We start from the raw sequence: 112,539 nt of genomic DNA on the forward strand, positions 1-112,539 counted from the left end.
TCGGGCCGAGAGAAGCGGTTTCCCGCGCGAGATGTATCGTCGCCGAAGCCGAGATCGCCCTGGTTTCGCGCGATCTCGGCTGGCCGGCGAAGGCGCTCGAGGCGGCCCAGACGGTGCTGGAGCAACATGGCGACCGGCTGAATGCCGCCCATGCCCGGCATCTTTCGGTTCGCCGTCTCCTCCTGATCGGCCAGCTCGACCAAGCAGAGCAAGCGCTGGCCGGGATCGATCCGAGCCCGTTCCCGGCTGCCCTGCAGGCTGCGCATGCACTCGTCATTGCCGGAATCGCGATCAGGCGGCTGCGGACGCAGATCGCCCGCGACGCATTGGCGCAGGCCGAACGCGCAGGCCGCCAGTCCGGTATCGACGCCCTTATTGCCGAGGTCGAGAGCGCGGCGGCCGTGCTGCGCGCGCCGGCGGCACGGTTGATCGCACGGGGCGAAGCCAGGCTTCTCCGGCTCGAAGAGGTCGAAGCCCTGCGGGCGTCGGGCGCACTGATCATCGACGCCTGCCGGAACAGCGTGCGGAGCAGGAATGCGGCGGTCTCGCTCGCGACGCGGCCGGTGCTGTTCTCGCTGGCGCGTGCTCTCGCCGAAGCCTGGCCCGGCCACGTGCCGCGCAGCGTCCTCGTCGCACGGGCCTTCCGGGCAAGGCAGGTCGATGAATCGCATCGCGCCCGGCTGCGGGTCGAGATCGGGCGGCTGCGCGCCGAGCTCAGGGATTTCGCCGCGATCGACGCGACGGCCGACGGTTTCGCCATGGTTCCTCGCCACGACGCCGAGATCGCCGTTCTCGCCCCACCCGTCGAGGAACGGCATGCGGCGCTGCTCGCCCTGCTTTCAGATGGCGAGGCGTGGTCGAGTTCGGGCCTCGCGCTGGCACTCGCGACCAGCCCGCGCAGCGTGCAGCGCGCGCTCGAGACGCTCGCCTCGGCGGGCCGGGTCCAGTCCTTCGGGCGCGGGCCGGCGCTGCGCTGGGTGAAGCCACCCGTGCCGGGGTTCCCGACAGTGTTGTTACTCCCGGCCTCTTCGCCCGGCAGCTAGAACGGCAGGCGACAGCAAGGTCGCAAGCACCCGTTCTGGAGACGCGCCATGAAACGATCAGCAGCCGAGATCATCCGCGAATACGGCCCCTTCCCCGACATCGACGGCGTTCACGGCGTCTCCTATGACGGCCGGCATGTCTGGTTCGCGACCGACGGCAGGCTGAACGCGCTCGATCCGGAAAGCGGAGTGACCGAACGCTCGCTCGATGTCGCCGCCGATGCCGGCACGGCCTTCGATGGCCGCCACCTCTTCCAGATCGCGGAGGACCGCATCCAGAAGCTCGACCCGCGGACAGGCGCCGTATTGGCGACGATCCCGGCGCCGGGCGGCGGCAGTTCCGGGCTCGCCTGGGCGGAAGGGACGCTCTGGGTCGGCCAGTATCGCAACCGCAAGATCCATCAGATCGACCCGGAAACCGGCGCCGTCCTGCGCAGCATCGAGTCGAACCGCTTCGTCACCGGCGTGACCTGGAGCCATGGCGAGCTCTGGCACGGCACCTGGGAGAACGACGAGAGCGAGCTCAGGCGCGTCGATCCGCGGACCGGCGCGGTGCTCGAGCGCCTCGACATGCCGGCGGGCACCGGCGTCTCAGGCCTCGAGGCCGATGGCGGCGACCGCTTCTATTGCGGCGGCGGCAAGAGCGGCGTGCTCAGAGCGGTACGGCGACCGCGCTAGATGGCGACCAGGCGCGGGCATGGTCGCCCCAGCCATTATTTCCCTGCGCCCTGCCCTGTGAGGATTTCGGCACGCGCACGCTGCGGCAGACGGCCGTTCAGGATGAGGTGCGCGGCGAGGCCGATCAGCAGGCCCCAGAATGCTCCGCCGATGCCGAGCAGCTGGATGTTCGCGGCCGAGGCCAGGAAGGTGATCAGAGCCGCCTCGCGGGACACGGGGTCGGCCATTGCGCCGGCCAGGCTGCCGCCGATCGTGCCGAGCAAGGCAAGGCCGGCAAGCGTCGTGATGAAGGTCGCAGGAAACGCCATGAACACCGCCGCCAGCGTCACCCCGAACACCCCGACGAGGATATAGGCCACGCCGGCCGCGATCCCCGCGGTCCAGCGCTTCGACGGGTCCTCATGCGCCTCCTTGCCGGTGGCGATCGCCGCCGTGATCGCCGCAACATTGAAGGCATGGGAGCCGAAAGGCGCCATCAGCAGCGAGCCGAGCCCGGTCACGGTGACGAGCGGATCGGCGCTGGTCTTGAAGCCGTCATTCCGCAGCACCAGCATTCCCGGCATGTACTGGCCGGTCAGGGTGATCAGGAACAGCGGCAGCGCGACGCTGAGCAGCGCGTTGAGCGAAAATTCCGGCATGGTGAAGACCGGCGTCGCGAACTGAAGCCGCAAGCCGGACAGGTCCACCCTGCCCTGCAGCAGCAGGAAGACGAGGCCGAGCACGAGTATGCCGACCACGGCATAGCGCGGCGAGCAGCGCTTCAAGGCGAGATAGGCGAGGACCAGAAGGCCGACCAGCAACGGATCAAGGCTCGCACCGCCGAAGGCGCCGATGCCGAATTGCAGCAGGATTCCAGCGAGCAGCCCCGACGCGATTCCGGGCGGGATCAGGCGGATGACCCTTTCGAACCAGCCCGACAGGCCGAGCGCGACGAAGGCTGCCGCGGAGACGATGTAGGCGCCGACCGCCTCGGCATAGGGCGTGGTCGCGAGCGCGGTGACGAGGAAGGCGGCAGCGGGCGTCGACCATGCCGTGATGATCGGCTCGCGATAGCGCCAGCTGAGGACAAGCCCGGTCACGCCGACGCCGATCGAGACCGACCAGACCCAGGAAGCGGTCAGTTCCGGGCTGAGGCCGGCGACCTTGGCTGCCTGGAAGACCAGGATGAAGGTGCCGCCATAGTTGACGATCACCGAGATCAACCCCGCGACGACGGGATGCATGAGGTCGTTGAGGCGGCTGGAAGGCGCGGAACCGGACGGCATGATCGTGACAGGTCTTCCAAGAGATGGGGCGCAGGCGCTGCGTGGCGCGTTGACAACTAGCCGATTAATGGTCTGACAATCCCAGCCACTTCCGAAGAGAGGCCCAGACCATTTGTTCAAGCATTCGCAACTGGAATCGGTGAAAGCCTGGCTGGCCCATCCCGCCCATGCGGGGCTGCCGCTGCATGCCAGGATCCAGCGTGCGATCCGCCAGCTCATCCTCGACGGCACCCTCGGGCGCGGAAAGCCGCTGCCGGCCTCGCGTGCTTTGGCGCGATCGCTCGACCTGTCACGCGACACGGTCGAATCCGCCTATGCACAGCTGCATGCCGAAGGCTTCATCGACCGCCGGGTCGGCAGCGGCAGCTTCGTGGCGGAGACGTCGGAGCTCGCGCCCGGCCGCCGGCAGTGGCGGCGCGCGGCGCCCCGGCCCAGCCAGGCGCCGAACCTCAGCCGGCGCGGCGAGGCGATATTCCGCAGCGGCGGCGTGCGCGAGCTCTTGTCGCCGCGGCCCTTCGCGCCGGGCATACCGGAAACCCGCAGCTTTCCCCTCCGGCTCTGGGAACGCCTGGAACGGCAGGTGCTGAAGGAGGCCGGCACGGCGGCGCTGCTGCATGCCGACCCGCAAGGCGTCGAGCCGCTGCGGCGGGCGATCGCCGACTATGTGAATCTCGAACGCGGCGCCCATGCCACGCCCGACCGGGTTCTGGTCCTGACCAGCTCGCAGCAGGCGCTGGCACTGTGCGCGAGCGTGCTGCTCGACGCGGGCGAGCGCATCTTCATCGAGGACCCCGCCTATTACGGCGCGCGCAAGGCCTTCGATGCCGCCGGGCTGGATTGCGTCCCGATCCGACTCGACCATCAGGGCCTGCTGGTCGACGAGATCGTTTCCGAGCCACGCCGGGCCCGGGCCGTATTCCTCACCCCCTCGCACCAGTTCCCGAGCGGCGCGACATTGGCGCTCGATCGCCGCCTGGCGCTGATCGAATGGGCGGACCGCCATCAGGCCTGGATCATCGAGGACGATTACGACAGCGAGTTCCACTATGCCGGCAAGCCGACGGCCTGCGTGCAGGGGCTCGATCCCCATGAGCGGACCATCTACATCGGCACCTTCACCAAATCGCTCTTTCCGGGCCTGCGGATCGGCTATGTCGTGCTGCCGCGCGAACTCGTCGAGCCGATAACCGTGGCGCGCACGCTGCTCGACGGCCATTCCGCCCCGCTCGCCCAAATGACGCTCGCCCGCTTCATGGAAGGCGGGCATTTCGGCGCCCATGTCCGCGCCATGCGCGGCATCTATGCCGAGCGCCTCGGCCTGCTGGCCGGCCTCGTCGGCAAGCATCTTACGGGAGTCGCCGAGGCGCAGGTGCCGGCCGGCGGGCTGCAGATGCCCTGCCTGCTGAAGTCCGGCCTGCCCGAGCGTGCCGCCATCGACGCTGCGCGCCATGCCGGCATCGCGCTGCTGGGATTGTCGTCTCTCTACGCCGCCGGCGACGGCAAGCCCGGCTTCCTGATGGGCTTTGCCGCCTATACGCCGAGCGAGATCGAAGGGGCGGTCGGGAAGCTGGCGACGGCGCTACAGACGGCGAAGCGCTGATGACCGGGCGGCCAAGGACACCCGGTGCGGCTCACCGGACGGTTCGACGCGCCGTCCTCACTCCCACTCGATCGTGCCGGGCGGCTTCGAGGTCACGTCGTAGACCACCCGGTTGATGCCCTTGACCTCGTTGATGATGCGGGTCGCGGTGCGGCCGAGGAAGGCCATGTCGTAGGGATAGAAGTCGGCCGTCATGCCGTCGACCGAGGTCACGGCGCGCAGGGCGCAGACATGGTCGTAGGTCCGGTAGTCGCCCATCACGCCGACGGTGCGCACCGGCAGCAGCACGGCGAAAGCCTGCCAGATCACGTCGTAGAGCCCGGCCTTGCGGATTTCATCAAGATAGATCGCATCGGCCTTGCGCAGGATGTCGAGCTTCTCCTTGGTGATCTCGCCGGGGCAGCGGATGGCGAGGCCCGGCCCCGGGAAGGGGTGGCGGCCGACGAAGGCCTCGGGCAGGCCGAGCTCGCGGCCGAGCACGCGGACCTCGTCCTTGAAGAGCTCGCGCAGCGGCTCGACGAGCTTCATCTTCATGCGCTCGGGCAGGCCGCCGACATTGTGGTGGCTCTTGATCGTCACCGAGGGGCCGCCGGAGAAAGAGACGCTCTCGATCACATCGGGATAGAGCGTGCCCTGGGCGAGGAAATCGGCGCCGCCCAGCTTGGCCGCCTCGGCGTCGAAGACGTCGATGAAGAGCCGGCCGATGGTCTTGCGCTTGGCCTCCGGATCGGCGCCGCACTTGGCGAGTTCGCTGAGGAAAAGCTCTTCAGCTTCAACATGGACGAGCGGGATATTGTAGTGATCCCTGAAGAGGCGAACGACCTCCTCGGCCTCGTTCATCCGCATCAGGCCGTGATCGACGAAGACGCAGGTCAGCTGGTCGCCGATCGCCTCGTGGATCAGCACCGCGGCAACGGCCGAGTCGACGCCGCCGGAGAGCCCACAGATCACCCGGCCCTTGCCGACCTGATCGCGGATCTTCTTCTGCATCTCGGCGCGATAGGCCGACATGCTCCAGTCCGGCTTGCAGCCGCAGATGTCGACGACGAAGTTGCGCAGCAGCTTGCCACCATCCGGGGTGTGCACTACTTCGGGGTGGAACATGGTCGAATAGAAGCGCCGATCCTCGTCGCTCGCCACCGCATAGGGGGCGTTCTCGGATGTCGCCTTGACGGTGAAGCCGGTTGGGAGCTGCGTCACCCGGTCACCATGGCTCATCCAGACCGGATAGCGCCCCCCCTGCTCCCAGATTCCGGCGAACAGCGCCGAAGGCTGGACGATCTCGACATCGGCGCGGCCGAACTCAGCGGCGTGGCCGCTCTCGACCTTGCCGCCGAGCTGATGGGCCATGGTCTGCTGGCCATAGCAGATGCCGAGAACCGGCAGGCCGGCGGAGAAGACCTCCTGCGGCGCGCGCGGCGAATTCGCGTCCGGCACCGAAGCGGGGCCGCCGGAGAAGATCACGCCCTTCGGCTTCATCCGGGCGAAGGCCTCGGACGCCGACTGGAAGGGGGCGATCTCGCAATAGACGCCGATCTCGCGCACCCGGCGCGCGATCAGCTGCGTCACCTGGCTGCCGAAATCGATGATGAGGATGGAGTCGTGGGTGGGGTTCTGGGGCTGAGCGCTCATCGCGCTCGGTTACGCCATCGCGAGCGCGCGCGCAACGCCCAGCTGAGGCTCAGCCCGGCGCCGCGAGGCAGCTCAGATAGAAGCCGTCCGTCCCGGTCCGTGCCGGCGACAATTGCAGCCCGCTCTGCGTCGCGAAACGGGCGAGCAGGCCATAGTCGACCTCGCCCGCGCTCAAAAGATCGCGCATCGGGACCAGGGCGAAGCCGGGATGGCGCGCGAGGAAGGCCTCGACCGCGACATCGTTCTCCTCGGGCAGGACCGAGCAGGTGATATAGGCGATGCGCCCGCCCGAGCGGACGAGGCCGGCGGCGCGGTCGAGCACCTCGGCCTGCTCCTTGATCCGCTCGGCAAGCGCGCCCGGACGCACGCGCCATTTGGCGTCGGGATTGCGCCGCCAGGTGCCTGAGCCGGTGCAGGGCGCGTCGACGACGACGAGATCGGCGGTGCCGGAAAGATCGGAGAGCGCGTCATGGCCGCGGCTGCGCGGCACGCGCACCTCGACATTGCTCGCCCCGGAGCGCGTCAGCCGGTCATGCAGCGGCGAGAGCCGGCGGCTGTCGAGATCGGTCGCGAAGATGCGGCCCTCATTGCCCATCAGCGCCGCCAGCGCCAGCGTCTTGCCGCCGGCACCCGCACAGAGATCGATCACGGTCTCGCCCGCTCGCGCTCCAGCCAGCGCAGCGACCAGCTGCGAGCCCTCGTCCTGGATCTCGAACTCGCCGGCGAAGAAGGCGGCCTCGCTCTGCAGCGTCGGCCCGCGGCCGTCGGGACCGGGCTGGAAGCGCAGCGCATCCGGCGACCATGCTCCCATTTCGGGCTGGAGATGAGCCAGCGCGGAACGCAGCGCGTCCCGCCCGGTCTTGAGACGGTTCGCCCGGATGTCGACCGGCGCCCGCTCCGCGAGCGCCTCGCCCTCGGCGACGGCATGCTCGGCGAAGGCCTCGACGAAGGAAGGCCAGAGCCATTCCGGGACATCGGCGCGGACCCAGCCCGGGGCGGCCGAGAGATCGAAGGTGACGAGCCCCGCCACCTCGAATTCCGTCAGCGGTGCCGGAGCATGGTTCTGGCCGGTGAACAGGGCGGCGATCTCGTCCGCCCGCATCCCGCGCTGGCTGACCAGCATGCCGAGCACGAGGGCCCGCGGCGTCTCCTCGCCGAGCGCATGGGCGGAGGACGCCCGGCGCCGCAGGGCGTCATAGACCAGCGAGGCGACGGCGGCGCGGTCCTTCGAGCCGGCGAAGCGGCGGGCCAGCCCCCAATCCTTCAAGGCGTCCGCGGCGGGCCGGCGGCGCTGGATCAGATCGGTCAGGACCTCGATGGCGGCGCTGATGCGGGCGGCGGGCGTCATGTCCGGCTTCCTGGGATTGTGCTTGTCGGACCGCGCGCGGTCTCGACCGATTCTGAACAAGGTTTGGGGCTCTTGACGCCGTCGTTCCACAAGCAGAAAGACGATACAATAGCTTACGTAACGCCAACCCAGCCTCGGGGCCGTCACCGATGACCAAGTTCGCCCGCCTTGCCTTCGCCGGCCTGTTCTGCCTGTCGCTCGCTGCCTGCGCCACCCCGCAGCAGGATCTGACCCCGCCTCCGGCCAAACCGGTCGACGCCAAGACCAAGCTGGAAAGCGGCCGGCGCTGAGACGACGCCGAGATGGGCGCCGGACACCGGCGCCCCAACAAGAAGAGCATCGCCTTCAAAGCGCTGTCATATCGACCGAGCACGCTTGCCGCCTGATTTCGCGTCCAAGGATCGGATCGTCATGAAGCCCTTGCTGCAATCGGCCTCGCTGCTGGCCACATTCGCTCTTTCTCTGGCGGCGCCCGCCGCCCTCGCCCAGGCGCCGACTCTCGACGGCAAGCCGGCGCTGATCGTCGCCCATCGCGGCGCCAGCGGCACGCTGCCCGAGCACACGCTGGAAGCCTACAAGCTTGCGATCGAACAGGGCGCCGACTTAATCGAGCCGGACCTGGTCGCGACCAAGGACGGGGTTCTGGTGGCGCGGCACGAGCCTATGCTGTCGGGCACCACCGACGTCTCGACCCGGCCGGAATTCGCCGCGCGCAAGACCGTGAAGAAGGTCGACGGTGTCGACACCAATGACTGGTTCGCCGGCGATTTCACCCTGGCCGAGCTCAAGACTCTGCGCGCCAAGCAGGCCTTCGCCGATCGTGACCAGTCGCATAACGGCAAGTTCGAGATTCCGACCCTGCAGCAGGTGATCGACCTCGCCAAGGCGGAGAGCACCCGAACCGGCCGCACCATCGGGATCTATCCGGAGACCAAGCACCCGATCTTCCACGCCGCGATCGGCCTGCCGCTCGAGGACCGGCTGCTCGACCAGCTCAAGGCCGCCGGCTGGACCGAGAAGAGCTCGCCGGTGATCATCCAGAGCTTCGAGACCGCCAATCTCAAATATCTGCGCGGCAAGACCCAGCTGCGCCTCGTCCAGCTCGTCGATGCCGACGATGTCGACAAGGATGGCGGCATCGTGCTCGCCGCCCCCTTCGACAAGCCCTATGATTTCGCCGTTACCGGCGACAAGCGGACGTTCAAGGATCTCGTCACCGCCGAGGGGCTCAAGGAGATCAGGACCTATGCCGACGGCGTCGGCCCCTGGAAGCCCTACATCCTGGCCGGCAAGCAGGTCATCGGCGAGGACGGCAAGCCGAAAGACCTGAATGGCGACGGCAAGATCGACGAGCAGGATCGCGTGCTGATCGCACCGACCAATGTCGTCAAGGACGCGCACGCTGCCGGGCTCTTCGTCCACACCTGGACCTTCCGCAGCGAACCCAAGCGCCTCGCCTCGGACTTCAAGGGCGACCCGGCGGCCGAGTACAAGGCCTTCCTCGCGCTCGGCATCGACGGGCTGTTCTCCGACTTCCCGGGCACCGCCGTTAAGGCGCGCGACGCGAAGTAATCCAGCGCCCGAGCCGCCAGCAGGTCGAGGCCCGCCCCGCTACCGCGGGACGGCCCCTTTGGTTTCCGACCTGCCTCGATCCTGCCTGCCCCGATCCTGAGCGATTAGTCGCAGACGCGGGTGGTGCGCCTGACCTCGCCGCGCGAGGTCTCGCGGGTTTCCGTGATGGTGCGGCAATCGCGGCCACGCTCGGCCCGCCAGTCGCGGCGGCGCTCATAGCGCTCACGCTCGCGCCAGCGCTCCTCGCGACGAATCTCGCGGTCTATGGCGCGCTCACGCTGCGTACGCGGATCGACGGAGATGCCGCCGGGGCCGATGCTCACGGACTGGGCGCTGACGCCGGCGCTGCCGAGCAGCAGCCCGATGGCGATCGTGGACAAAGCGAATTTCATCGCGTTTTCCCTCTGCTTCTGTGGCGAACAACCGGAAAATCACCAGAAAGTTCCGGATTGGCCTTGAGCAGGACGCGGAACAGAAAAAGCCGGCGCGATCCGCGCCGGCCCGATAACGTCCGGAAGAGCCTGCTCAATCGCAGATGCGGGTCGTGCGCCGAACTGGCCCGCGGCGGGTCTCCTCGACAGTGGTGATGGTGCGGCAGCGCTCGCCGCGGCGGCCGTCGCGCCAGTCGCGGCGGCGTTCCCATTCACGACGACGCTCATAGGCGTCGCGCTCGCGAGCGCGCTCTTCGCGACGGATCTCGCGCTCCCTCTCCTCGCGGCGAATTTCGCGATCGATCGCCCGTTCGCGCGGCGTGCGCGGGTCGACCGTGATGCCGCCCGGCCCGATGTTCAGGCTCTGGGCAGAGGCGCCGGCCCCGGCGAGCAGGACCGCGACGAGGGCGGGGATGATACGCTTCATGGTCGTTCTCCAATACGGCGGCAGCGGGGACACTGCCGCGAACTTGGCGCGACCATGGGCAAGTTTTTTTGAACCAATCGTGAACGCGGGTCGAGGCCGTATCCGAGATCCCGCCATAGCCAAAACGGCGCCTGCCTGAGCGGACGCCGTTCCGGAAAACCTGTCTGAAGGGCAGATACCTGCGGTCAGTGCAGGATCTGGCTGAGGAAGAGCTTGGTGCGCTCGTGCTGCGGGTTCTTGAAGAACTCGTTGGGCTCGTTCATCTCGACGATCTGGCCGGCGTCCATGAAGATGACCCGGTCGGCGACCTGGCGGGCGAAGCCCATTTCGTGGGTGACGCAGAGCATGGTCATACCCTCGTCCGCCAGCGAGACCATGGTGTCGAGCACTTCCTTGACCATTTCCGGGTCGAGCGCCGAGGTCGGCTCGTCGAACAGCATGATCTTCGGGCTCATGCAGAGCGAGCGGGCGATGGCGACGCGCTGCTGCTGGCCGCCGGAAAGCTGACCGGGGTATTTGGCCGCCTGCTCGGGGATCTTGACGCGAGTGAGATAGTGCATCGCGATCTCCTCGGCGTCCTTCTTCGGCATTTTGCGCACCCAGATCGGCGCCAGCGTCAGATTCTCCAGGATCGTCAGATGCGGGAAAAGATTGAAGTGCTGGAAAACCATGCCGACATCGCGGCGGATCTCGTCGATCTTCTTGAGATCGTTGGTGAGTTCCGTGCCGTCGACGATGATCTGCCCCTTCTGGTGCTCTTCCAGCCGGTTGATGCAGCGGATCATTGTCGACTTACCCGAGCCGGACGGGCCGCAGATCACCAGCTTCTCGCCGCGACCGACCTTGAGGTTGATGTCGCGCAGGACATGAAACTCGCCATACCACTTGTTGACGCCGATCATCTCGACCGCCGTCGCCGTGTTCAGCGAGGTCTGCTTCAGGGCGGCGGGGCGCGCGGCGCTCGTCTTGGTCTCTGCCATGGCCATGTTCCCAGTTCTCCTCAACGCTTCTGGCCGGCGGCGAGCCGCTTCTCGACCGAGATCGAATAGCGAGACATGCCCCAACAACACAGGAAATAAAAGACCGCGGCGAAGGCATAGCCGGTCGCGCGGGTGGTCGGCGTCGCCCAGGTCGGATCGACCAGGGTCGCCTCGATGGTCCGCAGGAAGTCGAAAATGCCGACGATGGTGACCAGCGTCGTATCCTTGAACAACCCGATGAAGGTGTTGACGATGCCGGGGATCACGATGCGCAGCGCCTGCGGCAGGATGATCAGCCGCATCATGCTCCAATAGCCGAGCCCGAGCGACATCGCCCCTTCATACTGGCCCTTGGGCATCGCCTGCAGGCCACCGCGGATCACCTCCGCCATATAGGCGGCGGCGAACATGGCAACGCCGATCAGCGGCCGCAGCAGGCGGTCCGGCGAATATTCCTGCGGCACGAACAGCGGCAGCATGGTGTTGGCCATGAACAGCACCGTGATCAGCGGCACGCCGCGCACGAACTCGATGAAGATCACCGAGATAAGCTGGATGATCGGCAGCTTCGAGCGCCGCCCAAGGGCGAGCAAGATGCCGAAGGGCAAAGAGAAGACGATGCCGACCGCCGCGATTAGGAAGGTCACGGTCATGCCGCCCCAGAGCCCAGTGTCGACGCGCGGCAGGCCGATCGAACTCGCCAGCACGCCGAGCAGGCCGAAGACGACGAGCGCGAACAGGATGAGCTGCTTGGGGCCGGAGAAGCGCTTCAGCGGCGAAGCCTCCTGGACCACGGCGAGATTGGCCGAGCCGAGATAGAAGCCGACCAGTTGCGGCACGAAGGAGAGCACGACATAGATCGCTGCCAGCGCGAGCGACAGGACCATGCCGTTGCGCACCAGGCGCTCCGCCCCGGCCCCGCCGAGCAGCAGCACATAGGCCGAGATCGGCATCAGCACGAAGAAGTAGAAGAAACCGAGCTTCTTCTTCGGCGCATTCGTCCAGAGCATCCAGACGACACCGAGCGCGAACATCGCGAAGACGATGTTCACCCGCCAGCGCTCGCTGATCGGATAGGAACCATAGATGAAGTATTGCAGGCGGTCGGCGACATAGGCCCAGCAGGCGCCAACCGGCCGGCCGACCTTGTCGGCGAGGCAGGCATCGCGATTCGCACCAGTCCAGACGGCATCGATGAAATAGAAGCGGATGAGCTCGGGCAGGCTCGTCGCGACGATGTAGACGCAGAGCAGCGTCAGCAACGTGTTGAGAGGCCCCGAGAACAGGTTGTTGCGGACCCACGCCAGCGGGCCGGCGACGGAAAGCGGCGCCGCCTGCTGCTCGAGGGTTTCCTTGCGGACGAAGGCGTAGGGCGCCATTTCGGTGGTTGCATCGGTCATCGCAGCGCCCTCACCGTTCGACCAGCGCCATGCGCCGGTTGTAGATGTTCATGAACAGCGACGTCACCAGCGAGATCGTCAGGTAGACCGCCATGGTGATGGCGACGACCTCGACCGCCTGGCCGGTCTGGTTGAGCACCGTGCCGGTGAAGACCTGGACGAGATCGGGATAGCCGATCGCCACGGCCAGCGAAGAGTTCTTGGTCAGGTTGAGATAGTTCGAGGTCAGCGGCGGGATGATCACCCGCATGGCCTGCGGGATCACCACCAGCTTGAGCGTCGGCCCGGCCCTCAGCCCGAGCGCATTGGCGGCTTCGGTCTGGCCCTTGGACACGGCGAGGATGCCGGCACGCACCACCTCGGCGATGAAGCCCGCGGTATAGGTGGTGAGGCCCAGCAGCAGCGCGACGAATTCGGGGAAAATCTGGATGCCGCCGCGCAGGTTGAAGCCGGCGAGCTCCGGATAGACGAAGGAAACCGGGCGTCCCGTGGCGAAATAGACCGCCAGCGGCAGGAGCACGACCAGGCCGAGCGCGACGAGCCCGATCGGATACTGCTTGCCGGTCGCGGCCTGCTGCTTGCGGGCCCAGTGACGGAAGACCAGCGTCGCGGCGATGCCGAGCAGGAAGGCCCAGATGATCAGGCTGCCGCCGGGACCGAGATGCGGGTCGGGAATGTAGAGCCCGCGATTGTTGAGCAGCGCCCCCGCCGGCAGCTGGATCGACTGGCGCGGATTGGGCAGCGGCTTCAGAACCGCATTGTACCAGAAGAACAATTGCAGCAGCAGCGGCAGATTGCGGATGATCTCGACATAGACCATCGCAATCTTCGCCACGACCCAGTTGCTCGAAAGCCGGGCGACACCGACGAAGAAGCCGAGGAAGGTCGAGAGCACGATGCCGATCGCGGCGACGAGCAGCGTGTTGAGCAGGCCGACATAGAAGGCCCTGCCATAGGTGCCGGTCGAGGCGTCATAGGGGATCAGCTTCTGGTTGACGTCGAAGCCGGAGGCGTTGTGCCAGAAGCCGAAACCCGAGGCGATCTTCTGCGCGCGCAGGTTCTCGATGGCGTTGGACGCGGCCGAATAGATCAGGAAACCAACGATGGCGAGCAAGGCCAGCTGATAGACATAGCCTCTGATCCTGGGATCGTAGAGGAGCGATGCTCTGCCCGGTCGAACCGGTTCCGTTGAAGTCGTGGACACGTCTGACGCCCTTTTTTTGGTCTGGCGGCCGAGGTCCGGAAGCGATCCCTGAAGGAACCGATCGCGGCCATTTTTATCCGGCTCACCCGAATGGAGACAAGGTGGACGGCGCGCGACCCGAGGGCGGCGCGCCGCTGAATGTCAGCTCACCGGATCGGCGGCGCGTATTGCAGGCCTCCCTTGGTCCAGAGCGCGTTCTGGCCGCGCGCGATCTTCAGGAGCGAGCCCATGCCGACATTGCGCTCGAAGCTCTCGCCGTAATTGCCGATATGCTTGACGATCCGGTAGGCCCAGTCATTGGTCAGGCCGATCGCCTCGCCGAACTTGCCCTCGGTGCCGACCAGGCGCTTGATCTCGGGATTCTCCGATTTAAGCATCTCGTCGACATTGGCCTTGGTGATGCCGAGCTCCTCGGCATTCAGCATGGCATTGTGCGTCCATTTGACGACATCGAGCCAGAGATCATCGCCATGGCGCACCACGGGGCCGAGCGGCTCCTTGGAGATGATCTCCGGCAGCACGATGTGATCGGTCGGGGTGCTGAGCTTCAGCCGCTCGGCATAGAGGCCGGAGGCATCGGTGGTGAAGGCGTCGCAGCGGCCGGACTCGTAGGCCTTGACGGTCTCGTCATTGCTGGCGAAGGCGACGACCTCGTACTTCATCTTGTTGGTGCGGAAGAAGTCGGCGAGGTTGAGCTCGGTCGTGGTGCCCTGCTGGGTGCAGACCGAGGCGCCCTCGAGCTTCATCGCCGAGTCGACGCCCAGCTTCTTGCGCACCATGAAGCCCTGGCCGTCATAATAGTTGACGCCCGCGAAGTTCAGGCCGAGCGAGGTGTCGCGCGACATCGTCCAGGTGGTGTTGCGCGAGAGCAGGTCGACCTCGCCCGATTGCAGCGCCGTGAAGCGATCCTTCGACGAGAGCGGGATGAATTTGACCTTGGCGGGATCGTTGAAGATCGCCGCCGCGATGGCACGGCAGAGATCGACATCGAGGCCGCTCCAATTGCCCTGTGCGTCGGGCATTCCGAAGCCGGCAAGCCCGGGGCCGACACCGCAGGTCAGCACGCCCTTGCTCTTGACCTGCGCGAGCAGGCCGCCGCCCTGCGCCTGTGCAGCAGAGACTCCGATTACGCCGGCGGCGGCGATCAACGCCGCGCCCATAAATTTTTTCATCTTGTTTTCCCCTGTTTGGCGGAACGGGTTCCTGCCCGTTCTCGGTTAGCTAGCAAGTCCCGGACCAGCCTCCGGTCCGCCTGTCTCCTTTCGTCATAGCAACAAGAATTTCGTCGTAGCCGTAAGAATAGACGTCGGGACGAGCGGCTCGACCTGCCCGCAACGGCCCTGGTTCACCGGATCGGCGGCGCGTATTGCAGACCGCCATTGGTCCAGAGCGCGTTCTGGCCGCGCATCATCTTCAGGACCGAGCGGTTGCCGACCGTGCGTTCGAAGCTCTCGCCGTAATTGCCGACCTGCTTGATGATCCGGTAGGCCCAATCCTTGGTCAAGCCGAGCCCCTCCCCGAACGCCCCGTCGATCCCCAGGAGACGCCGGATCTCCGGGTTCTCCGATTTCAGCATCTGGTCGACATTGGCTTTGGTCACGCCGAGCTCCTCGGCGTTCAGCATGGCGAAGTGGACCCAGCGCACCAGCTTGAACCATTGCGAGTCATTGTCGCGCGTCAAAGGACCGAGAGGCTCCTTCGAGATGATCTCGAGCAGCACCATGTGATCATCCGGCGCCGACAGCTTCAGGCGCTCGGCATAGAGCGACGACGCGTCCGTGGTGAAGGCATCGCAGCGGCCGGCATCATAGGCCTTGATCGTCTCGGCGCCGGTATCGAAGGAAACGAGCTTGTACTTCAGCTTGTTGACGCGAAAGTAGTCGGCGAGATTGAGTTCGGTCGTGGTGCCGCGCTGCGCGCAGATCGACGCGCCTGACAGCTGCATCACCGAGGTCGCACCGAGCTTGCGGCGCACCATGATCGCCTGGCCGTCATAGTAATTGACGCCGACGAAGAGCAGACCGGGGGGCGTGTCGTTCGAGATCGTCCAGGTCGAATTGCGGATCAGCACATCGACCTCGCCGGCCAGCAGTGCCTTGAAGCGGTCATTGGCCGAGAGCGGAATGAACTTGACCTTGGAGGCGTCGCCGAAGATGGCCGCGGCGATGGCGCGGCAGTATTCGACATCGAGCCCAGCCCAGTTGCCCTGCGCGTCGGGCGCACCGAAGCCGATCAGGCCGGGATTTGCACCGCAGTTCAGGGCGCCGCGACTCTTGACCTGATCGAGGGTCCGGGGCGCCTGCGCATTCGCGGAGCCGAATACGCTCGCGGCGACCAGCAACGCCGCGCTGATGAGTTTCAACATGCTTTTCCCCTGTCAGGCGGAACGGGTTCGGCCCGTTCTCTGCCGGCTGGCGAATCCGAGGCCCACCCGCCCCGTGCAAACCAGCCTCTTCAAGTCTTCCCGGAAACACGAAAGGGGCGGCCGCGCGAAGCGGCCGCCCCCGTCAACTCAGCGCACCGGCGGGGCGTATTGCAGGCCGCCCTTGGTCCAGAGCGCGTTCTGACCGCGGGCGATCTTCAGCAGCGAACCCTGACCGACGTTCTTCTCGAAGCTCTCGCCGTAATTGCCGACATGCTTGATGATCCGGTAGGCCCAGTCGGGCGTCAGGCCGATGGCCTCGCCGAATTTGCCTTCGGTCCCGAGCAGGCGCTTGATCTCCGGATTCGGCGACTTCAGCATCTCGTCGACATTGGCCTTCGTCACACCGAGTTCCTCGGCATTGACCATGGCGAAGTGCACCCACTTCACCAGGTTGAACCACTGCGCGTCGTTGTTGCGCGTCGCCGGTCCGAGGGGCTCCTTGGAGATGATCTCGGGCAGGACCATGTGATCGTCCGGCGCGGTCAGCTTCAGGCGCTCGGCATAGAGGCCGGAGGCGTCGGTGGTGAAGGCGTCGCAGCGCCCGGAATCATAGGCCTTGACCGTCTCGTCGGAGGTGGCGAACGCGACGACCTCGTACTTCAGATTGTTGGCGCGGAAGAAGTCGGCGAGGTTGAGCTCGGTCGTGGTGCCCTGCTGGGTGCAGACCGAGGCGCCGGAGAGCTGCAGCGCCGAAGTCACGCCGAGCTTCTTGCGCACCATGAAGCCCTGGCCGTCATAATAGTTGACGCCGGTGAAGAGCAGGCCGAGCGCGGTGTCGCGCGACATCGTCCAGGTCGAGTTGCGGACGAGAACATCGACCTCGCCCGACTGGAGCGCAGTGAAGCGATCCTTGGCCGAGAGCGGGATGAACTTGATCTTGGTCGGATCGTTGAAGATCGTGGCCGAGATCGCCCGGCAGAGATCGACGTCGAGACCGACCCAATTGCCCTGCGCATCCGGCAGACCGAAACCGGCAAGGCCGGTATTGGAGCCGCAGTTCAGGACGTTGCGGTTCTTCACCTGCGCGAGCGTCTGGGGCGCCTGCGCCTGTGCCGTCGTCGCGGCCAGCGCCAGTCCCAGCCCGGCGACCGCGGCTGCCATGAACTTCTTCATCGTCATCTCTCCCATTGATTTCCCCGTCGGCTGCTGCCGCTGGGAGCATGCCGGTTCCCTGGCATCGTCGCGACTTGGATGTCCCGTTTGATGCACCGTTCTAGGGAGCGTCCGGCCTCGGTCGATTGCCAGAGCAACCCATGAGCGTCAAGCAAAGGCTCCCCCGCACACCCGCCTCTTTTCACCTCAAACATCACATGCGAGTTTCATAAGGTGGTCAAGTGCGACCGCCCCCGATTCCTGCTTCGCGGCCCGGCCTAGATCCCATGAAAAAGCTGTCGACACCCGAATTCTCGCGTCTTCGCGAGAAGACACGCCTCGTTCTCGCCGGTCGCGATCCGGCGGATTCCTACGGCTTCGTCAACCCGCCGATCGTGCGCGGCTCCACGGTCGTCTACCCGAACATGGAGGACTTTCTCCTCCGCAAGGCGCGCTACACCTATGGCACGCAGGGCAACCCGACGATCGATGCGCTGGTAGCGGCGCTCAACACAATGGAAGGCGGCGCCGGCTCGGTGGTCTGCCCATCCGGCCTGATGGCCTGCACCCTGCCCCTGCTCGCCGTGCTCTCCTCCGGCGACCACCTGCTGGTGACGGACAGCGTCTACCGGCCGACGCGAATGTTCTGCGACAAGATGCTGTCGCGGATGGGCGTCGAGGTGACCTATTACGATCCGGCCATCGGTGCCGGGATCGCCGATCTGTTCAAGCCGAACACCAAGGCGGTCTGGACCGAGGCCCCTGGTTCGCAGACCTTCGAGATGCAGGACATCCCGGCGATCGTCGAGGCGGCGCACGCCCGCGACGTGCTGGTGCTGATGGACAACACCTGGGCGACGCCGCTCTTCTTCGACTCGCATAATTTCGGCGTCGACCTCTCGGTCCAGGCCGGCACCAAATACTATGCCGGCCATTCGGACGTGCTGATCGGGACCGTCTCGGCCCGCACGCCCGCGCTCTACAAGCGCCTGCGCGAAGCCTGGGAGACGCTCGGCGTGATCATCGCGCCCGAGGACGCCTTCCTGACGCTGCGCGGCATCCGCACCATGCACATTCGCCTGAAGGAGCAGATGCCGGCCGGAATCGAGATGGCGAACTGGCTCGCCGCCCGCCCGGAGGTCGCGCGCGTGCTGCACCCGGCCCTGCCGAGCGACCCCGGCCACGCAATCTGGAAGCGCGATTTCACCGGCGCCTCCTCGCTGTTCGCGATCGAGCTCAAGCCGGTTGCGAGCAAGGCGGTCGGCGCGATGCTGGACGGGCTCTCCCTGTTCGGCATGGGCGCGTCCTGGGGCGGCTATGAAAGTCTCGTCCTGCCCTTCGACTGCACGGCCTATCGCACGGCGACCAAGCCAGGCTTCGCCGGCCCGACGATCCGTCTGCATATCGGGCTGGAAGACCTCGAGGACCTCAAGGAAGACCTCGACACCGGCTTTGCCCGACTGAGAGCGGCGAGCTGAAGTCCGCTGGCCTCCAGGTGAAGCTGCGTCGTCATTCCGGGGCGGGCCGACAGGCCTGAACCCCGGAATGACGCCTCAGCGCCGTCTGGACGCAGCAGCCCAGCCGCTCAGCCCGGGCCGGAATTGGTATCCTCGCCGCGCGCCTTGGCGCGCAGGACGAATTGCAGATTGCGCAGATAGACGAACAGGCCGAAGCCCTGGCCGAGAATGAAGACCGGGTCGCGCCGATAGAGCGCATAGACCAGCAGCAGCGCGCCGCCGCCGATCGAGAACCACCAGAAGGTCATCGGCACGACCGAGCGCTGCGCCTTCTCGCTGGCAAGCCACTGCACCACGAAGCGCATGGTGAAGAGACCCTGCGCGACCACGCCGAGCAGCACCCACCAGTCGACATTGTTGACGAAGACGTCGTGGAAATAGTCACCGATCATGTTCTGCAGGTCGACGAGCATCAGCGCGCCTCCCCTCGGAGCTGCGGCACCCGCCTGCGGCGCCTGATCAGCCACCATACGCCCATCAGGTCGAGCATGCCGACCCAGAGCCGATCGAAGAAGCCGTAATTCGAGACGCCGCTGATGCGCTGACGGTCGCGCACATCGTGATGGGCGACCGCATAGCCCTCGCGCACGATCAGGGCCGGCATGAAGCGGTGCAGCGCGTCGAAATAGGGCAAGGCCAGATAGGCCTCGCGGCGGAAGCATTTCAGGCCGCAGCCGGTATCCCGCGTCGCGTCCTTCAGCACGGCGCCGCGCACCTTGTTGGCGACGCGCGACTGGAAACGCTTGAAGCCGGTATCCTTGCGCCCGACCCTCTGCCCCTGGATCAGGCCGACCCCCGGACCGGCCGCCTCGAGTTGGGCCAGCATCGCCGGCAGGAAGGAAGGATCGTTCTGGCCGTCGCCGTCGAGCGTCGCCACGATCGCGGCCCGCGCGGCCCTGACGCCGCTGCGCACCGCTGCCGACTGCCCGCAGCTCTGCGCGTGGCCAACGACACGCAGCCAGGGCCGCGTCGCCGCCAGGCCGGCGAGCACGCCGGCCGTGCCGTCGCTCGAGCCGTCATCGACATAGATCACCTCGAACAGGCCGGTCTGCGCGCAAGCGGCCTCGATGTCGCGCAGGAGCGGGGCGATATTGCCCTCCTCATTGCGGACGGGGACGACGATGCTGAGGCGCGGCAAGCCGTCAGGAGGCACGGATTCGGTCACGTAAACAGGTCTTTCTGCAGTTGCGGGCGCAAACTGCGTCAACTGGCGCAGCGGGGCAAGCGTCGATCACTCACGCACATAGACGCTGATGGAAAGGCGCTTGCCGCCATTGAGGTTGAAGCCCCGGACGGTGGTGGCAAGGCGCGGCGGCGGGTCGATGTCGGCGATGGCGGCGACGAAATCAGCTGCCGCGCGCTGCTCGACGAGCGCGACGCGACAGCCCGGCTGGCGCAGGAAAGCGGCGGCCGCGGCGCCGTCATAGCCCATGGCGAGATCGGTCCCGACCAGGAACACCAGGCTCGGCTCGCGATAGCCGACGGTGATGACCTTCGGATCGGGACAGCCCACGGCCCGGACGGCCTCGGCGAGCCGCGGCGACATCTGCAGGGAACGCAGGCTCGGCGCGGCAAGGCCGAGCACGCCAGCGCTGAGCAGAAGGCTCGCGACGACGCCGCGCCAGAGCGCACCCTCGATCTCGCCCCGCTGGAAGGCCCGGAAGACGAGCCAGGTGACGAACAGGGCGAGCGCAAGAACGGGCAATGCCAGGAACGGCAGAGTGCGGTCGAGCGTCCAGTTGCCGTAGAGTACGACGCCGACGAGCGCGGCCGGCACCAGCACCACCAGCGCCGCGGTGAGCGTCGCGCCGCGCCGGAAACGGTCGATGCCGCCATTGATCATCGCCAGCAGCAGCAGGGCCGTGATCGCCGGATAGAGCGGCAGCACGTAATGCGGCAGCTTGGTCGGCACCGCCTCGAAGACGAGCCAGGACGGCAGTATCCAGGCGATCAGGAACAGGATCTGCGGCTCGCGGCGTCTTGCCCAGGCGAAGGGAACCGCCATGGCGGCGAACGCCGCCGCCGGCCAGTAGGTGCCGAAGAACAGCAGGAGATAGAGCCCAGGCGGGCCCCAATGCTTCTCCTGCCCCTCGCCGACCTTGCCGAGCATGTCCTTGCCGACGCTCTCGGCGAAGAACTCGCCGCCACTCTTCAGCGCGATGGCGATGAACCAGGGCAGGACGGCGACCAGGCAGAGCAGCAAACCCCGGCCGGGTCGCAGCGGGGCGAACCAGCGCAGCGAGCGCTCGCGAATGCTGAGCACCAGCGCGGCCAGGCCCCAGACCATCGGCACGATCGGCCCCTTGATCAGCAAAGCAAGCGCCGTCGCGCCCCAGAAGACCAGCCAGTTGTGGCGGCTCGGCACGAAGGCGAGCGAGCGGGTCCAGTCGAGCCAGGCCCTGGCGAGCGCGCCCATGGTCGCGACGGCGCAGGCGGCGAGAACCGCATCGGTCTTGGCGATCCGCGCCTCGACTCCGAGCAGCACGGCCGCGGCCATCAGCGCCCCGCCGAGCAGAGCGAGGCGCGCGCCGACGAAGGCGAGCAGCGCCCAATAGCTCAAGAGCACGGTCGCGATCGCCCCGATCAGCGACGGAAGGCGATAGAGCCAGATCTGCGTGCGGGCCTCGGAAACGCCGAGCGCCTCGCCGGCCGCGACACTGGCCGATTGCAGCCAGTAGATGCCGACCGGCTTCTTGTGCCGGGCCTCGTCCTGAAAGCGGATATCGACGAAATCGCGCGTCTCCAGCATCTGCTTGCTGGCCTGGGCGAAGCGCGGCTCGTCGCGATCGAAGGGCGGCAGCGAGGCGAAGCCCGGCAGGAAGGCTCCGAGCGAAATCAGGAGCAGCAGCAGGCAGGCCCGCCAATGGCTCGCCGAGGCGAAGCCAGCGAGCCGGTCGAGGCCAGAGCCGAACGGGATCATCGACACTCCTTGCAGCTGCGGCCTGGCCGCCGCGCCTTGCGGGATCGCAAACCTGTAGCCGCCCGAACGCCGACGGGAGATCGCGGGCCGGTCCCACAGACGAGGCGCAGCGCCATGGCCCGCCTTTCGGGCATGATCATGGCGGCGCGGCTGCCGCGCGTTTACGGCCTCGCGGCGCCAGCGGCAAGATGCTGCCGGCGAATGCACCGGCACGCCACCCCAGGCGACGCCGGGACGGCGAGCCGCTATCATGCCTTGCGCGTCGTTCAGCCGCGCCGGGTTCGGGGACAATTCCGATGCTGTGGCGCGCGTTCAAGACAGGGCTCCTCGGTCTTCTGCTCGGCCCGTTGCTCGCCACGCTGCTGGCCCTCGTCTTCCTGCTGTTCGATCCCAAATGCGGTGCTGGCGATTCGGGCGGCTGCGCCATGGGGCTCGCCGCCGTGCCGTTCGCCACCGCGCTGCCCGGCTTCGCGCTCTGCTTCGGCGGCAGGCTCGCAGTCGATCTCTGGCGCGCCCGCCCGACAATCCGTCAGCTGCGCGACTGGGGCCGGGAGGAGTAACCTCCTACCGCATTTGCGGTACGGCGGAATCGCGCCCGCGCGCATCTGCGCCCTGCCGTCCACCACCTGAACCGTTGAGCCCGCTGCGGGGGCACGCGCAACATCGCTCTCGCGGCAGCAGCGAGGAGCCTTGTCATGAAGACCGCGATCGCCGTCCACACCGACGAGGACTACGAACGCGCCCAGCGCCGGGTGGCAGAGCTGAGTGGCGCACCCGACAGTCCGGAAAAGGCTCGCGAACTGGAAGCCCTCGCCGAGGCCATGCTCGCATTCGAGCTGCGGCGCGACGAAGCCGTCCATTGATCGGCACGAGACCAGGGCCACCGCCAAGGCGCTCAGGCCGCGATGGCTCGCGGGATCAGCGCTCCGCCCCCTTGGACGGCGCCCCTTCGCGATCCTGCGTTGCGCTGGAGGCCCCCGCCTCCTGATCACGATCGCCGCCGGCCCAGCGCTCGATGGAGTGATCGACCGCAAGCAGGAGCAGCGCGACGAAAACCGCCGTCGCGACGATGGGCCAGTCACCCAGCCCGGCCGCGCAGCCCAGCGCCGCCGTGACCCAGATCGCCGCAGCGGTGGTCAGGCCACGCGGATGCAGCTCGCGATCCCGCAGGACGATGGTGCCGGCCCCGAGGAAACCGATTCCGGTGACGATGCCTTGCACGACACGGCTCGCCGCATCGGTCTGGCCGGGCTCGCTGAAGATCGAGGCGGCCGCCGCGGTCCCCAGCCCGACGAGGCCAAAGGTGCGGATTCCCGCGCTCTTCTGCTTGCGCGTCCGCTCGAAGCCGACGGCCACGCCTGCGGCCGTGCCGATGAGCAGCCTGCCGATCAATTCCATCTCGCCGATCATCGCATCTCCACGCAGTCGATGGTGGCAGCCCATCGGCGGCAGAACCGTACGGCAGCCTCCGGCGACCGCGCGAACCGCCCTGCCCGCCGCTCCCAAAGCGGCGCGGCGAAACGAGTTGCCTTTCCAGACACTGCAACCGGAGCGCGCCCGGGAGGTTCCGCCGCCCCGACGAAACCTCCGCTTCGGGCCGATACGAGGATCGATTTTGATTGGGGTCGCGGCTGGTGGCGGGAGGCGAAGGCCCGGAGACCAGCTCCCGCTCACCCATGATCTAGAGATTCCAGCGGACCGTCGCCCACCAGGAAAAGCCGGCAACGGAAATCATCCCGCCACCGACCAGAACGGCATCCAACACGTTAGCTACGCCTCTTAGGCAGGGATCGGCAGCCACTCGGGCAGTGGCATCTGGCCCCTTGGTAGAGAACGCCGGGACGGAGGTGCTTAATCTAGATCAAACGCGCCGGCGTTTCGCGCCGCCTGGTCCGCCGTCAGGCCGGACTGCCACGCTCTGCCAATGCCTCGTCGAGCACCCTGACGACATGAAGCGCCTCGCGGCCGGCGCCATCGTGAATCTGATGCCGGCAGCTCGTGCCGTCGGCGACGACGAGGTCGTCGGCTTTGGCCTTGCGCACCGCCGGCAACAGCGAAAGCTCGCCCATGGCGAAGGAGACGTCGATCGTCGCCGCGCCATAGCCAAAGGCCCCCGACATGCCGCAGCAGCTCGACTCGATCGGCCTGACCTCGAGCCCCGGCACCGCCCGCAGCGTCTTTTCGACCGCTCCCATCGCGTCGAAGGCCTTCTGGTGGCAATGGCCGTGCAGATGCGCGACGCGCCCGCCCTGGTCGCGCAGCGGCAGGCTGGTCTTGCCGGCAGCCATGTCGGCGGCGAGCAGTTCCTCGACCAGCAGCGCCGCCCTGGCCAACGGCTCGACCTCGGCCTTCGGCAGCAGCGCCGCGAACTCGTCGCGGAAGCTCATCAGGCAGGAGGGTTCGAGCCCGACGACCCGCGCCCCCTTGGCGACGAAGGGGCCGAGCGCATCGAGCGTGCGCCGCGCCTCGGCCCGGGCCTCATCGACCAGCCCGGCGGAAAGGAAGGTGCGCCCGCAGCAGAGCGGCCTCCCGCCATCCTTCGCCGCGACGCGGTGCAGGCGGTAGCCGCCGGCAGCGAGCACGCGCTCGGCCGCCTCAAGGTTCTCGCGCTCGAAATAGCGGTTGAAGGTGTCGCCGAAGAGCACAATGTCGCGGCCGTCGCCTTTGACCTCTGCCAACGTCGCTTCCTTGCCGCCCTGAGCCCAGGGCTTGCGCCAGACCGGCAAGGAGCGCCGCGCCGAAAAGCCGAGCCAACGTTCGCTGAGCTTCGCCAGGAGCGGGATGCGGTCGCGCAGGTTCATCAGCGGCGCGAGCTTCGCGGCGAGCGGCGCGTAGCGCGGCAGGAAAGCGATCAGCCGCTCCTTCAGCGGCAGCCCGTGCTTCGCATGATAGTGATGCAGGAACTCGACCTTCATCCGGGCCATGTCAACGCCGGTCGGGCAGTCGCGTTTGCAGCCCTTGCAGGAGACGCAGAGATCGAGCGTCTCCTTCATCTCCGGCGAGGTGAAGGCGCCCTCGCCGAGTTGGCCGGAAATGGCGAGCCTGAGCGTATTGGCCCGGCCACGGGTGAGATGCTGCTCCTCGCGCGTCGCGCGCCAGGACGGGCACATCGTGCCGCCGGCCATCTTCCGGCAGGTGCCGTTGTTGTTGCACATCTCGACGGCACCGCCGAGCCCGCCCCAGTCGGACCAGTCGAGCGCGGTCTCGATCGGCACCGGCGTGGCATAGCCCGGCGGAAAGCGCATCAGGCTGCGATCGTCCATATGGTAGGGGCGGACGATCTTGCCGGGGTTGAGCCGGTTCTCCGGGTCGAAGCCGTCCTTGACCGCCTCGAAGGCGCGGGTCAGCGGACCGCCGAACATCGGCTCGACGAAATCCGAGCGCGAGATCCCGTCGCCATGCTCGCCCGAGAACGAGCCCTTGAAACGGCGCACGAGATCGCAGGCCTCCTCGGCGATGCCGCGCATCGCCTTCACCCCGGCTTCCGTCTTCATGTTGAGGATCGGGCGGACATGCAGGCAGCCGACCGAAGCATGCGCGTACCAGGTGCCGCGCGTGCCATGCCGCTCGAACAGCGCGGTGACCGCATCGGTATAGTCAGCGAGGTGCTCGAGCGGGACGGCGCAGTCCTCGATGAAGGAGACCGGCTTCCCGTCGCCCTTCATCGACATCATGATGTTGAGGCAGGCCTCGCGCACCTCCCAGACCGGCTTTTGGCGGGCCGGCTCGACGACCTCGACCACCGCATCCGGGAAACCGTGATCGGCCATGCACTGGTCGAGGCGCTTCAGATCGCGCTTCAGCACTGCGAGGTCGTCGCCGGCGAACTCGACCAGCAGCAGGCAGTTCGGCTTGCCCTTGGTGATGTCGGCGAGCGTGCGCACGAAGAGCGGGATGTCGGCGCCGAGCACCAGCACATTATTGTCGACGAGCTCGACCGCGACCGGCCCGAGCGCGACGATGTGCTGCGTCGTCTCCATGGCGGAACGGAAATTCGGGAAATGGCAGACGCCCATGACGCGATGCCCCGGCAGCGTCGAGAGCTTCAGCGTCGCCTGCGTGGTGATGGCGAGCGTGCCTTCCGAGCCGACCAGAAGATGCGACAGATTCGGCCGCGGCACGATCAGCTCGTCGAGATTATAGCCGCCGACACGGCGCTGCACCTTGGGGAAGATCGCCTCGATCTCGGCGCGATGGCTGTCGGCCAGCGCCAGCATCCGCGTCATCAGCTCGCGCGTCCTGACCGAGGCATTGTCGCCCACCGGCGCTTCGCCGAGCGCGAAGGCTTCGCCGTCATGGAACTGCGCCCGCAGGCCGATGACGTTGTCGACCATCTTGCCATAGCGCAGCGAGCGCGCACCGGAGGAGTTGTTGCCCGCCATGCCGCCGATCGTGCAGCGGCTCGCCGTCGAGGGCTCGACCGGGAAGAAAAGCCCATCCTTCTTCACATGCGTGTTGAGCGCCTCAAGCACGATGCCGGGCGCGACCGAGACGGTGCGGCTCGCCGGATCATAGTCCCGGATCGCATTGAAGTGCCGGCTCATATCGAGGATCAGCGCATCGCCGATCGGCTGGCCGTTCTGCGAGGTGCCGCCGCCACGCGCGATCACCGGGACGCCGTGCTCGGCCGCGATCTGGAGCGCCGCGGCGATGTCGGCCTCGCTCTTCGGGAAGGCGACGCCCTGCGGGATGATCTGGTAGATCGAGGCGTCGGTGGCATAGCGCCCGCGGGTGAAGGCGTCGAAGCGCACCGCCCCTTCCAGCGCCTGCGCGAGGCGCCGCTCCAGCCCGAGATTGCGAGAGCCCTGCTTGGGCAGGGGGGCTGCGTGTGTCATCGTTCTGCTAGCCAATTCTAATGTGAGCCGTCATCCCGGCCGTAGCGAAGCTGAGCGCCGGTATCCATCGGAAATCTGGGCGCTCTGCGATGGATCCCGGAGCGGTGCGGCTTTGCGGCCTGTCCGGGATGACGGTGTTTCTTTCCAAAGGCGGCATGACTACTCGGCGGCTTCCGCCGCTTTTCCGGCGTGGCGGCCGCGCGCCGTGGCGATCAGGTCCGAAACCGGCCCCCAGAGCAGCAGGATCATGGCGAGGATGACGAGGGTCGTTACCAAGCCATTGGCGATGAAGACATGCAGGCTGCCACCGGAGCCGAGCAGCGCCTGACGGAAGGCATCCTCCGCCCGGTCGCCGAGCACCAGCGCCAGCACCAGAGGCGCCAGTGGATAGTCGAGCTTCTTGAAGACGTAGCCGACGATGCCGAAGATCAGCATCAACCAGATGTCGAAGATCGAGTTCGAGATCGTATAGGCCCCGATGGCGCAGACGATCAGGATCACCGGCGCGACGAAGGAGAAGGGCACGCGCATGATCGCCGCAAAGAGCGGCACGGTCGCGAGCACGATGATCAGACCGGCGAGATTGCCGAGATACATCGAGGCGATCAGCCCCCAGACGAAGTCCTTCTGCTCGACGAACAGCATCGGTCCGGGCTGCAGACCCCAGACCAGGAGGCCGCCGAGCAGCACGGCGGCCGTCGCCGAGCCGGGAATGCCGAGGGCCAGCATCGGCAGCAGCGCGCTGGTGCCGGCAGCGTGCGCCGCCGTCTCCGGCGCCAGCACGCCCTCGATCTCGCCCTTGCCGAAATTCTTGCCGCGCTTCGAGAAGCGCTTGGCGAGCCCGTAGCCCATAAAGGATGCGGCGATGGCGCCGCCCGGCGTCACGCCCATCCACATGCCGACCAACGAAGAGCGGATCAGCGTCGCCCAGTAGCGCGGCAGCCCGGCCCAGGTGCGCAGCACGACCATGAGGTCGATCCGCGCCTGCTTGCCCTTGAAGACCAGCCCTTCCTCGACGGTCAGCAGGATCTCGGAGACGCCGAACAAGCCGATGACGACGATCAGAAAGTCGAAACCGCGCATCAGCTCGGTCGAGCCGAAAGTCATGCGCAAATCGCCGGAGATCGAATCGAGACCGACGGCCGCGAGCAGGAAGCCGATGCAGAGCGAGGCCAGGATCTTCGCCCGGTTCTCGCGGCCCATGCCGATGAAGGAGCAGAAGGTCAAAAGGAAGACGGCGAAGAACTCGGCCGGCCCGAAGCGCAGCGCGAACTGGGCGACGAGCGGCGCGACGAAGGTGATCAGGATGACACCCGAGAGCGCCCCGATGAAGGAGGCGGTGAAGGCGGCGGTCAGCGCCTCCGCCGCCTTGCCTTGCACTGCCATCGGATAGCCGTCGAAGGTGGTCGCCACCGACCAGGCCTCGCCCGGAATGTTGAACAGGATCGAGGTGATCGCCCCGCCGAACAGTGCCCCCCAGTAGATCGAGGAGAGCAGGATGATCGCCGAGGTCGGGTCCATGCCGAAGGTCAGCGGCAGTAGGATCGCGACGCCGTTCGGGCCACCCAGCCCCGGCAGCACGCCAACGACGATGCCGAGGATGACCCCGATCGCCATGAAGCCGATATTCTGCCAGGACAGCGCGATCTGAAAGCCGGTGATCAGCGAGGAGAGGTCATCCATCGGCGAAACCTCAGTAGCCGAGCATGGCTTCGAGCGGGCCCTTGGGCAGGGGCACGCGGAACTGCAGCTCGAAGATCCAGAAACAGGCGAGCGGCACGAGCAGCGCTGTGAGCGCGATGCTCCACCAGCGCGACGTCGCGATCACACCCATGAAAATCAGGATGAAGACGGCCGAGGCCACGTAGAGCCCGAGCGGCTGGATCAGCGCGACGAAGACGATGAGCGGCCCCAGCACCCGCGCCACCTGTCCCAGCTGCGCGTAGGTGACGAAGATCTTGTTTTCCGAGCGGAACGACTGGAACAGGATGAACAGCGAAGCCGCAAGGAAGAGCCAGCCGACGCGAGCCGGGAAGAAGCCGTTCTGCGGACCGTTGTCCCAGCCGGCACCGCGGCCATAGGAATCCCAGAGCACGATCAGGCCGAGGCCGATCAGGATCGCGGCCGTGGCGATCTCGACCGGGCGCCGCGAGATGCCGCGCTCCGGAGCTTCGGTTTCAGCTGAACCCGACATCGATCATCTCCCGCGCGCTCATCCCGGACCAGCCGCGTAGCGGCGCCGATCCGGGATCCATCGCAGGGCGCTGCCCTACGACGGATTCCGAGCCTTCCACTTCGCTCCGCCCGAAATGACGGCCGGGCAGAGCTGACGAAGCGCTTCGGTGCCGAGTTGGCCTCACTTGGCCATGAAGCCGGCGTCGCCCATCAGCTTGGCGTGCTTCGCCTCGTCGGCCTTGAGGAACTGCACGAAGGCCTCGCCGTCGCGGTAGTCGGGAACCAGCGCGCTGCGCGCAAGGTACTCTTTCCATTCCGGCGTCTCGGAGACCTTCTTGAAGAGGCTCACATAATAGGCCTGCTGGTCCTTGGTGACCTTGCCCGGCATGAACATGCCACGCAGCATCTGGTAGGTGACGTTCAGGCCCTGGGAGGCGCAGGTCGGAATGTCCGCCCAGGATTTGCCTTCGGCGACGGGGGTCGAATAGGTCATCTTCTGGTCGGAGAAAACGCAGAGCGGGCGGGTCGCGCCGCCGCGCCAGTTCGCGACGTCCTCGGCCGGGTTGTTGGTGCTGGCGTCGATATGATTGCCGGAGAGCTGCGTCGAGGTCTGGCCGCCGCTGGTGTGGGGAATGAAGGCGAATTTGACACCGCCGGCCTTCTCCATGGCGAAGACGATCAGGTTGTCCTCACGCTTCGACGAGGTGCCCCCGACCTTGAGTGGCGGCGAGGCCGCCTTGGCCGCGGCCATGAAGTCGCCGGCATTCTGGTACGGCGCCTTGGCATTGACCCAGAGCACGAAGGAGTCCTGCGCCATCATCGCGACCGGCGTGTAGTCCTGCCAGTTCAGCGGCAGCTTGGTCGCCATCGGCGTCATGAAGATGCCACTCGAGGTGGTGATCAGCTTGTGGGCGTCACCGACCGATTTCTGGATGTCGAGCATGCCTTCGGCGCCGCCGGCGGCCGGCTTGTTGACGACGATGACCGGCTGCGAGGTCAGGTTGTGCTTCTGGATGATGCCCTGCATCGTCCGCGCCATCTGGTCGGACGCTCCGCCCGCCGAGAATGGCACCACGATCTCGATCGCCTTGGTCGGCTCCCAGGCGGCCGCGGGGCCGATGCCTGCTACCAAGATTGCGGTCGCGGCAAGCCAGTGCTGCTTCATGATCGCTCCCTCCCGATGACTGCGCTCTGACGGCGCTGTGGAGAAAACTTAGATCAAAAATTTTTGCATTCAATCCAAAATTTGCCGATCACAAAATTGGCGACGATTTCCTGCGACAATCGCGATTCCCGCAGACAGCAGCGCATGCATGGGGTGAAAACGCCGCTGCCGCGCCGACGATCCCGATCAGGACGAAGCCTGCGCCGCCTTCTGTTTGTTGCGCAGATGCAGGAACAGGATCTCGGACAACTCCGCGCCGGCGCGTCGGCGCAGCGCATCGAGAATGACCTCGTGCTCGCGCATCGCCTCGCCCCAGCGGTCGCGATCCTTGGCGAGATTGGCGGAATAGCGCACCCGCCGGATCCGCCCGGCCAGGCCGGCATAGGTCGCGGCCAGCATGGCATTGCCGGCGGCCGCGACGATCATCTGGTGGATCGCCTGATTGCAGTGGAAATAGCCATGCATCTCGCGACGCAGATAGAACCGATACATTTCATGATGCATGCGCTCGATTTCGGCGATTTCGGCCTCCGAAATCCGCTCACAGGCCAGGCGCCCGGCCAGTGCCTCGAGCCCACCCATGACATCGAAGAGCTCGCGGACATCCTCGGGGCTAAGCTGGCGAATGCGCGCACCGCGATTGGGCAAGAGCTCGATCAGCCCCTCGGCCGCCAGCACCTTCAGCGCCTCGCGCAGCGGCGTGCGCGAAATGTTGAAACGCTCGCACAGCGCCCGCTCCGGCACGCGCGCACCATCGGCCAGGCTGCCCTCCACGATGAAGTCCCGCAGCGCGACCAGAAGCCCTTCATGCAGGGAGGCAGCAGGTTTCGTCGCCTCGTCCACCGGGGCGGTTTCGTCGCAAGGATCAAGCAATGGCACGCTCATGCGTCACCGCTAAGTCGGCCCGCACCCGCTGTCGAGCCCCATCACGCAATTATCGCATGCCATATCGAGATTGATCTTCAAAAAAATGAATGCAAAATGACCCGGAATGGCGTGACAGCGCCTGACCCTCTGGGAGGACAAGAAGATCATGCAAGGGCGTCATTTCCTGCACATTCCCGGCCCGAGCCCGATTCCGGACCGGATCCTGCGCGCCATCGCCATGCCGATCATCGACCATCGCAGCGCCGAATTCGCCGCGCTCGGCAAGCATGTGCTCGAAGGCAGCAAGGCGGTGTTCAAGACCAGCCAGCCGGTGGTGATCTACCCCTCCTCCGGCACCGGCGCTTGGGAAGCGGCGATCGTCAACACGCTCTCGCCCGGCGACACCGTGCTGATGGCGGAGACCGGCCATTTCGCGACCTTGTGGAAGAACATCGCGACGCGCTTCGGCATCCAGGTCGAGTTCATCCCCGGCGATTGGCGCCGCGGTGCAGACCCTGCCGCGATCGAGGCGCGGCTGGCCGAGGACAAGGCCCGCAAGATCAAGGCCGTGATGGTCGTCCATAACGAGACCTCGACCGGCGCGACCAGCCGCGTCGCCGAGATTCGCAAGGCGATCGACGCCGCCGGCCACCCCGCCCTGTTCATGGTCGACACGATCTCCTCGCTCGCCTCGGTCGACTACCGGCATGACGAATGGCAGGTCGACGTCACCGTTTCCGGCTCGCAGAAGGGGCTGATGCTGCCGCCCGGCCTCGGCTTCAATGCCGTCTCGGAGAAGGCACTCGCGGCGTCGAAGACCAACACGATGCCGCGCTCCTTCTGGGATTGGCAGGAGATGATCAAGATCAACGCCGGCGGCTTCTTCCCCTATACGCCAGCCACGAACCTCCTCTACGGGCTGAAGGAGGCGCTCGCCATGCTGCAGGAGGAAGGGCTGGACAATGTCTTCGCCCGGCACGAGCGCCTGGCCGGCGCCTGCCGCGCCGCGGTCGAGGCCTGGGGCCTCGAAGTGCTCTGCGAGAATCCGGCCGAGCACTCGCCCGTGCTCACGGCCGTGCTGATGCCGCCGAGCCATGATGCCGACCGCTTCCGCAAGATCGCGCTGGAAAAATACAACATCTCGCTGGGCTCCGGCCTCGGCAAGGTCGCCGGCAAGGTCTTCCGCATCGGCCATCTCGGCGAGTGCAACGAGCTTGCCCTGCTCGGCGCGCTCTCCGGCGTCGAGATGGGCTTTTCGGCAGCAGGGGTGCCCTACCGCGCCGGCGGCGTCGCGGCGGCGATCGCCAACCTCGAAGGCCACGAGCCGGGCAAGAACGCATCGGTTGCGGCGGTAGCCTGAGCCCACTGGCGGCGGCGGCCTCGCATAGCTTGGCCGCCCCCAGAAGCCAGCTCCAAGCAGGATACACGGCAGCGCACGACAGCGGCTCCCCAGAGTTCGCTTTCGCATCGCGAATGGGCACAAGCCCGATCAGCGACACTGTCGCCACGATCGCTCACCAGTCGCTTGCCGCGACGGCCACCAGCTGCGCCTTGATCGCCTCGGCGCCGATTCCACAGGCGGCGGCCGCACCGGAAGACAGAGCCGGCGTGCGTCGAGCCGCTCCGCCTTCGAGCTTGCCGATCTTGCAGCCGAGCGCCAGCAGTGCCTGCCAGGTTGTGGCCTCACAAGCTCTAAGCCAGAGTCTGGTTGAGGCGAGCAGGACGGTGGCGAGGAAGTATCGGGCGAGTTTGTCGAAGCGGATTGCGACTCGGTTGAGGTGCTTGAGCTTGCAGAAGAAGCGCTCGATCTCGTTGCGCTGGCGGTAGATGGCCGGATCAACCGATCGTTGGACCTTGCGATCTCCCTGAGTTGGGATGCGCGCCTGCCCACCGCGCGACCGGATCAGGTCGATGACGGCCCGGGCGTCATAGGCGCGATCGGCGACGAGGAGGGTGGCTGGTGGCAAGCCGCCTGTCAGAGCACCGACCACCGCCCTGTTCGAGGGTAGACCGTGGTCGGTGGCGCGTAGCGGCTCGGCAGGTCACGCCAGGGCGAGCCGGGTCCGAAGCGCATAGAAAATGCCGGTGATCACCCGCCAATCGTCGGCACGCGCAACTCCGCGCGGCTTGTTCGGCAACAGCGGCCCGACCAGCCGCCACTCAGCCTCGCTCAGATCATAGCGCCCCATCCAAGGCCTCTATGAAGCTGGCCGCCAGCGCCGCAACCTTTATGGGCTCAGAACCCGAGCCACAGCGCGGTTCATCGGATACTCCCGACAAAGAAAAGCTGCGCAAAGAAAGCTGAGGAAGTTGCGATCTGTCAGCGAATGATATTCGGTAGCCCGACTCTCGAACCAGGAACCACTGCAATGACTGAACCGGCCTGCCCGGTCTGCCACTCCACCAAGTTTGGCGATTACCGCGGGCGTAGACTTGTTCGGTGCGCGGGCTGTGGCTCGAAAGAGAGAACACGCTTCATGTATTGTGTCTTGAGAGACTTGGCGCCGCCTCCGAACGGCCTCCCGGTCGTTCATTGCGCGCCTGAACACGCCATTACGGCTCTGCTGACGCAAAAATATGGCGACGACTACCAGCCAGCGGACTACGATCCGTCATTCTACCCGTGGGTCGAGAGACCAGTTAGACAAATCGACCTGACGCGCCCGCTTGATTATTTTGAGAAGGAATCAGTTCAGGGTTTCGTTCATTCACATGTTCTCGAACATATACCGTCCGATCTGCACAGAACGATCAAGGACATGAATGCAGCGATCGCTCCCGGCGGATTCCATACCTTCTGCGTCCCGTTTTTTTCCAATTACTATCGCGAGGACATGGATCTTTCGATGCCCCATCTCGAGCGGGAGCGTCTTTTTGGTCAGCACGATCACGTCAGATCCTTCGGCACCCTCGATGCCGAGCGGCGGCTACTCTCATTATTTGACGGGTTCGACCACGTGGATATGGCCGAAACCTATACTCCGGACAAGCTAGCGGCGCACGCAATTCCGCCGAACGCCGCAACATCGATGACAGCGGACACCATCTTTCACTTCGTGAAAAGACATTAGCACCGCCTTGGCAGCCCCTTAGGGCTAGGTCCGGCCACTCGAGCACGGCGATGTCGCTGCCGGAACCGCCCGCCTCCTCGACGGCACTCACGATCAAGGAGGCGGAGACTGCGGCCGCCCCTTCCGGCAACACAGGCTGGTTGCCGCTCAACGATCGCCTTCTGGCTGCACCGCAGTTTGCCAATCGTCGGCACATTTCCGGTCGCCCATGATCAGCGGAAGTTGCACCCGCGCCGGCAGTTCGCTCAAACCGACAAGTGGCCGTCATCGGACATCCACCCAGCCTTCGAGCGGATCACGAACAACCGAGACATGTGGAAGGGCCAGTGCGAGCGCCAGGCCGACACAGCTCCGGGAACAGCGCATGCAGCTGTTAGCCGACGACGGCCAGATGCAGAAGCTTCAAGCCAAGCTCGCTCAGACGGCAGGCCTACTCAGCCGGGCTAAGGACGGATCGTGCGAACGGCCGGCGACACGCACTCGCCGGCCGTGAAGCTGGTCGAGGAGATCGCCGCCTTGATCGAACAACCCACGCTCAATTCGCGCCCGCCCGTGCGCGAGGCCGCCCGCTCTGCCGTAGCCAGGGGAGAGAAGCTGCTGCAATGCAGACAGCGGCAAAAAAAGTTGACAGCGAGGCGACCGCATCGAGCGGATGCTCGACGCGCTGCGCCGGCGGGCCAGCGACCAGCAGATCATCTTCTTCTCCTGCCGCCAGCGCGCCTTCTCGCAGCGCGGCGGCAGATGCTGCGGATGACACCCTCGAGCCAGACGGCTGACGCCTCACGCATCTGCAAACTTGGAACTCATATAAACTACTGATTTATTTTACTTTTTGCCTCACGCCCGGTATCATGACGCGATCTCCCGAGGTCGCGATGCCATCTGGTCCTGTTCCCGCACATTCGTCAGGCGAAATGCTGAAGCTGTTCTCGGGCAGCCTCTCGCTCTCTGCCGGAACGTTCTTCATCGCCGAAGGGGAAAGCGTCACCGGTCCGATGCGGCCCGGACTCAAGGTCGGCGTGATGCTGGACGGGCGCCAGACGCTGGAGCTCGACGACCGGCCGCCGGTGATGATCGAAGGCCCGGCACTGCTCGTGGCCGCCAATGGCGGCGAGCATATCCAGCAACGCACCGGCTTAGCGGGCGGAGCGGTGCGCTGCGCGCTGATGCAATTCGAGCTCGACTTCGTGGCACAGGAATTCGGCGCCGAACTCTCCCGGCTGCTGCTGGTCTCGGGACCCGACGATGCCGGGCTCTGGGTCCGCCCGGCGAACGCCGAACTGCGTTCTCTGGCCCTCCAGATGGCCGAATGTCGCGTCGCCGATTCGCTGCGCAGCTTCTATCTCGCCGGCAAGGCGCTCGAGCTTGGAGCACTCGCCCTCAACGAGATCATCGGCGAGCGGCCTGTGCGGCCGGCGAAGCTCGATGCGCGCACCCGCGACCAGATCCAGGCCGTGCGCGAGATCCTGGAGGAGTCGGTGCAGGATCCACCGAGCCTTTCGGAGCTGGCGCGCCGCACCGGCCTCAATCCGAGCAAGCTGACCTCGGCCTTCCGCGCCCAGTTCGGCACCAGCGTCTTCGGCTATCTCCAAGAATATCGGCTGCAACAGGCCCACGCCATGATCGCCAGCGGCGAGGCCAGCGTCGCCGTCGCCGCCTTCCGCGTCGGCTACAGTCCGGCGCATTTCTCGAGCGCCTTCCGCAAGCGTTTCGGCATTCCGCCGAGTGCGTTGCGTTGATCGCCGCTGGTCCAGCGCAGGCTATTCTCTCGTTGAAGCGGTTCGAAACTGCAGCGAAAGAATTACTGCCGCGATCGAAAGCCGACTTCGTTGCCCCCGAGGCGCCGTTCCTGAAACAACCCGCCTGGGTAATCCACCGCGAGGTGGTGGGGCAAAGGTCGGGTTCATGAACTTCATCATCGGCAATCGCGCTGTGGCCAAGGCCTCGGTCGCGCTCGCGGCAATTATCGTCGGCTGGTCGGGCTCGAGCCACGCTCAGAGCGAGCCCGCGATCGGCCTCGAGACGATCGAGGTGCAGGGCGAGCGGGCGAACGGGCCGGTCGACGGCTATGTCGCGCGGCGCAGCGCGACCGCGACCAAGACCGACACGCCGCTGATCGAGACGCCGCAATCGGTCAGCGTCGTACCGCGCGCGCAGATGGACGACCAGGGCGTGCAAAGCGTCAGCCAGGCGCTGCGCTACAGCGCAAGCGTTCTGGGTGAAACCCGACTCTCCTCAGGACGTTACGACAGCGTCTTCATCCGCGGATTCGGCGGCAGCGGCGGCAGTGCCGGCTTCATCAACAATCTCGACGGGCTGCGCCTGCAGCGCGGCGTCAACTTCCTCGTGCCGATCGCCGAGCCCTGGGGGCTGGAGCGCGTCGAGGTGCTGCGCGGGCCGTCCTCGATCACCTTCGGCCAGGTCAAGCCGGGCGGCCTGATCAACATGGTCAGCAAGCGCCCGCAGGAGCAGGCGCATGGCGAGGTCCAGCTGGTGCTCGGCAGCTATGATCGCCGCCAGCTCGCCTTCGACATCGGCGGGCCGGTGACGCCGGACAAGACGATCCTCTATCGCCTCGTCGGGCTCGGACGCGCCGCCGACACGCAGGTCGACTTCACAAAGGAGGAGCGGCTCTACATCGCGCCATCGCTGACCTTCCAGCCGAATGCGGCGACGAGCCTGACGCTGCTGACCTCGTTCCAGCGCGACCCCGAGACCGGCTTCTACGGCTTCATTCCGTCCGTCGGCACCGCGTTGCCGAACCGGAACGGCCGCATCCGCAGCAATCTCTTCCCGGGCGAGCCGAATTATGAGGGCTACAGCCGCAACGCGCTCAACCTCGGCTACGCCTTCGAGCATCGCTTCAACGACGTCTTCACCTTCCGCCAGAACCTGCGCTACAGCGACCTCGAATCGCGCAACCGGACGGTCGCGGTCGCTTCGCTCGCAGCCAACCAGCGCACGCTCAACCGGCGCGTCACCGCGTCGAACGAAAAGACCCAGACCTTCGGGGTCGACAACCAGCTCCAGGCCGATTTCCGCACCGGGCCGCTGACGCACAAGCTCCTGTTCGGCGTCGACGGCTACTGGGCCGACGGCACGGCCTTCACTGGCGCCGGCGGCACGGTGCAGCCGCTTGATGCCTTCTTCCCGGTCTATGGCCGCCGGCCCTTTGCGGTCCCCGCCACCCCCGGCACGACGCAGCTCTCCGAGCAGTACGGCGTCTATCTGCAGGACCAGATCAACCTCGACCGGCTCTCGCTGCTGGTCGGCGGCCGCTTCGACCGCGCCATGGCCCGGACGCGTGCCATGACCAACGGCGCCCTGACCAAGCAGGACGACACCGCCAATACCGGGCGCGTCGCGCTGATGTACAATTTCGACAACGGCTTTGCGCCTTATGCGAGCTATTCGACCTCGTTCGAGCCCGTGGCTGGAACGAGCTTCGGCGGCAGCCCGTTCAAGCCGACAGAAGGCGAGCAGTTCGAAGTCGGCCTGAAATACGAGCCGCCCGGCTACAACGCCTTCTTCCAGGCGGCGCTCTACGACCTGACGCAGACCAATGTGCCGACCGCCGATCTGAACAATGTCGGCTTCCAGATCCAGACCGGCGAAATCCGGGCCCGCGGCTTCGAGTTCGAGGCGCGCGCCACGGTTCTGGAGAATCTCGATCTCGTCGCCGCCTATGCATATACCGACGCCGAGGTGACCAAGAGCAACGGTGCCGATCTCGGCAAGCGGCCGCCCGTCGTGCCGCGCCACATGGCCTCGCTCTGGGCGCACTACACTTTCAAGACCGGCCTGTTCTCCGGTCTCGGGCTCGGCGCCGGCGTGCGCTATGTCGGCAAGGGTGCGGGCGACCCCGGCAACACCTTCTTCACCGACGACTACGCCTTAGTCGATGCGGCGATCAGCTATGATCTCAGCGCCGCCAATGCCGCGATGAAGGGCTGGAAGGTTCAGGTCAACGCCCAGAACCTGTTCGACAAGGAGTATGTCGCCGGCTGCTACGGCGCCGTGCAGTGCTCCTTCGGACTGCGCCGGACGGTGCTGGCGACGCTGTCCTATCGCTGGTGAGGACGGACGGCGTGCGCACGACATCCGCCAGCAACAGGCCGGGCGAGTTCTCGCCCGGCGTCGCGGTCGCGCTGCCGCATGCACGCCAGTTCGATATCCGCTCGGCGCAGGGCCAGCCCTATCGCCTGCTGGTCGCGGTGCCTCCCGAGGTGCCTCCCGCCGCAGGCTTTCCGGTCCTGGTGCTGGTCGATGGCGACGCGCTGTTCGCGACGGCGCTGACCGCCGCCCGCCTGCAGGGGGGCCGGCCCGAGGTGAGCGGCGTTTGCCCGGCGGTGATCGTCGGGATCGGCTATCCCGGCGCAGCCCCGTTCGATGCCGAGCGGCGGCGGCAGGACCTGCTGCCGGACGGTGGCGGTGCCGACCGGTTCCTCGACCTGATCGAGACGCAGTTGCTCCCGATGGTGGCAGATCTCGCGCCGATCGACCGGGCACGACTCGCGCTCGCCGGCCATTCCTTCGGCGGGCTTTTCACCCTGCACGCCCTGTTCAACAGACCGGGGCTGTTCCGCAGCCTCGTCGCGGGCAGCCCTTCGATCTGGTGGAACGAGCGCGGCATCCTCGCCACGCGGGCGCAGTTCCTGCGCAGCCCGGCGCCGATCATGCAGCCAAGGCTGCTGATCACCGTCGGTGGCGAAGAACAGAAGACCGATCCGCTTCGCTTCCCCGAACGCGCCACCCGCCTCGAGAAGGCCCGCATGGTCGACAATGCCGCCGAGATGGCAAGCAGCCTCGCCGCCTCCGGTCACCTCGACTGCGAGCATGTCGTCTTCGCCGGCGAGAACCATGTTTCCGTCATTCCCGCCATGCTCTCGCGCGCCGTGGCTTTCACGCTCGCCGAGGCACCCGTTCAGGGGGGTAGCGCCCGATGATCGTCCGGCTGAAGCGGATCGCGACGAAGCTGATCCCAATTCTTCTTGCCCTTGGAATGCTCGCCGCCCCGGCGGCGGCCGAGCCGGTCACCGTCACCGACCTCGCCGGACGTATGGTGACGCTGCCAGGGCCGGCGAAGCGAATCGTGCTGGCCCAGGGGCGCCAGCTCAACGGGCTCGGCCTCCTGCATCCCGACCCGATCAGCCTGCTCGCCGGCTGGGGCAGCGACCATAAGCGCCAGAACCCCGACGCCTATGCCCGCTACGCCGCGAAATTCCCGGCGATCGAGACCGTGCCGACGGTCGGCGATGGCGGTACGCAGGACGGCTTCTCATTCGAGAAAGCCGTCTCGCTGGCGCCGGACCTCGTGATCCTCAGCCAATCGCTCGCCGGAACGCGGCGCGGCCCGGGCGATCTCGTCGCGCGTTTCGAGGCGGCCGGCATCACGGTCGCCGTGGTCGACTTCTACCTGCAGCCGCTGCGCGACACGGTGCCGAGCCTGCGCGTGCTCGGCAAGCTGATCGGCCGCGAGGAGCAGGCCGAGGCCTATATCCGCTTCTACGAGGCGCGGCGCGCCGTGCTCGCCAGCCGCGTACGCGACGCCGAACGGCCGAGCGTCTTCATGCATGCGCATGCCGGCGGCTTCGACTGCTGCCAGTCGCCCGGCAAAGGCACTTTCGACGAGTTCATCACGCTGGCCGGCGGCCGCAACATCGCAGCTTCCATCCTGCCCGGCGCGACCGGCCAGATCAGCCTCGAGCAATTGCTGGCCGCCGACCCTGCGATCTATGTCGCGACGGGCGGCGTGCATCTCGCCCGGCGCGGCGGCCTCGTGCTCGGACTCGGCATTTCGCCGGAGGAAGGCGCGCGCAGCTTCGCCACCCTGCTCGCCAGCCCGGGCATCAGCGCGCTCAGTGCCGTGCGCAACGGCCGGGCCTATGGGCTTTGGCAGCTCTTCAACGACACCCCGCTGCACATCGTGGCGATCGAGGCGCTGGCGAAGTGGATCCATCCCGAGCGCTTCGCCGATCTCGACCCGCAGGCGACGCTGAACGAGATCTCGACGCGGTTCTCGGCGATCCCGCTCGAAGGCACGCTCTGGATCGACGGGACAGCCAAAGGCCAGCGCTGAAAAGCCAGCGGCGCACGAGCAGAAAGGCTTTCCGATCATGACGATCCTTTGCGCCGAGGCGCGTTTCAGCCTCGCCGACCCGGCCGCGCTGCTGCGCGCGCTCTGCGAGCATCTCGTCGAGCACCATGCGACGGTGAGCGAGCGGGAGGGCGCGACACTGATCGTTCTCGACGGCAGTAAGGCTGTGCTGCGCCTGGCGAAGCAGGAACTCCTGGCGCGCGTCGAGGCACCGAACCTCGCCGGACTGCAGGCAATGAAGCTCGCGATCGCGAGCCATGTCGTCGAGCTCGCGCCTGCCGGCAGCGCGCCCGCCATCGGTTGGCAAGGTGATGGCAGCGGTCCCTCGCTCCTGCCCGATTTCAGGGTGTTGACCGTCACCGACACCGAAACGCTGACCCCGCATATGCGCCGCATCCGCTTCCACGGCGAGGATCTGGCGCGCTTCGACACGCTGGAAGCGCTGCATGTGCGCCTGTTCATCCCGCCGGCGGGCCTTGCCGAGCCGGTCTGGCCGATGCTGAGCGAGGACGGGTTGATCAACCAGCCGCCGCCCGAACAGCGCCCGGCCGTCCGCAAATACACGATCCGCGAGATCGACGTCGCCGCGGGTACGCTCGCCATAGACTTCGTTCTGCACGGCGATACGGGTCCCGGCTCGGCCTTTGCCGAGCGCGCCCGGGCCGGCGACCGGATCGGCATGGCCGGCCCCGGCGGGCGCGGACTGCGCGATGCCGAGCGCTACCTCTTCCTCGCCGACGAGACCGGCCTGCCGGCCGTTGCTCGCATGCTGGCGAACCTGCCCGGCGCTGCGCGAGGGCTCGCTATGATCGAAGTCGCGGACGCGCAGGAGGAGCAGGTGCTGCAGGCCCCGGCCGGCGTCACGGTGCGCTGGCTGCATCGCGACCAGGCTGAGAGCGATGCCGCTCCACAGTTGCTGGCGGCATTCGAGGCGCTCGACTGGGACCAGGACGGTCCCAGCCTCTATGTCTGGGCCGCGATGGAACACGAGGCGTTCCGGCAGCTGCGTAGCGCGACGCGCCAGCGTTTGCGCCCGGGCCTCGACCAGCACCTGATCGTCAGCTACTGGCGCAACGGCCTCTCCGAGGAGCAGCACGCCCTCGAGAAAAAAGCCGCCGCCCGCGCCGGCTGAAGGGCCGCGCCGGCGGAAGACTTGCGACACCAGTCACTCGTGCCTTCGATAGCGGCGAGAGCAGGACCACGGTCGGACAAGCGAGGCATTGCACCGAATTCGGCTCCCGATCAGGTGATAGCGGGCCGTGGGCAGATCGCACGGGCTGTGCGGCAGCTATCGGCGCAGCATCCCGGACTCGTCCCGTGAGCGCGACTGCGCGTCCGGCTCAACGCTTATCGAATGGGGTCTTGCCGGATCGAGCCGGTATTGCGGGGCGAGCGCCAAGGCGACTGCCGCGCCGACAGGGTCCGCGAAACGCAGGGATAGGCCTCTCGTCAGGACTCAGATACTGCTGCCCTCCGTAACGTCACATGGGGCGCCGCGCGAAATATGGAAGCGTTGATCAGGGCAATACTGGGCAACCTCGTCCCGATTCTATTCGTCCTTTCGTTCGTCGTTGCCGCCTTCGCAGGCAAGCCGGCGCGATATGAGGCCCGGCTGCTCGACTGGCTGCTGCTTCTGTTTCTGGGGATTGGCAGCACGTGGTCCGGCATCTTCCACGTTTTCTTTCCCGGCATCGCTTCTGCTTCGATCGGCTGGGCACCAAGCCCCTTCGAGACCGAAATCGGCATTGCCGACATCGCAATGGGTGTCATGGCCTTCGTGGCGTCCTGGCGAACCTTGGATTTCAAGGCCGCCGTCATCGTCTACGTGGTGATATTCCACCTGGGCGTGACGATCGTGCACGTCCACGACGCCGTGGTGGGCGGCAATGTCGCAGCCAACAACTTTGGCCTCCTGCTGATCAGCACGATCGTGAGTGCTTTCCTCCTGCCCTGGCTCTATTTCAGGGTGCGGCGAAGCGCGTAAAGTCCTTGCAGGCCCTGACAGGGGTTGAGACCAGGTTCAGCGAATTGGAGTTCGAATGCATCGGCGCCTGTTTATGACGGTCCTCCTCGGGGGCGGCCTTGCGGTGGCAACAAACCGATCGGCAGCCGGCGAGTTGCCGGCGGATATTGCAAAGACGCTCGACGAGATGCGGGCCGAGTTCATGCAGGGCCCGCCGCAGCCGAGGCAACCCGGATCTCCGCCGGCCCTCGGATCGCAAGGCCCGACGCGGCGCGTCCACAGCTGGCGAGCACGCAGACGCCGCCCTTTGCCTCCTCCGCCCCGGCATCGGCGTAGTTCCACAACGCCGAACTGACTTTTACCAGGCCACCGCCTGTCTTCTGTTCTGCCGTCATCAGGCGCCGGTTCGGACAGCGCGCCTGATGCGCTCATCGCTTTGTTTTTCAGGGGTAGGCGGCGTAAAATTCTTTCCGCCACTGATGACAACGCACCCACTGGAGATCGCGGCGATCAGAGACTGCTTTCGATCTGAGCGCAGTCTCACAGAGAAAGGCCCTGCCCCGTGCGAGCGAGACCGAGAGGGTCGAAGCGCTGCTCAAATTGCTTCGCATGCGATCACCGCCGGAAAAACTCAACCGGCTCGGCCAAGGTGGCGCAGAGTTCTTGCTCCGGCGCGAAGTTAAATATAACCGCACCCTATGGACGCAAAAATTTTTACAACATTGGATTTGCCGAAATCCCAGCAACTTGATGCCTGGCGCGGCTGGTTTGATTTATTCGATGTTCAATCTGATGCGTCCATCGGGGGCTTTGAGGCAACCAGCGAGACTTGGAATTTTGGCAAATTCAGCCTGAGCCGGGTCAAGGCTCCGAGATTGCTGGCCTCCCGCACAGCTAAGCATATTCGTCGCGACTCGATAGATCACTGGAACATTGCCATCGGCCGGAAACGAACGCTCGCCGATGCGGGAGGGAATCGTTCGATTGACGTGCCGGCAGGCGTGCCGTTCGCCGCATCGTTGGGCCGTGAAATCATCAGTTTCCGCGATGAAGACGAGCGCCTGCAGCTTTACCTGCCGCGCGATGCCTTTCCTGATTTGACTCCTGCTTTCGAGGCCGCCGAAGGCCGGCCTCTGACCGATCAGATGGGGGTACTTCTGGCGGAGTTCGTCGAGCTTCTGGCTCGCTCCGCACCGGAGTTTCCCGAAACACATGCACCCGCTCTGCAAACCGCGATTCACGCAATGCTGCTGGCGTGTATCGCGCCATCACACGACAATGGCATTCTCGGAGCAGCCCCCATCGCCATGACGAAAAAGGCGATTATCCGCCGCATTATAGATCAGAACCTGCACCGTAGTGACCTGACTCCGGAGCTCCTCTGTCGCAAGGCCGCCATGTCTCGCTCGCAGCTTTACCGATTGTTCGAGAATGAAGGAGGCGTGAAGGCCTATATCCAGCGCGAGCGTTTGAGGCGGTGTTTTGACGAACTCACCATCAACGCCAATTCGCGATCGATACTATCGATCGGGGAAGAGTTCGGCTTCGCGGACGCGTCAAGTTTCAGCCGTGCCTTCAAACGAGAATTCGGCTTGACGCCGTCGGAGGCCCGGCACGCCAATCTGTCGGATGCCCCCTTTCGGCCGACCCATATTGGGCGGGCCAACACAGAGACAAGCTGCCTGACGGATATCCTTCGGCAAACGGCCTGGCCTTGAGGCTTCCGTTCTGTTGTCTCGACAGAAAAAGCCCGCCCCCGCATGAGCGAGACCGGCCTCGCAATCTTTCGAACGGAAAGATCAGACATAGTTCCAAACAACGCACAAAGGCCCAGCACCGCGCGCGAGCCGTGCCTTTGGGGCTGTTCGACACAATGATGCCGGGCGGACGGCCAAGGAAACAAGCCTCCTCAGAAAGAGCAGCAGCGTACGCAGTCGATCCAGGGCGCGCACGGATCGCGTGCGCTTCACGCCATCGCTACGCGTCCATTCCGAGTCGGATACCAGCCCCCATCGATCGCCTCACCTTCCACGAGGAAAGTGAGCCCAGCGGCTTCGAGCGCTGAGCGGATCGCAGCGAGGTTGTGGGGCATAGGCGCCGACCGGCCGCCCTCGAAATTCTTGAGGGTGCTGGGCCCGATATGTGCCGATTGCGCAAGCTCAGCCTGCGACCAGTCGAGCAGAGCACGGGCGGCGCGGCATTGAGCGGGCGCCATCGGCGTCTCCATTCAGGACAGGCGCACATACCGAAAAAGGCTAGCTGTTTAAGTCCGGTATTCGGCAGGCTGTCACCGCGATCGGGGCCGCAGTCGCGAGCGAGACAGCACGGGCGTCTGAACTGCCTCTCGTTACAATCGCCAGCTCGACGAAACGCCTGCAGAATTCACCCAGTATTATCGCGGACGGCATTGCCGCAGGCCGCGCCGGCGTCGCCAAGTCTGCACCGTAAGGCGCGATCGGTTTGGACGCGGTCGGCGGGTCTGCCGCTGGGTCTACCGACAGATCCGCTCGGCAGAACCCGCCGGCGAGCAAAAGCAAGACCGGCCATTTGGACTCATCAGGCGAACGGGCGCGCCATCGTCAATATGCAATACAGGACAGGGCGAGGATCGAGATCAGTCTGGCCCAGACTCGGACGCCTTGAACATCCGCCGACCAGCGACCACCTTATCTGCAGACAGAGTCGAAACTGTACCTGACGCAATGCTGCCCACTGGAATCCGGGACTTTGTCTACGATGACATTGTCATCAGCTCCCCCCCGGAGGAGGTGGCGAGCGATGGAAAACATATACGAGGTCGCCGCATTTCTCGCGAACAGCCTTGTAATTGTGAGCGCAGCTCTCGGAGCACTGCGCAGATACATCAAGGTCAGGCGGCGCCGTTAGGCGCCGCTTTTTTTCGTCTCAGAGGCTTCCGGGCAGATCCAGTTGGGCAAGACCGCCGGCCTGCCTTCTCCCAGACGATGGGATGGATGGCGCCAGGTGGGAGAATTCTGAGTCTTGCCTGCCTGTGGAGGCCCTGCCAGCAGCTGACGCAACCGGCCAGTCCACAACGCCCGGAACCTACAAGCCCGTGGGCAAATATCCCATTTGCATCTCAAGAAAAATGGCGAGCCCGGCAGGATTCGAACCTGCGACCAGCAGCTTAGAAGGCTGCTGCTCTATCCAGCTGAGCTACGGGCCCGTAGCGATGCGAAGGGCTGGCAGCCCCGCCGGAAGCGCGGGGCGTCAGTGCGTCCACTGCCCGACGCGGTTGAACTTGAAATTGTCCGAATAGGCCATGGGCCGCCGCTTCGGCTGATGCGGCTGCTCGAGCCGGTAGGGGATGCCGTTGCGCTGCGCATAGGCGACCGCCTCATCGGCGCTGTCGAACCAGAGCTTCAGCTGGCTCTTCATGTCGCTCGACGAGGTCCAGCCCATCAGCGGCTCGATCTCACGCGGGCGCTCCGGCTCGTATTCGAGGAGCCAGCGGCCAGTCTTGGCCGTGCCCGACTGCATCGCCGTCCGGGCGGGGCAATAGATGCGCGCCGTCATGCTCTTCCTCGTCTTCGCCGCCTGCCGGCCGAGCCTTTTCGAGAATGGTCGGGGCACCAGGATTCGAACCTGGGACCCTCTGCTCCCAAAGCAGATGCGCTACCGGGCTGCGCTATACCCCGCCGTCTCGTAAGTGCATCTTATCACTCACAAATCGGGCGCGCCAGCCATTCCCAGAACCGGCGCGACGCGGAACGAGATAGCACCAAGGGAGACAGATGGGAACCGAAACTTCCCGCCGGGCTCCCGCAGCGGCTCCACCACGATCCCCCACCCTTGTTGGAGCTCGGCGGCGGCACCTTCTCCTGCGCGCGAAAAGCTGGAAGCGTCGCCCGCTCCCGCCCCCTGACCAGACATGGTGAGATCATCGATCCCCCATTTGGGGGCTGAACGCCCGGCTTCGATCAGCCATCATCGGTACTGGCAGTCGAGGGGACCCAGATGAAGCAAAACAGGAAATCTCTATCGCGTATTCAGCAGATGCTGAGGACCAAGCGCCTCCTGGCACAACGCAAGACCCGAAAGGCAGATGCCCGCGCCAGGCTCATACTGGTCGTCGATAATGCACGCGGCGGGCCTTCACTGTTGCCCCGCGGCTGAGGTCGCGACCTCCCGAAGACGGCCGCTCGCCTGCGGCCAGACCGCCCCCTCAGCAGCTTACGCGCCTTCCTGACGATCCGAATGCGCTCATGCGACGGTGATGAGGTCACGCGAGCGGCGCGACAACGGCTCGCAGCCCTGCGACGTCACCAGAACATTGTCGATGATGCGGGCTCCCAATCCTTCATCGCCGAGGAAGACCGGCGGCTCGACGCTGAGCACCATGCCGGCGCGCAAGACATGGCGGGCGCCACCGATCATGTGGACCGGCTCGCCCCAGCTCGGCGGGAAACCCGGTGCCAGCCCGTAGCCGGAGGTGTGCACGCGGCCATGTTCGAGCCCGGCGGCGGCGATCAGCTGTTTCGCCGCCTCATGGGGCGCGGTCGCCGGCGCACCGTCCCGGATCTCGGCGATACAGGCGTCGCAGGCCCGCCGCACGGTCTCGTAGAGCTCACGCATGCGCGCCGTCGGCTGGCCGACGCAGAACTGGCGGCCAATGGTCGCGGTATAGCGGCGCCATGTCGCGCCATATTCGACGCTGCCGAAATCACCGGACTGCAGCACCCGCTCGGTCGGGGCGCCGTGGCTATAGGCCGAGCGCGCGCCCGAGACGAGATTGATCGGGCTGGCCGAAAGGCCGCTGCCGCGGGCCAGCAATGCGCAATAGACATCGCCGGCCACAGCCAGCTCACTGCGCCCCGGCCGCAGCCCGGCCGCGAACACCGCCATTGCCTCATCGGCGATCGCGCTCGCCCGGCGGATATAGGCGATCTCGGCCGGCGACTTCACCAGACTGAGATCATGGACGAGATCGGTCGTCTCGGCCGCCAGGCTGGAGCCGAGCAGTTCGCGCAGGCGGACATAGTGATGCGGGTGCAGATAATAGGCCGGCACTTCCATGCCGCAGCGCGCACGCAGCAGGCCAAGCTCATCGGCAAGCCGCTCGAAGCGCGGAATCGCGTCCTCGTTCTCGCCGCCGCCGAAGCTCTCGATCCGGTCGACCAGCGCCTCGTCCTGCAATTCGTTGCGTTCGCCCTCCCGCGCCATGATCGTCAGAGGGCCGGAACCCGGCACCAGCAGGCACTGGAATTCCTGGTAGCTCTTGGCGTCCGAGCCGGTCAGCCAGCGGATCGAGACCGGGTGGAACAGGATCAGCCAGTCCAGCCCCCGCTCCGCCATCGCCCGGCCGACAGCCGCCCGGCGCGTCGCGAACTCCTCGCGCGAGAAATCATGCTTCGACATGCGCTTCCTTCCCGCTGCGCCGCCCTGCCCGCCCGGCTCAGAGTGCCGGCAAGGGCTGCATCGGGCCGCCGAGCCACTTCTGGTGCAGCGCGTCGAGATCGCCGTTCAGCGTGCTCTGGAAGATCAGCGTGTCGAGCCAGCGCAGCAAAGTGTGCTCGCCCAGCCGAACGGTGACATGGGCAGGCGCGCGGCGCAGCGCGAACTTGAAATCGAACTCCTTCGCCGGATTCTTCTTCGCCAACTCGACGACTACGACGCTGTTGGCCGCCAGCAATTGGGCGTGGCCGGAGAGATAGGCCTGGACAGCCGTCGCATTGTCCTCGGTACGCATGATATCGGCGCCGGGCACGAGCGCGGTCAGGACGAGATCCTCGGTCGTGCCCTTGGCGACGGCGACGCGGTTGCGCCCGATATCCGCCGCCGATTTCAGGGCGAGCCCCTTGGCGCCATAGACCGCCAGCGAAGTGTCGGCATAGGGGGCGCTGTACATGACCTGGCGAGCCCGCTCGGCGGTGATCGACATCGCCGCGATGTTCATGTCGGATTTGTCGGTGAGCAGGAAGGGAATGCGGCTGGCGGCCGGCACCGGCAGCAGTTCGAGCTTAACGCCGAGCGCCTTGGCGACCAGATTCGCCATGTCGATGTCGAAGCCCTCGAGCTCGCGATTGGCGTTCATCATGCCGAAGGGCGGAACATCGGCGAAGACGGTGATGCGCACCACGCCCTTGGACAGAATATCGGCCAGCTTGTCGGCACGTGCCTCGACGCTCGACAGCAAGCCTGCCGCAAGAAAACCCAACATCGCCACGGCCGCCTTGAACCCTGCCTTCATGATCGCTCTCCCTCTTCCGATCATTTCTTGCGATGCAGCTTTGCTTTCGTCTTGAAGGCCTCTCCTGCGTCACTCTCCCGGCTTCGCGCGAATTCGACCGACACCCACCTCTTCGGGCGAATAAATACTAGCCCTCAACGGTCTCCGGGGTGCAAATACGCCGCGCAGCTTGCGAGTGACGTAACGCAAGGGTAACAGCTGCATATATGCAGTCAAGCTTCGCTAATGAACTGAGTGGGAGCCGTGCATGGAGCAGCTTCACGTCGAGCCAAGCAGCCGGCCGGGGCCTTATCCCGCCCCCGCTTTGGAGAAAGGGCTCGAGATCATCGAGCTGCTGGCGGCTGCCCAGAAGCCGCTTTCAACCCGCGCCATCGCCGAGAGCCTCGGCCGCTCCAAGGGCGAAATCTTCCGCATGCTGTTCGTGCTGGTCGAGCGCGGCTATCTCAACCGCGACCCGGCGACTGAGGAGCTGACGCTCAGCAACCGGTTGTTCGAGCTCGGCATGCGTACGCCGCGGGCGCGACAGCTCGTCGAGGTCGCAGCGCCGGCCATGGAAAAGCTGAGCGCCAAAACCGCGCAATCGGCCCATCTCGTCGTGCTCAACGAGGGCGAGACGGTGGTGATCGCCAATGCCGCCGGGACGGGCGACATCAGCTTCACACTGCGGCTCGGCTATCGGCGGCCGGCGGTGGAGGCGACATCGGGCCGGGTGATCCTGGCCTTCCAGGACGATGACCTGCGCCAGCGCAGTCTGAACGCCGGCCCGTCGCACGGTCGCGAGGAGAATGCGGGCCTCCTTAGGGCGATGCTCGACGAGATCGCGACCCGCGGTTTCCTGGTCGCCGAAAGCCACGACATGCCAGGCGTCACCGACATCAGCGCACCGATCCTCGATCGGCAGGGCCGCGCCGTCGCCAGCATCGTCATTCCCTATCTCAACCGGCGAGGCGCCCGCACTCGGCATGAGGAGGTGCTCGCCGAGCTGTTGGCCACCTGCCGCATGATCTCATCCGAGCTGGGCTGAGGCGGGGCCGACCGGCTCAGGGACGGAACAGCGCGTGCTCGACCTTGTCTCCGGCCTTGATGCCGAGCTTCTCGGCAACGCCGCCATTGATCTCCAGCACCGACAGCACCGGCTCGCCGGAGGGGATTGTGCGGGTCGAGAGCGGCTCGGTACGCTCGGCGATCCGCGCCACCGTGCCGTCGGCACGGATGAAGAGCATGTCGAGCGAGATGTAGGTGTTCTGCATCCACATCGCGACCGGCTCGGTACGCTTGAAATCGAAGAGCATGCCGCGATCGGCAGGCATGAACTGGCGGTGCATCAGGCCGCGGGCCCGCTGCTCGGGCGTGCGCATCACCTCGACCTGGAACTCATGGCGCCCGCTGGCGCTGACGATCGTCAGCGGCTCGAGCCCGGCGGCCGGGGCAGCCTGCTGCGCCTGAGAGCGCTCCGGCAGCAGAGCAGCGAAGCAGAGCGCCAGCGCTCCGCAAATGGCCAATCGCACCCAGCGTCCCGAAGCCTGCATGATCCGTTTCCCCAAAAAGGCCACCAATGCCGCAGAGCGTTGCCGGGACGCGATGGCGAATCTGCGGCCAATGGCACGCAAGGCCGGCGCGCCGTCAAGCTTTTCGCCGGGCAGCCCCTCTTGTGTCTTTCCTTCGTCTTCGCCTTGCGGCAGTTTCAGCGCCAATTCGAAGCCGAACGGAACGTTGGTCCCGGCCGGAAGCGATTTTGCCTCTCGGCCCGACAAGGGCGGCTTGGGCCCGCCCTTGCCGTGCGGGGCTTCGACACCATGCTCCAGGAGATATCGATGACCATTCTGCCCAGCCAGCGCCTCGGGCGCGCCCGCCCGCTCCCGGCGGGGGGGTTGCTGCTCCTGCTGCTGGCCGGTCCAGCCTCGGCCGAGGATTTCCAGCTGGACAATCTTCGGCTCGATCTCGGCAAGTTCGTGCTGACGATTCCGAAGCTCGACGTGAAGGGTACGTCGCTCGACCGCGCGGCCTTCCAGGCGATTTTCCAGGCGGCCCCCGGCAGCAATGAGAGCCCCGTCGCCCGGATGAGCCGCCTGACGGCAGCCGAGATCAGCGCGCCGAGCCTGGTGATGGAGCAGAGTTTCGGCCCGCAGAAGCAGATCACGACCTATCGCGACGTCCGCTTCTCCGAGATTCGCGAAGGCAGGATCGCACGCGGCGAGGCCAAGGCCGGAACGATCAAGGTCGAGGGCTCGGCCTCGGGCCAGATGAACGGCGAGATCCTGCGGACGAGCTTCGAGGGACTCGATCTCGCCCAGATCGCCCGTGTCTTCGCCGAGAAGGCGGCCCCAGGCACCGAGCCTGCGATGCAGACCCTCATCAGCCGGCTCGAGCAGGAGGGTTACACGCTCGATCTCGGCGAGCTCGGCAAGGTGTCGGGCGGCAAGGCCGCGATGCGCAACTTCAAGGGCCGCGTCGGCGCCGAGCCGATGAGCGAGTTGATGACGCGGATCGTCACGCTCGGGGAGGAATCGGAAAGGGCGGCGAAGGACCCGAACAGCAAGGAGGACCCAGCGGTCACCGAAGCGCGCGACCGGCAACTGCTGCTGGCCATGCTCGCCCTGTTCGACTCCATCGACTATGGCAGCGGCGAGATTCGAGACCTCGTGCTGGCGGTCAAGACGCCGCCGAAGCCCGGCACCAAGCCCGAGGCGATGGATATGCGCTTCAGCCGCATCGCCTTTGGCGAGGACACGCCGGAGAAGTCTGGCTTCGTGGTGGAAGGCCTGAAATTCGAAGGCGGCGGCGGCAAGGGCACGATCGCCTCCGCAGGCTATTTCGGCTTCTCGCTGGAGAACACGATCAAGGAGTTGCGCAAGGCCCTGGCCGAGCCGGATTTCGACCCGACCGCCGACGATCTGCGCCGCTTCATCCCCAAGCTCGGCACGATCCGGCTGAGCGGTATCCAGATCACCGCGCCCCAGCAGGGCAAGCGTGGAGCGGCGCCGCTGCCGCCGATCGAGGTCGGCCTCGGTACCTTCGAGCTCAGGCATGGCGAGCAGGTCAACGGCATTCCCACCAATATGGCGCTGACGCTCGACAAACTGACGATCCCGGTCGTCGAAAGCGCCTCGAACCCGTCGGCCAAGGATCTCCTGGCGATGGGCTATCGCAATCTCGACCTGTCGGCGAAACTCGATCTCGCCTGGCAGGAAGCCAGCAAGGAATTTGCGATCCGCGCGCTCTCGCTCGGCGGCGCCGGCATGGCGAAGCTCGACGCTACAGGGACGCTCGGCAATGTCGGCAAGGAAGTCTTCTCCGCCGATCTTGCCCTGGCGCAGGTGGCGCTGCTTGGCGCCACGGCGAAGAATCTCGACATCAAGCTGGAGAATCTCGGGCTTGCCGAGAAACTGCTCGAGAACGAGGCCCGCAAGTCGAAGCGCAAGGTCGAGGACGTCCGGCGCGAATACGGCACCATCGCCAGCCTCGGCCTCGCCGCCATACTGGGGCCGTCGGATGGAGCGAAGTCGCTGGCCAGCGCCATCGCCCGCTTCGTCGCCAAGCCCGGCAAGCTGAGCGTCTCGGCTTCGTCCAAGGCGCCGACCGGCCTCGGCCTGGCCGACGTGATCACGCTCGCTGATCCGACCGAGATCTTCGACAAGATCGACGTGAAGGCCAATGCCGAATGAAGCTGGCGGCCATGTGCCGCCGCTCTCTCTCTCGGCCGAAGATGCGAGCTGGCGGCCAGGCCGGCTCGCAACCTGGTGGTCCGGCCTGCCGGCCGGGCCGCGCGGCTGGCTGCGCCGGCGGATCAACCCGGACAATCAGACAAGGCTGCATCTCGCCAGGCTGATCGCGCGCCGCCCCGGCCAGATCACGGTGGGCGCCTTCACCTATGGCCGCCCGAAGGTGCGCTTTCCGGAGAGCCGCGCAAAGCTGACCATCGGCCGCTATGGCTCGATCGCCGACGGGGTCGAGATCCTGCTCGGCGGCAATCACCGCACCGACTGGGCAACGACCTACCCCTTCCCGGCCCTGCCGGGCCTGTGGCCAGCAGCGCGCACCTTCACGGGGCATGACGCGACCCGCGGCGATGTCGCGATCGGCCATGATGTCTGGCTCGGCTCGCAGGCGATGATCCTGTCGGGGGTGACGATCGGCCATGGCGCCGTCATCGCTGCCCGCGCGGTGGTGACGCGCGACGTGCCGCCCTATGCGATCGTCGCCGGGAACCCGGCGCGGATCGTGCGCCTGCGCCTGCCTGAGGCGCAGATCGAGCAATTGCTGGCGACGCGCTGGTGGGAGCTGCCGGCCGCTGAGTTGACACCGCTGCTGCCGCTGCTGATGTCCGACCGTATCGAGGCGCTGGCCAGCGCCGTCAGGACCGCGCGATCAGCCGGCGCTTGAGGTCGAGCGCCGGCTTCTCGACCAGGTACCAGGAGGCGGCGGCGACAGCGATCGTCACCGCCAGCCCAGGCCAGAACAGCAGGAAGGCGCCGGCGCTCGGAAACACAGCGACGAAGCCCTGCTGCACCGGCCAGCCATAGAGATAGACGCCATAGGACAGATCGGCCGGCGGCTCACTGCGCCAGCCGGTCAAGGCCGGCGCCAGCGCCAGCACCAGCACGCCCCAGGCGGTGACGAGATAGAGCGCAGCCTTGTAGAGCGGCGTCCAGGCCAGCAGGCCGGTGAGCACCAGCGCGATGGCGAGCCCGGCGAGCGAAAGCGGAATCCGCTCGCGCCAGAGATAGATCAGGCCGCCGGTCATGAAGATCAGCGGCAGGCGCAGCGCCGTCTCCACCCCCTTCGCGCCATCGGGCGCGACGATCTCGCGCGCGATCGTGGCCACGACCAGGACGCACCAGATCGCCAGCGCCAGCCGGCGCTGCAGCAGCAATCCGGCAAGGCCTGCGACCAGCACGCCGAGATAGCACAGCGTCTCGTATTTCAGCGTCCAGACCGTCCCCATCGGAAAGGGCAGCGGATTGCCCTCGAACACGCCGGGCAAGGGCGCGGCACTCTTGAAGGTGGTCAGCGTCGCCGTGATGAAGCGCCACAGCCGGGGATCGGCGAGATAGGCGCGAAGATCGAGCGTCGTCAGCGCCGAGCCGAGCAGGAGCGAGACGACCAGGGTCGCGGCGATCAGGCCGGGCGCGATACGCAAGGTGCGGGCGACGACATAGTCGCGCCAGCCACGCTGCTCATAGCTCATCGTCACCAGGAAGCCGGAGATCGCGAAGAAGCCGTTGACGGCATGCTCGCCGAGCGTGAACCCGGTCGAGGCCGCCAGCGGCTCGTCCTCGACCCGGCCGGTCGTGACGCTCAGCGCATGCGAGACCACGACCGACAGCGCCAATAGCAGCCGCAGCAGGCCGAAATGATTGTGACGGGCCGCGAGACCGTCGGCCACCGGGACAAAGCGCAGGGGCGAACTCACGATCAAGGCTCCGCTCGCTCCAGACCCTGACGCGCCAGGGCGCTGCGACCGGCGCGCGCTGCCAGCGCTCCCGCCACCGAACCGGCATGAGCCATCATCTTGTGTCGATTCAGAATAAGACCGTAACCTACTGTCTTGGCGGCGTTTTCCAGAATGCGCGCCAGCCCAGGCCGGGGCAGGTCATATTTGCGGGCGACGTGATACTCGGACCAGGCGAGATGCCAGCGCGCGGTGAAGCGCCGCGCCGCCGAGGGAGTGCTGGAGCGACCGCGGCCATGCCTGGCCTCGGCGCCGTCGACATGGACCAGGGCATGGCCGGCCTCGCGCAGCCGCCGACAGAGATCGTCGTCCTCGTAGAACAGGAAGATTTCGGGATCGAAACCGCCGAGCGCCAGGAAGGCCTCGCGGCGCAGCAAAAGGCAGGCACCGGAGAGGAAAGGCAGACAGGCATCGCCCTGAGGCAGGACGATGTCGCGGGCGCGGTTGAGATGGTCGGGCGACAGCAGCGAGCGCGGCTGCAGGAAGACCCTGCCGGAGGGCTCGATCAGGCGCGGGGCGAAAGCGACAGCATCCGGATAGGCCTCGGCAGCGGCGAGCAGGGCGGCGATCGCCCCCGCGCCGATTTCGAGGTCCGGATTGACGATCAGGATGAACGGCGTATCGGCCGCCCTGGCGCCGCGATTATTGGCGCGGCCATAGCCCTCATTGCGCGCATTGCGCAGGACCGGCGCGCCCGAGCGCTCGGCCACCGCTGCGGAATCGTCGCCGCTGGCATTGTCGACGACCAGCGCCCGCACGCCCTCCCCGGCCAGCGCCGCGAGGCAGGCAGGCAACACCTCGGCGCTGTCGAAGGAAACGACGATGGCGGTGATATCGGCCGGCGAGAAATTCATGCAGCGCATGTGCGCGGTAAGCGACGCGCGGGCAAGCGGAAATCAGCGACGCGCCCCGGAACGCAGCTCGCGCTGCAGTTGCGCGCGCTCCTCGGCTTCGCAGCGGCGCGGAGCGTTGTAGGATTTCACCGCATAGCTCGCATTGGCCGCGATAAAGCGCGCGCGATCCTCCTGTCGGAAACCCGCGATAATCCGGCCACGATCGACCCCGACGCCGCAATCATAGGCGCGAGAAACTCGCGAGGCGGTGAACTCCGGCGTCCCCGGAACCGGCCCGGCACCGGCGCCGACACAGCCGGCGAGGCCGCAGGCGGCGAGCGCCGCGAGGCTCGGCTTGAGCGCGGGCATCGTGGTCAGAGCGTCTCGAAGCGGTTGGCGCGGACCGTGTTCATCTGGCCGCGCAGCGTCGCGCGCTCCTCGGCCGTGCAGGGCTCAGGCCGGATGCCCTGGTTGATCGTCTGCGCCTCGGAGATGGTGACATAGGTCGAGCGGGCACCGGCGATCTGCTCCGGCGTCGCTCCGCGGGCCCGCTCCGCCTGCAGGAAGCGGTCGAGCGTGTCGCGGCGGGCATAGCCGGCATTGCAGGCGCTGGCGCGCGAGACGATCCCGGCGAGCACGCTGGCGCGCGCAGCGCTCGGATTGGACGGCGTCGAGACGCAGGCCGAGAGAACGGGCAGCAGCAGAAGAGCCGGCGCCAGGGGGCGCCGGGCAGCCAGCGGAGTCATCGGGTCAGCCGTTCTTCTCGGGCAGGTTGAGGCGCAGATGCAACTCGCGGAGCTGCTTCGGCGTCACGTTGGAGGGCGCGCCCATCAAGAGGTCGACGGCCTGCTGGTTCATCGGGAACAGGGCGACCTCGCGCAGATTGGTCGCGCCGGCGAGCAGCATGATGATCCGGTCGACACCGGCCGCCATGCCGCCATGCGGCGGCGCGCCGTACTGGAAGGCACGGTACATGCCGCCGAAGCGCTCGATCACCGTCTCCTCGCCATAGCCGGCGATCTCAAAGGCCTTCACCATCGCTTCCGGCCTGTGGTTGCGGATGCCGCCGGAGGCGAGCTCGAACCCATTGCAGGCGATGTCGTACTGGAAGGCCTTGATCGAAAGCGGATCCTCCTCGCTCAGCGCCTTCAACCCGCCTTGCGGCATCGAGAAGGGGTTGTGCGAGAAATCGACCTTCTTCTCGTCCTCGTTGTACTCGTACATCGGGAAGTCGACGATCCAGGCGAAAGCGAAGGCGTTCTCGTCGATCAGCCCGAGCTCGGAGCCGACCTTGTTGCGGGCCGAGCCGGCGAACTTGTAGAACTTGTCGGGGTTGCCGGCGGTGAAGAAGCAGGCATCGCCGCCCTTCAGCCCCATCTGGGCGATGATCGCCGCGACGCGCTCAGGGCCGATATTGTTGGCGATAGGCCCCTGCCCTTCGCCATCCTCCTTGATCATCAGATAGCCGAGGCCGGGCTGGCCCTCGCCCTGGGCCCAGGAGTTCATCCGGTCGCAGAAGGCGCGCGAGCCGCCGCCCGGGGCGGGAATCGCCCAGACGCGGTTCTTCTCATCCTCGAGGATGCGCGCGAAGACCTTGAAGCCCGAGCCGCGGAAATGCTCGGAGACGTCCTGCATGACCAGCGGGTTGCGCAGATCGGGCTTGTCGGAGCCGTATTTGGCGATCGCCTCGGCATAGGGGATGCGCGGCCAGTTCTTGGTGACCGTCTTGCCGCCGCCGAACTCCTCGAAGACGCCGGCGATCACCGGCTCCATGGTGCGGAACACATCCTCCTGCTCGACGAAGCTCATCTCGACGTCGAGCTGGTAGAACTCGCCCGGCAGGCGGTCGGCGCGCGGGTCCTCGTCACGGAAGCAGGGCGCGATCTGGAAGTAGCGATCGAAGCCCGCCATCATCAGGAGCTGCTTGTACTGCTGCGGCGCCTGCGGCAGCGCGTAGAAATGGCCGGGATGCAGCCGGCTCGGTACCAGGAAGTCGCGCGCGCCCTCCGGCGAGGACGCCGTCAGGATCGGCGTCTGGAACTCGGAGAAGCCGGAGTGCTTCATCTGCGTGCGCAGATAGTCGATCACCTTGCCGCGCAGGATGATGTTGTTGTGCAGCTTCTCGCGGCGCAGATCGAGGAAGCGGTATTTGAGCCGGGTATCCTCGGGATATTCGAGGTCGCCGAAGACCGGCAGCGGCAACTCGGCGGAGGGGCCGAGCACTTCGATGCCGGTCGCGAAGACCTCGACCGAGCCGGTCGCCAGATTCGGGTTCTCGGTGCCGGCGAGGCGCGCCTTGACCTTGCCGTCGAAGCGCACGACCCATTCGGCGCGCAGATCCTCGGCCTCGCGGAAGGCGGGCGAATCCGGATCGATCACGACCTGGGTCATGCCATAATGGTCGCGCAGGTCGATGAAGAGCACGCCACCATGGTCGCGGATGCGGTGGCACCAGCCGGAGAGGCGCACGGTCGAGCCGATGTCGCTCTCGCGGAGCGCGCCACAGGTATGGGAACGATAGCGGTGCAGGGTCACGGGATCAGGCTTTCCGGGCATGCGGGCGGGCCCGACGGGGCCGCGCGACGGTCTGGCCCGTAACCACACGCAGCCGGCGGCCTTGTCAAGAAGCGCGCATGCGGAGCCTGGCCCGGACGGCCCCGGCCGGTCGTTGAAACGGCCGCCCGAACCGGGATCAATCGCCGCAAAAAGCGGCGTCGCGCAGGCCCCCGAGGCGTGAAAGTCGTTTCCACTTTCGGGGAACATGCCTTAAGAGCCGCCCATGAACCTGATCACCACCACCGCGGAGCTGGCCGAGGCGTGCGCGCGCCTGGCGCAGCATCCTTTCGTCACGGTCGACACCGAGTTCCTGCGCGAGACGACCTATTATCCGAAGCTCTGCCTGATCCAGCTCGCCTCGCCGGACGAAGCGGTGCTGGTCGATCCGCTGGCGCCCGATCTCAGCCTCGAGCCTTTCCTGGCGCTGATGAGCGACCCCAAAGTGGTCAAGGTCTTCCATGCGGCCAGGCAGGACCTCGAAATCGTCTGGATGATCGGCAAGCTGATCCCGACGCCGCTCTTCGACACGCAGGTCGCCGCGATGGTCTGCGGCTATGGCGATTCCGTCGGCTACGAGCAGCTCGCCAACGACCTCGCCAAGGCGCGGATCGACAAGTCGTCGCGCTTCACCGACTGGTCGCGCCGGCCGCTCACCGACGCCCAGCTCGCCTATGCGGAATCGGACGTCACCCATCTGCGCGACATCTATCTCGCGCTCGCCGCCGATCTCGCCGAGAGCGGCCGCGAAAGCTGGGTCGCCGAGGAGATGGCGGTACTGACCTCGCCCGGCACCTATGAGGTCAAGCCGGAGAACGCCTGGCAGCGGCTCAAGGGTCGCATCCGCAAGACGAAGGAACTCGCCGCGCTGATCGAGCTCGCCGCCTGGCGCGAGCGCGAGGCCCAGCATCGCGACGTGCCGCGTCAGCGCGTATTGAAGGACGATACGCTGATGGACATCGTCCAGCGCTCGCCGCGCTCGGCCGAGGCGCTGGGAGAGCTCCGCTCCGTACCGAACGGCTTCGAGCGCTCGCGCGCCGGGGGCGAGGTGCTGGCCGCGATCGAACGGGCCCAGGCTCTCGATCCGCAGACGCTGCCGAAGCTCGAACGCGAACGCGGCCGGTCAGGTAACGGCGCCGTGCTCGACCTGCTCAAGGTCCTGCTCAAGGCGACGGCCGACGCCGAACGCGTCGCACCGAAGATCCTCGCCTCAAGCGACGATCTCGAAGCGATCGCCTTCGACGACCAGGCGGCGGTCCCGGCCCTGCAGGGCTGGCGCCGCGAGGTCTTCGGCGAGAAGGCACTGGCACTGAAGAACGGCACGCTCGCCCTGCGGGTCGTGCGCGGGCGCGTCACGGTCGGCTGAGAACAGCCGACGCTCCCGTCAGCCGGCGGGCTGCGCAGCCTCCCGGTCTCTGCGAAACGCGGTCGGGGTCAGCGAAAAGCGCCGCCTGAAGGCGCGGGTCAGCGCGCTCTGCGACTGGTAGCCCACATCGAGGGCGATTTCGGTCAGCCCCTGATCCGAAGTCGCCAGCCTGTGCCTGGCAAGGTCGAGCCTGAGATCCGCCAGAAAGGCCAGCGGCGCCTGGCCCGCCAGCGACCTGAAGCCCCTGACCAGCGTGGCGCGCGAGGTGTTGGCGGCGCGGGCGAGATCATCGAGGCTCCATGGCCGCGTCGGCTCGCGGATCATGGCGAGCACGGCACCGGCGGTTTGGCGCTGGGCGAGCAGGCCCAGAATGCCGCTTCGCGCCTCGTCGCGCGCGAAGTGGATGCGCAGGACCATGATCATCAGGGCGGAGGCGAGACCGGCACCGATGGCGCGCGCGCCCGGCGCGGCCTGAACGAGTTCGTCCCGGATCGTGTGCAGGAGCCCGGCAACGCGACGCGCCGACGGGCCCTCATCGGCGCGCAGCAAGATGAAGGATGGCAGCACCGCCAGCGCGAGGCTTTCCGCACGGGGTTCAAAGGACAGCCGGCCGCAGATCAGTTCGGTATCGGGAGCGTCCGCATTCGAAGCCAGTTCGATCGCCCCGTTCGGACGGATCACCACCGGCGGCTGCGAACGCCCATCCGCCGGGGTCGTGGCTCCCCGCATCAGATGCGGATCGCCGCGCGGCAGGAGCACGACATCGCCGGCATGGAGCGAAACCGGCGCCCGGCCGGCCATGTCAAGGATGCAACTTCCTCTGGCCACGAGATGAAACGGAACCCAACCGGCCGGCGACTGATCATGCGGCGAGGCCCATTGGGCACCGAACTGGCATAGCCGCTCAAGCTCGGGGCGCACGCGCAGGAGCGGCGCAAGAGCGGAGAGCTCGTCGAACGCAGCACGGTTGGGCAAGCCATCTCCTCCCACAGGACCCTGCGCCTCTCGTCGGCGATCGCAACGCCGGCGCCGGCCCGTCGACTGATCCTGCTGCAAGCTTCGCGGGAAAGCACGCGGCGCCGGCGATTTTGATCCGCCCGGTCACGCGAATGACCCAACCGGTCGAGCAGCGGGGCAGACCTCCCCCTAGCCTTCCTGTTGTCGTCGCCTTCCCTGTTCGCCGTTCACGGCGCATCGCGGGAGACCAAGGAGCCTGCCGGTGCTTTCGTACCCACGCCCCTCACGATCTTCCTGCCTGCCGATGCCCGGTCTTCCGGCGGCAGCGGACGCAAGGCTGGTCCCCGCCGCAAAGCGGGTCGCGGGAGCAAGCGCCGCTCCCAGTCCAGTCCGCATGGCACGCCGCCGGCGAAACCAGAAAATGAAAAGGGTTGGGAGGACATGGCTGTGACACAGGATATCTCGAGCGCGCCTCGGCAAAGGGAGCCGGTTTCCCGACGGCGCTTCCTGACCGCCACGGCCGGCGTCGCGGGAGCTGCGGCAGCAGGACGAGCCTATGCCGACACGCTTGCCGACGTTCCGGCACGCGAGGTCGGAGAGCCGCTCTCGGGCAGCAGCGCGCGCTCGCAATATGTCGCGATCAGCCGCATTCCGGAGGCCGGTCCCGGAATGCGGAACGTCGATCCGACGGATGCGATCAACTCGAAGACGCCGCTGCACAAGCTGATGGGCTCCGTCACCCCGTCGGATCTGCATTATGAGCGCAGCCATGCCGGCATACCCAGCCTCGACCCGGCCAGGCACCGGTTGCTCATCCACGGCATGGCGAAGAAGTCGCTGGTCCTGACCATGGACGACATCAGGGCAATGCCGTCGGTGTCGCGGATCGCCTTCCTCGAATGCACCGGCAATGGCTGGGAGAACTGGAAGTCGGCGGACCAGAACCTGACCGTGCAGAACACGCACGGCCTGATCAGCACCCATGAATGGACCGGTGTACCACTGTCCTTCCTGATCGACCTGATCGGCAAGGAGCGCGGCTCGACCTGGATGCTGGCCGAAGGCGGTGACGCCGCCGGCGTTGCTCGCAGTATTCCGCTGACCGACGAGGTCATGGCCGAGGCGATCATCGCCTATGGCCAGAACGGCGAACCGCTGCGGCCGGCTCATGGTTTTCCGCTGCGGCTCCTGATCCCGGGCTGGGAAGGCAATCTCAGCATCAAATGGCTGAGACGCCTGAAATTCGGCGACCAGCCCTTCATGACCCGCTGGGAAACCGCCCGCTACACTCAGCTTCTGGCCAATGGCAAGGCCCGCCAGTTTCAGCTGGTGCAGGAGGTCAATTCGGTCATCACCGCGCCTTCCGGGATGATGCAGATCAAGCCGGGCTACAACCGCATCACCGGCCTGGCCTGGAGCGGCTATGGCGCGATAAGCGGCGTCGAGATCAGCACGGATGGCGGCCAGTCTTGGAAGGCCGCGCAGCTCAACCATCCCGCGCTGCCAAAGGCACAGGCCCGCTTCCAAATGGATTGGGTGTGGGATGGCAAGCCCACCAAGATCGTCAGCCGGTCGACCGACGACAAAGGCAATGTCCAGCCCGATCGCAAGGCGGTGATCGAGCGAATGGGGACGAACGCGCTGTTTCACTACAACGCCCAGCAGAGCTGGAGCATCGACGAGAAAGGGATGGTGCGCAATGTCCTCGCTTAAGGCCCTGCTCGCCGGCTCGATCTTCGCCGGCTGCGTCACGGCAACCGCGTTCGCCTATGATTTCGGGCGCCCGGCCACTCCGGAAGAGATCAAGCTCTGGGACATCGATGTCAGGCCCGACGGCAAGGGTCTGCCGGCCGGCAGCGGCACTGTCCTCGATGGCAGGACGATCTACGAGGAGAACTGCGTCGCCTGCCATGGCGTCAACGGCCAGGGCGGCATCAAGGACCGTCTGGTCGGTGGCCAGGGCACGCTGACATCGGCCCGGCCGATCAAGACCGTCGGCAGCTTCTGGCCCTACTCCACCACGCTGTTCGACTATGTCCGCCGGGCCATGCCCTACCAGGCCCCCGGCACCCTCGGCGTCGACGAGACCTACGCCGTCACGGCCTATATCCTCAGCCTGAACGGACTGCTTCCGGAGACCGGCAAGCTCGACAAGGACAGCCTGCCCAAGGTGATGATGCCCAACCGCGACGGCTTCATCCCCGAGCCGGAATTCCGGACGATCACCAACTCGAAATAAGCGATGGCCGCCCGGGACCCGAGCTTGCGGGTTCCGGGTGGCCGACAACAGCCTTGGCGATGGCGTGAAGATCGCGGCGCATCCGGCCGGTCGGACCGCGTCGCTTCTGGGCCAAAGCCTCAGCCGGCCCGCTCCAGCAGCGAGGAATCGCCATAGGAGTAGAAGCGATATTCTTCCGCGATCGCATGAGCATAGGCGCGTTTCATCACCTCGAGTCCGCAGAAGGCGGAGACGAGCATGAACAGCGTCGAGCGCGGCAGGTGGAAGTTGGTAACCAGCAGGTCGACGGCGCGGAAGCGGTAGCCCGGCGTGATGAAGATCGCGGTATCGCCGGAGAAGGGCCTTATGATCCCGTCCTCGCCGGTCGCGCTTTCGAGCAGGCGCAGCGAGGTCGTGCCGACCGCGACGATACGCCCGCCCGCGGCATGCGTGGCATTCAGGGCCGCCGCCGTCGCAGCGTCGACCGTGCCCCATTCGGCATGCATGCGGTGCTCGTCCGTGTCCTCGGCCTTGACCGGCAGGAAGGTGCCGGCACCGACATGGAGCGTGACGAAGTGGCGCGAGACGCCGCGCTTTTCCAGCGCCTCGAACAGTTCCGGGGTGAAGTGCAGCCCAGCCGTCGGCGCTGCGACCGCGCCTTCCTCTCGGGCATAGGTCGTCTGGTAGTCGCGGGTGTCGGCGAAATCGGTCGGGCGCTTGCCGGCGATATAGGGCGGTAGCGGCAGTTCGCCGAGCCTGACGATCGCCTCGTCGAGCGCCGCTCCCGAGAAAGCGAAGCGCAACTCGACCTCGCCGCCCTCGCCCTTGCCGGTGATTTCGGCCTGGAGCCGGCCGAGCTCGCAAATATTGCTGGCGCTGTCGTCGCCGAAGAGGATGGTTTCGCCGATCGCGATCTTCTTGGCGGGGCGGGCGAAGGCGAGCCAGCGCTCGCTGTCGACCCGCTTGTGCAGCATGATTTCCACCCGCGCCGAGACCTCGCCGCGATAGCGGCGGCCATAGAGGCGCGAGGGGATGACGCGCGTGTCGTTGAGGACGAGCGCATCGCCCGGCCGCAGCAGGTCGACGAGGTCGCGCACGCCGCGATCCTCGAAGACGCCGCCAGCCTCGGGGCGGATGACGAGCAGACGGGCCGAATCGCGCGGATTGGCGGGTCGCAGCGCGATCCGCTCCTCCGGCAGGTCGAAGTCGAAGAGACCGACGTCCACGATGCGGCTCGCCCGCGCCGTTCAGGCTCAGGCGTCGGCCATCACCTTCATGGAGACGATCGTATCGGGATCGCGCACCGGCTCGCCGCGCTTGATCTTGTCGACATTCTCCATGCCTTCCACGACCTGGCCCCAGACCGTGTACTGCTTGTCGAGGAAGCGGGCGTCGTCGAAGACGATGAAGAACTGGCTGTTGGCCGAGTTCGGGTTCTGGGCACGGGCCATCGAGCAGATGCCACGGACATGCGGCTCGGCGTTGAACTCGGCCTTCAGGTCCGGATAGCTCGAACCGCCGGTGCCGGTGCCGTGCGGGCAGCCGACCTGGGCCATGAAGCCGTCGATGACGCGATGGAAGACGATGCCGTCATAGAAGCCCTCACGCGCGAGCAGCTTCAGGCGCTCGACATGGCCGGGCGCGAGATCGGGGCGCAGCTTGATGACCACGCGGCCCTTGGTGGTCTCCATGACGAGGGTGTTCTCGGGGTCGAGCGACATCAGACTGCTCTCTGGTTGGACGGCGCGCGGCCGTGGAAGCGGATGGTGATCGGTCGGCCTGCGATACTCCCTCCGAGGCCGGGCGACAACCTCATCGGCGTGCATTCGCGCACGGCGGCGATCAGCGAGCTGCCGAAGCGCTCGCGCAACGCTGGCGACGCCCGGCGCGCCTCCCAGGTGACGCGCGGCTGGCCGAACAGCGTCCCGTCGCGGCGCAGACTGAAGCGCACGGTGGCACGGCCAAAGCCGTCAGGGCCCTCTTCCGCCGCCGGCGGCTGCCAGCAGCGCCTCAGGGCCGGGCCGATCTGGTCGAGCCGCTCGAGCGTCTCGCTGCCGAGCGCGGCCGTGTCCGGCGAAACCGTGCCGATCACGTCACGATTGCTGGCCGGAGGCGGCGGAGGCACAGCGCGGCGATAGTCTCCCTCGCCGAAAGGCCCGCCGATGCCGGGCATGTAGCGCTGGCCGGTCGGCGGTGGCAGAACCGGGTTCTGGAAGCCGGAAGGCGGAGGCAGAACCGGGTTCTGATAGCCTGAAGCCGGCGGCAGGCCGAGATCGCGCGTGTCCTGCGCCGGAACTGGCGAGCTGCCGGCGGAGGCCAGCAGTAGAAGCGCCAGAACGGGCAGGCGCACGCGCATCGACGGTCTACTTGGCGTCGGCGAGCAGACGCATGCGGACGATCTTGTCCGGAGCGTTGACGGCGCCGTTGTTCGCGGAGCTGCCCTTCTTGATCTTGCGGACGACATCCATGCCCGAGACGACCTCGCCGAAGAGGGTGTACTGGCCGGTCAGGGAGCCGCAGCCCTCGAAGCAGATGAAGAACTGGGAGTTGGCGGAATCGGGGCTCTGCGAGCGGGCCATGCCGACCGAACCGACCTTGTAGGGCGTCGGCGTGAATTCGGCCGGGATGTTCGGCAGGTCGGAACCGCCGGTGCCATTGCCCTTCGGATCGCCGGTCTGGGCCATGAAGCCGTCGATGACGCGATGGAAGACGATGCCGTCATAGAAACCGCGCTTGGTCAGCGTCTTGATCTGCGCGACATGCTTGGGCGCAAGGTCCGGACGCAGCCGAATGGTGACCTTGCCGTCCTTGGTTTCGAGCACGATCGTATTCTGCGGGTCGGGCGACTGGGCCTGAGCGAGGCCAATGGAAGCGGAAAGCGCCAGAGCGGTGAGGATAGGGCGAAGCATGGAGCGTCTCCTGGCCACCGGGACGCCCGGCAGCTCTACGAAACAGGCAGGTACCGACATCCTTTGGCCGGAACAAGGCGCCAAATGCGGCGGGTGAGCACAATGTTGCACTGCACAAGATCAAACCAGAATAATTTTGCGAAAAATTGAGGCCAGCCGTGCCTAAACGGGTGACATAGCGATCTTGATCGGCTAACTCTTGGACGCTGGGCGCGCCTGATCAAGCTTCGGGCGCAGCGGGCCAGGTCTTGGGAGGAATAAACGTCCGTTTGGTATATGAGCTGCGCTTGCTGCAACCGCGCGCCGATACTTCGGTAAAAAACAAACTTCAAAGGCAAGGCTTCGGCCTTGCCTTTTGTTTTTGGTGCTTCTTCCGGCTCTCCACTTCGGCGTTCGGCCATGACTCGAGCGCCGCGGCTCGCTCGGCCCCTCCGCGCCTCAGAGATCCAGCACTGCCCAGAGATACCAGACGCCGGCGAAGATGATCGCGGCGATCACGGTCGTCGCCAGCGCTTTTTTCGCGAGCAGCGGCGCCTGCGGAGCGCCCGGATCCGTGCCGTCGCTGACCGGCCCGGCCTCGGCCTGGCTGTGCACGCCGAATGGCAGCACGGCGAACAGAACCGTCCACCAGATCACGAAATAGACCGCAAGCCCCGCCGTCAAACTCATGGCCTTGCTCCCCGGCTGTCGTCATTCGCGAGCGCGATGCAGGAAAAGGCCACGCGGGCCTCCGTCGGAACGCCGAAGCGAGCCGTATGCCGGGCCGGCAGCCCGCCCGGGAAATGCCTGACATATTCGGCGTTGCAGGCGGCATAGTCGGCGGGATCGGTGATCAGCATGGTGACCTGGACGACCCGGTCGAGCCCGCTGCCGGCCTCTTCCAGGATACGGCTGACATAGGCGAGCGCCTCGCGCACCTGCTGGGCCGGCGTCTCGCCGCGGACGACGCCGCGAGCCGGGTCATGCGGCGCCGACTGGCCGGAGACGAAGACAAGGCCGCCAGCCCGAGTCGCCAGGCTGAAGGGACGTGGCGAGCCGGCTTCCGGCTGGCCGAAGAACGTGATCGGCGAATCGTTCATGGCTCAGGCCTGCTCGAGCTCGACCAGCGTGCCGCAGAAGTCCTTGGGGTGCAGGAAGAGCACCGGCTTGCCATGGGCGCCGATACGCGGCTCGCCCGAGCCCAGAACCCGGGCGCCCTGCGCCTTGAGGCGCTCGCGGGCCGCCAGGATGTCGTCGACCTCGTAGCAGATGTGATGGATGCCGCCATCGGCGTTGCGCTCGAGGAACTTCGCGATCGGCGAATCCGCGCCGAGCGGCTCGAGCAGTTCGATCTTGGTGTTGGGCAGCTCGACGAAGACGACGGTGACACCATGCTCCGGCTGCGGCAGCGGCTGCGAAACCCGTGCGCCGAGCGTATCACGGTAGAGCGCCGTCGAGGCCGCGAGGTCCTTCACGGCGATGGCGACGTGGTTGAGGCGTCCGATCATGCTGGTCTCCGCGGCCGAAGGGGGAAGCTGGCGCCCGGAGGCGATCGCCGCCCGCGCGTCGCCGGGTTCTATCACTCGCGCGCGGGCGCCCGCTACTCGTCAGACCTCGATCACCAGGGCGTTGACCAGCGGCTTCTTGCCCCACTCCTCGTTGACGGCCGCGCGGACGCCGCGCTCGAGCGCGCTGCGCACCGCCTCAGGATCGCGGCGCTTCGCCTTCGGCAGGCCCTCGATCAGGTCCTCGACCGCATCGGCGACGATGTCGTCGAAGGGCGTGCCGTCCTTGGCGAGCAGCGGCAGGCCGAGCAGCGCGATTTCAGGATCGCCGGCGAGCTCGCCCTTCTCGTCGAGCGCGACGGCGACCGAAACGATGCCGGCGAAGGAGAGCTTGCGGCGCTCCGCGACGGTGCGCTCCTGCGCTCCGACCAGCAGCATGCCGTCCTGATAGAGCCGGCCATGGCGGACCTCGGTGAGCTTGCGCGCGCCTTCGGCCGAGATGCCGATCACGTCGCCATTGCCGGCCCGCAGCACATGCCTGACGCCGACACCACGGGCAAAGGTCGCGTGTTCGGAAAGATGCAGATCCTCGCCATGGGCCGGAATCGCGATCTGCGGCTTCAGCCAGCCATAGAGCCGCGCCATCTCCTCGCGCCGCGGATGGCCGGAGACATGCACGAGATGGGTGCGGTCGGTGATGATCTCGATATTGTCGCGGGCGAGCGCGTTCAGGATGTTGCCGACCGCCTTCTCATTGCCGGGAATGGTGCGGGACGAGAAGATCACGCGGTCACCCGCGCCGAGCGTGATCTCGGGATGATCGTCGGAGGCAATCCGCGAGAGGGCGGCGCGCGGCTCGCCCTGGCTACCGGTCAGCAGCGCCACGACCTTGTCGCGCGGCAGGTAGCCATAGGTGTCGACCGAACGGAAGGCCGGGATGCCTTCGAGATAGCCGCATTCACGGGCGACATCGATCACCCGCTCCATGGCGCGGCCGACGACGACGACCTCGCGCTGGTCCGCCATCGCCGCCTCGGCGACAGCGCGCAGGCGCGCGACATTCGAGGCGAAGGTGGTGACCGCGACGCGGTTCGGCGCTGAATGCACGAGTTCCTTCAGCTTGGCGGCGACATCGGCCTCGCTCGGGCTGATGCCGTCGCGCATGACATTGGTCGAATCGCAGATCAAAGCGAGCACGCCCTCCTCGCCGAGCGCGCGCAGCCGCGCCTCGTCGGTCGGCAGGCCGACCTGCGGCGTCGGATCGATCTTCCAGTCGCCGGTGTGGACGACGAGGCCGGCCGACGTGCGAATGGCCAGAGCGTTCGATTCGGGGATCGAATGCGCGACCGGGACGAACTCGATGTCGAACGGGCCGAGCGCGATGCGACTGCCCTGCGCCACGACATGAATCGGGACCTTGGGCGCTCCGGGCTCGGAGAGCCTGCGGGTCGCGAGCAGGCCCGCGGCGAAACGCGTGCAGTAGACCGGCGCGCGCAGCGCCGGCCACAAGGCCGCGAGCGCGCCGATATGGTCCTCATGGGCGTGGGTGATGACGATCCCCAGCAGGTTCGCCTTGTCCTCGATGATATAGGTCAGATCGGGCAGGACGATATCGACGCCGGGCACTTCGGGGCCGGCGAAGGACAGGCCGCAATCGACCAGGATCCACTTGCGCCGCCCCTCCGGCCCGAAGCCGTAGAGCGCGGCGTTCATGCCGATCTCGCCGAGGCCTCCGAGCGGGATGAAGACGAGCTGGTCACTGGAGCGGGTCACGGGCAATCCTGACGCATATCAAGGGGCAAGGACCTCCGACCGGCAGACCGGGCGGAGTGAAAGGAAACGCCGGCCCGGCACAGGCGGTAAACCCTGCGATGGCTCCGGGCCGGTGCGGCTTCGCCGCTTGTCCGGAATGACGGGCTGGACATCCTTCGAAACGAACCCCGCTCTAGCATGCCCCCGCCCCTGCCTCCATAGCGCCGGGTGCAAAGGATGGTAGGGCCGATCGTCATCCCCGGCCTTCGGCCGCCGCAGCGCCGAAATAGAGGTCGCCGGCATCGATGACCCGCGGTCCCCCGGCTGTCTCCAGTTCGAGGCGGCCGGCCGGATCGAGACCGCGGAAACGACCGGAAACCGGTCCGTCCGGCAGGCGCAAGGTGACGGTCTCGCCGAGAAAGGCGGCGCGCTCCAGCCAGGCGGCGCGCGTCGGCCCGAACCCTCCGGGCAGGGACCAGGCCGAGAAGCGCCTATGCCAGGCTTCTGAGAGCGCGGCGAGCAGGCGCTCGACGCTCGCATCGCTCGCATGTGCCGCAAGATGGGTCGCCGCGTAGGGGGTATCGGGGGGCGAAGAGGCGAGGTTGACGCCGATCCCGATGATCACGCTGAAGCGCCCTGCCCGGCTCTCGCCCTCCAGCAGCAATCCGGCTGCCTTGGCCCGGTCGATCAGGAGATCGTTCGGCCATTTCAAGGCGAGGCGCGGGGCGTCGAGCCCGGTCACCGCCGCAGCGGCATCATACAAGGCGAGCCCGGCGACGAAGCCGAGCTGCGGCGCCAGGGCAACCTCGCAAGGCGCCACGAGCAGCAGGCTGGCGTAGAGATTGCCGGGCGGCGAGCCCCATTGCCGGCCATGCCGGCCGCGGCCGGCCTTCTGGCTGCGTGCCACGATCCAGAGCTTGCCGGGATCGCCCTGGGCGAGAACCGCGCGGGCCTCCTCCATGGTGGAGGAAACCTCGTCGCGCACGATCAGCCGATAACCGGCGCCGCGGGCAGCCTCACTCAGCATGCCGCCCTCACAGGCCGCCATGCTCGGGCCAGGCCCGAGCAGCTCTGAAACCGGCTACCCATCCTGAAATTCCCGGGTCTGCGCTTCGCTTCGCCCGGGAATGACGAAGAGGCATCAGAACAGCGACTTCGCAGCCGCCGCAGCCGAGTTGAACAGCGGCGCCGGCAGGAAGGAAAGCGCCAGCACGAACAGGGTCGAAACCAGAAGCACGCCGCGCACGCTCAGATCGCCCTTGTCGAAGGCAGGCTTGGCGTCGTCGAAATAGATCACCTTGACGATGCGCAGATAGTAATAGGCGCCGACGACGCTGGTGACCACGCCGATGACGGCGAGCACGTAGAGCTTGGCTTCGATGGCGGCGAGGAAGACGTACCACTTCGCCCAGAAGCCGGCGAGCGGCGGAATGCCGGCGAGCGAGAACATCATCATCGAGAAGGCGAAGGCCACCCACGGATTGGTGCGCGAAAGGCCGGCGAGCTCGTCGATATTCTCGACCGGCTTGCCGTCGCGGCGCATCATCAGGATGCAGGCGAAGGCGCCGAGGGTCGTGGCGAGATAGATCGCCATATAGGTCATCACGCCCTGGACGCCGGCAACCGTGCCGGCGGCGAGCCCGACCAGCGCATAGCCCATATTGGCGATCGAGGAATAGGCCATCAGGCGCTTGATGTTGCGCTGGCCGATCGCGGCGAAGGCACCGAGCGCCATCGAGGCGATCGAGATGAAGATGATGATCTGCTGCCAGTCATGCAGCGCACCGGGGAAGGCGCCGACGAAGATGCGGATCGTCATCGCCATCGCGGCGATCTTGGGCGCCGAGGCGAAGAAGGCGGCGACCGGGGTCGGCGCGCCCTCATAGACGTCCGGCGTCCACATATGGAAGGGCACAGCCGAGATCTTGAAGGCGACGCCCGCGGCGATGAAGACGATGCCGAAGATCAGCCCGATGCCGGGATGGCCGCCCTGCACCGCAGCGGCGATGCCGGCATAGCTCACCGTGCCGGTGAAGCCGTAGACCAGCGAGGCGCCATAGAGCAGCATGCCGGAGGAGAGCGCGCCGAGGACGAAATACTTCAGGCCCGCCTCTGTCGAACGCTCGTTCTCACGGTTGAAGGCGGCGACGACATAGAGCGCGAGCGACTGCAGCTCGAGACCGACATAGAGGCCGATCAGGTCGTTGGCCGAGATCATCATCATCATGCCGATGGTCGCCAGCACGATGAGGATCGGGAACTCGAAGCGCATCGCGCCGTCGCGGCGCAGGAAATCGGCCGAAAGCAGCACGGCGGCGCCGGCGCCGGCCAGGGTCAGCACCTTCATGAAGCGGGCGAAGCCGTCGACGACGAAGGCGCCGTTGAAGGTCACCGCCTTGCCGTCGCCGCGCAAGACCAGCACGAGCACAAGGGCGAGCAGAGCGAGCGTCGCGACTTCGAGCGTGCGCGTCGAGCGCTCGCCCTGGATGGCGCCGTAGAGCACCATGACGATGGCGCCGATCGCGAGGACGATTTCCGGCAACGCAGGGCCGAGAGCGGGCAAGGTCATCTCGATCAACCTTATTGTACGACCAGCATGGCCGTCTTGGCGGCGGCGATTGCGGCTTGATAGTTCTTGATCAGGGCTTCGGTCGGCGCGGCGAAGGCGTCGAGGATCGTACCGGGCGCGATGCCGTACCAGATCGTCAGCAGGACGAGCGGAACGAAGATCGCGATCTCGCGGCCGTTCAGATCCGTGATGTCCTTCAGCTCGGGCTTGACCAGCTCGCCGAACACGACCCGGCGATAGAGCCAGAGCGCATAGGCGGCCGAGAAGATCACGCCGGTGGTCGCGAAGAACGCCACCCAGGGATTGGCCTTGAAGGCGCCCATCAGCGTCAGGAACTCGCCGACGAAGCCGGCCGTGCCGGGCAGGCCGACATTGGCCATGGTGAAGATCATGAACACCACCGCGTACATCGGCATGCGGTTCACCAGCCCGCCATAGGCCGCGATCTCGCGGGTGTGCATGCGGTCATAGATCACGCCGACGCAGAGGAAGAGCGCGCCCGAGACCAGCCCGTGGCTGACCATCTGGAACATCGCGCCCTGGATGCCCTGCGGCGTCAGGGTGAACAGGCCCATCGTCACGAAGCCCATATGGGCGACCGAGGAATAGGCGATCAGCTTCTTGATGTCCTCCTGCATCAGCGCCACCAGCGAGGTGTAGACGATGGCGATGACGGAGAGCGCGAAGACCAGCGGCGCGAACATCGCCGAGGCATCCGGGAACATCGGGATCGAGAAGCGGATGAAGCCGTAGCCACCCATCTTCAGGAGGATCGCCGCCAGGATGACCGAACCCGCCGTCGGCGCCTCGACGTGCGCGTCGGGAAGCCAGGTGTGGACCGGCCACATCGGCATCTTCACCGCGAAGGAGGCGAAGAAGGCAAGCCAGAGCCAGGGCTGCATCGAGACCGGGAAATGATGCTTGAGCAGCGTCGGAATGTCGGTCGTACCGGCGTTCCAGTACATCGCCATGATGGCGAGCAGCATCAGCACCGAGCCGAGCAGCGTGTAGAGGAAGAACTTGTACGAGGCATAGACCCGGCGCTTGCCGCCCCAGATGCCGATGATCAGGAACATCGGGATCAGGCCGGCCTCGAAGAGCAGGTAGAACAGCACGAGGTCGAGCGCGACGAAGACGCCGATCATCAGCGTCTCGAGGATCAGGAACGCGACCATATACTCGCGCACCCGCTTCTCGACCGAGGTCCAGGACGCCAGGATGCAGAACGGCATCAGGAAGGCGGTCAGGACCACGAAGGGGAAGGAGAAGCCGTCGACGCCGAGCTTGAACTTGATCACGTCCGAGACCCAGGCATGGGTCTCGACCATCTGGAAGCCCGGATTGGCGGAGTCGAACTGGCCCCAGGCGACGAGCGCCAGCACGAAGGTCGCGACCGTCGTGATCAGCGCGGCATAGCGCGCATTCGAGCTGACCGAGGCCTCGTCGCCGCGCTGCGCCAGGATGAAGGCGGCGCCGACCAGCGGCAGGACCAGAAGCCCGGTGAGGATACCGAAACCGAACATCATCTCACCCGCGCAGGAGATACCAGGTCACCAGCCCGGCGACGCCGATCAGCATGGTGAAGGCATAGTGATAGAGATAGCCGGTCTGAAGCCGGACGACGCGATTGGTGACGTCGACCACCCGGGCCGAGATGCCATCCGGGCCCATGCCATCGATGACGAGGCCATCGCCCTTCTTCCAGAGGAACTTCCCGAGCCACATCGACGGCTTCACGAACAGGAAGTCGTAGATCTCGTCGAAATACCACTTGTTGAGCAGGAAGCGGTAGAGCGCGGGGTTGGCGGCCGCCAGCTTGCGCGGCACGTCCGGCCGCAGCACGTACATGTAGAGCGCCAGCAGGAAGCCGATCAGCATCGCGAAGAAGGGCGACCAGACCACCCATTTCGGCACTTCGTGCATGGCGTGCAGGATGTGATTGTCCTTGCCGGTGAAGATCGCGCCCTTCCAGAAGGCGTCATAGGCGTCGCCGATGAAGGCGCCCTTGAAGGCGAAGCCGGCGGCGATCGCGCCGATCGAGAGCAAAGCGAGCGGGATCAGCATCGAGAGCGGGCTCTCATGCGGGGTATGGGCATGGTCGCCATGGCCGTGATCGCCGTGGCCATGGGCATGATCGTCATGCTTGCCGTCAGCGGCATGCGCGTGATCGTCGTGGCCATGCCCGTCATGACCGTGGCCGGCCCAGCGCGGCTTGCCCTCGAAGGTCATGAAGTAGAGGCGCCAGGAGTAGAACGAGGTCATCAGGGCGGCGACGACCAGCAGGACGAAGGCATAGGAGCTGGCGAAGCCGCCATGGCCGACCGAGGCGTAAGCGCTCTCGATGATCGCGTCCTTGGAGAAGTAACCGGCGAAGTAGGGGAAGCCGGTGAGCGCCAGCGTACCGATCGTCATCGCCGCCGCGGTCAGCGGGATGTGCTTCCGCAGGCCGCCCATGAAGCGCATGTCCTGCTCATGATGCATCGCGTGGATGACCGAGCCGGCGCCCAAGAACAGCAGCGCCTTGAAGAAGGCGTGGGTGAAGAGGTGGAAGATGCCGGCCGAATAGGCGCCGACGCCGAGCGCGACGAACATGTAGCCGAGCTGCGAGCAGGTCGAATAGGCGATGACGCGCTTGATGTCGTTCTGGACGAGACCGACGGTCGCGGCGAAGAAGGCGGTCGTCGCACCGATCACGACGACGACGGTCAGCGCCACCGGGGCGTATTCGAAGATTGGCGACAGGCGCGCCACCATGAAGACGCCGGCGGTGACCATGGTCGCGGCATGGATCAGCGCCGAAACCGGGGTCGGGCCTTCCATCGCATCCGGCAGCCAAGTGTGCAGCAGGAACTGCGCCGACTTGCCCATCGCGCCCATAAAGAGCAGCAGGCAGGTCAGGGTCAGGGCGTTCCACTCATAGCCGAGGAAGCGGAAGGTCTGCGAGGTCAGTTCGCCCGCCTTCGGGAAGATGGCGTCGAAGGTCACGGCGCCGAACAGCACGAAGACCAGGAAGATGCCGAGCAGGAAGCCGAAATCGCCGACGCGGTTGACGATGAAGGCCTTCATCGCCGCGGCGTTCGCGGAGGGCTTCTGGTACCAGAAGCCGATCAGCAGATAGGAGGCGAGGCCGACGCCTTCCCAGCCGAAGAACATCTGCACGAGGTTGTCGGCCGTCACCAGCATCAGCATGGCGAAGGTGAAGAGCGAGAGATAGGCGAAGAAGCGCGGCCGGTGCGGATCCTCGTGCATGTAGCCGATCGAGTAGAGGTGCACGAGCGAGGAGACGGTGTTGACGACGACCAGCATCACCACGGTCAGCGTGTCGATGCGGAAGGCCCAGTCGACGCGCAGATCGGCCGAGGCGAGCCAGGTCGCGACCTGGACGCGCGTGGTGCCGGAGCCGAAGCCGACCTGGAAGAGCGCGACCCAGGAGAGCAGCGCCGCGACCAGCAGCAGGGCGGTGGTGACGATCTCCGAAGCGCGCGCGCCGATCAGCCGGCCGAAGAGGCCGGCGATCAGGAAGCCGATCAGAGGGAGGAAGACGATCGCGTGATACATGGCAGGATGCGGGCGCTGGTGGGCGCTCAGCCTTTCATCATGTTGATGTCTTCCACCGCGATCGTGCCGCGGTTGCGGAAGTAGACGACGAGAATGGCGAGGCCGATGGCGGCTTCGGCGGCGGCGACCGTCAGCACCAGCAGTGCGAAGATCTGGCCGACGATGTCGCCGAGGAAGCTCGAGAACGCCACGAAGTTGATGTTCACCGCGAGCAGGATGAGCTCGACCGACATCAGGATGACGATGACGTTCTTGCGGTTGATGAAGATGCCGAGCACGCCCAGCGTGAACAGGATCGCGCCAACCGCGAGATAGTGGCCAAGGCCGATCATTACGCGAGCTCCTCGGGAACGCCGGCGCGCGAGGGCACCTTCTTCACGTCCATCGCGGTCGCCTTGGTGCGGGCGTTCTGCGCGACGATGTTCTGGCGCTTGACGCCGGGCCGCTCCCGCAGGGTCAGCACGATGGCGCCGATCATGGCGACGAGCAGGACGAGCCCCGCCGCCTGGAAATAGTAGATGTACTGGGTGTAGAGCACCTGGCCGATGGCCTCGGTGTTGCTGACATTGCTCGGGATCGCGGCGACGGGGGCACGCACGATCTGTGGGTCGATGGCCCAGGTGCCGACGACGAGCAGCAGTTCGACGGCGAAGATCAGGCCGATCAGCGCGCCGATCGGCAGATATTGCAGGAAGCCCTGGCGGAACTCGGCGAAATCGACGTCGAGCATCATCACCACGAAGAGGAAGAGCACGGCGACGGCGCCGACATAGACGACGACCAGCAGCATCGCCAGGAACTCGGCGCCGAGCAGCAGGAACAGGCCTGCCGCGTTGACGAAGGCGAGGATCAGGAACAGCACCGAATGCACGGGATTGCGCGCCGCCACCACCATCAGCCCGGAGGCGATGGTGATCCCGGAGAACAGATAGAAGAAAGCCGCTGCGGCATTCATCTTCGCCAGCCTTTCCGCCCGTCGGGGCGGCCCTCGTTTTTCGTCGCGCGCCGGGCCCTGCTTGAGTCCCGGTGCAGTTTGGAGCGTCTATAGTCAGGCCTACCCGAAGCGACAACCGCGCGCCGGGCTTTCGTCCTCAGCGATAAGGGGCGTCCATCGCGATGTTGCGCGCGATCTCGCGCTCCCACCGCGCCCCGTTCGCGAGCAGCCGGTCCTTGTCGTAGAACAGCTCCTCGCGCGTCTCGGTCGCGAACTCGAAATTCGGCCCCTCGACGATGGCATCGACCGGGCAAGCCTCCTGGCAGAAACCGCAATAGATGCACTTGGTCATGTCGATGTCGTAACGCGTCGTGCGCCGCGTGCCGTCATTGCGGCGCGGGCCGGCCTCGATGGTGATGGCCTGGGCCGGGCAGATCGCCTCGCAGAGCTTGCAGGCGATGCAACGCTCCTCGCCGTTCGGATAGCGGCGCAGCGCGTGCTCGCCCCGGAAGCGCGGCGAGAGCTGCCCCTTCTCGAAGGGATAGTTCAGCGTCGCCTTGGGCTTGAAGAAATAGCGCATCGACAAAACGAACGCGCCGACAAACTCCTTGAGGAGCAGTCCCTTGGCGGCTTGCGCGACTGACATCGCCTCTCGTCCTCTTCATCCATTCAGCCGAACAAGGCCCGGCCGATCACATAACCCAAGACCGGCATGCCGCCGACCATCAGAACCAGCAGGATCGCCTGGAGCAGGCGGATGCGCCGCTCGTAGTCGTCATGCTCGGCCTGCGTCTTCGAAGGATTCGTCCGGCGCAATGCCGCCGTGACGGTACCCCCGATCAGCTTGTATTCGAGCCAGCCCAGGACGAAGCCGATCAGGGCTCCGAGCGGGCCGGCCCAGTTCTCCACTACCGCACCGGGCCCCAGCCGGTGATCTGCAGCACAGCCGCGACCACGACGACCGAAGCGAGCGACAGCGGCAGGAACACCTTCCAGCCCAGCCGCATCAGCTGGTCATAGCGGTAACGCGGCACGAAGGCCTTCACCATCGCGAACATGAAGAAGACCAGGCAGACCTTGAGCGCGAACCAGAACACGCCCGGCAGCCAGGTGAACGGCGCCACCGGGAACGGCGGCAGCCAGCCCCCGAGAAACAGGATCGTGGTCATCGAGCACATGGTCATGATCGCCACGTATTCGCCGAGCATGAACAGCAGATACGGGGTCGAGGCGTATTCGACCATGAAGCCGGCGACGAGTTCCGACTCCGCCTCGGGCAGGTCGAAGGGCGGCCGGTTCGTCTCGGCCAGCGCCGAGATGAAGAAGATCACGAACATCGGGAAGAGCGGCAACCAGTACCAGCCGAACATGCCGGCGCTGGAGTTCTGCGCCTCGACCACCGCCGAGAGGTTCAGCGAGCCGACGCAGAGCAGCACGGTGATGATCACGAAGCCGATCGAGACCTCGTAGGAGACCATCTGCGCCGCCGAGCGCAGCGCGCCCATGAACGGGTATTTCGAGTTCGAGGCCCAGCCGCCCATGATCACGCCGTAGATGCCGAGCGACGAGATCGCGAGGATGTAGAGCACGCCGACATTGATGTCGGCGATGGCCCAGCCCTCGGCGACCGGGATCACGGCCCAGGCGGCCAGGGCGAGCACGCAGGAGACCAGCGGCGCCAGCAGGAAGACGCCCTTATTGGCGCCGGCCGGGATGATCGGCTCCTTGAAGACGAACTTCAAAAGGTCCGCGAAGCTCTGGAACAGGCCGAAGGGCCCGACGACGTTCGGGCCGCGGCGCAGCTGCACCGCCGCCCAGATCTTGCGGTCGGCGAGCAGGATATAGGCGATGAAGACCAGCAGGCAGACCAGCAGCAGCAGGCTCTTGCCGGCGATGATCGCGAGGTCGAGGACGAGGTCCCAGTTCATCTTGAGGCTCACTCCGCCGCCTGCCGGAGCCGGCCGGAGGCCAGCGCCGAACATTCCGCCATCACGGCCGAAGCGCGCGCGATCGGGTTGGTCGAATAGAAATCATGCACCGCCGAGACGAAGCCCGCCTTCTCGGTCGCCCCGCCGATGCCGGCGAGCTGCGAGAGACCTGCGACATCGCCCGCCGCGACCGCGTCGACCGCCGCGAAGTGCGGGTGCGCGGCATAGAGGGCCTGGCGCAGCGCACCGAGCGAGTCGAAAGGCAGGGCCTTGCCCAGCGCCGCCGACTGCGCGCGCAGGATCGCCCAGTCTTCCTTGGCGTCGCCCGGCGGGAAGGTGGCGCGAGCCGCCATCTGCACCCGGCCTTCGGTGTTGACGTAAGTGCCGGACTTCTCGGTGTAGGTCGCGCCCGGCAGGATCACGTCGGCGCGGTGCGCGCCCTTGTCGCCATGGCTGCCCTGGTAGATCACGAAGGCGCCGGCCGGCACCTCGATCTCGTCCGCACCGAGCAGATAGAGCACGTCGAGCGCGCCCGCTGCGGTCATGCCGGCGACGTCCAAGCCACCCTCGCCCGGCACGAAGCCGAGGTCGAGAGCGCCGACGCGGGCGGCGGCGGTGTGCAGAACGCCGAAACCGTTCCAGCCTTCCTTGACCGCGCCCAGCACCTGCGCCGCCTTGGCGGCGAGCGAGAGCACGGCCGCGCCGTCGGCCCGGGAAAGAGCGCCCTGCCCGACCAGCACCAGCGGCCGCTCGCCGGCGGCTGGAGCGCGCTTGACGAGGTCGGCCAGCGTTTCGGGGCCGGCGCCGAGATGCTCATGCGCATAGGTCAGGTCGACCGGCTCGCCGATGACCGCGACCTTGAAGTCGCCGCGCAGCCAGCGCTTGCGGATGCGCGCATTGATGATCGCGGCTTCCTTGCGCGGGTTGGCGCCGATGATCAGCAGCGAGGTCGCGTCCTCGATCCCGGCAATGCCGCTGTTGAGGATGTAGCTGGCGCGCCCGAATGCCGGATCGAGCTTCGCGCCGTCCTGGCGGCAGTCGAGATTCTGCGAGCTGAGGCCCGAGATCAGGCTCTTGAGCGCGAACATCTCCTCGACTGCGGCAAGGTCACCCGCGATCGCGCCGATGCGCTCGGGCTTGGCCGCCTTGAGCTTGCTTGCGACCAGGGCCAATGCCTCGGTCCAGCTCGCCGGGCGTAGCGCACCGTTCTCGCGGATATAGGGCCGGTCGAGACGCTGGGTCTTCAGGCCGTCGGCGATGTGGCGGGTCTTGTCGGAGATCCACTCCTCGTTCACCGCCTCGTTGATGCGCGGCAGGACGCGCATCACCTCGCGGCCACGGGAATCGACCCGGATCGCCGAGCCGACCGCGTCCATCACGTCGACGGATTCGGTCTTGGTCAGCTCCCAGGGCCGGGCCTTGTTCTGGTAGGGCCGCGAGGTCAGCGCGCCGACCGGGCAGAGGTCGACGACGTTGCCCTGCAGCTCGGAGCTCATCGCCTGTTCGAGATAGGTGGTGATCTCCATGTCTTCGCCGCGACCGATCGCGCCGAGATCAGAGGCACCGGCGACTTCGGTGGTGAAGCGGACGCAGCGCGTGCACTGGATGCAGCGCGTCATCGCGGTCTTGACCAGCGGGCCGATATACTTGTCCTCGACGGCGCGCTTGTTCTCGACGAAACGCGAGGAGTCGACGCCATAGGCCATCGCCTGGTCCTGCAGGTCGCACTCGCCGCCCTGGTCGCAGATCGGGCAGTCCAGCGGGTGGTTGATGAGCAGGAACTCCATCACCCCTTCGCGCGCCTTCTTGACCATCGGCGACTTGGTCGAGACGACCGGCGGCTCGCCGTTCGGGCCGGGGCGCAGATCGCGCACGCCGATGGCGCAGGAGGCCTGCGGCTTCGGCGGCCCGCCCTTCACCTCGACCAGGCACATGCGGCAATTGCCGGCGATCGAGAGACGCTCATGGAAGCAGAAGCGCGGCACCTCGGCGCCCGCCGCCTCGCAGGCCTGGAGCACGGTGTACTCCGGGGGAACGTCGACCTCGATGCCGTCGATCAGAAGCTTGGTCATGGTCTCACTCCGCCGCCATGAGCCTGACCGGCTCACCATGCGGGTTGGCGGCATAGTCGTCGATGCGCTGCTCGATCTCGTGGCGGAAATGGTTGATCAGGCCCTGGATCGGCCAGGCGGCAGCATCGCCCAGCGCGCAGATGGTGTGGCCCTCGATCTGCTTGGAAACGTCGAGCAGCATGTCGATCTCGCGCTTCTGCGCCCTGCCCTCAGCCATGCGGCTGACGACGCGCCACATCCAGCCCGTGCCTTCGCGGCACGGCGTGCACTGGCCGCAGCTCTCATGCTTGTAGAAGTAGCTGATGCGGGCAATGGCGCGGATGATGTCGGTGGACTTGTCCATGACGATCACCGCGGCGGTGCCGAGGCCGGACTTCAGCTTGGAGAGCGAGTCGAAATCCATCGGCGTGTCGATGATCTGCTCGGCCGGCACCATGCGCACCGAAGAGCCGCCGGGGATGACCGCCTTGAGGTTGTCCCAGCCGCCGCGGATGCCGCCGCAATGGCGGTCGATCAGCTCGCGGAAGGTCAGGCCCATCGCCTCTTCGACGTTGCAGGGCTTGTTCACGTGCCCGGAGACACAGAACAGCTTGGTGCCGACATTGTTGGGCGTGCCGATCGAGGAGAACCAGCTCGCGCCGCGGCGCAGGATGGTCGGCGCAACCGCGATCGACTCGACGTTGTTGACGGTGGTCGGGCAGCCATAGAGGCCGACATTGGCCGGGAAAGGCGGCTTCAGCCGCGGCATGCCCTTCTTGCCTTCGAGGCTCTCGAGCAGCGCCGTCTCTTCACCGCAGATATAGGCGCCGGCACCGTGATGCACATAAAGATCAAACGGATAGCCGTGCTTGTTGTTCTTGCCGAGAAGGTTGGCCGCATAGGCCTCGTCGACGGCGCGCTGCAGCGCTTCGCGCTCGCGGATATATTCGCCGCGAAGATAGATGTAGGCGGCATGCGCGCCCATCGCGAAGGAGGCGATCAGGCAGCCCTCGATCAGCGTATGCGGATCGTTGCGCAGGATCTCGCGATCCTTGCAGGTGCCGGGCTCCGACTCGTCGGCATTGACGACGAGATAATGCGGACGCCCGTCGCTCTGCTTGGGCATGAACGACCATTTCAGGCCGGTCGGGAAGCCGGCGCCGCCGCGCCCGCGAAGGCCGGACTTCTTCATCTCGTCGATGATCCAGTCGCGGCCCTGCTCGAGCAGGAACTTGGTGCCGTCCCAGGCGCCACGTTGCATGGCGCCCTTCAGCGACAGGTCGTGCCGGCCGTAGAGGTTGGTGAAAATGCGGTCGCGATCTGCGAGCATGGTTTTCGCCTCACTTCACCGGCTTGTCGCCGAGCTTGCCGTCCGGCCGCCAGCCGGTCGCAAGCTTCTTGGCCTGGCTGATCCAGTCGTCACGGACCGCCCTGCCCTTGAATCCGGTCAGGCGCGCGTCGACCCAGGCCAGTTCGGCCGGTGTCCAGGCTGCGACCTGATCGTAATGCCAGATGCCCATCTCGTTGAGCATGACCGCCAGCTTCGGCCCGACGCCCCAGATCAGCTCGAGATCGTCGCCCTTGCCGCCGCGGGCCGCGGTCAGCAATTCGGGCTTGGTTTCGGTCGCGGCGGGAGCGGGCCTGTCGGCATCCTTGATCGCCTTGCCGGTCGCGGACGGCGTGTCCTGCGCAGCGCTCGCCGGCTGCCCCGGCTCGGATGGCTTCGGACGGGCGGGCGCTGCGGCCTCGGGGGCCGGAGCGGTCTTGGTGTCGGTCGGGCCGGCCTTGCCGGTCACGGCGGCAGCCTCGGCCTCGGCCTTCGCCTTGGCTTCGGCCGCAGCCTTCTCGCTGGCGATCTTGATCGCAGCCTCTTCGCGCTGCTTGGCGATGCGCTTCTGCCAATCGCCGGCGCCGATCACCGAGCCGTCATAGAGGGAAGCGTCCTTCAGCGTCTCGCCGCCGCCGACCGGCTCCGAGCAGGAACGGTCGATCTGCGGGCCGGGCTTGGTCGGGCGACCATGGCGCAGATCGTCGAGGAGCTTGCGGAAATTCTCTGGCGTCAGATCTTCGTAATAGTCGAAATTGATCTGTGCCATCGGGGCGTTGCAGCAGGCGCCGAGGCATTCGACCTCGAGCCAGGAGAGCTTGCCGTCCGCGGTCACAGTCGATTGCGGGCCGATGACGTCCTCGCAGACCTTCTTCAGCGCCTCGGCGCCGCGCAGCGCGCAGGGCGTGGTGCCGCAGAGCTGGACGAAATGCTGGCCCACCGGCTGCAGGCTGAACATGGTGTAGAAGGTCGCGACCTCCAGCACCCGCATCGGCGCCATGCCGAGCTTGTGGGCGACCGCTTCGATCGCAGCACGCGGCAGCCAGCCATCATGCTGTTCCTGAGCCTTCCAGAGCAGCGGGATCACGGCCGAGGCCTGCCGGCCTTCCGGGTACTTGGCGATCTGCTGGTCGGCCCAGTTCTCGTTCGCCGGGGTGAAGGCGAAGGAAGCGGGCTGGACGTGATCGGGCGCGAGACGACGGACGGACATCAGCGGTCCACCTCACCAAAGACGATATCGAGGGAGCCGAGGATCGCGGAGACGTCCGCCAGCATGTGCTTGCGGCACATGAAATCCATGGCCTGGAGATGGGCGAAGCCCGGGGCCTTGATCTTGCAGCGATAGGGCTTGTTGGTGCCGTCGGAGACGAGATAGACGCCGAATTCGCCCTTGGGCGCTTCGACCGCCGCGTAGACCTCGCCCTCGGGCACCTTGTAGCCCTCGGTGTAGAGCTTGAAATGGTGGATCAGCGCTTCCATCGAGCGCTTCATCTCGCCACGCTTCGGCGGCACCATCTTGCCGTCGAGCGAGGAGACCGGCCCGCCGCCATCGGCCGCCAGCAACTTCTCGCAGCACTGCTTCATGATGCGGACCGACTGGCGCATCTCTTCCATGCGGATGCAGTAGCGGTCGTAGCAGTCACCGTTCTTGCCGACGGGGATGTCGAATTCCATCTCCTCGTAGCACTCATAGGGCTGGCTCTTGCGCAGGTCCCAGGCGGCACCGGAGCCGCGCACCATCACGCCCGAAAAACCCCATTTCCAGCAGGTCTCGAGATCGACCACGCCGATATCGACATTGCGCTGCTTGAAGATGCGGTTGTCGGTCAGCAGCCCTTCCAGATCGTCGCAGACCTTGAGGAACGGATCGCACCATTCGGCGATGTCGTGGATCAGCGAGGGCGGCAGGTCCTGGTGGACGCCGCCGGGCCGGACATAAGCCGCATGCATGCGCGCGCCGCAGGCTCGCTCGTAGAAGATCATCAGCTTCTCGCGCTCCTCGAAACCCCAGAGCGGCGGCGTCAGCGCGCCGACGTCCATGGCCTGCGTCGTGACGTTGAGGATGTGCGAGAGGATGCGGCCGATCTCGGAATAGAGCACGCGGATGAGCTGGCCGCGGCGCGGCACGGTCACGCCCATCAGCTTCTCGACCGCGAGCGAATAGGCATGCTCCTGGTTCATCGGCGCGACATAGTCGAGCCGGTCGAAATAAGGCAGCGCCTGGAGATAGGTCTTGGCCTCGATCAGCTTCTCGGTGCCGCGATGCAGCAGGCCGATATGCGGGTCGACGCGCTCGACGATCTCACCGTCGAGCTCCAGCACCAGGCGCAGCACGCCGTGCGCCGCCGGATGCTGCGGGCCGAAATTGATCGAGAAGTTGCGGATGTTGTGCTCGCTCATGTCCGGGCGTCCTGCTCAGCCTGGAACCGCGCCATCACCTCGGCACCCGTCAGGCGGGGGCGCTCGCCGGCAAAGGCATAAAGGCCTGGCTTCTCGTCGATGAAGATCTCTTCGAGGAAGGTGAAAGGCGTCAGGTCGTCGAAGCTCTGCAGCGAGACCGCGACATGCCCCTCGCCGCTGCGCAGCCGCCAGAACAGGCTCGATCCGCAGACCGAGCAGAACTGGCGCTCGGCCCAGTCGGAGGAGGGATAGCGGCCGAGACGGCTCTCATCCTCGATCGTCACCTCGCCGCAGGGCACGGCCATGAACACGCCGCCGCTCCAGCGCCGGCACATGCCGCAATGGCAGACATCCATTTCAGGCTTGGCCGGCACGGCGCGAAAACGGATCGCGCCGCACAGACAGCCTCCCGATACGGGCGCGCTCGCAGCCATCGCCTCAGGCCCCCTTCGCCTTCTCGTCGCCGGGCAGCACGTATTCCGTGCCTTCCCAAGGCGAGAGGAAGTCGAAGTTGCGGAACTCCTGGTTCAGCTTCACCGGCTCGTAGACGACGCGCTTCTGCTCGTCGTCATAGCGGACCTCGACGAAGCCGGTCAGCGGGAAGTCCTTGCGCAGCGGATAGCCCTCGAAACCGTAATCGGTGAGGATGCGGCGCAGGTCAGGATGGCCCGAGAACAGGATGCCGTAGAAATCATAGGCCTCGCGCTCATACCAGTTCGCGGCCGGGAAGACCTCGATCACGGAGGGGACCGGAGTCGCCTCGTCGGTGCGGACCTTGACGCGGACGCGGCGGTTATGCCGCGGCGAAAGCAGGTGGTAGACGACCTCGAAGCGCTGCTCGCGCCCGGGATAGTCGGCACCGGCGATGTCGGTAAAATTGACGAAGCGGAAGCGTGGATCGTCATAGAGCGTGCGCAGCACCTGGACGATGGCGCCGGTCTCGGCCTCGACGGTGAGCTCATCGAAAGCGACGAGCGCGTTCGTGACCGCGCCGGGCAGCGCCGCCTTGATCTCTTCGCCCAATGTCACGAGCGCTTCGCTCATCATCTCACCATCAGGTCATTCCGGGGGCGCGCCGCAGGCGCGATCCCGGAATCCATGAACACAGTCGGAGCCATTCTCCGGAACACCTGTGCTCATGGGTTCCGGGCTCCTCGCTACGCTCGACCCCGGAAAGACGCCGGGGCCGAAATTCCTTACCGCTCGATCGTGCCCGTGCGGCGAATCTTCTTCTGCAGCAGCAGCACGCCGTAGAGCAGGGCTTCAGCCGTCGGCGGGCAACCCGGCACATAGATGTCGATCGGCACGATGCGGTCGCAGCCGCGCACCACCGAATAGCTGTAGTGGTAGTAGCCTCCGCCATTGGCGCAGGAGCCCATCGAGATGACGTAGCGCGGCTCCGGCATCTGGTCGTAGACCTTGCGCAAAGCCGGAGCCATCTTGTTGGTCAGCGTGCCCGCCACGATCATCACGTCGGACTGACGCGGCGAGGCGCGCGGCGCGAAGCCAAAGCGCTCGACGTCGTAACGCGGCATCGAGAGCTGCATCATCTCGACCGCGCAGCAGGCGAGACCGAAGGTCATCCACATCAGCGAGCCGGTGCGCGACCAGTTGATCAGGTCGTCGGTGGCGGTGACGAGGAAGCCCTTGTCCGCCAGCTCGTTGTTGATCTCGACGAAGAAGGGATCGCGCGAGCCGACGGGCTTGCCGTCGGGGCCGAGAAGGCCCTTGGGCGCGGGTGCGACGAGCGGATCGCCGCGATCGATCGCAGTCATGGCCATTAGTTCGACCTTCCGGGTTTCGACGAATCCAACAATGCCGACGGCACGGAGGCAGGCTCACGCGACACTTTGATCAATCCCACTCGAGCGCGCCCTTGCGCCATTCATAGATGAATCCGACGGTCAGCACGCCGAGGAAAATCATCATCGACCAGAAGCCGAACCAGCCGAGCCCGCCGAAGGCGACGGCCCAGGGGAACAGGAAGGCGACCTCGAGGTCGAAGATGATGAAGAGGATGGCGACGAGATAGAAGCGCACGTCGAACTTCATGCGCGCATCGTCGAAGGCGTTGAAGCCGCACTCATAGGCCGAGAGCTTCTCGGCATCCGGCTTGGAATAGGCGACGGCGAAGGGCGCGATCAGCAGAGCCAGGCCGATCACCAGCGACAGCCCGATGAAGATGGCCAGCGGCAGATAGTCGGACAGCAGGGACTGCACAGGAAGAGCTTGCATGTGACACCCCGCAAAAGCCGGCGCGCCGGCTGCGCACCCCAATCTCGCCAGTCGATTAGCCCCTGCTTTAGAATCACGCAAGGGTTTGCCGCGTCGCACAAAGCGGGCAGCGCCATGCCCGCCCCGCATGCACCAGCGTCATCACGACAGGAGCGGGAAAACCGCGCGGTTCGGCCGGATTTTTGCCCCTCCCCCGCGCAAACGCAAGCAGGCGGTTGTCGCGGCGCGTCCGGTCATGGCAGATCGGCCCTAACGTCAGCGTTCCGGAGATTCCCGACGATTCGCGCGGCGCACAGCCAAAGGCAACGCAAGAGGCGGCTTTTCAGCGATGTTCAGGCCATCCGCGCAGGTTGAACCAGTCACGACGACAGCCTCGGGAATGGCGGAAACGGCATGTCGCGGCTGAGCGTCGGCGCGAGCGCGCTGGCCTTCTGCCTCATTCTCATGGCGGCACCGGCGGCGGCACAGACGGTCCGCATGCAATTGCCGCCGGAGCGCCCGTTCGACCTCGACCTGAAGCCGGGCCCGGTCGAACCCGTGGTCGTGGTTCCCGCCCCGCCGGCACCGGCCGAAGCACCGACCCCGACGGCCGCCGCGCCGGGCCTTACCTTGGCGCAGCCGGACGACGACGAAGGGCCGGAATGGCCGCAGCGCACGCCGGGACAGTCCGAGCAGGAGCCGGCCTTCGACCCCGAGGAGAAGCCGGAGCAGCCGGGCATCTCGACGGATCCGGGAACCTCGATCGTCTGCCTGCCGCCGGTCCTGAAGAAGATCCTCGGCAAGATCGCCGACAAATACGGGGCGGTGAAAGTGACGTCGACCTGGCGGCCGCCCTGGCGGGCCCGGCGCGGCTCCTTCCACAAGCGCTGCGAGGCCATGGATTTCCGCGTGCCGGGCGTGAGGCCGCGCGCCGTTCTGGATTTCGCCAGAAACCTGCCGGAGGTCGGCGGAAACAAGGTCTACTGGAACGGGTTGATCCATATCGACACGGGACCGCGGCGGCCCTGGTGACGCCCCGGCTGTCCCGTGCGCGATGGGCTGGCGGCTGCCGCGGCCCATGTTACAGCTTGCAATGACATCGCGACCGGGGACTGCAGGGCATGACGGCATCGGGTAAAGCCAGCGGCATTCCGGCCCGGCTGGTCATCCTGTCCCTGATCGCGGTGATCGTGGTCCCCGGCCTGCTGTTCGCCGGACTGCTGCTGCAGCGCTTTGCCGGGTCGGAGAACGAACGCTACCGGCAGGAGGCCCGCGAAGTCGCCAGCGCCGCCGCCTCGATCCTCGACCGCTATCTCGGCGGCTGGCAAACCACGCTGCAGACGCTCGCGACCTCCGAGAACCTACGCTCGCGCAATTTCGAGGCGTTCTATCGGCAGGCGACTCTGGTCAAGCATTTCGTCGGGGCCGAGATCGGGCTGCGCAGCCTCGACGGCACGCAGATCGTCAATACGCGCTTCCCGTTCGGCACCAAGCTGCCCAACTATCAGTTCGACGTCGACAGCGACGCGATCTCCCTGCGCAAGCCGGTCGTCTCCAATGTCTTCGTCGGCGCCATGACCGGCGAAACGCTGATCACGATGATCATCCCGCTGGAATTCGACGGCCGGCCGGAATTCCTGCTGCATATCAGTGCCAACACCGAGCGGCTCAACGATGTGCTGAGACCGGTCGTCCCCGCGGACTGGCTCGTCGCCGTCGGCGACCGGCGCGGGCAATACGTCACACGCTCGCAGGACCATGCCGCCTATAGCGGCAAGGCAGGCGTGCCGGCCTTCCTCGCCAAGGCGACTGGCCAGAGCGGTAATTTCGAGGGACAGAGCGCGAAGGGCGAACCTGTGCTGGTCGGCTATGTCCGCTCCGACCTCGCCGACTGGCTGATCGCCGCCAGCATCCGGCAGAGCCTGATCCGGCAACCGCTCAACACGGCCCTGCAATCGCTGATCGCCTTCGGACTGGCGGCGCTGCTCGTCTCCTCGCTCGTGGCGCTCTGGCTATGGCGCCTCATCGGCAAGCCGCTGGCGACCCTGACCGCGGCGAGCGCACGGCTCGGCCGGTTGGACGGCCCCATCACGGCGCCGACGCGCTTGCGCGAATTCGCCGCCCTGCGTGATGCCATGTCGGATGCTTCCGAACAGATCCGTTCCGACAGCGCGGCGCTGGAGCAGCGGGTCACGGCCCGCACGCGCGAGCTGGAGGAGAGCAATGCCCGACTCGCCGCCGAGATCGAGCAGCGCGCGCGTGTCGAAACCATGCTGGTGCAGGCGCAGAAGATGGAGGCGATCGGCAATCTGACCGGCGGCGTCGCGCACGACTTCAACAACCTGCTGCAGGTCGTCGGCGGCAATCTCCAGCTCCTCGCGCGCGAGATGCCGGACAACGACAAGGCGCAGGCCCGGATCGAGAAGGCGATGGCCGGCGTCGCGCGCGGCTCGCATCTCGCCGCGCAGCTGCTTGCCTTCGGGCGACGCCAGCCGCTGGAGCCGAAGGTCGTCAATGTCGGGCGCCTGATCCGCGGCATGGACGACCTGCTGCGGCGCACGCTCGGCGAAGCCGTGGAGATCGAGACGGTGATCGCCGGCGGGCTCTGGAACACGCTCGTCGACCCCGCCAATCTCGAAAACGCGATCCTCAATCTGGCGATCAATTCACGCGACGCCATGGGCGGGCGCGGCCGGCTGACGGTGGAGGCCGGCAACGCCTTTCTCGACGACACCTATGCCGCCGCGCATGCCGACGTCGAAGCCGGCCAATATGTCCAGATCGCGGTCAGCGATACCGGCACCGGCATGAGCCGCGAGGTGATCGCGCAGGTCTTCGAGCCGTTCTTCTCGACCAAGCCCGAGGGCAAGGGCACCGGTCTCGGCCTCTCCATGGTCTACGGCTTCGTCAAGCAGTCGGGCGGGCATGTGAAGGTCTACAGCGAGCCCGGACAAGGCACGACGATGCGGCTCTATCTGCCGCGTTCGTCCGAGGCGGAAGACATCCCCGTCGAGGTCGATACAGGTCCTGTGGTCGGCGGCAGCGAAACCATCCTCGTCGTCGAGGACGACGACGCGGTGCGCGATACGGTCATAGGACTGCTCGAAGGCCTCGGCTACCGCGTGCTCAAGGCGCCGGACGCCCAGAGCGCGCTCGCCGTCGTGGAGAGCGGCGTCGCGATCGACCTGCTCTTCACCGACGTCGTCATGCCCGGCCCGCTGAAGAGCGCCGAGCTCGCGCGCAAGGCCAAGGAAAAGCTGCCCCAGCTCAGCGTGCTGTTCACCTCCGGCTATACCGAGAACTCGATCGTGCATGGCGGTCGCCTCGATGCGGGCGTCAACCTGCTGTCGAAGCCTTATGCCCGCGATGCCCTGGCCCGGAAGGTGCGGCAGGTGCTGGCGCGCGACGGCAAGATGCCCAAGCCCGCAGCGGAGCAGCCGGAAGCGCAGGCCGCCCCTGTCCCGGAGCGGACGATCTATACGGTGCTGGTCTGTGAGGACGAGACGCTGATCCGGCTCGATACGGTCGACCTGCTGCAGGAGCTCGGTCACATCGCCGTCGAGGCCGAGAACGGCATGCAGGCGCTGGCGCTGCTCGCCAACCGCCCCATCGACATCCTGATGACCGATATCGGCCTGCCCGATCTGCGGGGCGACGAGCTGGCGCGCCGCGCGCGGCAGATGCGCCCGGAGCAGCCGATCGTCTTCGTCACGGGGCACAGCGAGGTGGCGGGCTTCGAAGGCGCGCCGTGCACCGTGCTGCTCAAGAAGCCCTATGCCTTCGAAGCCCTGGAGCGGGCGATCGCGGCCGTGATGGCGAAGGAGACGGCGGATAGCTGATCCGCTGGGCGCGAAGCCCGGCATGGCCGGCCCGTCCGGCGCGAAATGGCGCGTTCTCGCAGCCGCCGATCGCCACGGTGCGAGCAGGGTGCGCGATGGCCTGCATGACGCGCCGAGACAGGAACGAAAATGTCGGGGATTTGGTAGTGGGTGGTGCCCCTGCAACCACGACAAGGCGACGCGCGAGGGCTTTGGGCGCGTGCCCAGCGAAGCCGCCGATGTCGGGGCAATCGTCTGCGTCAGCACGAGGCCGGAACCTGTCTGGGGCTGGCCGATCACGGTTCAAGATCCAGCGCCGGGAAGCGCGAGGATCGGGATGGCTGGCACCCGCGAAGCCGCCCTGCGCGACTTCCGCTCGGCCAGGGACCGCTATCGCGGGTGGCTTGGCGAGGCACGTAATGAGAGGCGAACACCAGCCCCGATTCGGAGTCCGCATCGAACTACCCGCCTGCCGGCTCGGCCGATCGGGAGGTGCGCGGGATCAAGGGTGTGCGAGACGGAGCTGCGGACGGAGATCGCACGGCTCAGCTCGGTGAAGCGCTGATCAGCCGTCCGTAAAGGCTCGCTTGCCGAACCAAAGCCCAAGGAAGGAGAAGAGCCCGAGAGCCGCTCCCGCCTCTACCGCGCCCATGGCGAAACTGCCGAAGACCGCAACCGCGACGCTGAAAAGTGCGATTGCCATGATCTGTCTCCCCAGCGCTCAGATTGAAGAGAACCAGGCACCGTTTCATCCCCCCGGATCGGGGGCTTGGCTATCGCGAATATCCTCTAGACTGTCGGCATGGACTGAGCGCCCGTGAATTGTGCCGCGCTCCACTCAATGTCTGCATGGACCCACGGGCGTGGCCAATGTGCAGGACCTTATCGGTTGACGAGGAGCTGGCGTGGTGGAGGTCCTGACGGGAAGGTCAGCAAGAATACCGGTCCGTCTTCTGATCCAGATGACGGCTTTTCTTGGCTTCAGCCTGACGGCGCACGCTGAGAATGCCGTCGATGCTAGGAGGATCAACACGGTCTGCATCGAGACCATCCTTAAAAGCTGCAAGGTGCTGACCGCCGGCTTCATCAACAAGGACGGTGGTGCCAGCGAGGGCGCGCCGATGCTGGCCTGGCAGACCCAAACCGGCTTCACCCCGGAGGACGGCGTGCTCGGCGGCTTCGTGCTGTTGCAGAGCGAGGCCGGCACATGGAGACGGCGCGATTCCGGCTTTGACGGCTGGCGCTTCTTTCCGCCGCGCGTCAATGAGGACGGCTTGCTGCACGTTCCCGGCTATACTGGCGGAACCGGAGCCTACAATGCTGACAGGCTCTACCGCTGGGACGGAACCGCCTGGCGCGCCGTCGACATGAAGAGCTGGCGCGCGACCATAGCCGAACACATGCCGAGCGGTCTCCAAATCTGGAAGGGGGTCCAGTACGAATTCCGCGATCCCTGGTCGGGTCTCGTAGCACGTACCGCACTGTGGCGAAGCGATGACGCCAATTGTTGCCCTACGGGCGGTCAAGCCGAGATCGTCTTCGCCATCACCGATGATCGGCTTGTCGTTACCGAGGTGCGCCATACGGCGCCCAGGCCATGACAGCTGTAAGGTGCCTGTAAGCGCAGGGCGGTCAAATGCCTCTCACCAGGCCGGACGAAGCAGTCGCCGGCCGGAAGCGAGAGGAAACCGAGCATGACCGCCACCAACGCCTTCGACACCGCCCGCGACACCTCCATCGCCCTGACCGATGACGAGCTCGACACCGTGGCCGGCGCCGGCCTCGGCCAGAAGATCCTGGGCATCGCCCTTACCACGGGCGGCGTCCTGACCACCGCGACCGGTGTCGTCACCCGCCAGTGGGGCCTCGCCAGCCGCGGCTGCAACATGCTGGTGGACGGCATCGGCCATCTCGAGGCCGCCTGAGCAGGGAAAGCAAAAAGATCGAGTTGCTTGGGCTCCGCCCCCCTCCCGGGCAAAAGACGACGGGACAGAGACTTTCCGGGCAGGCTCCATCGGTTCAACCGGTCAAGGAGCCTGCCATGGAGCTGTTCGTCGGTCTTGATGTGTCTGTCGCACCACCAGCATCTGCGCGACGGACACCGATGGTGAGCTGATCCGGGAGAGCAGGATCGAGACCGAGCCGGGCGCGATCGCCGATCTCGGGCCTATCCGGAGCGCAAGAGAATTTCGGTTGCTTCAGCGTAACCGTCGCATCCGATATGGTGGGCGGTGACGGGCTCGAACCGCCGACCCTCTCGGTGTAAACGAGATGCTCTACCAACTGAGCTAACCGCCCGCAGCAGCCGTTTAATGCCTTGCCTTCCAGCCTTCAAGCCTTAGCTTGTGGGCAAGTGCCAAGCCGGGCCCACCCCGCGACGATCTGATGATTCCGAGATTCGCCGGCGACATGCGGTATCCATCCGATACAGAGCCGGCCCATGACGGTGTCGGTTCCCTGCAGGCCTGCGAAATCCGGCGTTGCGGGAGGCGTGTATCAAGCCTTGCGAGGCGATTTCCACCGCCAATCAGCGAACCGACAATTTGATGACAGCTCGTGCTTGACACTTCGCGCCCGGCGCCATAATCCCAACCGCGCTGGGGCCGAGGCCATCAGCCGCCCGCGCGGGCGTAGCTCAGTTGGTTAGAGTGCCGGCCTGTCACGCCGGAGGTCGCGGGTTCGAGCCCCGTCGCCCGCGCCATATTTTCAGTACATCTTCAGCCGCCTGACAGCGCAAGCTGAAGTAAAGACCCCGCTGGAGGCCAGTGCCTTCAGCCGCCCGCGCGGGCGTAGCTCAGTTGGTTAGAGTGCCGGCCTGTCACGCCGGAGGTCGCGGGTTCGAGCCCCGTCGCCCGCGCCATTTCCCTCCCTTTCGACATTCCCATCGCATCGCCCGATCGACGCGCCGAGCCTTCTGCCGGCATGGCGGGCGGCCGTCCACGGCTACGGCGGCGCGGCGGCGATCTGCTCCCGCCAGCCTGCGCCCTTGAGCCACCCTGCCCCAGCAACAAAAAAGCCGCCGGCGGGTGCCGGCGGCCTGTAGTCGTTCGTCTCAGCGCCTCAATGGGCGATCTGACCCGCCGCGGCATCATCCTCGGCGGTCTTCGGCGCTGCCGCCTTCAGATCCTCTTCCCAGACGATCGGCTTCGGCTGACGCACCAGCGCGTGCTGGAGCACCTGATCCATGCGCGAGACCGGAACGATCTCGAGCCCGTTCTTCACCGACTTCGGCAGGTCCACGAGGTCCTTGGCGTTGTCCTCGGGGATCAGCACCTTCTTGATGCCGCCGCGCAGCGCGGCGAGCAGCTTCTCCTTCAGGCCGCCGATCGGCAGCACCCTGCCCCGCAGCGTCACCTCGCCGGTCATGGCGATGTCACGCCGGATCGGGATGCCCGTCAGCACCGAGACGATGGCGGTGGCCATCGCGATGCCGGCCGAGGGCCCATCCTTCGGGGTCGCCCCCTCGGGAACGTGGACGTGGATGTCGCGCCGGTCGAACAGCGGAGGCTCGACGCCGAAATCGATGGCCCGCGAGCGGACATAGGATGCCGCCGCAGAGATCGATTCCTTCATCACCTCGCGCAGATTGCCGGTGACGGTCATCCTGCCCTTGCCGGGCATCATCACGCCTTCGATGGTGAGAAGCTCACCACCGACCTCGGTCCAGGCCAGACCGGTGACGACACCGACCTGGTCCTCGGTCTCCGCCTCGCCATAGCGATAGCGCGGCGGGCCGAGGTACTCCTCGAGCACCGTGGGCGTGACAGCGACCTTCTTCTTCTTCGAGAGCACGATCTCCTTCACCGCCTTGCGGACGGTGTTGGCGATCTCGCGCTCGAGATTGCGGACGCCGGCTTCACGCGTATAGCGCCGGACCAGCGTCATCAGCGCCTCGTCGTCGATCGACCATTCCTTCGACTCAAGCCCGTGCTTCTTGATCGTGCCCGGGATCAGGTGGCGACGCGAGATCTCGACCTTCTCATCCTCGGTGTAACCGGCGATGCGGATGACCTCCATCCGGTCCAGCAGGGCCGGCGGGATGTTGAGCGTGTTGGCCGTGGTCACGAACATCACGTTCGACAGGTCGTAGTCGACCTCGAGATAATGGTCGTTGAAGGTCGAGTTCTGCTCGGGATCGAGCACCTCGAGCAGGGCCGCCGACGGATCGCCGCGGAAGTCCTGGCCCATCTTGTCGATCTCGTCGAGCAGGATGAGCGGATTCGAGGTCTTGGCCTTCTTCATCGACTGGATGATCTTGCCGGGCATCGAGCCGATATAGGTGCGGCGGTGACCGCGGATCTCGGCCTCGTCACGCACGCCGCCGAGCGACATGCGCACGAACTCGCGGCCGGTCGCCTTGGCGATCGACTTGCCGAGTGAGGTCTTGCCGACGCCCGGAGGGCCGACAAGGCACAGGATCGGGCCGGCGAGCCGGTTGGCGCGCTGCTGCACGGCGAGGTATTCGACGATCCGGTCCTTGACCTTGTCGAGGCCGAAGTGATCGTCGTCGAGCACCTGCTGGGCCGCGGCGAGGTCCTTCTTGATCTTCGAGCGCTTCTGCCAGGGGATGCCGAGCAGCCAGTCGAGATAGTTGCGCACGACCGTCGCTTCGGCGGACATCGGCGACATCTGCCTGAGCTTCTTAACCTCGGCCAGCGCCTTGTCGCGCGCCTCCTTGGTCAGCTTGGTCTTGGCGATGCGCTCTTCCAGCTCGGCGAGCTCGTCACGGCCTTCCTCGCCGTCGCCGAGCTCCTTCTGGATCGCCTTCATCTGCTCGTTCAGGTAGTACTCGCGCTGGGTCTTCTCCATCTGGCGCTTGACGCGCGAGCGGATGCGCTTCTCGACCTGAAGAACCGACATCTCGCTCTCCATCAGCGAGAGCACCTTCTCGAGGCGGTGAGCGACGTTCATCACCTCCAGAACGGCCTGGCGGTCGACGATCTTCACGGCGAGATGCGAGGCCACGGTGTCGGCGAGCTTGGCCGGCTCGTCGATCTGCGAAACCGCGGCGACGATCTCGGGCGAGATCTTCTTGTTGAGCTTCACATAGCTCTCGAACTCGCTGACGACCGAGCGACCGAGCGCCTCGACCTCGACCTTCTTGCCGGACTCCTCTTCGAGCGCGACCGCCTCGGCCTGGTAGAAACTGTCATCGGCGCTGTAGCTCAGCGCCTTGGCGCGGCCTACGCCCTCGACCAGCACCTTGACGGTGGAATCGGGAAGCTTCAGCAGCTGCAGGACGCGGGCGAGCGTGCCGATCTGGAAGATGTCCTTGGTCTCCGGATCGTCGTCGCCAGCGTTCTTCTGGGTGGCGAGCAGGATCAGTCCGTCGTTCTTGACCACCTCCTCGAGCGCGCGAATGGACTTCTCGCGGCCGACGAAGAGCGGCACGATCATGTGCGGGAAAACGACGATGTCGCGCAGGGGCAGAACCGGGTAAGTGCCGGTGGTGCCGGGGACGAGCGGGGCGCGGGGCGTCGAGCCTGTCATGTCTTGTCCTTCAAGTTTTCGCCCAACCGACCCCCTGATGGGCGACCGAACCGGACGTTCCGCGCCGGAGCGACCATTCGCGCCAACCGCCCCTGCGACTCACGCCCTCGACAGGCACGCTGCATCGCAGGTGGACTTAAAGTGGATGCTTCCCGGCTCGCTTTCAAGCGACCCGCCAGCGCAGTCCACCGCAGCTTCCACCGCATGCCGGAACACGAAGCCGCGATGGCGGTGCGGGCGGAGGCAGTCTCGCACAGTCCTGCGAGCCAGCTCTCCAAAGCAAAACGCGCGCCAGACGGCGCGCGTTCGAAAATGGGGCAGATTAACGTTGGGTCAGGCCGAAGCCGACTTGGTCTCTTCTTCCCGGTCCGAATAGATGAACAATGGCCGCGACTTCGTTTCGACGGCCTCGGGCCCGATGACGACCTGCTCGACGCCTTCCAGCCCCGGCAGCTCGTACATGGTCTCGAGCAGGATGCCCTCCATGATCGAGCGCAGGCCACGAGCACCGGTCTTGCGCTCGATCGCCTTGCGCGCGATCAGGCTGACCGCCTCGTCGGTGAAGGTCAGCTCGGTGTCCTCCATCTCGAACAGGCGCTGATACTGCTTCACCAGAGCGTTCTTCGGCTCGGTCAGGATCGTCTTGAGCGCGGCTTCGTCGAGGTCCTCGAGCGTCGCCAGCACCGGCAGGCGGCCGACGAATTCCGGGATCAGGCCGAACTTCAGGAGATCCTCGGGCTCGACCTCGCGGAAGATCGCGCCGGTGCGGCGGTCGTCGGGAGCCTTCACGGTCGCGCCGAAGCCGATCGAGGTACCCTTGCCGCGGCCGGAGATGATCTTGTCCAGCCCGGCGAAGGCGCCGCCGCAGATGAACAGGATGTTGGTGGTGTCGACCTGCAGGAACTCCTGCTGCGGATGCTTGCGCCCGCCCTGCGGCGGCACGGAGGCGACGGTGCCTTCCATGATCTTGAGCAGCGCCTGCTGGACGCCCTCGCCCGAAACATCGCGGGTTATCGAGGGATTGTCCGACTTGCGGCTGATCTTGTCGATCTCGTCGATGTAGACGATGCCGCGCTGCGCCCGCTCGACATTGTAGTCGGAGGCCTGGAGCAGCTTCAGGATGATGTTCTCGACATCCTCGCCGACATAGCCGGCCTCGGTCAGCGTCGTCGCATCCGCCATGGTGAACGGCACGTCGAGGATGCGGGCGAGCGTCTGCGCGAGCAGCGTCTTGCCCGAGCCGGTCGGCCCGATCAGCAGGATGTTGGACTTCGCCAGCTCGACGTCGTTGTGCTTCGTCGCGTGGGAGAGCCGCTTGTAATGGTTGTGGACGGCGACGGAGAGCACCTTCTTGGCGTGATCCTGGCCGATGACATAGTCGTCGAGGACCTTGCGGATCTCCTTCGGCGTCGGCACCCCGTCCTTCGACTTCACCAGCGCGGACTTGGACTCCTCGCGGATGATGTCCATGCACAGCTCGACGCACTCGTCGCAGATGAACACCGTCGGGCCCGCGATCAGCTTGCGAACCTCGTGCTGGCTCTTGCCGCAGAACGAGCAGTAGAGCGTGCTCTTCGAATCGCCGCTGCTGACCTTACTCATTGTCGATCTCCATCTCGGGAGGCGAAGCCAGCCACCGAATAACGGCAAGCCGATGTCGTCTCTCCGTCATAGTAGGCGCTCAGATCACGATTATTAGGTTAACGCATCGCCATGGCGCAGGCGCCGACGAAACTGCCCCAAAACCGAACCTCTCGAGCGCCCTGCGCGCTCTTCCGATGAGCCTCATGCAAACATGAGGCCTAGTGATAGGCAATATGGCCCCTCCTGCGCGGCACGCCAAGCCTTGGCCGCGCAGGAGAGTCCGGATCGTTCAGGCGACCTCTTCCGGTCGCTTGTCGATGACCTTGTCGATCAGGCCGAAATCGCGGGCCTGCTCGGAGGTCATGAAATTGTCGCGCTCCAGCGCCGCCTCGATGTCCTCATAGGGGCGGCCGGTATGCTTGACGTAGATCTCGTTCAGGCGCCGCTTCAGGCTCTCGACCTCGCGGGCATGAATCAGGATGTCCGTCACCTGGCCCTGGAAGCCCCCGGAGGGCTGGTGGACCATGATGCGGGCGTTCGGCAGGGCGAAGCGCATGTCCTTGGCGCCGGCGGTGAGCAGCAGCGAGCCCATCGAGGCGGCCTGGCCGACGCAGAGCGTCGTCACAGGGCAGCGGATGAACTGCATGGTGTCGTAGATCGACAGGCCCGAGGTGACCACGCCGCCGGGCGAGTTGATGTAGAAGGAGATTTCCTTCTTCGGGTTCTCGGCCTCGAGGAAGAGCAACTGGGCGACGATCAGCGAGGCGGAATAATCCTCGACCGGACCCGTCAGGAAGATGATCCGCTCACGCAGCAGGCGCGAATAGATGTCGAAGGCACGCTCGCCGCGGCTCGACTGCTCGACCACCATCGGGACGAGATTGTTGTAGGTCTCGATTGGATCGCGCATCGCAGCCAGTCCTTGAAGTGCGGGGGGCGGGAATCAGCCGGTATCGGCGAAGGCCCCACATAAGCATGCCGGCCCCGCCTGAAAAGGGAAGCGCCGCCCGGCCGAAGCCGGGCGGCGCAAATCAGACGCGTGATTGCCGAAACGGGTTCAGGCCGAGGCCTCGTCGCTGGCGGCGGCCTTCTTGGCCTTCTTGGCCTTGGCCGGCTTGGCCTTGGCCTCGCTTTCTTCCTCGTCGTCGGCGAAGAGCTCTTCGCGGGAGACGGTCTTGTCCTCGACCTTCACCTGACCGAGCAGATGGTCGACGACCTTCTCCTCGAAGATCGGGGCGCGGATCTCGGCGAGCGCCTGCGGGTTCTTGCGGTAGAACTCCCAGACTTCCTTCTCCTGGCCCGGGAATTGGCGGGCGCGCTCGATCAGGGCCTGCGTCACTTCGTCGTCGGCGATCTGGATCTTGGCCTGCTCGCCGATCTCGGCGAGGACGAGGCCGAGACGGACCCGGCGCTCGGCGATCTTGCGATACTCGGCCCGGGCGTCCTCCTCGGTAGTGTCCTCGTCCGCGAAGGTCTTGTTGGCCTGCTTCATATCGGCCTCGACCTGGCTCCAGACGGCGCCGAACTCCTGGTCGACCAGGGTCGGCGGCAGCTCGAAGGCGTATTTGGTGTCGAGCGCGTCGAGCAGGCTCTTCTTCAGCTTGCGACGCGACTGGGTGCCGAGCTCGCGGCCGAGCTGCTCGCGAATCGCGGCCTTCAGCGCATCGAGCGATTCCATGCCGAAGCCCTTAGCGAGCTCGTCGTCGATGGTGAGCTCGCCCGGCGCCTGCACGTCGTCGACGGTCACGGCGAACTCGGCCGGCTTACCGGCGAGATGCGTGGCAGTGTAGTTCTCGGGGAAGGTCACCGAAACGGTGCGGCTCTCGCCCTTCTTGGCGCCCTCGAGCTGATCCTCGAAGCCCGGGATGAACTGGCCAGAGCCGAGATCGAGCGGGATGCCCGTGCCGGTGCCGCCGTCGAAGGGCTCGCCATCGAGCGTGCCGGTGAAGGAGATCAGCAGGCGATCGCCCTTCCCCGCCACGGCATCGTCGCCCTTGCTGGAGAACGGACGATTCTGGGAGGCCATGCGCTCGAGCGCGGCATCGACATCGGCCTCGGGGATCTCGGCGACCGGCTTGACCAGCGCCACGTCCGACAGGTCGGCGAGCTCGATCTTCGGCAGCACCTCGAGGGCGACCGTGAAGGCGAGATCGCCCTTGGCCTCCATCGCGGCCTCGATCTCGTCCTTGTTCTCGGGGAACTTGATCTGCGGCTCGAAAGCGAGCTTCAGGCCGTTATCGGAGACGATCTTCTGATTGGCCTCGTTGACGGCGTTCTGCACGACGTCGGCCATGACCGAGCGGCCATAGAGACGGCGCAGATGGCCGACCGGGACCTTGCCGGGGCGGAAGCCGTTGATGCGGGCCTTGCCCTGCAGGTTCTGCAGTTCGTCATCGAGCCTCGTCTTCAGGTCGGCGGCGTTCAGCACCACCTGAAATTCGCGCTTGAGGCCCTGGGACAGGGTTTCGGTCACGTTCATCGTTCTGATCCGCCAACAGCTCGTTACTTCAATGTCCAAAGCGCGACGCCGGATGACCGCCGCCGCGCTCGCGAAATCCGAATCCTGGTGCGGGCGAAGGGACTCGAACCCCCACGACTTGCGTCGGCGGAACCTAAATCCGCTGCGTCTACCAGTTCCGCCACGCCCGCCAACCCGATAGGCCGCGTGCGAGCAAACGCACCGCCGCCATCGTTGGGCCGCGGTCCTATACGCATTTCGGACGGAGGATGCAGCAAAAAAATGCGACGTTTCTGCGAAGGCGGTTGCAGAAGGGGCGCTCTCGCCAGCGTCGACGCCCCGCGCTATGTCGCTTCGTCATGAAAACGGATCATTCCATGCCCGAGATCAAGGCCCGGCCGAATCGCCGCCAGGCGCTGGCCGGGCTGGCCGGCCTGGCGACGCTCGCCGGCACGACGCCGACGCGCGCACAGGACGCGACACCCGCCCCCGGGCAGCCAGCGGAGCCGGCCGCCACCGCCGCACGCGAGCTCACCGCCGCCCCGGGCAAGACCCGGCTGCGACCATCACCGGCGACCGAAAGCGAGATCTGGAGCTTCGACGGCAATGCGCCTGGGCCGACCCTGCGCGTCAAGCTCGGCGAGACCCTGCGGATCCGGTTGCTGAACCGGACCGACAAGCCGCTCTCCCTGCACTGGCACGGGCTGCGCCACGACCAGACCATGGACGGCGTCGGCGGCTTCAGCCAGGAGCCCGTCGCACCGGGCGACAGCTTCGAGTACCGGCTGACCCCACGCGACCCCGGCAGCTATCTCTACCGCCCCCTGCTGCTCGGGGGATCGTCGGAGCCTGCGGGCCGCGGCCTCTCCGGACTGCTCGTCGTCGAGGAGAAAGAGCCGCCGGCCGTCGATCTCGACCTGCCCGTTCTGGTCGGCGACTGGCTGCTCGGCGACGACCACAAGCTGCTGCCTTTCCCCGCCACGGCGCAGGAAGGCGTCGCCGCCGGCCGGCTCGGCAGCTGGCTCACCGTCAACGGCAAGCCGCCACCGGAGCGGATCGGGCTGACGCCGGGCGCGCGCGTAAGGCTGCGCCTCGCCAATGCCTGCAATGCCCGGATCATGCGCCTGCGCTTCGACGGGCTGAAGGCCTTCGTCGTCGCCGTCGACGGGCAACCGACCGAGACCTTCGAACCGGTGCGGGCGCAACTGCCCTTCGCGCCCGGCACGCGCTACGACGTGATCTTCGACATGCCCGAGGAGAACGGCGCCAGCGCCAGCGTCACCGCGCTGATCGGTCCGGGCATGCCGCTGGTGCGTTTCGTCAGCGAGGCCGGCAAGAGCGCCGTGCAGCGCAAGGCATCCGGCCCGATAGCGGCGCTCGCGCCCAATCCGGCACTGCCGGCTGCGGTCAGGCTGCAGAACGCCAGCCGCGCCGAGATCATCGTCGAGGGCGGCGCCAAGATCGACGCCGACAACAAGCTCGACCTCTCCGGCGTCGATCAGGCCCGGCCATGGCGCCTCAATGGCACGACCGGGGATCCGCAGGGCAAGCCGCTGCTCAGCGTCCGGCGCGGCACGCCGGTGGTGATCGGCATCACCAACAAGACCGATTTCCTGCAGCCCTTCCATGTCCACGGCCACAGCTTCCGGCTGCTGCACCCGCTCGACGATGGTTGGGAGCCCTATTTCCTCGACACGGTGCAGATCCCGGAGGGCAAGCGCCTGCACATCGCCTTCATCGCCGATAATCCGGGGCGCTGGCTGATCTCCTCGACGGTGCTGGAGCGTTTCGACCTCGGCCTCTGGACCTGGTTCGAGGTCATCTGAGCCGGAGCTCGGCCCAAGCCGCGTTCAGCGCACCTCGACCTCGCGGCCGAGGAGCCGCGCAAGCTGCTTCAGGCGCCCGGTGACGCGCTGGCTGGCGAGCGAGCGGAATTCCGGCGGCAGGCTCAGGATCAGGCGCCGGTCGTCGCAGGCGAGCCTGGTTTGCGAGAGGATGCCGGGCATGCCGGCCGACATCAGATAGGCGACGCGCAGGATTGCCGCGACAATATGCGCGCGCTCGAGAAAGCGCGGGCTAAGCAGGCGGCGAAGGCCCTCCGCCGCGGGCGCGGAGCCCTTCAACCCAGCATAGCGATAGAACGCCGTCAGCGAGAGGAAGGCACGTCCGGCATGGTCGACGCCGCTGAACGGCGCATGGGCGATGACGTTGAGGGTCTGCTCGCCGCGATAATCGGGATGGGCGCGCCAGCCGATATCGGAGAGCAGGCAGGCGGCGGTCTGGAGCCGTTTCAGAGCGGGTTCGTCGTTCGGAAAGGCGCTGTCGAGCAGACCCTCGACCCAGGGGACCAGATCGGCGGCATGGCGCGGATCGCGGGCGCGCAGCTGGTTGTAGTCCTGGGCGCCACGCAGCAAGGCATCGATGTCCTGCTCCTTGGGCGCGAGCTGCTCATGCATCAGCCCCTCGCGAACGCCATGAGCCGAGATCACGACCTGGCGCGGGCGACCGCGCTTGATCAGCTGATCGAGGACGAGCGCACCATAGGCGAGCAGGGGCCGCCGGGCGGAAGAGATCGCCTCGATCGATTCCAGCATGGTGGCATCGGCGCGCTCGACCAGCCGCACGAACTCGCTCGCCTCGCGCGCCGGCACGGTATAGCCATGCATGACATTGAGCGGATAGCCCGACTGGCGCTGGTGCAGCGTCGCCAGCGCGCGCCAGGTGCCGCCGACCGCGAAAAAGTCGCGGCCGCGCATCGCGGCGAGCTGCGGATGGCCGTCGAGATCCTCGCGCACGATCTTCTCGGCCGCCTTGATCGAGTTCTGCGAGCGGTCCATCAGCGCAAGGCCGCCGAGCGCAAGGCTGACTCCCTCCCCGACCCTGCTGCCGTCGACGGCGACGAGCTCGAGCGAGCCGCCCCCGAGATCGCCGACCACGCCGTTCGGCCGGTCGAAGCCCGAGATGACGCCGAGCGCCGAGAGATAGGCCTCACGATCACCCGAGATCAGCTCGATCGGCTGGCCGACCGCCGCCTCGGCCCGGGCGATGAAATCCGGGCCGTTCGAAGCATAGCGCGCGGCCGCCGTGGCGATGACGCGCAATTGCGCGACATGCATCGCCTCGCAGAGGATGCGGAAGCGGACCAGCGCCGCCAGAGCCTTCTCGACGGCGGCGGCGGCGAGCATGCCGGTGGTCGCGACCTGGCGGCCGAGCCCCGCCATCTCCTTCTCGTTGAAAACCTGCCCCGGTGCCCGGGACAGGTTCTCATAGACGACGAGGCGGACCGAATTCGAACCGATATCGATGATCGCGACGGTGTCACCCAGACTCAAGCGACCCTGTGCCTGCTCAGGCCTTCTTGCCGGAACGGCGGGAAAGGCTGCGAGGACTTGAACTGGAGAGTGATTTTCCACGACCGGACAGGCTCGGATTCGTCATGAAATACTTGTGGGCGTTGAACGACTCTTCGGCCGACGGCGGGACAATGCGTCGCGAGCCGCCATCGGGCAAGATGGTCCAGCTCTGTTCGTTGTCGAGAAAATTCGCCAGCATGATCTGCTCGAGCAGCTGCTGGTGCACGGTGGGGTTGAGGATCGGCGTCAGCGCCTCCACACGGCGGTCGAGGTTGCGCGGCATCAGATCGGCCGAGGAGATATAGAGCTTGGCGCGCGGCGAAGGCATGCCGTGCCCGGCACCGAAGGCGTAGACGCGGGTATGCTCGAGGAAGCGCCCGACGATCGACTTGACCCGGATGTTCTCGGAAAGCCCGGGCACGCCGGGACGCAGGCAACAGATGCCGCGCACGACGAAATCGATCTGCACGCCGGCCTGGCTGGCATCGTAGAGCGCGTCGATGATCTCGGGATCGACCAGCGAATTGCACTTGCCCCAGATCGCGCCCTTGCGGCCGGCCTTCACATGCGCGACCTCCTCGGCGATGTCGTCGAGCAGCCGCTTCTTCAGGTTCACCGGCGAGACCGCCATGCGCTCGAGCTCGGCCGGCTCGGCATAGCCGGTGATGAAATTGAAGATCCGCGCCACGTCCTGCGCCATCACCGGATCGGCGGTGAAGAAGGAGACGTCGGTGTAGATGCGCGCCGTGATCGGGTGATAGTTGCCGGTCGCGATATGGCAGTAGGTCGTGAGCTGCCCGGCCTCGCGGCGCACCACCATCGAGAGCTTGGCGTGGGTCTTGAGCTCGATGAAGCCGTAGACCACCTGCACGCCGGCGCGCTCGAGATCGCGCGCCCAGCGGATGTTGGCCTCCTCGTCGAAACGGGCCTTGAGCTCGACCAATGCGGTCACCGACTTGCCGGCCTCGGCGGCTTCGGCCAGGGCCTGGACGATCGGCGAGTTCGAGGACGTTCGGTAGAGCGTCTGCTTGATCGCCACGACATTGGGATCGCGCGCCGCCTGCTGCAGGAACTGGACGACGACGTCGAAGCTCTCATAAGGGTGATGGACGATCAGGTCCTTCTGACGGATGGCCGCGAAGCAGTCGCCGCCATGCTCGCGGATCCGCTCGGGGAAGCGGGCATTATAGGGCTTGAACTTCAGATCCGGCCGGTCGACGCCGACGAGCTGCGAAAGCTCGTTGAGGCCGATCATGCCGTCGACGATCACGATCTCGTCAGGATCGACCCGCAGCTCGCGCACGATCAGCTGGCGCAGATGGTCCGGCGTGTCGGCATGCAGTTCGAGGCGGATCACGACGCCGCGTCGGCGCTGCTTGAGCATGCTCTCGAAGACGCGGACCAGGTCCTCCGCCTCCTCCTCGATGTCGAGATCGGAGTCGCGGATGATGCGGAAGGAGCCGGTTCCCTTGACCTCGTAGCCGGGGAAGAGCTTGCCGATGAACAGCGCGACGAGGTCCTCGAGCATGATGAAGCGCTGCACGCCTTCGCGCGCCAGATCGGGCACCTCGATGAAGCGGTCGATCTTGCCGGGGACGCGGATCAGCGCGTCGAGCGCGCGCCCGTCGCTGATGCGCTCGAGCGCCAGCGCCAGGCTGAAGCCGAGATTGGGGATGAACGGGAAGGGATGGGCCGGGTCGATCGCCAGCGGCGTCAGCACGGGGAAGACGTAGTGGAGGAAGCGGTCCTCGAGCCAGACTCGCTCCTGCGGGCCGATATCGGCCGCCTTCAGCAACAGGATACGGTTGTCCTGCAGGTCCTGCCTGAGCTCGACCCAGCGGGTCTGCTGGTCGCGCGTCAGGTCGGAAACCGCCGCGCCCAGCGCGACGAGCTGCTCGGCCGGGCTCAAGCCGTCCTGGCTCGGCGTGACCACGCCGGCCTTGAGCTGCTCACGCAGGCCGGAGACCCGGACCATGAAGAACTCGTCGAGATTGTTCGCCGAGATCGAGAGGAAGCGCAGCTGTTCGAGCAGCGGATGATTGCGATTGGAGGCCTCCTCCATCACGCGGCGGTTGAACTGCAACCAGGACAATTCACGATTCATGAAGCGCTGCGGCGACCGGCGCAGCTCATGATCGACGGTAAGTGCCGTAATCTCCGGTACCGGCGTCGCTGCCCGCGAAGCCGCCGCCTCGGCCAGATCCTGGTTCATTCGCCTCGCCTTCGCCGCTGCCACTCGTGTCACTGCCGATCCTGTAGCTGTCATCTGTGTCGGTTTGCCGTCGGCCGACCATCGGCCCACTCATCCTCAAGGCATCCTAGCGTAACGCTTCGATGACATTCGAGGCCCAGCGGCATGAGCAGGGCTCGCGACGACCCCGCTCGCAACGCCGTCTCATGACGGTTGCGCATGCCGTGCGGCCCGCTGCCGCAATTGCCGCCCGAACGGCTCGGGAACCTTGCGCTCACCCCCGCTCTCCTGTTTTGGTCGCATGCGAATCCCGCATGCCGCGCCAGATATTTCCAGAGAACGATCTTGTCAGAACCCTCCGCCGCCGCCGACCATGACGACATCGTCTACCCCTCGGCCATACCCTTTGCCCTGGCGCATCTGGCCGGCCTCGGCGCGTTCTGGAGCGGCGTGACCGCGACCTCGCTCTGGCTCTGCTTCGGACTCTACTGGCTGCGCATGTTCGCGGTCACGGCAGGCTATCACCGCTACTTCTCGCATCGCTCCTACAAGACCAGCCGCATCGGCCAGTTCGTCCTCGCCTTCCTCGCGCAGTCGACGGCGCAGAAGAGCGTGATCTGGTGGGCCTCGAAGCACCGGCACCATCACCGCTTCGCCGACACCGAGCACGACGTGCACTCGCCGGTGCAGAGTTCCTTCTTCTATTCGCATGTCGGCTGGATCTTCAGCCGCCAGCATCACGAGTTCGACGCTTCCACCGTCACCGACCTGACCCGGTTTCCCGAGCTTCGGCTGCTGCACCGTTTCGAGCTCGCGCCGGCGATCCTGCTCGCCCTCGCCTGCTTCGCCATCGATGGCTGGTCCGGCCTGTTCGTCGGCTTCTTCATCTCGACCGTGCTGGTCTATCACGGCACCTTCTGCATCAACTCGCTGGCGCATGTGCATGGCGACAAGCACTATGTCACCGGAGACGAGAGCCGGAACAATTGGTGGCTGGCGATCATCACCATGGGCGAAGGCTGGCACAACAACCACCATGCCTATCAGTACAGCGTGCGCCAGGGCTTTCGCTGGTGGCAGTGGGACCCGACCTATTACCTGATCCTCGGCCTGTCGAAGCTGCGCCTGGTCTGGGACCTGAAGGCGCCGCCCCAGGCCGTGGTCGACCGCTCGCAGGCCCTGCCGCCGCGCGTGATCGAGCGTTCGGCCGAGCGCCTTGCAGCCTCCGTGCCGGTCGACCGCATCGTGCAGGGCCTGCGCGAGGCCTATGCCGGCACGCCGGCACTACCCGGACTGCATTTGCCGGAATTGCACCTGCCGACGCTGACGCTGCCGGAGCTGCGCGAGGCGCTCGCGACCATGCAGGCCCGTGCCGGCGAGCGGCTCTCCGCGATCCAGGCCCAGGCCCATGAGGCTATGGCGCACTGGCATGTGCCGGCGCTGCCGAGCCGCGAGGAGCTGACGGAGAAGGCGGCGGCAATGTTCGTCAAGACGCCGTCGCTCGACGCCATCGCGGCGCGTGCTCACGACATGCTGGTCGAGGCGATCCATGCCCGGCTGGTGGCGACCCCGGCTGCCGCCAAGGCCTGAGGCCTATTCGGCGTCGAACAGGCTGGCCGCGACCTCGCTCGCCATGGCGCGGGTGACGCGGCGGCCGCGCTCCAGCGAGAGCCGGTCGATGGCGTCGACCAGATCCCGCGCCGCGGCGAAGGAGCGCTCCATGCGCAGCACCAGCGCCTCGATCGTGCCGGTGTCGACGGTCAGCTGCCGGTCGACGAAGAGCTTGACCAACAGCGCCCGCAGCAAAGCGTCATCGGGCGCCGCGATCTCTGCTGCCGGCGCGAGCCGCAGGCGCGAGAGCAGGTCCGGCACGCTCAGCCCCCATTGATCCGGGGCCGTCCGCGCCGTCAGCAGGGCGAAGCCACCGCGCGCCTTGACGGCGTTGAGCAGGTGGAAGAGTGCGCGCTCGTCGAGCCGGCCGGCATCGCAATCCTCGATGACCAGCGCCCCGCCGGAAGCCAGGTGCGGCACCTTGCTCTCGTCGATTTCGCTGGCCTGCAGCGTCCAGGCATGGGCGCGTGCCGCCCAGATCGCGGCAAGATGGGTCTTGCCCGAACCCTCCGGCCCGATGAGACGCAGCCAGGCATCCGGCCAGGCCGGCCAGCTCTCGACCAGCCCATAGGCCTGCTCATTGGACGGGCCGACGAGAAAATCCTCGACGCCGTGCCGGCTGTCGACCGGCAGGTCGAAAGCGAGCTGGCGCGGCCGGCGCGGCTCAGTTCCCGGCATGATTGTCCGAACCGGTGGTGACGAGCTTCTGATCGGGCCGGCCGCGATAGAGATCGCTGGCCAGATACTGACGCAGCACAAAGCGCATCAGCACGCCGATGACGGCCGCCAGCGGAACCGCCAGCAGGAGCCCGACGAAACCGAACAGCGAACCGAAGGCGAGCAGCGCGAACATCAGCCAGACCGGATGCACGCCGATGGAGTCGCCGACCAGCTTGGGCTGGAGGATGTTGCCCTCGAAGAACTGGCCGGCAGCGAAGACCGCGAGCGTCGCCAGCGGCATCGTCCAATCCGGCCAGAACTGCACGATCGCGACGCCGACCGACAGCACGAGCCCGGTCAGCGAGCCGACATAGGGGATGAAGGAGAGGAAGCCGGAGATGATGCCGATCAGGGCGCCGAAATTGACGCCGAGCAGCGAGAGACCGACCGCATAGAACAGCCCGAGCAGTACGCAGACCAGCGCCTGCCCGCGCAGGAAGCCGGCGATGGCGGTGTCCATCTCGTGCAGCAGGCCGCGGATCATGTCGCGATGATCGCGTGGCAGCCAGCCATCGACGGTCTCGACCATGCGGTCCCAATCGGCGAGCAGGTAGAAGGCGATGACCGGCGTCAGCACCAGCAGCGAGAAGACACCGATGATCGCGGTCCCGCCCGACCAGAGCGATTGCAGGAGCCCGCCGACCCATTTGGTCGCCTCGCCGACGAAATTGCCGAGCTGGCTCTGGGCATCCTCGGCGAGCTTGGTCCCGCCGAAGCGCTCGAGCAGCGGCGCGCCACGCTCCATGACCAGCGCCTGCAGCTTGGCGGCGACTTCAGGCAGGCGCGCGACGAGGCCGGCGAGCTGCTGACTCAGCAATGGCAGCAGCAGCACCAGCGTCATTATGAAGAACAGCAGGAAGACGCAGAGGATGACGATGGTCGCGGTCAGGCGGCGCATGCCGAGCCGCTCCAGCCTGTCCGCCAGCGGATCGAGCAGATAGGCCAGTGCCAGCGCCGCGATGAACGGCAAGAGCACGTCGCGCAACAGCAAGAGCGCCAGCACGAAGGCCGCAAGGGTGAGAGCCCAGAAGGCGAGTTGACGCTGAAGACTCATCCGCTGTCCTGAACTCGCCGTTACGCATTGTCCGCAGGGCCCGGTGGGCCGGCCGGGGCCCCTAGAGAATAGGAGTGTACCGGCAAGGTTCCAAGCTCAGGCCGCCATATGGCGCAGCCAGAAGGCGAGGTAGGCCGCCATGGAACCGACCGTCAAGAGCGCGACGGTGAGCTGCGCGACCGGGATCGCAGGGCCGAGATCGAGCCCGAAGGCGCGCGAACCCAGCATCAGCGCGGCGAAGCTGGGCTGCGCCGCCGTGTTGAGCTTGCTGACGGCGAAGGGGGCGATCTCGAGCGGCCTCTCCATCAGCCAGGAGAGGATCACGGCGGTGACGATCATGATGTCGCGCGAGACGACCAGGATGACGAGCCACGCCGGTATGGCGCCGACCATGGCGAGGGTGATGTAGATCGAGACGATCAGCGCCTTGTCGGCGACCGGATCCAGATAGGCGCCGAGCTCGCTTCCCATGTCGAAGCGCTTGGCGATGAAGCCGTCGATCGCATCGGAGATCCCGGCCGCGACGAACAGCAGGAAGGCGGCCAGCCAGCGTTCGTTGATGATCATCACGATCACGAGGGGGACGAGGATCAGACGACCGATGGTGATCAGGTTCGGAAGCGTCATCGCCAGGGCTCGTCGCCAAGTTCTCGAGCGGAACTACGACTGAAGGCTAATGCATGTGCGGGACAACTGCGAAACGCTTTCGCGGAAGAGGCGCTGCCGGCTTGCCAGCGGGGCCGCCCTTGCCTATCGCTCCCCGCACAGCAAGGAGCGCGGTTTCATGACCAAGACAGGCGGCAACGGGCTGACCTATGCGCAGGCGGGCGTCGACATCGACGCCGGCAATGCCATGGTCGATGCGATCAAGCCTCTGGTGCGTTCGACCCGGCGTCCGGGCGCGGATGCCGAGATTGGCGGTTTCGGCGGCCTGTTCGACCTGAAGGCGGCGGGCTTCAGCGACCCGATCCTGGTCGCGGCCAATGACGGCGTCGGCACCAAGGTGAAGATCGCGATCGAAAGCGGCCGGCATTCGACGATCGGCATCGACCTCGTCGCGATGTGCGTCAACGACCTCGTCGTGCAGGGCGCCGAGCCGCTGCTGTTCCTAGACTACTACGCCACCGGCAAGCTCGACCCGCAGGCCGGCGTCGAGATCGTGCGCGGCATCGCCGAAGGCTGCCGCCAGGCCGGCTGCGCCCTGATCGGCGGCGAGACCGCCGAGATGCCGGGCATGTATGCCGACAAGGATTACGACCTCGCCGGCTTTGCCGTCGGCGCCGCCGAGCGCGGCTCACTGCTGCCCCGCGCCGACCTGGTGGCAGGCGACGTGGTGCTCGGCCTGCCCTCCTCCGGCGTCCACTCCAACGGCTTCTCGCTGGTCCGGCGCATCGTCGCGCTCTCCGGCCTCGCCTGGGAGGCGCCCGCCCCCTTCGCTCCCGAACTGACGCTGGCCGAGGCGCTGCTGACGCCGACCCGGATCTATGTGAAGCCGCTGCTGCAGGCGCTGAAGGCGGCGCCCGGCATCAAGGCGCTGGCGCACATCACCGGCGGCGGCTTCCCCGACAACATCCCGCGCGTCCTGCCCGACGATCTCGGCGTCTCGCTCGATCTGTCCGCGATCCCGGTGCCGGCCGTCTTCGGCTGGCTCGCCAAGGTCGGCGGCGTCGCCGAGCGCGAGATGCTGCGCACCTTCAATTGCGGCATCGGCATGATCGTGGTCGCCTCGGCGGCCGAGGCGGATGCGGTCGTCGCCGCGCTGCGCGAGGCCGGCGAAGCGCCGGTCCGGCTCGGCGAGGTCACGCCGGCCGGCAGCGAGGGCCAGGTCGCCTATCGCGGGAAGCTCAGCCTGTGAGCACGACGCCGCGGCGGGTCCGCACCGCGATCCTGATCTCGGGCCGCGGCTCGAACATGGTCGCCCTGATCGAGGCGGCGCAGGCGGCCGATTTCCCGGCCGAGATCGTACTGGTCGCGGCCAACCTGCCGGAGGCTGGCGGGCTCGAGCGCGCTCGGCAGGCCGGCATCGCCACGGCATCCGTCGACCATCGCCCCTTTGGAAAGGACCGCGAGGCCTTCGAACGCAAGCTCGACGAGGTCTTGCGCGTCAACCAGATCGAACTCGTCGCGCTCGCCGGCTTCATGCGCGTGCTGACGCCCTGGTTCGTGACGCGCTGGCAGGGGCGGCTGGTCAACATCCATCCTTCCCTGCTGCCGGACTTCCGCGGCACGCATACCCATGCCCGGGCGCTGGAGGCCGGTGTCAGCGAACATGGCTGCACCGTGCATTTCGTCGTGCCCGAGCTCGACGCCGGCCCGACCATCCTGCAGGCGAAAGTCCCGGTACTGCCCGGCGACGACGAGGCGAGCCTGTCGGCGCGGGTGCTGGAGCAGGAGCACGTCCTCTATCCGCGGGCGCTGGCGCTTGTGGCGTCGGGCGCGGCGAAGCTGGAAGATGAGACGCCGGCCAACAGCTAGCCGGCCGTCATTCGCGGGCGAGGCGCAGGCTCGAGAGCCTCACGACGAGACAGCACGGGCCGGAGCCTCCTCCGCCCTGAGATGCTCGGGTCGAGCCCGAGCATGACGCGCTCCCCGCTGCTACTGAACGCTCGCCACCATCGCGGCCTGTTGCTCCAGCGCGCGCCGCGCCGCGACTTCCTGCTCCTCCTTCTGCCAGCGGCGGAACAGGTCGGCCCGTCTCGCCGGATAGCGCTCCTCGCGCGCCGTCAGCTCGGCGATGCGGTCGGTGCGGAAATGGCGGAAGGCCTGCCGGAGCTCGCACCAGGCGATGACCATGCGCACGCGTTCGAAGAAGGTCAGGCCGATCGGCCAGATCACCCGGCTCGACGGATTGCCGGCCTCGTCGCGATAGCTGATCTCGAGCTTGCGGCCATTGCGGATCGCGGCGCGGACGGCCGCGACATCCACCTGATCGACGACCATGTCCTTGCAATAGGCCGGCGCGAACAGCGCCCCATCGAGCAGGATCGGGCGCAGATGCGCCGGCAGTACCGCCGCGACCTTCGAGACGACATCCTCGGCGGCGCGCGCCAGCGTCGGGTCGGCGCGCTCGGAGAGCCAGCGCATGCCGACCAGTACGGCCTCGATCTCGTCGGGCGAGAACATCAGCGGCGGCAGGTCGAAGCCGGCATCGAGGACATAGCCGATGCCGGCCTCGCCGCGCACCGGGACGCCCTGGCGCAGCAGCGCGGCGATGTCGCGATAGACGGTGCGCACGGAGACATCGAGCTCGGAGGCGAGCGTCTCGGCGGTGACGGGGCGGCGGCGACGGCGCAGCCCCTGGATCAGATCGAGCAAACGTTCAGCGCGTTGCATGACGGGGCTTCCGCTTCGGGAAAGATGGATTAGCGTCACTCTGCCGCAGATGCCCTGACAATCATTGTCAGCAGCGTGGCAGCAGTATGGTGGCCGGCCGAGCCGGGGCAGCGCTGTTTCGAGGAGATTTCATGCTGGAACTGCACGTCTTTGGGCCCGGCTTCGGCCTGCCTGATCCCAGCCCGTTCTGTACCAAGGCCATCATCCTGATGGAGATGTCGAGGCTGCCCTATCGTCGGGTCCGCGGCAATCTGCGCAAGGCGCCGAAGGGCAAGTTTCCGGTGCTGGTCGACGAGGGCGAGATCATCCCCGACACCAGCTTCATCCGGCTGCATCTCGAGCGCAAGCACGGCATCGATTTCGATCACGGGCTCAGCGCCGAGCAGCGTGGCCTCGCCTGGGCGGTCGAGAAGATGCTGGAGGACCACCTCTACTGGCATATCGTCCAGGAACGCTGGGCCGACGCCGCGAATTTCGACCGCGGACCGCGCCACTTCTTCAGTGCCGTGCCGACGCCCCTGCGCCCGCTGGTCATCGCCATGGTCAAGCGCCAGGTTCGCCGCGACCTGCATGGCCAGGGCATCGGCCGGCACAGCGATGCCGAGCGTCTGGTCCTGGCGCGGCAGGCACTGGGCTCGCTCTCGGGCCTGCTCGGCGGCAAGCCTTACCTCACCGGGCCCGATCCTTGCGGCGGCGACGCGACGCTCGGCGCCTTCATGATCGGCGGGCTGTGCGAAACCTTCGAGTCACCGCTGCGCGCGGCGCTCATCGAGCATCCCAACCTCGTCGCCTATGCCGGCCGGATACGCGAGCGCTATTTCAAGGCCGACGCGGAGCGCGCGCCGGCCTGACGACAGCCTGCTTCAGGGCCGCTGCAACTTGCAGCGGTCGATGAATTCATAGCCCTTGGCGCGGGCGGAATCGTTGAAATAGCCGGTCTCGCGAAAGGCCTGGATCTCGTCCTTGGTCATGGAATTGACCGTGCCCTTGGCATAGCAGCTGCAGGGCGAGTGCACCGCCTCGCGGGTCGTGTTCATCAGCCGCGACTGGGTGACGAGGCAGGCATCGAAGGCCCGCAGCTGGATCATGTAGGGCGTCAGGTTCTTGGCCGTCGGATCAGGGGGCGGCAAGGCGCTCGTGCCGGCGGCGGCGAACGCCACCTGCGCCGAAACCAGCATGGACAACCCGGCGACCCAAAAGGCCGCTCCAACCCGCCGCGTGATCATTGTCGAACCATTCCGTCTTCGCGGCGCAGCCCGAGCGAAAGTCCCGAATCCGCTCTTGAATGACCCGCCTACGCAGCAGTGGATGGTCCACAGCATCAGCGAAAAAGCAATGACGCAAAGGTCACAGTTTGCGAATCCAGACCCTGTTGTCGTGGAAGGCGGCACCGCCGAAAGGTGCGATCGAGTCCGCGCCGGTCAGGGTGTTGATGCCGCGGCCGCCGCGATGGGCGCCGTTCGGCCAGATCGACTCGGCGATGACGACGCCGCGCACCAACCCGTCGAACAGCACGGCGTCGAGATGGACCTCGCCGCGGCGGTTACCGACCAGGATGGCGTCGCCCTGGACGATGCCGAGTCCAGCCGCATCGTCGGGATGCAGCATCAGGGTCGGCCCGCCCTCCTTCTTGCGCGCGGTCGGCGTCTCGGTGAAGGACGAGTTCAGGAAGTTGCGGGCCGGGCTGGTCGCAAGCCGGAAAGGATGCTCGGCATCGGCGGCCTCGATCACGTTCCAATGGTCAGGCATGGCCGGGATCGTGGCATGCGGGCCTGCGAGGCCGGCATTGCTGTTGGGGACCTTGCTCCAGTCCGGCTTGAAGCGGAAGCGGCCATCCGGCCAGCCGAAGCCCTTGAGATAATGCGCGGCCTCAAAATCCGGCTGGATGTCGTGGAATTCGCTGGCGATCAGCTCCTCGAGCGTGCCGCGCCCGGTCTGCTGTAAGGTCCAGTCGACGATCTCGCGCGGGCTCAGCGAAAAGCCGCGATGCTCGGCGCCGAGGCGCTGGGCCAGGGCGCAGATCACCTCATGGTTCGAGCGGCACTCGCCCGGCGGGTCGATCAGCTTGCCGCCCCACATGATGTGCTGGTGACCACCCCCCTGATAGAGGTCGTCATGCTCCATGAACTGCGTCGCCGGCAGCACGATGTCGGCCATGGCGGCAGTCTCGGTCATGAACTGCTCGTGCACGACGGTGAAGAGATCGTCGCGGGCGAAGCCGCGCTTCACCAGCTCCTGCTCGGGCGCGACCGTGACCGGGTTGGTGTTCTGGATGAACAGCGCCCGGACCGGCTGGCCCTGCCGCAGCGCCGCAGCATCCCCTGTCAGGATGCGGCCGATCTGCGACTGGTCGAGCTGGCGGGTCTTCGGATCGGCCTTGTCGAGCCCCTCGATCAGGCTCTTGCGCCATTTGTAGACGCCGCTGTTCGAGTGGAAGGCGCCGCCGCCCTCATGCTGCCAGGCGCCGGTGACAGCCGGCACGCAGAGCGCCGCATGCATATTGACGG

At 66.5% G+C, this 112,539-nt stretch carries 101 protein-coding genes, 6 tRNA genes and 1 pseudogene (2 of these 108 cut by a window edge); 34 read left to right on the top strand and 74 right to left on the bottom strand.

What is annotated here, in order from left to right; genetic code table 11:
- A protein-coding gene (locus ACWGRX_RS02865; protein ID WP_452116338.1) for a helix-turn-helix domain-containing protein crosses the window boundary here: on the top strand, positions 1-1,043 show its 3' portion. 178 nt of this gene lie to the left of the window's left edge; 1,043 of the gene's 1,221 nt are visible here — the last part of the coding sequence; the start codon falls outside the window, past its left edge; its stop codon occupies positions 1,041-1,043.
- Positions 1,044-1,091: 48 nt separating this feature from the next.
- Complete coding sequence (locus tag ACWGRX_RS02870; RefSeq protein WP_452116339.1) at positions 1,092-1,721, top strand: Vgb family protein; 630 nt, start codon at positions 1,092-1,094, stop codon at positions 1,719-1,721.
- Positions 1,722-1,756: 35 nt separating this feature from the next.
- Here ACWGRX_RS02870 and ACWGRX_RS02875 read toward each other — a convergent pair whose 3' ends face one another.
- Entirely contained in the window at positions 1,757-2,986 is a 1,230-nt protein-coding gene (locus ACWGRX_RS02875) for a benzoate/H(+) symporter BenE family transporter (RefSeq protein ID WP_452116340.1), read from the bottom strand.
- 112 nt (positions 2,987-3,098) lie between these two features.
- On the opposite strand from ACWGRX_RS02875, the gene pdxR reads away from it, so the two are divergent.
- Positions 3,099-4,586 carry a MocR-like pyridoxine biosynthesis transcription factor PdxR gene (gene pdxR, locus ACWGRX_RS02880; protein WP_452116341.1) on the top strand — a complete coding sequence of 496 codons (1,488 nt, stop codon included), beginning with the start codon at positions 3,099-3,101 and terminating at the stop codon, positions 4,584-4,586.
- Positions 4,587-4,643: 57 nt separating this feature from the next.
- On the opposite strand, the gene guaA is transcribed toward pdxR, so the two are convergent.
- On the bottom strand, positions 4,644-6,218 hold the full coding sequence (guaA, locus tag ACWGRX_RS02885; protein WP_452116342.1) for a glutamine-hydrolyzing GMP synthase: 1,575 nt from the start codon (positions 6,216-6,218) through the stop codon (positions 4,644-4,646).
- A gap of 49 nt (positions 6,219-6,267) precedes the next feature.
- A complete protein-coding gene (locus tag ACWGRX_RS02890) occupies positions 6,268-7,566 on the bottom strand; it encodes an RsmB/NOP family class I SAM-dependent RNA methyltransferase (RefSeq protein WP_452116343.1) in 1,299 nt (432 codons plus the stop codon).
- Positions 7,567-7,715: 149 nt separating this feature from the next.
- On the opposite strand from ACWGRX_RS02890, the gene ACWGRX_RS02895 reads away from it, so the two are divergent.
- The gene (locus ACWGRX_RS02895; protein ID WP_452116344.1) at positions 7,716-7,856 is read left to right on the top strand and encodes a hypothetical protein; all 141 of its coding nucleotides are present in this window, start codon (positions 7,716-7,718) and stop codon (positions 7,854-7,856) included.
- A gap of 121 nt (positions 7,857-7,977) precedes the next feature.
- Entirely contained in the window at positions 7,978-9,138 is a 1,161-nt protein-coding gene (locus ACWGRX_RS02900; RefSeq protein ID WP_452116345.1) for a glycerophosphodiester phosphodiesterase, read from the top strand.
- A 104-nt stretch (positions 9,139-9,242) separates the two neighbouring features.
- Here the strand turns inward: ACWGRX_RS02900 and ACWGRX_RS02905 are convergent, their stop codons facing one another.
- The 8 genes from ACWGRX_RS02905 to ACWGRX_RS02940 all read right to left on the bottom strand — a co-directional run bounded on the left by ACWGRX_RS02905 (position 9,243) and on the right by ACWGRX_RS02940 (position 17,118).
- A complete protein-coding gene (locus tag ACWGRX_RS02905) occupies positions 9,243-9,530 on the bottom strand; it encodes a hypothetical protein (RefSeq protein WP_452116346.1) in 288 nt (95 codons plus the stop codon).
- A 133-nt stretch (positions 9,531-9,663) separates the two neighbouring features.
- A complete protein-coding gene (locus ACWGRX_RS02910; RefSeq protein ID WP_452116347.1) occupies positions 9,664-9,996 on the bottom strand; it encodes a hypothetical protein in 333 nt (110 codons plus the stop codon).
- Positions 9,997-10,181: 185 nt separating this feature from the next.
- The gene (locus ACWGRX_RS02915) at positions 10,182-10,976 is read right to left on the bottom strand and encodes an amino acid ABC transporter ATP-binding protein (protein WP_452116506.1); all 795 of its coding nucleotides are present in this window, start codon (positions 10,974-10,976) and stop codon (positions 10,182-10,184) included.
- 20 nt (positions 10,977-10,996) lie between these two features.
- Positions 10,997-12,376 (bottom strand): amino acid ABC transporter permease, encoded by a 1,380-nt coding sequence (locus ACWGRX_RS02920; RefSeq protein WP_452116348.1) that lies wholly within the window; start codon positions 12,374-12,376, stop codon positions 10,997-10,999.
- Positions 12,377-12,386: 10 nt separating this feature from the next.
- Complete coding sequence (locus ACWGRX_RS02925; protein WP_452116349.1) at positions 12,387-13,580, bottom strand: amino acid ABC transporter permease; 1,194 nt, start codon at positions 13,578-13,580, stop codon at positions 12,387-12,389.
- A 146-nt stretch (positions 13,581-13,726) separates the two neighbouring features.
- A complete protein-coding gene (locus tag ACWGRX_RS02930) occupies positions 13,727-14,752 on the bottom strand; it encodes an amino acid ABC transporter substrate-binding protein (RefSeq protein WP_291637403.1) in 1,026 nt (341 codons plus the stop codon).
- A 173-nt stretch (positions 14,753-14,925) separates the two neighbouring features.
- Positions 14,926-15,945 carry an amino acid ABC transporter substrate-binding protein gene (locus ACWGRX_RS02935; RefSeq protein ID WP_452116350.1) on the bottom strand — a complete coding sequence of 340 codons (1,020 nt, stop codon included), beginning with the start codon at positions 15,943-15,945 and terminating at the stop codon, positions 14,926-14,928.
- Between the two features lie 147 nt (positions 15,946-16,092).
- Positions 16,093-17,118, bottom strand: coding sequence for an amino acid ABC transporter substrate-binding protein (locus tag ACWGRX_RS02940; protein WP_291637401.1), 1,026 nt, complete (start codon positions 17,116-17,118; stop codon positions 16,093-16,095).
- Positions 17,119-17,384: 266 nt separating this feature from the next.
- Between ACWGRX_RS02940 and metC the strand changes: the two genes are divergently transcribed.
- Positions 17,385-18,575, top strand: a complete 1,191-nt coding sequence (gene metC / locus ACWGRX_RS02945) for a cystathionine beta-lyase (protein WP_452116351.1) — start codon at positions 17,385-17,387, stop codon at positions 18,573-18,575.
- A gap of 107 nt (positions 18,576-18,682) precedes the next feature.
- Here metC and ACWGRX_RS02950 read toward each other — a convergent pair whose 3' ends face one another.
- The 3 genes from ACWGRX_RS02950 to ACWGRX_RS02960 form a co-directional block, all read right to left on the bottom strand.
- Entirely contained in the window at positions 18,683-19,027 is a 345-nt protein-coding gene (locus ACWGRX_RS02950) for a lipid-A-disaccharide synthase N-terminal domain-containing protein (protein ID WP_291637398.1), read from the bottom strand.
- The gene (locus tag ACWGRX_RS02955) at positions 19,027-19,779 is read right to left on the bottom strand and encodes a glycosyltransferase family 2 protein (RefSeq protein ID WP_291637396.1); all 753 of its coding nucleotides are present in this window, start codon (positions 19,777-19,779) and stop codon (positions 19,027-19,029) included. The genes ACWGRX_RS02950 and ACWGRX_RS02955 overlap by 1 nt, the downstream gene beginning before the upstream one ends.
- 66 nt (positions 19,780-19,845) lie before the next feature.
- Positions 19,846-21,534, bottom strand: a complete 1,689-nt coding sequence (locus ACWGRX_RS02960; RefSeq protein ID WP_452116352.1) for an ArnT family glycosyltransferase — start codon at positions 21,532-21,534, stop codon at positions 19,846-19,848.
- A 296-nt stretch (positions 21,535-21,830) separates the two neighbouring features.
- Here ACWGRX_RS02960 and ACWGRX_RS02965 point away from each other — a divergent pair, with 296 nt between their 5' ends.
- Both ACWGRX_RS02965 and ACWGRX_RS02970 read left to right on the top strand, forming a co-directional pair.
- Positions 21,831-22,094 carry a hypothetical protein gene (locus ACWGRX_RS02965; RefSeq protein ID WP_291637392.1) on the top strand — a complete coding sequence of 88 codons (264 nt, stop codon included), beginning with the start codon at positions 21,831-21,833 and terminating at the stop codon, positions 22,092-22,094.
- Between the two features lie 135 nt (positions 22,095-22,229).
- Positions 22,230-22,397: a hypothetical protein gene (locus tag ACWGRX_RS02970; protein ID WP_291637390.1), complete on the top strand. Its 168-nt coding sequence runs from the start codon at positions 22,230-22,232 to the stop codon at positions 22,395-22,397.
- A 55-nt stretch (positions 22,398-22,452) separates the two neighbouring features.
- Here ACWGRX_RS02970 and ACWGRX_RS02975 read toward each other — a convergent pair whose 3' ends face one another.
- The 6 genes from ACWGRX_RS02975 to ACWGRX_RS03000 form a co-directional block, all read right to left on the bottom strand.
- Positions 22,453-22,944 carry an MgtC/SapB family protein gene (locus tag ACWGRX_RS02975; protein ID WP_452116353.1) on the bottom strand — a complete coding sequence of 164 codons (492 nt, stop codon included), beginning with the start codon at positions 22,942-22,944 and terminating at the stop codon, positions 22,453-22,455.
- A 488-nt stretch (positions 22,945-23,432) separates the two neighbouring features.
- Positions 23,433-26,369, bottom strand: coding sequence for an FAD-binding and (Fe-S)-binding domain-containing protein (locus ACWGRX_RS02980; RefSeq protein ID WP_452116354.1), 2,937 nt, complete (start codon positions 26,367-26,369; stop codon positions 23,433-23,435).
- 159 nt (positions 26,370-26,528) lie between these two features.
- Complete coding sequence (locus ACWGRX_RS02985; RefSeq protein ID WP_452116355.1) at positions 26,529-28,052, bottom strand: tripartite tricarboxylate transporter permease; 1,524 nt, start codon at positions 28,050-28,052, stop codon at positions 26,529-26,531.
- Positions 28,053-28,062: 10 nt separating this feature from the next.
- Positions 28,063-28,563 carry a tripartite tricarboxylate transporter TctB family protein gene (locus ACWGRX_RS02990; RefSeq protein WP_452116356.1) on the bottom strand — a complete coding sequence of 167 codons (501 nt, stop codon included), beginning with the start codon at positions 28,561-28,563 and terminating at the stop codon, positions 28,063-28,065.
- Positions 28,564-28,725: 162 nt separating this feature from the next.
- On the bottom strand, positions 28,726-29,709 hold the full coding sequence (locus ACWGRX_RS02995; RefSeq protein ID WP_452116357.1) for a Bug family tripartite tricarboxylate transporter substrate binding protein: 984 nt from the start codon (positions 29,707-29,709) through the stop codon (positions 28,726-28,728).
- A gap of 186 nt (positions 29,710-29,895) precedes the next feature.
- Complete coding sequence (locus ACWGRX_RS03000) at positions 29,896-30,594, bottom strand: GntR family transcriptional regulator (protein ID WP_452116358.1); 699 nt, start codon at positions 30,592-30,594, stop codon at positions 29,896-29,898.
- Between the two features lie 148 nt (positions 30,595-30,742).
- On the opposite strand from ACWGRX_RS03000, the gene ACWGRX_RS03005 reads away from it, so the two are divergent.
- Entirely contained in the window at positions 30,743-31,936 is a 1,194-nt protein-coding gene (locus ACWGRX_RS03005) for a pyridoxal-phosphate-dependent aminotransferase family protein (protein ID WP_452116359.1), read from the top strand.
- A 316-nt stretch (positions 31,937-32,252) separates the two neighbouring features.
- On the opposite strand, the pseudogene ACWGRX_RS03010 reads toward ACWGRX_RS03005, so the two are convergent.
- Positions 32,253-32,765, bottom strand: a pseudogene (locus ACWGRX_RS03010) (transposase); the annotation flags it as partial.
- Positions 32,766-32,945: 180 nt separating this feature from the next.
- On the opposite strand from ACWGRX_RS03010, the gene ACWGRX_RS03015 reads away from it, so the two are divergent.
- The 8 genes from ACWGRX_RS03015 (at position 32,946) to ACWGRX_RS03050 (ending at position 43,425) form a co-directional block, all read left to right on the top strand.
- Positions 32,946-33,647, top strand: a complete 702-nt coding sequence (locus tag ACWGRX_RS03015) for a class I SAM-dependent methyltransferase (RefSeq protein WP_452116360.1) — start codon at positions 32,946-32,948, stop codon at positions 33,645-33,647.
- 914 nt (positions 33,648-34,561) lie between these two features.
- Positions 34,562-35,386 carry a helix-turn-helix transcriptional regulator gene (locus ACWGRX_RS03020; protein ID WP_452116361.1) on the top strand — a complete coding sequence of 275 codons (825 nt, stop codon included), beginning with the start codon at positions 34,562-34,564 and terminating at the stop codon, positions 35,384-35,386.
- 166 nt (positions 35,387-35,552) lie between these two features.
- A complete protein-coding gene (locus tag ACWGRX_RS03025; RefSeq protein WP_452116362.1) occupies positions 35,553-37,724 on the top strand; it encodes a TonB-dependent siderophore receptor in 2,172 nt (723 codons plus the stop codon).
- A gap of 11 nt (positions 37,725-37,735) precedes the next feature.
- Positions 37,736-38,593, top strand: coding sequence for an alpha/beta hydrolase (locus ACWGRX_RS03030; RefSeq protein ID WP_452116363.1), 858 nt, complete (start codon positions 37,736-37,738; stop codon positions 38,591-38,593).
- Positions 38,590-39,726, top strand: a complete 1,137-nt coding sequence (locus tag ACWGRX_RS03035; protein ID WP_452116364.1) for an ABC transporter substrate-binding protein — start codon at positions 38,590-38,592, stop codon at positions 39,724-39,726. The genes ACWGRX_RS03030 and ACWGRX_RS03035 overlap by 4 nt, the downstream gene beginning before the upstream one ends.
- A gap of 37 nt (positions 39,727-39,763) precedes the next feature.
- A complete protein-coding gene (locus tag ACWGRX_RS03040) occupies positions 39,764-40,876 on the top strand; it encodes a DUF2218 domain-containing protein (protein ID WP_452116365.1) in 1,113 nt (370 codons plus the stop codon).
- 372 nt (positions 40,877-41,248) lie between these two features.
- The gene (locus ACWGRX_RS03045) at positions 41,249-41,728 is read left to right on the top strand and encodes a DUF6790 family protein (protein WP_291640642.1); all 480 of its coding nucleotides are present in this window, start codon (positions 41,249-41,251) and stop codon (positions 41,726-41,728) included.
- Between the two features lie 677 nt (positions 41,729-42,405).
- Positions 42,406-43,425 carry a helix-turn-helix domain-containing protein gene (locus tag ACWGRX_RS03050; protein ID WP_452116366.1) on the top strand — a complete coding sequence of 340 codons (1,020 nt, stop codon included), beginning with the start codon at positions 42,406-42,408 and terminating at the stop codon, positions 43,423-43,425.
- Between the two features lie 248 nt (positions 43,426-43,673).
- Here ACWGRX_RS03050 and ACWGRX_RS03055 read toward each other — a convergent pair whose 3' ends face one another.
- The 6 genes from ACWGRX_RS03055 to ACWGRX_RS03080 form a co-directional block, all read right to left on the bottom strand.
- Complete coding sequence (locus tag ACWGRX_RS03055; protein WP_452116367.1) at positions 43,674-43,934, bottom strand: helix-turn-helix domain-containing protein; 261 nt, start codon at positions 43,932-43,934, stop codon at positions 43,674-43,676.
- A gap of 880 nt (positions 43,935-44,814) precedes the next feature.
- Positions 44,815-44,891, bottom strand: a tRNA-Arg gene (locus ACWGRX_RS03060).
- A 44-nt stretch (positions 44,892-44,935) separates the two neighbouring features.
- Positions 44,936-45,241: an ETC complex I subunit gene (locus ACWGRX_RS03065; RefSeq protein WP_291637366.1), complete on the bottom strand. Its 306-nt coding sequence runs from the start codon at positions 45,239-45,241 to the stop codon at positions 44,936-44,938.
- A gap of 45 nt (positions 45,242-45,286) precedes the next feature.
- Positions 45,287-45,363 (bottom strand) — tRNA-Pro (locus ACWGRX_RS03070).
- 565 nt (positions 45,364-45,928) lie between these two features.
- On the bottom strand, positions 45,929-47,083 hold the full coding sequence (locus ACWGRX_RS03075; RefSeq protein ID WP_452116368.1) for a M24 family metallopeptidase: 1,155 nt from the start codon (positions 47,081-47,083) through the stop codon (positions 45,929-45,931).
- A 37-nt stretch (positions 47,084-47,120) separates the two neighbouring features.
- A complete protein-coding gene (locus ACWGRX_RS03080; protein WP_452116369.1) occupies positions 47,121-47,915 on the bottom strand; it encodes a transporter substrate-binding domain-containing protein in 795 nt (264 codons plus the stop codon).
- A gap of 247 nt (positions 47,916-48,162) precedes the next feature.
- On the opposite strand from ACWGRX_RS03080, the gene ACWGRX_RS03085 reads away from it, so the two are divergent.
- On the top strand, positions 48,163-48,939 hold the full coding sequence (locus ACWGRX_RS03085) for an IclR family transcriptional regulator (protein ID WP_452116370.1): 777 nt from the start codon (positions 48,163-48,165) through the stop codon (positions 48,937-48,939).
- A 16-nt stretch (positions 48,940-48,955) separates the two neighbouring features.
- Here the strand turns inward: ACWGRX_RS03085 and ACWGRX_RS03090 are convergent, their stop codons facing one another.
- Positions 48,956-49,444: a DUF192 domain-containing protein gene (locus ACWGRX_RS03090; RefSeq protein ID WP_291637443.1), complete on the bottom strand. Its 489-nt coding sequence runs from the start codon at positions 49,442-49,444 to the stop codon at positions 48,956-48,958.
- Positions 49,445-49,729: 285 nt separating this feature from the next.
- Here ACWGRX_RS03090 and ACWGRX_RS03095 point away from each other — a divergent pair, with 285 nt between their 5' ends.
- Together ACWGRX_RS03095 and ACWGRX_RS03100 are read left to right on the top strand one after the other, a co-directional pair.
- Entirely contained in the window at positions 49,730-51,580 is a 1,851-nt protein-coding gene (locus tag ACWGRX_RS03095) for a hypothetical protein (protein WP_452116371.1), read from the top strand.
- Positions 51,570-52,298 carry a CatB-related O-acetyltransferase gene (locus tag ACWGRX_RS03100; RefSeq protein ID WP_452116372.1) on the top strand — a complete coding sequence of 243 codons (729 nt, stop codon included), beginning with the start codon at positions 51,570-51,572 and terminating at the stop codon, positions 52,296-52,298. The genes ACWGRX_RS03095 and ACWGRX_RS03100 overlap by 11 nt, the downstream gene beginning before the upstream one ends.
- Here ACWGRX_RS03100 and ACWGRX_RS03105 read toward each other — a convergent pair.
- Genes ACWGRX_RS03105 through aspS form a run of 5 tightly spaced genes read right to left on the bottom strand, consistent with a single transcriptional unit; the run spans position 52,270 to position 56,729 of the window.
- The gene (locus ACWGRX_RS03105) at positions 52,270-53,328 is read right to left on the bottom strand and encodes an acyltransferase family protein (RefSeq protein WP_452116373.1); all 1,059 of its coding nucleotides are present in this window, start codon (positions 53,326-53,328) and stop codon (positions 52,270-52,272) included. The genes ACWGRX_RS03100 and ACWGRX_RS03105 overlap by 29 nt on opposite strands.
- Before the next feature lie 2 nt (positions 53,329-53,330).
- Complete coding sequence (locus tag ACWGRX_RS03110) at positions 53,331-54,221, bottom strand: glycosyltransferase family 2 protein (protein WP_452116374.1); 891 nt, start codon at positions 54,219-54,221, stop codon at positions 53,331-53,333.
- Between the two features lie 42 nt (positions 54,222-54,263).
- Positions 54,264-54,569 (bottom strand): hypothetical protein, encoded by a 306-nt coding sequence (locus tag ACWGRX_RS03115; RefSeq protein ID WP_291647165.1) that lies wholly within the window; start codon positions 54,567-54,569, stop codon positions 54,264-54,266.
- Positions 54,570-54,574: 5 nt separating this feature from the next.
- Positions 54,575-54,946, bottom strand: a complete 372-nt coding sequence (locus ACWGRX_RS03120) for a hypothetical protein (RefSeq protein WP_452116375.1) — start codon at positions 54,944-54,946, stop codon at positions 54,575-54,577.
- Positions 54,947-54,950: 4 nt separating this feature from the next.
- Positions 54,951-56,729, bottom strand: a complete 1,779-nt coding sequence (aspS, locus tag ACWGRX_RS03125) for an aspartate--tRNA ligase (protein ID WP_291637441.1) — start codon at positions 56,727-56,729, stop codon at positions 54,951-54,953.
- A 250-nt stretch (positions 56,730-56,979) separates the two neighbouring features.
- Here aspS and rnd point away from each other — a divergent pair, with 250 nt between their 5' ends.
- The gene (gene rnd, locus ACWGRX_RS03130) at positions 56,980-58,119 is read left to right on the top strand and encodes a ribonuclease D (protein WP_291647164.1); all 1,140 of its coding nucleotides are present in this window, start codon (positions 56,980-56,982) and stop codon (positions 58,117-58,119) included.
- 18 nt (positions 58,120-58,137) lie between these two features.
- Here rnd and ACWGRX_RS03135 read toward each other — a convergent pair whose 3' ends face one another.
- A complete protein-coding gene (locus ACWGRX_RS03135) occupies positions 58,138-59,109 on the bottom strand; it encodes an AraC family transcriptional regulator (protein WP_452116376.1) in 972 nt (323 codons plus the stop codon).
- 414 nt (positions 59,110-59,523) lie between these two features.
- On the opposite strand from ACWGRX_RS03135, the gene soxC reads away from it, so the two are divergent.
- Together soxC and ACWGRX_RS03145 are read left to right on the top strand one after the other, a co-directional pair.
- Positions 59,524-60,789 (top strand): sulfite dehydrogenase, encoded by a 1,266-nt coding sequence (gene soxC / locus ACWGRX_RS03140; RefSeq protein WP_452116377.1) that lies wholly within the window; start codon positions 59,524-59,526, stop codon positions 60,787-60,789.
- Positions 60,776-61,315 carry a c-type cytochrome gene (locus ACWGRX_RS03145; RefSeq protein ID WP_452116378.1) on the top strand — a complete coding sequence of 180 codons (540 nt, stop codon included), beginning with the start codon at positions 60,776-60,778 and terminating at the stop codon, positions 61,313-61,315. The genes soxC and ACWGRX_RS03145 overlap by 14 nt, the downstream gene beginning before the upstream one ends.
- A 119-nt stretch (positions 61,316-61,434) precedes the next feature.
- Here ACWGRX_RS03145 and queA read toward each other — a convergent pair whose 3' ends face one another.
- The 25 genes from queA to ACWGRX_RS03270 form a co-directional block, all read right to left on the bottom strand.
- Positions 61,435-62,520: a tRNA preQ1(34) S-adenosylmethionine ribosyltransferase-isomerase QueA gene (queA, locus tag ACWGRX_RS03150; RefSeq protein WP_452116379.1), complete on the bottom strand. Its 1,086-nt coding sequence runs from the start codon at positions 62,518-62,520 to the stop codon at positions 61,435-61,437.
- 27 nt (positions 62,521-62,547) lie between these two features.
- Complete coding sequence (locus ACWGRX_RS03155) at positions 62,548-63,015, bottom strand: peptidylprolyl isomerase (RefSeq protein ID WP_066475452.1); 468 nt, start codon at positions 63,013-63,015, stop codon at positions 62,548-62,550.
- A complete protein-coding gene (locus ACWGRX_RS03160; protein WP_452116380.1) occupies positions 63,015-63,650 on the bottom strand; it encodes a hypothetical protein in 636 nt (211 codons plus the stop codon). The genes ACWGRX_RS03155 and ACWGRX_RS03160 overlap by 1 nt, the downstream gene beginning before the upstream one ends.
- Positions 63,651-63,657: 7 nt before the next feature.
- The gene (locus ACWGRX_RS03165) at positions 63,658-64,203 is read right to left on the bottom strand and encodes a peptidylprolyl isomerase (protein ID WP_452116381.1); all 546 of its coding nucleotides are present in this window, start codon (positions 64,201-64,203) and stop codon (positions 63,658-63,660) included.
- Positions 64,204-64,641: 438 nt separating this feature from the next.
- Positions 64,642-64,872, bottom strand: coding sequence for a DUF1467 family protein (locus ACWGRX_RS03170; RefSeq protein WP_291637328.1), 231 nt, complete (start codon positions 64,870-64,872; stop codon positions 64,642-64,644).
- On the bottom strand, positions 64,869-65,282 hold the full coding sequence (locus ACWGRX_RS03175) for a RidA family protein (protein WP_291637326.1): 414 nt from the start codon (positions 65,280-65,282) through the stop codon (positions 64,869-64,871). The genes ACWGRX_RS03170 and ACWGRX_RS03175 overlap by 4 nt, the downstream gene beginning before the upstream one ends.
- A 3-nt stretch (positions 65,283-65,285) precedes the next feature.
- Positions 65,286-65,690, bottom strand: a complete 405-nt coding sequence (mce, locus tag ACWGRX_RS03180) for a methylmalonyl-CoA epimerase (RefSeq protein WP_291647158.1) — start codon at positions 65,688-65,690, stop codon at positions 65,286-65,288.
- A gap of 99 nt (positions 65,691-65,789) precedes the next feature.
- Positions 65,790-67,460, bottom strand: a complete 1,671-nt coding sequence (locus ACWGRX_RS03185) for a ribonuclease J (RefSeq protein WP_452116382.1) — start codon at positions 67,458-67,460, stop codon at positions 65,790-65,792.
- A gap of 232 nt (positions 67,461-67,692) precedes the next feature.
- Positions 67,693-68,466: a biotin--[acetyl-CoA-carboxylase] ligase gene (locus ACWGRX_RS03190; protein ID WP_452116383.1), complete on the bottom strand. Its 774-nt coding sequence runs from the start codon at positions 68,464-68,466 to the stop codon at positions 67,693-67,695.
- Between the two features lie 114 nt (positions 68,467-68,580).
- Entirely contained in the window at positions 68,581-70,008 is a 1,428-nt protein-coding gene (nuoN, locus tag ACWGRX_RS03195) for an NADH-quinone oxidoreductase subunit NuoN (RefSeq protein ID WP_452116384.1), read from the bottom strand.
- Between the two features lie 11 nt (positions 70,009-70,019).
- Complete coding sequence (locus tag ACWGRX_RS03200; RefSeq protein WP_291637318.1) at positions 70,020-71,531, bottom strand: NADH-quinone oxidoreductase subunit M; 1,512 nt, start codon at positions 71,529-71,531, stop codon at positions 70,020-70,022.
- Positions 71,532-71,535: 4 nt separating this feature from the next.
- On the bottom strand, positions 71,536-73,566 hold the full coding sequence (gene nuoL, locus ACWGRX_RS03205) for an NADH-quinone oxidoreductase subunit L (RefSeq protein WP_452116385.1): 2,031 nt from the start codon (positions 73,564-73,566) through the stop codon (positions 71,536-71,538).
- 26 nt (positions 73,567-73,592) lie between these two features.
- On the bottom strand, positions 73,593-73,898 hold the full coding sequence (gene nuoK, locus ACWGRX_RS03210; RefSeq protein ID WP_066475432.1) for an NADH-quinone oxidoreductase subunit NuoK: 306 nt from the start codon (positions 73,896-73,898) through the stop codon (positions 73,593-73,595).
- Positions 73,898-74,521 (bottom strand): NADH-quinone oxidoreductase subunit J, encoded by a 624-nt coding sequence (locus ACWGRX_RS03215; RefSeq protein ID WP_291639550.1) that lies wholly within the window; start codon positions 74,519-74,521, stop codon positions 73,898-73,900. The genes nuoK and ACWGRX_RS03215 overlap by 1 nt, the downstream gene beginning before the upstream one ends.
- Before the next feature lie 136 nt (positions 74,522-74,657).
- Positions 74,658-75,146, bottom strand: a complete 489-nt coding sequence (gene nuoI, locus ACWGRX_RS03220) for an NADH-quinone oxidoreductase subunit NuoI (protein ID WP_291639552.1) — start codon at positions 75,144-75,146, stop codon at positions 74,658-74,660.
- A gap of 23 nt (positions 75,147-75,169) precedes the next feature.
- Positions 75,170-75,409 (bottom strand): hypothetical protein, encoded by a 240-nt coding sequence (locus ACWGRX_RS03225; protein WP_291639554.1) that lies wholly within the window; start codon positions 75,407-75,409, stop codon positions 75,170-75,172.
- Positions 75,409-76,428, bottom strand: coding sequence for an NADH-quinone oxidoreductase subunit NuoH (gene nuoH / locus ACWGRX_RS03230; protein WP_066475422.1), 1,020 nt, complete (start codon positions 76,426-76,428; stop codon positions 75,409-75,411). Before nuoH ends, ACWGRX_RS03225 begins: the two co-directional genes overlap by 1 nt.
- Positions 76,429-76,436: 8 nt before the next feature.
- The gene (nuoG, locus tag ACWGRX_RS03235) at positions 76,437-78,500 is read right to left on the bottom strand and encodes an NADH-quinone oxidoreductase subunit NuoG (RefSeq protein WP_452116386.1); all 2,064 of its coding nucleotides are present in this window, start codon (positions 78,498-78,500) and stop codon (positions 76,437-76,439) included.
- A 4-nt stretch (positions 78,501-78,504) separates the two neighbouring features.
- On the bottom strand, positions 78,505-79,809 hold the full coding sequence (nuoF, locus tag ACWGRX_RS03240) for an NADH-quinone oxidoreductase subunit NuoF (protein WP_291639559.1): 1,305 nt from the start codon (positions 79,807-79,809) through the stop codon (positions 78,505-78,507).
- Between the two features lie 10 nt (positions 79,810-79,819).
- On the bottom strand, positions 79,820-81,016 hold the full coding sequence (gene nuoE, locus ACWGRX_RS03245) for an NADH-quinone oxidoreductase subunit NuoE (protein WP_291647153.1): 1,197 nt from the start codon (positions 81,014-81,016) through the stop codon (positions 79,820-79,822).
- Positions 81,016-82,206, bottom strand: a complete 1,191-nt coding sequence (locus tag ACWGRX_RS03250) for an NADH-quinone oxidoreductase subunit D (RefSeq protein ID WP_066475416.1) — start codon at positions 82,204-82,206, stop codon at positions 81,016-81,018. Before ACWGRX_RS03250 ends, nuoE begins: the two co-directional genes overlap by 1 nt.
- Positions 82,203-82,640: a GFA family protein gene (locus ACWGRX_RS03255; protein ID WP_291647151.1), complete on the bottom strand. Its 438-nt coding sequence runs from the start codon at positions 82,638-82,640 to the stop codon at positions 82,203-82,205. Before ACWGRX_RS03255 ends, ACWGRX_RS03250 begins: the two co-directional genes overlap by 4 nt.
- 4 nt (positions 82,641-82,644) lie before the next feature.
- Positions 82,645-83,250 (bottom strand): NADH-quinone oxidoreductase subunit C, encoded by a 606-nt coding sequence (locus ACWGRX_RS03260; protein ID WP_291647150.1) that lies wholly within the window; start codon positions 83,248-83,250, stop codon positions 82,645-82,647.
- 152 nt (positions 83,251-83,402) lie between these two features.
- Positions 83,403-83,981, bottom strand: coding sequence for a NuoB/complex I 20 kDa subunit family protein (locus ACWGRX_RS03265; protein WP_157089718.1), 579 nt, complete (start codon positions 83,979-83,981; stop codon positions 83,403-83,405).
- Between the two features lie 79 nt (positions 83,982-84,060).
- Complete coding sequence (locus ACWGRX_RS03270; protein ID WP_291639623.1) at positions 84,061-84,426, bottom strand: NADH-quinone oxidoreductase subunit A; 366 nt, start codon at positions 84,424-84,426, stop codon at positions 84,061-84,063.
- A gap of 408 nt (positions 84,427-84,834) precedes the next feature.
- On the opposite strand from ACWGRX_RS03270, the gene ACWGRX_RS03275 reads away from it, so the two are divergent.
- Positions 84,835-85,452 (top strand): YcbK family protein, encoded by a 618-nt coding sequence (locus tag ACWGRX_RS03275; protein ID WP_452116387.1) that lies wholly within the window; start codon positions 84,835-84,837, stop codon positions 85,450-85,452.
- A gap of 89 nt (positions 85,453-85,541) precedes the next feature.
- On the top strand, positions 85,542-88,259 hold the full coding sequence (locus ACWGRX_RS03280) for a response regulator (RefSeq protein WP_452116388.1): 2,718 nt from the start codon (positions 85,542-85,544) through the stop codon (positions 88,257-88,259).
- Positions 88,260-88,803: 544 nt separating this feature from the next.
- On the opposite strand, the gene ACWGRX_RS03285 is transcribed toward ACWGRX_RS03280, so the two are convergent.
- Positions 88,804-88,941 carry a hypothetical protein gene (locus tag ACWGRX_RS03285; RefSeq protein WP_291639574.1) on the bottom strand — a complete coding sequence of 46 codons (138 nt, stop codon included), beginning with the start codon at positions 88,939-88,941 and terminating at the stop codon, positions 88,804-88,806.
- Positions 88,942-89,143: 202 nt separating this feature from the next.
- Here ACWGRX_RS03285 and ACWGRX_RS03290 point away from each other — a divergent pair, with 202 nt between their 5' ends.
- Complete coding sequence (locus ACWGRX_RS03290; protein ID WP_452116389.1) at positions 89,144-89,839, top strand: hypothetical protein; 696 nt, start codon at positions 89,144-89,146, stop codon at positions 89,837-89,839.
- Positions 89,840-89,932: 93 nt separating this feature from the next.
- Complete coding sequence (locus ACWGRX_RS03295) at positions 89,933-90,163, top strand: hypothetical protein (RefSeq protein ID WP_452116059.1); 231 nt, start codon at positions 89,933-89,935, stop codon at positions 90,161-90,163.
- A 297-nt stretch (positions 90,164-90,460) separates the two neighbouring features.
- On the opposite strand, the gene ACWGRX_RS03300 is transcribed toward ACWGRX_RS03295, so the two are convergent.
- Positions 90,461-90,536: transfer RNA gene (locus ACWGRX_RS03300), tRNA-Val, on the bottom strand.
- A gap of 326 nt (positions 90,537-90,862) precedes the next feature.
- Between ACWGRX_RS03300 and ACWGRX_RS03305 the strand changes: the two genes are divergently transcribed.
- Positions 90,863-90,939 (top strand) — tRNA-Asp (locus ACWGRX_RS03305).
- A gap of 82 nt (positions 90,940-91,021) precedes the next feature.
- Positions 91,022-91,098: transfer RNA gene (locus ACWGRX_RS03310), tRNA-Asp, on the top strand.
- Between the two features lie 200 nt (positions 91,099-91,298).
- Here the strand turns inward: ACWGRX_RS03310 and lon are convergent.
- The 5 genes from lon to ACWGRX_RS03335 all read right to left on the bottom strand — a co-directional run bounded on the left by lon (position 91,299) and on the right by ACWGRX_RS03335 (position 97,961).
- A complete protein-coding gene (gene lon / locus ACWGRX_RS03315; RefSeq protein WP_452116390.1) occupies positions 91,299-93,728 on the bottom strand; it encodes an endopeptidase La in 2,430 nt (809 codons plus the stop codon).
- 333 nt (positions 93,729-94,061) lie between these two features.
- Positions 94,062-95,330 carry an ATP-dependent Clp protease ATP-binding subunit ClpX gene (gene clpX / locus ACWGRX_RS03320; RefSeq protein WP_291639583.1) on the bottom strand — a complete coding sequence of 423 codons (1,269 nt, stop codon included), beginning with the start codon at positions 95,328-95,330 and terminating at the stop codon, positions 94,062-94,064.
- A gap of 271 nt (positions 95,331-95,601) precedes the next feature.
- Entirely contained in the window at positions 95,602-96,222 is a 621-nt protein-coding gene (locus tag ACWGRX_RS03325) for an ATP-dependent Clp protease proteolytic subunit (protein ID WP_291639585.1), read from the bottom strand.
- A gap of 147 nt (positions 96,223-96,369) precedes the next feature.
- Complete coding sequence (tig, locus tag ACWGRX_RS03330) at positions 96,370-97,791, bottom strand: trigger factor (RefSeq protein ID WP_291639587.1); 1,422 nt, start codon at positions 97,789-97,791, stop codon at positions 96,370-96,372.
- Between the two features lie 85 nt (positions 97,792-97,876).
- Positions 97,877-97,961: transfer RNA gene (locus tag ACWGRX_RS03335), tRNA-Leu, on the bottom strand.
- Positions 97,962-98,147: 186 nt separating this feature from the next.
- Between ACWGRX_RS03335 and ACWGRX_RS03340 the strand changes: the two genes are divergently transcribed.
- Positions 98,148-99,596: a multicopper oxidase family protein gene (locus ACWGRX_RS03340; RefSeq protein WP_452116391.1), complete on the top strand. Its 1,449-nt coding sequence runs from the start codon at positions 98,148-98,150 to the stop codon at positions 99,594-99,596.
- Between the two features lie 24 nt (positions 99,597-99,620).
- Here the strand turns inward: ACWGRX_RS03340 and ppx are convergent, their stop codons facing one another.
- Positions 99,621-101,102 carry an exopolyphosphatase gene (ppx, locus tag ACWGRX_RS03345; RefSeq protein ID WP_452116392.1) on the bottom strand — a complete coding sequence of 494 codons (1,482 nt, stop codon included), beginning with the start codon at positions 101,100-101,102 and terminating at the stop codon, positions 99,621-99,623.
- Positions 101,103-101,118: 16 nt separating this feature from the next.
- Positions 101,119-103,335 carry an RNA degradosome polyphosphate kinase gene (locus tag ACWGRX_RS03350; protein ID WP_452116393.1) on the bottom strand — a complete coding sequence of 739 codons (2,217 nt, stop codon included), beginning with the start codon at positions 103,333-103,335 and terminating at the stop codon, positions 101,119-101,121.
- 324 nt (positions 103,336-103,659) lie between these two features.
- On the opposite strand from ACWGRX_RS03350, the gene ACWGRX_RS03355 reads away from it, so the two are divergent.
- Complete coding sequence (locus tag ACWGRX_RS03355; RefSeq protein WP_452116394.1) at positions 103,660-104,904, top strand: acyl-CoA desaturase; 1,245 nt, start codon at positions 103,660-103,662, stop codon at positions 104,902-104,904.
- Positions 104,905-104,907: 3 nt separating this feature from the next.
- On the opposite strand, the gene ACWGRX_RS03360 is transcribed toward ACWGRX_RS03355, so the two are convergent.
- The 3 genes from ACWGRX_RS03360 to ACWGRX_RS03370 all read right to left on the bottom strand — a co-directional run bounded on the left by ACWGRX_RS03360 (position 104,908) and on the right by ACWGRX_RS03370 (position 107,326).
- Positions 104,908-105,603: a P-loop NTPase family protein gene (locus ACWGRX_RS03360; protein WP_452116395.1), complete on the bottom strand. Its 696-nt coding sequence runs from the start codon at positions 105,601-105,603 to the stop codon at positions 104,908-104,910.
- On the bottom strand, positions 105,590-106,699 hold the full coding sequence (locus ACWGRX_RS03365; RefSeq protein WP_452116396.1) for an AI-2E family transporter: 1,110 nt from the start codon (positions 106,697-106,699) through the stop codon (positions 105,590-105,592). The genes ACWGRX_RS03360 and ACWGRX_RS03365 overlap by 14 nt, the downstream gene beginning before the upstream one ends.
- A gap of 96 nt (positions 106,700-106,795) precedes the next feature.
- Entirely contained in the window at positions 106,796-107,326 is a 531-nt protein-coding gene (locus tag ACWGRX_RS03370) for a CDP-alcohol phosphatidyltransferase family protein (protein WP_452116397.1), read from the bottom strand.
- 157 nt (positions 107,327-107,483) lie between these two features.
- Here ACWGRX_RS03370 and purM point away from each other — a divergent pair, with 157 nt between their 5' ends.
- Both purM and purN read left to right on the top strand, forming a co-directional pair.
- Positions 107,484-108,554: a phosphoribosylformylglycinamidine cyclo-ligase gene (purM, locus tag ACWGRX_RS03375; RefSeq protein ID WP_452116398.1), complete on the top strand. Its 1,071-nt coding sequence runs from the start codon at positions 107,484-107,486 to the stop codon at positions 108,552-108,554.
- A complete protein-coding gene (purN, locus tag ACWGRX_RS03380) occupies positions 108,551-109,174 on the top strand; it encodes a phosphoribosylglycinamide formyltransferase (protein WP_452116399.1) in 624 nt (207 codons plus the stop codon). The genes purM and purN overlap by 4 nt, the downstream gene beginning before the upstream one ends.
- A 120-nt stretch (positions 109,175-109,294) precedes the next feature.
- Here the strand turns inward: purN and ACWGRX_RS03385 are convergent, their stop codons facing one another.
- The gene (locus ACWGRX_RS03385) at positions 109,295-110,032 is read right to left on the bottom strand and encodes a helix-turn-helix transcriptional regulator (protein WP_291639607.1); all 738 of its coding nucleotides are present in this window, start codon (positions 110,030-110,032) and stop codon (positions 109,295-109,297) included.
- 131 nt (positions 110,033-110,163) lie between these two features.
- Here ACWGRX_RS03385 and ACWGRX_RS03390 point away from each other — a divergent pair, with 131 nt between their 5' ends.
- Positions 110,164-110,883, top strand: coding sequence for a glutathione S-transferase family protein (locus ACWGRX_RS03390; RefSeq protein ID WP_452116400.1), 720 nt, complete (start codon positions 110,164-110,166; stop codon positions 110,881-110,883).
- A gap of 12 nt (positions 110,884-110,895) precedes the next feature.
- On the opposite strand, the gene ACWGRX_RS03395 is transcribed toward ACWGRX_RS03390, so the two are convergent.
- Both ACWGRX_RS03395 and ACWGRX_RS03400 read right to left on the bottom strand, forming a co-directional pair.
- Positions 110,896-111,216 carry a hypothetical protein gene (locus tag ACWGRX_RS03395; protein WP_291639611.1) on the bottom strand — a complete coding sequence of 107 codons (321 nt, stop codon included), beginning with the start codon at positions 111,214-111,216 and terminating at the stop codon, positions 110,896-110,898.
- 163 nt (positions 111,217-111,379) lie between these two features.
- Positions 111,380-112,539 carry the 3' portion of a molybdopterin-containing oxidoreductase family protein gene (locus tag ACWGRX_RS03400; protein WP_452116401.1) on the bottom strand. Its footprint extends 928 nt past the window's final position, so 1,160 of the gene's 2,088 nt are visible here — the last part of the coding sequence; its start codon lies beyond the right edge, outside the window; the stop codon is at positions 111,380-111,382.

The organism is Allobosea sp. NPDC055594, from assembly GCF_053618995.1.

Excerpts from the sequence above, each read along its gene's own strand:
- mce (WP_291647158.1), bottom strand. The coding sequence starts at position 65,690 with ATGATCGGACGCCTCAACCACGTCGCCATCGCCGTGAAGGACCTCGCG.
- ACWGRX_RS03110 (WP_452116374.1), bottom strand. The coding sequence starts at position 54,221 with ATGAATTTCTCGCCGGCCGATATCACCGCCATCGTCGTTTCCTTCGAC.
- ACWGRX_RS03365 (WP_452116396.1), bottom strand. The coding sequence starts at position 106,699 with ATGAGTCTTCAGCGTCAACTCGCCTTCTGGGCTCTCACCCTTGCGGCC.
- ACWGRX_RS03090 (WP_291637443.1), bottom strand. The coding sequence starts at position 49,444 with ATGCAGGCTTCGGGACGCTGGGTGCGATTGGCCATTTGCGGAGCGCTG.
- ACWGRX_RS03095 (WP_452116371.1), top strand. The coding sequence starts at position 49,730 with ATGACCATTCTGCCCAGCCAGCGCCTCGGGCGCGCCCGCCCGCTCCCG.
- ACWGRX_RS03275 (WP_452116387.1), top strand. The coding sequence starts at position 84,835 with ATGTCGCGGCTGAGCGTCGGCGCGAGCGCGCTGGCCTTCTGCCTCATT.
- ACWGRX_RS02930 (WP_291637403.1), bottom strand. The coding sequence starts at position 14,752 with ATGAAAAAATTTATGGGCGCGGCGTTGATCGCCGCCGCCGGCGTAATC.
- ACWGRX_RS03190 (WP_452116383.1), bottom strand. The coding sequence starts at position 68,466 with ATGCTGAGTGAGGCTGCCCGCGGCGCCGGTTATCGGCTGATCGTGCGC.
- ACWGRX_RS02960 (WP_452116352.1), bottom strand. The coding sequence starts at position 21,534 with ATGATCCCGTTCGGCTCTGGCCTCGACCGGCTCGCTGGCTTCGCCTCG.
- ACWGRX_RS03100 (WP_452116372.1), top strand. The coding sequence starts at position 51,570 with ATGCCGAATGAAGCTGGCGGCCATGTGCCGCCGCTCTCTCTCTCGGCC.
- nuoL (WP_452116385.1), bottom strand. The coding sequence starts at position 73,566 with ATGTATCACGCGATCGTCTTCCTCCCTCTGATCGGCTTCCTGATCGCC.
- ACWGRX_RS03145 (WP_452116378.1), top strand. The coding sequence starts at position 60,776 with ATGTCCTCGCTTAAGGCCCTGCTCGCCGGCTCGATCTTCGCCGGCTGC.
- ACWGRX_RS03035 (WP_452116364.1), top strand. The coding sequence starts at position 38,590 with ATGATCGTCCGGCTGAAGCGGATCGCGACGAAGCTGATCCCAATTCTT.
- ACWGRX_RS03285 (WP_291639574.1), bottom strand. The coding sequence starts at position 88,941 with ATGGCAATCGCACTTTTCAGCGTCGCGGTTGCGGTCTTCGGCAGTTTC.
- ACWGRX_RS02970 (WP_291637390.1), top strand. The coding sequence starts at position 22,230 with ATGAAGACCGCGATCGCCGTCCACACCGACGAGGACTACGAACGCGCC.
- ACWGRX_RS03215 (WP_291639550.1), bottom strand. The coding sequence starts at position 74,521 with ATGAATGCCGCAGCGGCTTTCTTCTATCTGTTCTCCGGGATCACCATC.
- ACWGRX_RS03120 (WP_452116375.1), bottom strand. The coding sequence starts at position 54,946 with ATGACTCCGCTGGCTGCCCGGCGCCCCCTGGCGCCGGCTCTTCTGCTG.
- nuoG (WP_452116386.1), bottom strand. The coding sequence starts at position 78,500 with ATGACCAAGCTTCTGATCGACGGCATCGAGGTCGACGTTCCCCCGGAG.
- ACWGRX_RS02915 (WP_452116506.1), bottom strand. The coding sequence starts at position 10,976 with ATGGCAGAGACCAAGACGAGCGCCGCGCGCCCCGCCGCCCTGAAGCAG.
- ACWGRX_RS02980 (WP_452116354.1), bottom strand. The coding sequence starts at position 26,369 with ATGACACACGCAGCCCCCCTGCCCAAGCAGGGCTCTCGCAATCTCGGG.
- ACWGRX_RS03115 (WP_291647165.1), bottom strand. The coding sequence starts at position 54,569 with ATGCCCGCGCTCAAGCCGAGCCTCGCGGCGCTCGCCGCCTGCGGCCTC.
- ACWGRX_RS03260 (WP_291647150.1), bottom strand. The coding sequence starts at position 83,250 with ATGAGCGAAGCGCTCGTGACATTGGGCGAAGAGATCAAGGCGGCGCTG.
- nuoI (WP_291639552.1), bottom strand. The coding sequence starts at position 75,146 with ATGTCAGTCGCGCAAGCCGCCAAGGGACTGCTCCTCAAGGAGTTTGTC.
- nuoE (WP_291647153.1), bottom strand. The coding sequence starts at position 81,016 with ATGTCCGTCCGTCGTCTCGCGCCCGATCACGTCCAGCCCGCTTCCTTC.
- tig (WP_291639587.1), bottom strand. The coding sequence starts at position 97,791 with ATGAACGTGACCGAAACCCTGTCCCAGGGCCTCAAGCGCGAATTTCAG.
- ACWGRX_RS03360 (WP_452116395.1), bottom strand. The coding sequence starts at position 105,603 with ATGCCGGGAACTGAGCCGCGCCGGCCGCGCCAGCTCGCTTTCGACCTG.
- rnd (WP_291647164.1), top strand. The coding sequence starts at position 56,980 with ATGAACCTGATCACCACCACCGCGGAGCTGGCCGAGGCGTGCGCGCGC.
- metC (WP_452116351.1), top strand. The coding sequence starts at position 17,385 with ATGAAAAAGCTGTCGACACCCGAATTCTCGCGTCTTCGCGAGAAGACA.
- ACWGRX_RS03040 (WP_452116365.1), top strand. The coding sequence starts at position 39,764 with ATGACGATCCTTTGCGCCGAGGCGCGTTTCAGCCTCGCCGACCCGGCC.
- ACWGRX_RS03045 (WP_291640642.1), top strand. The coding sequence starts at position 41,249 with ATGGAAGCGTTGATCAGGGCAATACTGGGCAACCTCGTCCCGATTCTA.
- ACWGRX_RS02920 (WP_452116348.1), bottom strand. The coding sequence starts at position 12,376 with ATGACCGATGCAACCACCGAAATGGCGCCCTACGCCTTCGTCCGCAAG.
- ACWGRX_RS03165 (WP_452116381.1), bottom strand. The coding sequence starts at position 64,203 with ATGCTTCGCCCTATCCTCACCGCTCTGGCGCTTTCCGCTTCCATTGGC.
- ACWGRX_RS02965 (WP_291637392.1), top strand. The coding sequence starts at position 21,831 with ATGCTGTGGCGCGCGTTCAAGACAGGGCTCCTCGGTCTTCTGCTCGGC.
- ACWGRX_RS03170 (WP_291637328.1), bottom strand. The coding sequence starts at position 64,872 with ATGAGTTTGACGGCGGGGCTTGCGGTCTATTTCGTGATCTGGTGGACG.
- ACWGRX_RS02875 (WP_452116340.1), bottom strand. The coding sequence starts at position 2,986 with ATGCCGTCCGGTTCCGCGCCTTCCAGCCGCCTCAACGACCTCATGCAT.
- ACWGRX_RS02975 (WP_452116353.1), bottom strand. The coding sequence starts at position 22,944 with ATGATCGGCGAGATGGAATTGATCGGCAGGCTGCTCATCGGCACGGCC.
- ACWGRX_RS03155 (WP_066475452.1), bottom strand. The coding sequence starts at position 63,015 with ATGTCGCTCGACCCCGAGAACACCCTCGTCATGGAGACCACCAAGGGC.
- ACWGRX_RS03080 (WP_452116369.1), bottom strand. The coding sequence starts at position 47,915 with ATGAAGGCAGGGTTCAAGGCGGCCGTGGCGATGTTGGGTTTTCTTGCG.
- ACWGRX_RS02995 (WP_452116357.1), bottom strand. The coding sequence starts at position 29,709 with ATGAAGCAGCACTGGCTTGCCGCGACCGCAATCTTGGTAGCAGGCATC.
- clpX (WP_291639583.1), bottom strand. The coding sequence starts at position 95,330 with ATGAGTAAGGTCAGCAGCGGCGATTCGAAGAGCACGCTCTACTGCTCG.
- nuoF (WP_291639559.1), bottom strand. The coding sequence starts at position 79,809 with ATGCTCGCAGATCGCGACCGCATTTTCACCAACCTCTACGGCCGGCAC.
- ACWGRX_RS02890 (WP_452116343.1), bottom strand. The coding sequence starts at position 7,566 with ATGACGCCCGCCGCCCGCATCAGCGCCGCCATCGAGGTCCTGACCGAT.
- ACWGRX_RS03085 (WP_452116370.1), top strand. The coding sequence starts at position 48,163 with ATGGAGCAGCTTCACGTCGAGCCAAGCAGCCGGCCGGGGCCTTATCCC.
- ACWGRX_RS02910 (WP_452116347.1), bottom strand. The coding sequence starts at position 9,996 with ATGAAGCGTATCATCCCCGCCCTCGTCGCGGTCCTGCTCGCCGGGGCC.
- ACWGRX_RS02950 (WP_291637398.1), bottom strand. The coding sequence starts at position 19,027 with ATGCTCGTCGACCTGCAGAACATGATCGGTGACTATTTCCACGACGTC.
- ACWGRX_RS03160 (WP_452116380.1), bottom strand. The coding sequence starts at position 63,650 with ATGCGCGTGCGCCTGCCCGTTCTGGCGCTTCTACTGCTGGCCTCCGCC.
- ACWGRX_RS02900 (WP_452116345.1), top strand. The coding sequence starts at position 7,978 with ATGAAGCCCTTGCTGCAATCGGCCTCGCTGCTGGCCACATTCGCTCTT.
- ACWGRX_RS02935 (WP_452116350.1), bottom strand. The coding sequence starts at position 15,945 with ATGTTGAAACTCATCAGCGCGGCGTTGCTGGTCGCCGCGAGCGTATTC.
- nuoH (WP_066475422.1), bottom strand. The coding sequence starts at position 76,428 with ATGAACTGGGACCTCGTCCTCGACCTCGCGATCATCGCCGGCAAGAGC.
- ACWGRX_RS03020 (WP_452116361.1), top strand. The coding sequence starts at position 34,562 with ATGCTGAAGCTGTTCTCGGGCAGCCTCTCGCTCTCTGCCGGAACGTTC.
- ACWGRX_RS03005 (WP_452116359.1), top strand. The coding sequence starts at position 30,743 with ATGCAAGGGCGTCATTTCCTGCACATTCCCGGCCCGAGCCCGATTCCG.
- guaA (WP_452116342.1), bottom strand. The coding sequence starts at position 6,218 with ATGAGCGCTCAGCCCCAGAACCCCACCCACGACTCCATCCTCATCATC.
- ACWGRX_RS02870 (WP_452116339.1), top strand. The coding sequence starts at position 1,092 with ATGAAACGATCAGCAGCCGAGATCATCCGCGAATACGGCCCCTTCCCC.
- ACWGRX_RS02905 (WP_452116346.1), bottom strand. The coding sequence starts at position 9,530 with ATGAAATTCGCTTTGTCCACGATCGCCATCGGGCTGCTGCTCGGCAGC.
- nuoK (WP_066475432.1), bottom strand. The coding sequence starts at position 73,898 with ATGATCGGCCTTGGCCACTATCTCGCGGTTGGCGCGATCCTGTTCACG.
- ACWGRX_RS03050 (WP_452116366.1), top strand. The coding sequence starts at position 42,406 with ATGGACGCAAAAATTTTTACAACATTGGATTTGCCGAAATCCCAGCAA.
- ACWGRX_RS03175 (WP_291637326.1), bottom strand. The coding sequence starts at position 65,282 with ATGAACGATTCGCCGATCACGTTCTTCGGCCAGCCGGAAGCCGGCTCG.
- ACWGRX_RS03340 (WP_452116391.1), top strand. The coding sequence starts at position 98,148 with ATGCCCGAGATCAAGGCCCGGCCGAATCGCCGCCAGGCGCTGGCCGGG.
- ACWGRX_RS02940 (WP_291637401.1), bottom strand. The coding sequence starts at position 17,118 with ATGAAGAAGTTCATGGCAGCCGCGGTCGCCGGGCTGGGACTGGCGCTG.
- ACWGRX_RS03295 (WP_452116059.1), top strand. The coding sequence starts at position 89,933 with ATGACCGCCACCAACGCCTTCGACACCGCCCGCGACACCTCCATCGCC.
- ACWGRX_RS03055 (WP_452116367.1), bottom strand. The coding sequence starts at position 43,934 with ATGGAGACGCCGATGGCGCCCGCTCAATGCCGCGCCGCCCGTGCTCTG.
- ACWGRX_RS03265 (WP_157089718.1), bottom strand. The coding sequence starts at position 83,981 with ATGACTGCGATCGATCGCGGCGATCCGCTCGTCGCACCCGCGCCCAAG.
- ACWGRX_RS03015 (WP_452116360.1), top strand. The coding sequence starts at position 32,946 with ATGACTGAACCGGCCTGCCCGGTCTGCCACTCCACCAAGTTTGGCGAT.
- ACWGRX_RS02985 (WP_452116355.1), bottom strand. The coding sequence starts at position 28,052 with ATGGATGACCTCTCCTCGCTGATCACCGGCTTTCAGATCGCGCTGTCC.
- ACWGRX_RS03350 (WP_452116393.1), bottom strand. The coding sequence starts at position 103,335 with ATGAACCAGGATCTGGCCGAGGCGGCGGCTTCGCGGGCAGCGACGCCG.
- ACWGRX_RS03280 (WP_452116388.1), top strand. The coding sequence starts at position 85,542 with ATGACGGCATCGGGTAAAGCCAGCGGCATTCCGGCCCGGCTGGTCATC.
- ACWGRX_RS03000 (WP_452116358.1), bottom strand. The coding sequence starts at position 30,594 with ATGAGCGTGCCATTGCTTGATCCTTGCGACGAAACCGCCCCGGTGGAC.
- ACWGRX_RS03250 (WP_066475416.1), bottom strand. The coding sequence starts at position 82,206 with ATGAGCGAGCACAACATCCGCAACTTCTCGATCAATTTCGGCCCGCAG.
- ACWGRX_RS03025 (WP_452116362.1), top strand. The coding sequence starts at position 35,553 with ATGAACTTCATCATCGGCAATCGCGCTGTGGCCAAGGCCTCGGTCGCG.
- nuoN (WP_452116384.1), bottom strand. The coding sequence starts at position 70,008 with ATGACCTTGCCCGCTCTCGGCCCTGCGTTGCCGGAAATCGTCCTCGCG.
- ACWGRX_RS03075 (WP_452116368.1), bottom strand. The coding sequence starts at position 47,083 with ATGTCGAAGCATGATTTCTCGCGCGAGGAGTTCGCGACGCGCCGGGCG.
- purM (WP_452116398.1), top strand. The coding sequence starts at position 107,484 with ATGACCAAGACAGGCGGCAACGGGCTGACCTATGCGCAGGCGGGCGTC.
- ACWGRX_RS03200 (WP_291637318.1), bottom strand. The coding sequence starts at position 71,531 with ATGTTCGGTTTCGGTATCCTCACCGGGCTTCTGGTCCTGCCGCTGGTC.
- ACWGRX_RS02990 (WP_452116356.1), bottom strand. The coding sequence starts at position 28,563 with ATGTCGGGTTCAGCTGAAACCGAAGCTCCGGAGCGCGGCATCTCGCGG.
- ACWGRX_RS03065 (WP_291637366.1), bottom strand. The coding sequence starts at position 45,241 with ATGACGGCGCGCATCTATTGCCCCGCCCGGACGGCGATGCAGTCGGGC.
- ACWGRX_RS03390 (WP_452116400.1), top strand. The coding sequence starts at position 110,164 with ATGCTGGAACTGCACGTCTTTGGGCCCGGCTTCGGCCTGCCTGATCCC.
- ACWGRX_RS03325 (WP_291639585.1), bottom strand. The coding sequence starts at position 96,222 with ATGCGCGATCCAATCGAGACCTACAACAATCTCGTCCCGATGGTGGTC.
- ACWGRX_RS02895 (WP_452116344.1), top strand. The coding sequence starts at position 7,716 with ATGACCAAGTTCGCCCGCCTTGCCTTCGCCGGCCTGTTCTGCCTGTCG.
- lon (WP_452116390.1), bottom strand. The coding sequence starts at position 93,728 with ATGACAGGCTCGACGCCCCGCGCCCCGCTCGTCCCCGGCACCACCGGC.
- ACWGRX_RS03255 (WP_291647151.1), bottom strand. The coding sequence starts at position 82,640 with ATGGCTGCGAGCGCGCCCGTATCGGGAGGCTGTCTGTGCGGCGCGATC.
- ACWGRX_RS03385 (WP_291639607.1), bottom strand. The coding sequence starts at position 110,032 with ATGCAACGCGCTGAACGTTTGCTCGATCTGATCCAGGGGCTGCGCCGT.
- ACWGRX_RS03370 (WP_452116397.1), bottom strand. The coding sequence starts at position 107,326 with ATGACGCTTCCGAACCTGATCACCATCGGTCGTCTGATCCTCGTCCCC.